This is a genomic window from Pigmentiphaga litoralis (genome assembly GCF_013408655.1).
In the GTDB taxonomy this organism is placed as follows: Bacteria; Pseudomonadota; Gammaproteobacteria; order Burkholderiales; family Burkholderiaceae_B; genus Pigmentiphaga; species Pigmentiphaga litoralis_A.
The window spans coordinates 2,678,968-2,792,865 of record NZ_JACCBP010000001.1 but is presented as its reverse complement, the minus strand read 5'-3'; the positions used below and the strand labels follow the sequence as shown (position 1 = coordinate 2,792,865).

103 protein-coding genes, 1 tRNA gene and 3 pseudogenes (1 of these 107 only partly in view) are annotated in these 113,898 nt (G+C 65.1%); 53 read left to right on the top strand and 54 right to left on the bottom strand.

The genetic code is table 11. The annotated features are described in order from the left end of the window. The 4 genes in view from HD883_RS12560 to HD883_RS12545 are tightly spaced (at most 9 nt apart) and all read left to right on the top strand, a layout consistent with a single transcriptional unit that may run on beyond the window. Window positions 1-1,083: the 3' portion of a TolC family protein gene (locus tag HD883_RS12560; RefSeq protein ID WP_179584981.1), read on the top strand. Its footprint begins 162 nt before the window's first position; the window shows 1,083 of its 1,245 coding nt (coding positions 163-1,245); its start codon lies beyond the left edge, outside the window; the stop codon is at window positions 1,081-1,083. Then, the gene (locus tag HD883_RS12555) at window positions 1,083-2,234 is read left to right on the top strand and encodes an efflux RND transporter periplasmic adaptor subunit (protein WP_179584983.1); all 1,152 of its coding nucleotides are present in this window, start codon (window positions 1,083-1,085) and stop codon (window positions 2,232-2,234) included. Before HD883_RS12560 ends, HD883_RS12555 begins: the two co-directional genes overlap by 1 nt. Before the next feature lie 4 nt (window positions 2,235-2,238). Further along, a complete protein-coding gene (locus HD883_RS12550; RefSeq protein WP_179584985.1) occupies window positions 2,239-5,340 on the top strand; it encodes an efflux RND transporter permease subunit in 3,102 nt (1,033 codons plus the stop codon). A 9-nt stretch (window positions 5,341-5,349) separates the two neighbouring features. Then, on the top strand, window positions 5,350-5,676 hold the full coding sequence (locus tag HD883_RS12545; protein ID WP_179584987.1) for a P-II family nitrogen regulator: 327 nt from the start codon (window positions 5,350-5,352) through the stop codon (window positions 5,674-5,676). A gap of 88 nt (window positions 5,677-5,764) precedes the next feature. On the opposite strand, the gene HD883_RS12540 is transcribed toward HD883_RS12545, so the two are convergent. Both HD883_RS12540 and pyk read right to left on the bottom strand, forming a co-directional pair. After that, window positions 5,765-6,253: a dihydrofolate reductase gene (locus HD883_RS12540; protein WP_179584989.1), complete on the bottom strand. Its 489-nt coding sequence runs from the start codon at window positions 6,251-6,253 to the stop codon at window positions 5,765-5,767. A gap of 44 nt (window positions 6,254-6,297) precedes the next feature. Beyond that, window positions 6,298-7,728 carry a pyruvate kinase gene (gene pyk / locus HD883_RS12535; RefSeq protein WP_179584991.1) on the bottom strand — a complete coding sequence of 477 codons (1,431 nt, stop codon included), beginning with the start codon at window positions 7,726-7,728 and terminating at the stop codon, window positions 6,298-6,300. A 138-nt stretch (window positions 7,729-7,866) separates the two neighbouring features. On the opposite strand from pyk, the gene HD883_RS12530 reads away from it, so the two are divergent. Further along, window positions 7,867-8,535, top strand: a complete 669-nt coding sequence (locus HD883_RS12530; RefSeq protein ID WP_179584993.1) for a dienelactone hydrolase family protein — start codon at window positions 7,867-7,869, stop codon at window positions 8,533-8,535. A gap of 110 nt (window positions 8,536-8,645) precedes the next feature. Further along, window positions 8,646-9,440 carry a thymidylate synthase gene (locus HD883_RS12525; protein ID WP_179584995.1) on the top strand — a complete coding sequence of 265 codons (795 nt, stop codon included), beginning with the start codon at window positions 8,646-8,648 and terminating at the stop codon, window positions 9,438-9,440. Here the strand turns inward: HD883_RS12525 and HD883_RS12520 are convergent. Continuing rightward, entirely contained in the window at window positions 9,418-10,065 is a 648-nt protein-coding gene (locus tag HD883_RS12520; RefSeq protein ID WP_179584996.1) for a hypothetical protein, read from the bottom strand. The genes HD883_RS12525 and HD883_RS12520 overlap by 23 nt on opposite strands. Before the next feature lie 249 nt (window positions 10,066-10,314). Here HD883_RS12520 and yccS point away from each other — a divergent pair, with 249 nt between their 5' ends. The 3 genes from yccS (at window position 10,315) to ettA (ending at window position 15,614) form a co-directional block, all read left to right on the top strand. Beyond that, complete coding sequence (yccS, locus tag HD883_RS12515; protein WP_179584998.1) at window positions 10,315-12,702, top strand: YccS family putative transporter; 2,388 nt, start codon at window positions 10,315-10,317, stop codon at window positions 12,700-12,702. A gap of 165 nt (window positions 12,703-12,867) precedes the next feature. Further along, entirely contained in the window at window positions 12,868-13,884 is a 1,017-nt protein-coding gene (locus HD883_RS12510) for a Bug family tripartite tricarboxylate transporter substrate binding protein (protein ID WP_179585000.1), read from the top strand. A 62-nt stretch (window positions 13,885-13,946) separates the two neighbouring features. Further along, window positions 13,947-15,614: an energy-dependent translational throttle protein EttA gene (gene ettA, locus HD883_RS12505; protein WP_179585002.1), complete on the top strand. Its 1,668-nt coding sequence runs from the start codon at window positions 13,947-13,949 to the stop codon at window positions 15,612-15,614. A gap of 102 nt (window positions 15,615-15,716) precedes the next feature. On the opposite strand, the gene HD883_RS12500 is transcribed toward ettA, so the two are convergent. From HD883_RS12500 to HD883_RS12490, 3 genes are read right to left on the bottom strand one after another with little or no spacing between them, the layout of a single operon-like run. Further along, entirely contained in the window at window positions 15,717-17,087 is a 1,371-nt protein-coding gene (locus HD883_RS12500) for a sensor histidine kinase (RefSeq protein ID WP_179585004.1), read from the bottom strand. Next, a complete protein-coding gene (locus HD883_RS12495) occupies window positions 17,084-17,749 on the bottom strand; it encodes a response regulator transcription factor (RefSeq protein WP_179585006.1) in 666 nt (221 codons plus the stop codon). The genes HD883_RS12500 and HD883_RS12495 overlap by 4 nt, the downstream gene beginning before the upstream one ends. A gap of 1 nt (window position 17,750) precedes the next feature. Then, window positions 17,751-18,146 (bottom strand): PepSY domain-containing protein, encoded by a 396-nt coding sequence (locus HD883_RS12490; protein WP_179585008.1) that lies wholly within the window; start codon window positions 18,144-18,146, stop codon window positions 17,751-17,753. A 109-nt stretch (window positions 18,147-18,255) separates the two neighbouring features. Between HD883_RS12490 and HD883_RS12485 the strand changes: the two genes are divergently transcribed. Together HD883_RS12485 and HD883_RS12480 are read left to right on the top strand one after the other, a co-directional pair. Continuing rightward, window positions 18,256-18,546 (top strand): PepSY domain-containing protein, encoded by a 291-nt coding sequence (locus HD883_RS12485; RefSeq protein ID WP_179585010.1) that lies wholly within the window; start codon window positions 18,256-18,258, stop codon window positions 18,544-18,546. Between the two features lie 348 nt (window positions 18,547-18,894). Further along, on the top strand, window positions 18,895-19,122 hold the full coding sequence (locus tag HD883_RS12480; RefSeq protein WP_179585012.1) for a glycine zipper 2TM domain-containing protein: 228 nt from the start codon (window positions 18,895-18,897) through the stop codon (window positions 19,120-19,122). 56 nt (window positions 19,123-19,178) lie between these two features. On the opposite strand, the gene HD883_RS12475 is transcribed toward HD883_RS12480, so the two are convergent. From HD883_RS12475 to HD883_RS12420, 12 genes are all read right to left on the bottom strand, one after another. Continuing rightward, window positions 19,179-19,859, bottom strand: coding sequence for an isochorismatase family protein (locus tag HD883_RS12475; protein WP_179585015.1), 681 nt, complete (start codon window positions 19,857-19,859; stop codon window positions 19,179-19,181). A gap of 47 nt (window positions 19,860-19,906) precedes the next feature. Next, a complete protein-coding gene (locus tag HD883_RS12470) occupies window positions 19,907-20,905 on the bottom strand; it encodes a Bug family tripartite tricarboxylate transporter substrate binding protein (protein ID WP_179585017.1) in 999 nt (332 codons plus the stop codon). A 66-nt stretch (window positions 20,906-20,971) separates the two neighbouring features. Further along, window positions 20,972-22,174, bottom strand: coding sequence for an FAD-dependent oxidoreductase (locus HD883_RS12465; protein ID WP_179585019.1), 1,203 nt, complete (start codon window positions 22,172-22,174; stop codon window positions 20,972-20,974). Between the two features lie 57 nt (window positions 22,175-22,231). Continuing rightward, the gene (gene gtdA / locus HD883_RS12460; protein WP_257022158.1) at window positions 22,232-23,311 is read right to left on the bottom strand and encodes a gentisate 1,2-dioxygenase; all 1,080 of its coding nucleotides are present in this window, start codon (window positions 23,309-23,311) and stop codon (window positions 22,232-22,234) included. A gap of 7 nt (window positions 23,312-23,318) precedes the next feature. After that, window positions 23,319-24,194: a fumarylacetoacetate hydrolase family protein gene (locus HD883_RS12455; protein WP_179585031.1), complete on the bottom strand. Its 876-nt coding sequence runs from the start codon at window positions 24,192-24,194 to the stop codon at window positions 23,319-23,321. 212 nt (window positions 24,195-24,406) lie between these two features. Continuing rightward, entirely contained in the window at window positions 24,407-24,664 is a 258-nt protein-coding gene (gene minE, locus HD883_RS12450) for a cell division topological specificity factor MinE (RefSeq protein ID WP_179585033.1), read from the bottom strand. Then, on the bottom strand, window positions 24,665-25,480 hold the full coding sequence (gene minD / locus HD883_RS12445) for a septum site-determining protein MinD (RefSeq protein WP_179585036.1): 816 nt from the start codon (window positions 25,478-25,480) through the stop codon (window positions 24,665-24,667). It lies immediately after the preceding gene. Between the two features lie 19 nt (window positions 25,481-25,499). Continuing rightward, window positions 25,500-26,300, bottom strand: a complete 801-nt coding sequence (minC, locus tag HD883_RS12440; protein WP_179585038.1) for a septum site-determining protein MinC — start codon at window positions 26,298-26,300, stop codon at window positions 25,500-25,502. A gap of 85 nt (window positions 26,301-26,385) precedes the next feature. Continuing rightward, on the bottom strand, window positions 26,386-26,802 hold the full coding sequence (locus HD883_RS12435) for a universal stress protein (RefSeq protein WP_179585041.1): 417 nt from the start codon (window positions 26,800-26,802) through the stop codon (window positions 26,386-26,388). A 128-nt stretch (window positions 26,803-26,930) separates the two neighbouring features. Beyond that, on the bottom strand, window positions 26,931-28,697 hold the full coding sequence (locus HD883_RS12430; protein ID WP_179585044.1) for a glutamine--tRNA ligase/YqeY domain fusion protein: 1,767 nt from the start codon (window positions 28,695-28,697) through the stop codon (window positions 26,931-26,933). A gap of 182 nt (window positions 28,698-28,879) precedes the next feature. Beyond that, window positions 28,880-30,352 carry an ATP-binding protein gene (locus tag HD883_RS12425; RefSeq protein WP_257022157.1) on the bottom strand — a complete coding sequence of 491 codons (1,473 nt, stop codon included), beginning with the start codon at window positions 30,350-30,352 and terminating at the stop codon, window positions 28,880-28,882. 119 nt (window positions 30,353-30,471) lie between these two features. Beyond that, window positions 30,472-31,227 carry a response regulator gene (locus tag HD883_RS12420; RefSeq protein WP_179585048.1) on the bottom strand — a complete coding sequence of 252 codons (756 nt, stop codon included), beginning with the start codon at window positions 31,225-31,227 and terminating at the stop codon, window positions 30,472-30,474. A 161-nt stretch (window positions 31,228-31,388) separates the two neighbouring features. Between HD883_RS12420 and HD883_RS12415 the strand changes: the two genes are divergently transcribed. From HD883_RS12415 to recQ, 4 genes are all read left to right on the top strand, one after another. Then, complete coding sequence (locus tag HD883_RS12415; RefSeq protein ID WP_179585050.1) at window positions 31,389-32,120, top strand: Spy/CpxP family protein refolding chaperone; 732 nt, start codon at window positions 31,389-31,391, stop codon at window positions 32,118-32,120. A gap of 267 nt (window positions 32,121-32,387) precedes the next feature. After that, window positions 32,388-32,588: a hypothetical protein gene (locus tag HD883_RS12410; protein WP_179585052.1), complete on the top strand. Its 201-nt coding sequence runs from the start codon at window positions 32,388-32,390 to the stop codon at window positions 32,586-32,588. Between the two features lie 213 nt (window positions 32,589-32,801). Further along, window positions 32,802-34,004 carry a cystathionine beta-lyase gene (gene metC / locus HD883_RS12405; RefSeq protein ID WP_179585054.1) on the top strand — a complete coding sequence of 401 codons (1,203 nt, stop codon included), beginning with the start codon at window positions 32,802-32,804 and terminating at the stop codon, window positions 34,002-34,004. Next, window positions 33,997-35,850 (top strand): DNA helicase RecQ, encoded by a 1,854-nt coding sequence (gene recQ / locus HD883_RS12400; RefSeq protein ID WP_179585056.1) that lies wholly within the window; start codon window positions 33,997-33,999, stop codon window positions 35,848-35,850. The genes metC and recQ overlap by 8 nt, the downstream gene beginning before the upstream one ends. Window positions 35,851-35,936: 86 nt before the next feature. Here the strand turns inward: recQ and HD883_RS12395 are convergent. Then, window positions 35,937-36,878, bottom strand: a pseudogene (locus HD883_RS12395) (LysR family transcriptional regulator); the annotation flags it as partial. A gap of 222 nt (window positions 36,879-37,100) precedes the next feature. Here HD883_RS12395 and HD883_RS12390 point away from each other — a divergent pair. From HD883_RS12390 to HD883_RS12370, 5 genes are read left to right on the top strand one after another with little or no spacing between them, the layout of a single operon-like run. Next, window positions 37,101-38,276 (top strand): ABC transporter substrate-binding protein, encoded by a 1,176-nt coding sequence (locus tag HD883_RS12390; RefSeq protein WP_179585059.1) that lies wholly within the window; start codon window positions 37,101-37,103, stop codon window positions 38,274-38,276. A gap of 2 nt (window positions 38,277-38,278) precedes the next feature. Continuing rightward, complete coding sequence (locus HD883_RS12385; protein ID WP_179585061.1) at window positions 38,279-39,145, top strand: branched-chain amino acid ABC transporter permease; 867 nt, start codon at window positions 38,279-38,281, stop codon at window positions 39,143-39,145. Continuing rightward, window positions 39,142-40,236: a branched-chain amino acid ABC transporter permease gene (locus HD883_RS12380; protein ID WP_179585063.1), complete on the top strand. Its 1,095-nt coding sequence runs from the start codon at window positions 39,142-39,144 to the stop codon at window positions 40,234-40,236. The genes HD883_RS12385 and HD883_RS12380 overlap by 4 nt, the downstream gene beginning before the upstream one ends. After that, window positions 40,233-40,985, top strand: coding sequence for an ABC transporter ATP-binding protein (locus tag HD883_RS12375; RefSeq protein WP_179585065.1), 753 nt, complete (start codon window positions 40,233-40,235; stop codon window positions 40,983-40,985). Before HD883_RS12380 ends, HD883_RS12375 begins: the two co-directional genes overlap by 4 nt. Next, window positions 40,978-41,679: an ABC transporter ATP-binding protein gene (locus HD883_RS12370; protein ID WP_179585067.1), complete on the top strand. Its 702-nt coding sequence runs from the start codon at window positions 40,978-40,980 to the stop codon at window positions 41,677-41,679. The genes HD883_RS12375 and HD883_RS12370 overlap by 8 nt, the downstream gene beginning before the upstream one ends. Window positions 41,680-41,823: 144 nt before the next feature. Here HD883_RS12370 and trmB read toward each other — a convergent pair whose 3' ends face one another. The 4 genes from trmB to HD883_RS12350 all read right to left on the bottom strand — a co-directional run bounded on the left by trmB (window position 41,824) and on the right by HD883_RS12350 (window position 45,797). Beyond that, window positions 41,824-42,615 carry a tRNA (guanosine(46)-N7)-methyltransferase TrmB gene (trmB, locus tag HD883_RS12365; RefSeq protein WP_179585078.1) on the bottom strand — a complete coding sequence of 264 codons (792 nt, stop codon included), beginning with the start codon at window positions 42,613-42,615 and terminating at the stop codon, window positions 41,824-41,826. A 1-nt stretch (window position 42,616) separates the two neighbouring features. Beyond that, window positions 42,617-42,817 carry a sulfur carrier protein ThiS gene (gene thiS / locus HD883_RS12360; RefSeq protein WP_179585089.1) on the bottom strand — a complete coding sequence of 67 codons (201 nt, stop codon included), beginning with the start codon at window positions 42,815-42,817 and terminating at the stop codon, window positions 42,617-42,619. 141 nt (window positions 42,818-42,958) lie between these two features. Then, window positions 42,959-44,353, bottom strand: coding sequence for an FAD-binding oxidoreductase (locus tag HD883_RS12355; protein WP_179585094.1), 1,395 nt, complete (start codon window positions 44,351-44,353; stop codon window positions 42,959-42,961). Window positions 44,354-44,408: 55 nt separating this feature from the next. Further along, complete coding sequence (locus HD883_RS12350) at window positions 44,409-45,797, bottom strand: FAD-binding oxidoreductase (protein ID WP_179585098.1); 1,389 nt, start codon at window positions 45,795-45,797, stop codon at window positions 44,409-44,411. A 210-nt stretch (window positions 45,798-46,007) separates the two neighbouring features. Between HD883_RS12350 and HD883_RS12345 the strand changes: the two genes are divergently transcribed. The 6 genes from HD883_RS12345 to HD883_RS12320 all read left to right on the top strand — a co-directional run bounded on the left by HD883_RS12345 (window position 46,008) and on the right by HD883_RS12320 (window position 52,326). Continuing rightward, window positions 46,008-46,493, top strand: a complete 486-nt coding sequence (locus HD883_RS12345) for a sigma-70 family RNA polymerase sigma factor (protein WP_373563356.1) — start codon at window positions 46,008-46,010, stop codon at window positions 46,491-46,493. Beyond that, window positions 46,494-47,513 carry a FecR family protein gene (locus tag HD883_RS12340; RefSeq protein ID WP_373563355.1) on the top strand — a complete coding sequence of 340 codons (1,020 nt, stop codon included), beginning with the start codon at window positions 46,494-46,496 and terminating at the stop codon, window positions 47,511-47,513. Between the two features lie 169 nt (window positions 47,514-47,682). Then, window positions 47,683-50,028 carry a TonB-dependent receptor domain-containing protein gene (locus HD883_RS12335; protein ID WP_179585102.1) on the top strand — a complete coding sequence of 782 codons (2,346 nt, stop codon included), beginning with the start codon at window positions 47,683-47,685 and terminating at the stop codon, window positions 50,026-50,028. Between the two features lie 119 nt (window positions 50,029-50,147). Continuing rightward, window positions 50,148-50,384, top strand: coding sequence for a hypothetical protein (locus HD883_RS12330; protein WP_179585104.1), 237 nt, complete (start codon window positions 50,148-50,150; stop codon window positions 50,382-50,384). Beyond that, window positions 50,384-51,988, top strand: a complete 1,605-nt coding sequence (locus tag HD883_RS12325) for a PepSY-associated TM helix domain-containing protein (protein WP_179585106.1) — start codon at window positions 50,384-50,386, stop codon at window positions 51,986-51,988. Before HD883_RS12330 ends, HD883_RS12325 begins: the two co-directional genes overlap by 1 nt. Next, on the top strand, window positions 51,985-52,326 hold the full coding sequence (locus HD883_RS12320) for a DUF3325 family protein (protein WP_179585108.1): 342 nt from the start codon (window positions 51,985-51,987) through the stop codon (window positions 52,324-52,326). The genes HD883_RS12325 and HD883_RS12320 overlap by 4 nt, the downstream gene beginning before the upstream one ends. 105 nt (window positions 52,327-52,431) lie before the next feature. On the opposite strand, the gene HD883_RS12315 is transcribed toward HD883_RS12320, so the two are convergent. The 6 genes from HD883_RS12315 to HD883_RS12290 form a co-directional block, all read right to left on the bottom strand. Further along, window positions 52,432-53,325, bottom strand: a complete 894-nt coding sequence (locus HD883_RS12315; protein WP_179585110.1) for a LysR family transcriptional regulator — start codon at window positions 53,323-53,325, stop codon at window positions 52,432-52,434. Between the two features lie 37 nt (window positions 53,326-53,362). After that, on the bottom strand, window positions 53,363-54,349 hold the full coding sequence (locus HD883_RS12310) for an amidohydrolase family protein (protein WP_179585112.1): 987 nt from the start codon (window positions 54,347-54,349) through the stop codon (window positions 53,363-53,365). Further along, on the bottom strand, window positions 54,346-54,921 hold the full coding sequence (locus HD883_RS12305) for a cupin domain-containing protein (protein WP_179585114.1): 576 nt from the start codon (window positions 54,919-54,921) through the stop codon (window positions 54,346-54,348). The genes HD883_RS12310 and HD883_RS12305 overlap by 4 nt, the downstream gene beginning before the upstream one ends. A gap of 79 nt (window positions 54,922-55,000) precedes the next feature. Next, the gene (locus tag HD883_RS12300; RefSeq protein ID WP_179585116.1) at window positions 55,001-56,065 is read right to left on the bottom strand and encodes a tripartite tricarboxylate transporter substrate binding protein; all 1,065 of its coding nucleotides are present in this window, start codon (window positions 56,063-56,065) and stop codon (window positions 55,001-55,003) included. 66 nt (window positions 56,066-56,131) lie between these two features. After that, a complete protein-coding gene (locus HD883_RS12295) occupies window positions 56,132-56,977 on the bottom strand; it encodes a fumarylacetoacetate hydrolase family protein (protein ID WP_179585118.1) in 846 nt (281 codons plus the stop codon). A 147-nt stretch (window positions 56,978-57,124) separates the two neighbouring features. Further along, window positions 57,125-57,859: a GntR family transcriptional regulator gene (locus HD883_RS12290; RefSeq protein WP_179585120.1), complete on the bottom strand. Its 735-nt coding sequence runs from the start codon at window positions 57,857-57,859 to the stop codon at window positions 57,125-57,127. Window positions 57,860-57,984: 125 nt separating this feature from the next. Between HD883_RS12290 and HD883_RS12285 the strand changes: the two genes are divergently transcribed. The 5 genes from HD883_RS12285 to HD883_RS12265 all read left to right on the top strand — a co-directional run bounded on the left by HD883_RS12285 (window position 57,985) and on the right by HD883_RS12265 (window position 62,099). After that, window positions 57,985-58,938 (top strand): tripartite tricarboxylate transporter substrate binding protein, encoded by a 954-nt coding sequence (locus HD883_RS12285; protein ID WP_179585121.1) that lies wholly within the window; start codon window positions 57,985-57,987, stop codon window positions 58,936-58,938. Then, on the top strand, window positions 58,935-59,873 hold the full coding sequence (locus HD883_RS12280; protein ID WP_179585123.1) for an alpha/beta fold hydrolase: 939 nt from the start codon (window positions 58,935-58,937) through the stop codon (window positions 59,871-59,873). The genes HD883_RS12285 and HD883_RS12280 overlap by 4 nt, the downstream gene beginning before the upstream one ends. 66 nt (window positions 59,874-59,939) lie before the next feature. Next, window positions 59,940-60,782, top strand: coding sequence for an amidohydrolase family protein (locus HD883_RS12275; RefSeq protein WP_179585125.1), 843 nt, complete (start codon window positions 59,940-59,942; stop codon window positions 60,780-60,782). Window positions 60,783-60,969: 187 nt separating this feature from the next. Further along, window positions 60,970-61,043 (top strand) — tRNA-Gly (locus tag HD883_RS12270). Window positions 61,044-61,055: 12 nt separating this feature from the next. Next, complete coding sequence (locus HD883_RS12265) at window positions 61,056-62,099, top strand: RNA methyltransferase (RefSeq protein ID WP_179585127.1); 1,044 nt, start codon at window positions 61,056-61,058, stop codon at window positions 62,097-62,099. 129 nt (window positions 62,100-62,228) lie between these two features. Here the strand turns inward: HD883_RS12265 and HD883_RS12260 are convergent, their stop codons facing one another. Further along, a complete protein-coding gene (locus HD883_RS12260) occupies window positions 62,229-63,227 on the bottom strand; it encodes a tripartite tricarboxylate transporter substrate binding protein (RefSeq protein ID WP_257022156.1) in 999 nt (332 codons plus the stop codon). A gap of 168 nt (window positions 63,228-63,395) precedes the next feature. Between HD883_RS12260 and HD883_RS12255 the strand changes: the two genes are divergently transcribed. Next, window positions 63,396-64,430: an esterase gene (locus HD883_RS12255; RefSeq protein WP_179585129.1), complete on the top strand. Its 1,035-nt coding sequence runs from the start codon at window positions 63,396-63,398 to the stop codon at window positions 64,428-64,430. Between the two features lie 15 nt (window positions 64,431-64,445). Here the strand turns inward: HD883_RS12255 and HD883_RS28015 are convergent, their stop codons facing one another. Beyond that, entirely contained in the window at window positions 64,446-65,771 is a 1,326-nt protein-coding gene (locus HD883_RS28015; protein WP_179585131.1) for an amidohydrolase family protein, read from the bottom strand. Window positions 65,772-65,796: 25 nt separating this feature from the next. After that, the gene (locus tag HD883_RS12245; protein ID WP_179585132.1) at window positions 65,797-66,771 is read right to left on the bottom strand and encodes a Bug family tripartite tricarboxylate transporter substrate binding protein; all 975 of its coding nucleotides are present in this window, start codon (window positions 66,769-66,771) and stop codon (window positions 65,797-65,799) included. A 179-nt stretch (window positions 66,772-66,950) separates the two neighbouring features. On the opposite strand from HD883_RS12245, the gene HD883_RS12240 reads away from it, so the two are divergent. Then, entirely contained in the window at window positions 66,951-67,943 is a 993-nt protein-coding gene (locus tag HD883_RS12240; protein WP_179585134.1) for a LacI family DNA-binding transcriptional regulator, read from the top strand. 16 nt (window positions 67,944-67,959) lie between these two features. Here the strand turns inward: HD883_RS12240 and HD883_RS12235 are convergent, their stop codons facing one another. Next, a complete protein-coding gene (locus tag HD883_RS12235; RefSeq protein WP_179585136.1) occupies window positions 67,960-69,171 on the bottom strand; it encodes an MFS transporter in 1,212 nt (403 codons plus the stop codon). 141 nt (window positions 69,172-69,312) lie between these two features. On the opposite strand from HD883_RS12235, the gene HD883_RS12230 reads away from it, so the two are divergent. Then, window positions 69,313-70,914, top strand: coding sequence for a PQQ-dependent sugar dehydrogenase (locus HD883_RS12230; RefSeq protein WP_179585139.1), 1,602 nt, complete (start codon window positions 69,313-69,315; stop codon window positions 70,912-70,914). Window positions 70,915-70,920: 6 nt separating this feature from the next. On the opposite strand, the gene HD883_RS12225 is transcribed toward HD883_RS12230, so the two are convergent. Continuing rightward, window positions 70,921-71,466: an XRE family transcriptional regulator gene (locus tag HD883_RS12225; protein WP_179585141.1), complete on the bottom strand. Its 546-nt coding sequence runs from the start codon at window positions 71,464-71,466 to the stop codon at window positions 70,921-70,923. A 100-nt stretch (window positions 71,467-71,566) separates the two neighbouring features. Here HD883_RS12225 and HD883_RS12220 point away from each other — a divergent pair, with 100 nt between their 5' ends. The 4 genes from HD883_RS12220 (at window position 71,567) to HD883_RS12205 (ending at window position 75,409) form a co-directional block, all read left to right on the top strand. Next, entirely contained in the window at window positions 71,567-72,556 is a 990-nt protein-coding gene (locus tag HD883_RS12220) for a Bug family tripartite tricarboxylate transporter substrate binding protein (protein WP_179585142.1), read from the top strand. Between the two features lie 12 nt (window positions 72,557-72,568). Further along, window positions 72,569-73,219 (top strand): glutathione S-transferase family protein, encoded by a 651-nt coding sequence (locus HD883_RS12215; RefSeq protein ID WP_179585144.1) that lies wholly within the window; start codon window positions 72,569-72,571, stop codon window positions 73,217-73,219. A 7-nt stretch (window positions 73,220-73,226) separates the two neighbouring features. Continuing rightward, window positions 73,227-74,021 (top strand): aldolase, encoded by a 795-nt coding sequence (locus HD883_RS12210; protein WP_179585146.1) that lies wholly within the window; start codon window positions 73,227-73,229, stop codon window positions 74,019-74,021. Window positions 74,022-74,143: 122 nt separating this feature from the next. Further along, window positions 74,144-75,409 carry a ferritin-like domain-containing protein gene (locus HD883_RS12205; RefSeq protein WP_179585148.1) on the top strand — a complete coding sequence of 422 codons (1,266 nt, stop codon included), beginning with the start codon at window positions 74,144-74,146 and terminating at the stop codon, window positions 75,407-75,409. Between the two features lie 15 nt (window positions 75,410-75,424). Here the strand turns inward: HD883_RS12205 and HD883_RS12200 are convergent, their stop codons facing one another. Both HD883_RS12200 and HD883_RS12195 read right to left on the bottom strand, forming a co-directional pair. After that, on the bottom strand, window positions 75,425-76,849 hold the full coding sequence (locus tag HD883_RS12200) for an aldehyde dehydrogenase family protein (protein ID WP_179585150.1): 1,425 nt from the start codon (window positions 76,847-76,849) through the stop codon (window positions 75,425-75,427). Between the two features lie 50 nt (window positions 76,850-76,899). After that, window positions 76,900-77,880 carry a Bug family tripartite tricarboxylate transporter substrate binding protein gene (locus tag HD883_RS12195; RefSeq protein ID WP_179585164.1) on the bottom strand — a complete coding sequence of 327 codons (981 nt, stop codon included), beginning with the start codon at window positions 77,878-77,880 and terminating at the stop codon, window positions 76,900-76,902. 217 nt (window positions 77,881-78,097) lie between these two features. Between HD883_RS12195 and HD883_RS12190 the strand changes: the two genes are divergently transcribed. The 5 genes from HD883_RS12190 (at window position 78,098) to HD883_RS12170 (ending at window position 82,477) form a co-directional block, all read left to right on the top strand. Further along, on the top strand, window positions 78,098-78,592 hold the full coding sequence (locus tag HD883_RS12190) for a MaoC family dehydratase (RefSeq protein WP_218863160.1): 495 nt from the start codon (window positions 78,098-78,100) through the stop codon (window positions 78,590-78,592). Then, window positions 78,589-79,047, top strand: coding sequence for a MaoC family dehydratase (locus HD883_RS12185; RefSeq protein WP_179585166.1), 459 nt, complete (start codon window positions 78,589-78,591; stop codon window positions 79,045-79,047). The genes HD883_RS12190 and HD883_RS12185 overlap by 4 nt, the downstream gene beginning before the upstream one ends. Further along, window positions 79,037-80,614, top strand: coding sequence for a class I adenylate-forming enzyme family protein (locus HD883_RS12180; protein WP_179585168.1), 1,578 nt, complete (start codon window positions 79,037-79,039; stop codon window positions 80,612-80,614). The genes HD883_RS12185 and HD883_RS12180 overlap by 11 nt, the downstream gene beginning before the upstream one ends. 14 nt (window positions 80,615-80,628) lie before the next feature. After that, window positions 80,629-81,420, top strand: coding sequence for an SDR family oxidoreductase (locus tag HD883_RS12175; protein ID WP_179585170.1), 792 nt, complete (start codon window positions 80,629-80,631; stop codon window positions 81,418-81,420). 70 nt (window positions 81,421-81,490) lie between these two features. After that, window positions 81,491-82,477: a Bug family tripartite tricarboxylate transporter substrate binding protein gene (locus HD883_RS12170; protein ID WP_179585172.1), complete on the top strand. Its 987-nt coding sequence runs from the start codon at window positions 81,491-81,493 to the stop codon at window positions 82,475-82,477. A gap of 67 nt (window positions 82,478-82,544) precedes the next feature. On the opposite strand, the gene HD883_RS12165 is transcribed toward HD883_RS12170, so the two are convergent. From HD883_RS12165 to HD883_RS12120, 11 genes and pseudogenes are all read right to left on the bottom strand, one after another. Continuing rightward, window positions 82,545-83,576, bottom strand: coding sequence for an aromatic ring-hydroxylating dioxygenase subunit alpha (locus tag HD883_RS12165; RefSeq protein WP_179585174.1), 1,032 nt, complete (start codon window positions 83,574-83,576; stop codon window positions 82,545-82,547). Window positions 83,577-83,612: 36 nt separating this feature from the next. Further along, window positions 83,613-83,786: pseudogene (locus HD883_RS12160) on the bottom strand (helix-turn-helix domain-containing protein); the annotation flags it as partial. A gap of 160 nt (window positions 83,787-83,946) precedes the next feature. Next, a complete protein-coding gene (locus tag HD883_RS12155) occupies window positions 83,947-88,989 on the bottom strand; it encodes an autotransporter outer membrane beta-barrel domain-containing protein (RefSeq protein ID WP_179582098.1) in 5,043 nt (1,680 codons plus the stop codon). A 48-nt stretch (window positions 88,990-89,037) separates the two neighbouring features. Beyond that, a pseudogene (locus HD883_RS28010) lies at window positions 89,038-89,151 on the bottom strand (ESPR-type extended signal peptide-containing protein); the annotation flags it as partial. 361 nt (window positions 89,152-89,512) lie between these two features. Continuing rightward, a complete protein-coding gene (locus HD883_RS12150; RefSeq protein WP_179585176.1) occupies window positions 89,513-90,439 on the bottom strand; it encodes a serine hydrolase domain-containing protein in 927 nt (308 codons plus the stop codon). Between the two features lie 5 nt (window positions 90,440-90,444). Next, window positions 90,445-90,822 carry a carboxymuconolactone decarboxylase family protein gene (locus HD883_RS12145; protein ID WP_179585178.1) on the bottom strand — a complete coding sequence of 126 codons (378 nt, stop codon included), beginning with the start codon at window positions 90,820-90,822 and terminating at the stop codon, window positions 90,445-90,447. A 115-nt stretch (window positions 90,823-90,937) separates the two neighbouring features. After that, entirely contained in the window at window positions 90,938-92,152 is a 1,215-nt protein-coding gene (locus HD883_RS12140) for a CaiB/BaiF CoA transferase family protein (RefSeq protein WP_179585180.1), read from the bottom strand. Beyond that, window positions 92,152-92,562, bottom strand: coding sequence for a Zn-ribbon domain-containing OB-fold protein (locus tag HD883_RS12135; protein ID WP_179585182.1), 411 nt, complete (start codon window positions 92,560-92,562; stop codon window positions 92,152-92,154). Before HD883_RS12135 ends, HD883_RS12140 begins: the two co-directional genes overlap by 1 nt. Further along, window positions 92,555-93,706: a thiolase C-terminal domain-containing protein gene (locus tag HD883_RS12130; RefSeq protein ID WP_257022154.1), complete on the bottom strand. Its 1,152-nt coding sequence runs from the start codon at window positions 93,704-93,706 to the stop codon at window positions 92,555-92,557. The genes HD883_RS12135 and HD883_RS12130 overlap by 8 nt, the downstream gene beginning before the upstream one ends. A 12-nt stretch (window positions 93,707-93,718) precedes the next feature. Continuing rightward, window positions 93,719-94,495, bottom strand: coding sequence for an enoyl-CoA hydratase/isomerase family protein (locus HD883_RS12125; RefSeq protein WP_179585184.1), 777 nt, complete (start codon window positions 94,493-94,495; stop codon window positions 93,719-93,721). 60 nt (window positions 94,496-94,555) lie between these two features. Continuing rightward, entirely contained in the window at window positions 94,556-95,599 is a 1,044-nt protein-coding gene (locus HD883_RS12120; protein ID WP_179585186.1) for a Bug family tripartite tricarboxylate transporter substrate binding protein, read from the bottom strand. A 155-nt stretch (window positions 95,600-95,754) separates the two neighbouring features. On the opposite strand from HD883_RS12120, the gene HD883_RS12115 reads away from it, so the two are divergent. Continuing rightward, window positions 95,755-96,657 (top strand): LysR family transcriptional regulator, encoded by a 903-nt coding sequence (locus tag HD883_RS12115; RefSeq protein ID WP_179585188.1) that lies wholly within the window; start codon window positions 95,755-95,757, stop codon window positions 96,655-96,657. 26 nt (window positions 96,658-96,683) lie between these two features. On the opposite strand, the gene HD883_RS12110 is transcribed toward HD883_RS12115, so the two are convergent. Further along, on the bottom strand, window positions 96,684-98,243 hold the full coding sequence (locus HD883_RS12110) for a sulfatase-like hydrolase/transferase (protein ID WP_179585190.1): 1,560 nt from the start codon (window positions 98,241-98,243) through the stop codon (window positions 96,684-96,686). A 1-nt stretch (window position 98,244) separates the two neighbouring features. Further along, on the bottom strand, window positions 98,245-99,213 hold the full coding sequence (locus tag HD883_RS12105; RefSeq protein ID WP_179585192.1) for a Bug family tripartite tricarboxylate transporter substrate binding protein: 969 nt from the start codon (window positions 99,211-99,213) through the stop codon (window positions 98,245-98,247). Window positions 99,214-99,343: 130 nt separating this feature from the next. On the opposite strand from HD883_RS12105, the gene pcaQ reads away from it, so the two are divergent. From pcaQ to HD883_RS12080, 5 genes are all read left to right on the top strand, one after another. Next, window positions 99,344-100,291, top strand: coding sequence for a pca operon transcription factor PcaQ (gene pcaQ, locus HD883_RS12100; protein WP_179585194.1), 948 nt, complete (start codon window positions 99,344-99,346; stop codon window positions 100,289-100,291). 127 nt (window positions 100,292-100,418) lie between these two features. Beyond that, on the top strand, window positions 100,419-101,210 hold the full coding sequence (locus tag HD883_RS12095) for an ABC transporter ATP-binding protein (protein ID WP_179585196.1): 792 nt from the start codon (window positions 100,419-100,421) through the stop codon (window positions 101,208-101,210). 92 nt (window positions 101,211-101,302) lie between these two features. Next, window positions 101,303-102,178 (top strand): ABC transporter permease, encoded by an 876-nt coding sequence (locus HD883_RS12090; RefSeq protein ID WP_179585199.1) that lies wholly within the window; start codon window positions 101,303-101,305, stop codon window positions 102,176-102,178. A gap of 74 nt (window positions 102,179-102,252) precedes the next feature. Beyond that, window positions 102,253-103,248 carry an ABC transporter substrate-binding protein gene (locus HD883_RS12085; RefSeq protein ID WP_179585201.1) on the top strand — a complete coding sequence of 332 codons (996 nt, stop codon included), beginning with the start codon at window positions 102,253-102,255 and terminating at the stop codon, window positions 103,246-103,248. Between the two features lie 39 nt (window positions 103,249-103,287). Continuing rightward, window positions 103,288-104,070, top strand: coding sequence for an isochorismatase family protein (locus HD883_RS12080; protein ID WP_179585203.1), 783 nt, complete (start codon window positions 103,288-103,290; stop codon window positions 104,068-104,070). Window positions 104,071-104,078: 8 nt separating this feature from the next. Here HD883_RS12080 and HD883_RS12075 read toward each other — a convergent pair whose 3' ends face one another. Then, the gene (locus tag HD883_RS12075) at window positions 104,079-105,071 is read right to left on the bottom strand and encodes a LysR substrate-binding domain-containing protein (protein ID WP_179585205.1); all 993 of its coding nucleotides are present in this window, start codon (window positions 105,069-105,071) and stop codon (window positions 104,079-104,081) included. A gap of 251 nt (window positions 105,072-105,322) precedes the next feature. On the opposite strand from HD883_RS12075, the gene HD883_RS12070 reads away from it, so the two are divergent. Beyond that, on the top strand, window positions 105,323-106,336 hold the full coding sequence (locus HD883_RS12070; protein WP_179585207.1) for a Bug family tripartite tricarboxylate transporter substrate binding protein: 1,014 nt from the start codon (window positions 105,323-105,325) through the stop codon (window positions 106,334-106,336). Window positions 106,337-106,377: 41 nt separating this feature from the next. Beyond that, the gene (locus tag HD883_RS12065) at window positions 106,378-107,370 is read left to right on the top strand and encodes an ABC transporter substrate-binding protein (protein ID WP_373563354.1); all 993 of its coding nucleotides are present in this window, start codon (window positions 106,378-106,380) and stop codon (window positions 107,368-107,370) included. A 38-nt stretch (window positions 107,371-107,408) separates the two neighbouring features. Here HD883_RS12065 and dkgB read toward each other — a convergent pair whose 3' ends face one another. From dkgB to HD883_RS12050, 3 genes are all read right to left on the bottom strand, one after another. Further along, window positions 107,409-108,206, bottom strand: a complete 798-nt coding sequence (dkgB, locus tag HD883_RS12060) for a 2,5-didehydrogluconate reductase DkgB (RefSeq protein ID WP_179585211.1) — start codon at window positions 108,204-108,206, stop codon at window positions 107,409-107,411. A 32-nt stretch (window positions 108,207-108,238) separates the two neighbouring features. Next, window positions 108,239-109,141 carry an NAD-dependent epimerase/dehydratase family protein gene (locus tag HD883_RS12055; RefSeq protein ID WP_179585213.1) on the bottom strand — a complete coding sequence of 301 codons (903 nt, stop codon included), beginning with the start codon at window positions 109,139-109,141 and terminating at the stop codon, window positions 108,239-108,241. A gap of 108 nt (window positions 109,142-109,249) precedes the next feature. Continuing rightward, entirely contained in the window at window positions 109,250-110,005 is a 756-nt protein-coding gene (locus tag HD883_RS12050) for an enoyl-CoA hydratase/isomerase family protein (protein WP_179585215.1), read from the bottom strand. A 130-nt stretch (window positions 110,006-110,135) separates the two neighbouring features. Here HD883_RS12050 and HD883_RS12045 point away from each other — a divergent pair, with 130 nt between their 5' ends. Next, window positions 110,136-111,164: an alcohol dehydrogenase catalytic domain-containing protein gene (locus tag HD883_RS12045; RefSeq protein WP_179585217.1), complete on the top strand. Its 1,029-nt coding sequence runs from the start codon at window positions 110,136-110,138 to the stop codon at window positions 111,162-111,164. Further along, window positions 111,161-112,663, top strand: coding sequence for a class I adenylate-forming enzyme family protein (locus tag HD883_RS12040; protein WP_179585219.1), 1,503 nt, complete (start codon window positions 111,161-111,163; stop codon window positions 112,661-112,663). Before HD883_RS12045 ends, HD883_RS12040 begins: the two co-directional genes overlap by 4 nt. A gap of 120 nt (window positions 112,664-112,783) precedes the next feature. Here HD883_RS12040 and HD883_RS12035 read toward each other — a convergent pair whose 3' ends face one another. Continuing rightward, on the bottom strand, window positions 112,784-113,758 hold the full coding sequence (locus HD883_RS12035; protein ID WP_179585221.1) for a Bug family tripartite tricarboxylate transporter substrate binding protein: 975 nt from the start codon (window positions 113,756-113,758) through the stop codon (window positions 112,784-112,786). Window positions 113,759-113,898: the final 140 nt, after the last annotated feature.

Here is a 113,898-nt window from a genome sequence, read left to right as displayed (position 1 = left end):
ATCACGACCGCGGGCGCCTATCCGAATCCGGAAATCGACTACCAGACCGGCCGCGCGTCGGCGCGCCAGACCGGTGGCGCCGCGGGGTCGCTCAACACGCTGTCGGTCACGCAGCGGATCGACCTGCCCAGCCAGCGCCTGTTGCGCACCCAGATCGCCGAACGCACCCTGGACGCGACCCTTGCCGGCCGCAACGTCTTCCTGACCAACCTGATCGCCTCGGTCAAGCAGGCGTACTACGAAACGCTGCGGCGCGAAGCTGAATTCCGCGCCGCCGAAGAAGACCTGGCGCTGATGCAGCAGATCTATGACCGCGTGCAGGTGCGGGTGGACGTGGGCGATGCGCCGCGGGGCGAATCGATCCGTGCCGAAACCGAACTGCTGAACGCCCAGAAGAACAGCCAGAGCGCCCTGTTGCGGGTGAATCGGGCCAAGTCCTTCCTGCGCCAGCAGGTGGGCGGCGGGCTGCCGCTCAGCTTTGCCATCGAAGGCGGCCTGGGGCTGCGGGCGCCGCAGATTCCGCCGCTCGACACCCTGCGGGCATCGATGCTGTCGATCAATCCCGAGCTGCGTCAATTGCGTCTGGAACTGGAACGCGCCAACGTCGCTGTGGATTACGAACGGGCGCTGAACCGGCCCACGTTTGCCATCCGCGCGTCGACCGAACGTGAACCGGATGTGCAGAACACCCGGGTCGGCCTGGTGGTTAGCGTGCCGCTGTGGGACCGCCGCCAGGGTCCGATTGCCGAAGCCGCGGCGCGCCTGATCCAGGTGCGCACGATGGTCGAAGGGCGTGAATTCGCGCTGAGCCAGGAACTGGAGTCGGCCTACCAGCAGTTCCAGATCGCCGCGGCCCAGGTCGAAGCGCTGGAATCGGGCATCGTGCGCCAGGCCGAGGCCTCGCTGAGGGTGTCCGAAGCGGCGTATCGCTTCGGCGAACGCGGCATCCTGGAATACATCGACGCCCAGCGCGTGCTGCGCGTCGCGCGCACCGACCTCATTGCCGCGCGATTCGATCTGCAACTGGCCGCCATTGACATCGAGCGTCTGCTCGCCCCCACTTCCGACTCAGGTCAACCATGATGAAGCACTCCCTTTCCTTCTCCGCGTCCCTGGTCGCCCTGGCGATCGCGTTGAGCGCATGCGGCGACAAGGCGCCGGAAACCGCCGCGCCGGCTGCCCCCGCGGCAGACCCCGCCATCGTGACGGCCGACGAGGCCATGGCGTCCCGAATCAAGCTTGCGACGATCACCAAGCAGCCCTTTGGCGAAATGCTGCGCGTCAGCGGCCGCATCGACTTCGACATCGAACGCGTGGCGCGCATTGGCGCGACCGTGACCGGCCGGGTCACCGAAATCCGCGCCGAACTGGGCCAGGCCGTGAAGCCTGGCGACGTGCTGGCGCGTCTGCACAGCAGCGAACTGGGTACGGCGCAGCTGGCCTACCTGAAGTCCCGCGCCTTCAGCGAACTGCAGGCCAATAACCGCGAACGCGCGCGTCAGCTGTTTGCTGCCGACGTGATCGGCCGGGGTGAACTGCAGAAGCGCGAAAACGAATACAACGTGGCCGAGGCGGAACGACGCGCGGCGCGTGACCAGCTCAACGTGCTGGGCATGTCCGATGGCGTGATCAGCCGGCTGGGCTCCGATGGTCAGATCAGCTCGTTCTCGCCCGTGGTGTCCACCATGCGCGGTTCTGTAGTCGAGCTGAACGTGTCGATCGGGCAGGTGGTGCAACCCGCCCAGGCCCTGTTCACGGTGGCCGACCTGTCGCGGGTCTGGGCCGTGGCCGAAGTGCCTGAAGCCCAGGCCGACCTGGTCGCGCAAGGCCAGACGACCGAGATCGAAGTGCCCGCGCTGGGCAACACGAAATTCACCGGCAAGCTGATCTATGTCGGCCAGATCGTCAACCCGACGACCCGGACGGTGCTGGTGCGTACGTCGCTCGAAAACCCGGAAGGGCGCCTGAAGCCGGCCATGCTGGCCAGCATGCTGATCGCCAGCCGACCCAGCGACAAGGTCGTGGTCGCGAACTCGGCGGTGGTCCGTTCCGAAGACAAGGACATGGTGTACGTGGAAACCAAGCCCGGCACCTACCGCGCGACGGAAGTCACCCTGGGCCAGAGCTACAACGGCACGCGGGTCGTGCAGGCGGGCGTGCGGGAAGGCGACAAGGTCGTCGTCGAAGGCGCGTTCCATCTGAACAACCAGCGCACCGGCATCGTCCAGGAGTAGTCGCATGCTAGAAAAGATAATCCGCGTTGCTCTGCAACAGCGGTTGATCGTGATCGTCCTGGCGTTCATTGCGCTGGCGGTCGGCCTGGATGCGACACGCAAGCTGTCGATCGACGCCTACCCCGACGTGACCAACGTGCAGGTGCAGATCGCGACCGAAGCGCCCGGGCGATCGCCCGAAGAAGTCGAGCGCTTCGTGACCGTGCCGGTCGAAATCGCGATGACCGGCTTGCCCGGCATCGAAGAAATGCGCTCCCTGAACAAACCGGGGCTGTCGCTGATCACCCTGGTGTTCACCGACGCGACCGACGTGTACTTCGCGCGGCAATTGGTCATGGAGCGCCTGATCGAGGTCGCTTCCACCATGCCGACCGGGGTCACGCCGGTACTGGGTCCGGTGTCCACCGGCCTGGGCGAGGTATTCCAGTACACGCTGGACAAGCCCGACGACGGCGACAAGGAATTGTCGGTCGAAGAGCTGACCAAGCGTCGCATCGTGCAGGACTGGGTGGTGCGGCCCCTGTTGCGGTCGATTCCGCAGGTGGCGGAAATCAACTCGCAGGGCGGGTACGTCAAGCAGTACCAGGCGCTGATGAATCCCGACCGGATGAATCACTACGGCATCTCGATCTCGCAGGTGTACGAAGCGCTGGCCCGCAACAACGCCAACTCGGGCGGCGGCATCCTGCCGCGTTTTGCCGAGCAGTACCTGATCCGCGGCGTGGGTCTGATCGAAACGCTGGAAGACATTGGCGACATCGTGCTGGTGGAATCGGGCAGCACGCCGGTCTACATGCGCGACGTGGCCGAAATCACCATTGGCCATGAAGTCCGTTACGGCGCGGTCGTCAAGAATGGCGTGACCGAATCGGTCGGCGGCATCGTGATGATGATGCGCGGCGGCAATGCCAAGGAAGTGGTGTCCCGGGTCAAGGCGCGCGTGGCCGAGATCAACAGCCAGGGCATGTTGCCCGACGGCCTGCAGATCGTGTCCTACTACGATCGAAGCGAACTGGTCGACGCCGCCCTCTGGACGGTGACCAAGGTGCTGCTGGAAGGTATCGCGCTGGTCGTGGTCGTGCTGTTCCTCTTCCTGGGGGACTTGCGTTCGTCCGTCATCGTGATCACGACGCTGATCCTGACGCCGCTGCTCACCTTCTTTGCCATGAATCAGTTCGGCATTTCGGCCAACCTCATGTCTTTGGGCGGTCTGGCGGTCGCCATCGGCCTGATGGTGGACGGGCCGGCCGTGGTGGTCGAGAACGCCTTCGGCCACCTGGGGCGCCCGCGCGAGCCGGGGGACAGCAAGATCCGCGTGATCCTGCGCTCCGTGACGGAAGTCGCTACCCCGGTCGTGTTCGGCATCTGCGTCATCATCCTGGTGTTCCTGCCGCTGATGACGCTGCAGGGCATGGAAGGCAAGATGTTCGCGCCGCTGGCCTACACGATCGCGATCGCACTGGGCATTTCGGTGGTGCTGTCCATGACGCTCGCGCCGGTGGTCTCGTCCTATGTGCTGAAGGGCGGCGCCGAACACGACACGCGCGTCATCGCGATGATGAAAAAGCCCTACCTGCGCATGCTGGCCTGGGCGGTGCGCAACGCCAAGAAGACGGTGGTGCTGGCCGTGCTGCTGTTCCTGAGCTCGCTTGCGCTCGTGCCGATGCTGGGTACCGCCTTCATTCCCGAAATGAAGGAAGGGTCCATCGTTCCGTCGATCAACCGCGTGCCGAACATTTCGCTTGAAGAATCGATCAAGCTCGAAATGCAGGCCATGAAGCTGATCATGCAGGTGCCGGGCGTGAAGTCGGCGGTGTCAGGCGTGGGCCGCGGCGAAAGCCCGGCGGATCCGCAATCGCAGAACGAATCGACCCCGGTCGTCAGCCTGAAGCCGCGCGATGAATGGCCCGATGGCTGGACGCAGGACACCATTGCCGCCGAGATTCAGAAGGCGTTGAAGGTGATCCCGAGCGCGCAGGTCGTCATGGCTCAGCCGATTTCCGATCGGGTGGACGAAATGGTGACGGGCGTGCGATCCGACGTGGCCGTGAAGGTGTTCGGCGAAGACCTGACCCGCCTGCGGGCCAAGGCCAACGAAATCGCCAAGGTGGCGAACAGCATCAACGGCGCGCGCGACGTGCGGGTGGAACTGATCAGCGGGCAGCAATACCTGTCGATCGAAATCGACCGGCGCGCCATCGCCCGCTACGGCCTGAACGTGTCCGACGTCCATGACGTGATCGAGATCGCCATTGCAGGCAAGAACGCCACGCAGATCTTTGAAGGCGAACGCCGCTTCAACGCCACCGTGCGTCTGCCCGAATCGTTCCGCAACAACGTCTCGTCCATCCGCGACCTGCTGGTGACGACCCCGCGCGGCGTGCGGGTGCCGATGGACAGCCTGGCCAAGATCGAAGTGCTGGACGGTCCGGCGCAGATCAGCCGTGAAGGCGGCAAGCGCCGTATCGTGGTCGCCATCAACGTGGCCGACCGGGATCTGGGCGGCTTCGTCGCCGAACTGCAGCAAGCCGTGCAGACCAAGGTGCAGTTGCCGGTGGGCTACTACCTGGAATGGGGCGGCACCTTCCAGAACATGGAACGGGCGCTGGGCCACATGACGATCATCGTGCCGATCACGGTCGCCGCGATCTTCTTCCTGCTGTTCCTGCTGTTCAAGTCCGTGCGTTACGCCACGCTGATCATCACGGTGCTGCCGTTTGCATCGATCGGCGGGATCTTCGGTCTGTTCGTCACGGGTGAATACCTGTCGGTGCCGGCATCGGTCGGGTTCATCGCACTGTGGGGGATTGCCGTGTTGAACGGGGTGGTGATGGTGTCCTACATCCGCGGTCTGCGGATGGAGGGCAAGTCGCTTGATGAGTCGGTGCTGCAAGGCGCGACCATGCGATTCCGGCCGGTCATGATGACCGCCACGGTCGCCATGCTGGGCCTGATTCCTTTCCTGTTCGCAACCGGACCCGGATCGGAAGTGCAGCGTCCGCTGGCTGTGGTGGTGATCGGTGGCCTCATTACCTCGACGTTGTTGACCTTGCTGATGCTTCCGACCCTGTACAAGTGGTTCGATGAAGAAGGCAAAGAGGCTTAAGGAGCTTTCATGAAGGAAATCAAGGCAATCATTCGCCCGAACCGACTTACCGATGTCCGCGAGGCCTTGCGTCACGTGCCCGGCTTTCCCGGCATGACCGTGTCCAAGGTGGAAGGCTGCAGTTCGCCCTCCCGCAACCCGCCCACGAACCACAAGGAAGAGTTGCTGGACTACTCGCCCAAGGTGCGGGTGGAAATCGTGGCCGACGACGAACACGTGGATGCCCTGCGCGCCGCAGTCGTGCAGGCGGGCACGACACGCCATGTCGGCGACGGCATCGTGTGGGTGACGCCGGTGGAGTCGTTCGACTACCTGTGGAAGCCGGCAGGCCAGTGATCGCGGGGCGGCGTGACGGCCGCCCACGTTACTGAAACGAAAAAGGGAGACCCGCGGGTCTCCCTTTTTCATGTCTTGCTGACGCGCTTTACGTGCGCCGTCGGTACGTCACGAAGTCATACCGCAGGCCGTCTTCCTCAGGCTGCGCCTCGCGGGCGATTTCTTCCCACTGGCCTTCCGGCAGGGGCGGAAAGAAGGCGTCGCCTTCCGTCTCGACATCGACTTCGGTGGCGATCAACTGCGTCGCCCCCGGCAAGGCTTCGCCATAGATCTGCGCGCCGCCGATCACGAACGCGTGCGGCACGTCGCCGCAGGCGGCCAGTGCGTCTGCCAGGCTGGTCACGACCACCGCACCTTCGGCCACATACGCAGGGTTGCGGGTGATGACGATATTGGTGCGGCCGGGCAGGGGGCGGCCCAGCGATTCCCAGGTCTTGCGGCCCATCAGGATGGGCTGGCCCAGGGTCGTGCGTTTGAAGTGGGCGAGATCGCCGCGCAGACGCCACGGCAACTGGTTGTCGCGCCCGATCACGCGGTTGCGTGAGTAGGCGACGATAAGGGAATAGGGCAGGGCCATGAAGCGTTCCGGACGTGTCGGCAAAGGGCGAATCTAGCACGCGGTCAGCGCGCCGCTTCCCCGACCGTCGCAATGCGCAGGATATTGGTCGTGCCCGACGACGCAAACGGCAGCCCGGCGGAAATCACCACCGTCTGGCCCTGCGTCGCAAACCCTTCCCGCAAGGCAATCTCGCACGCGTAATCGGTCATCTCGCCCACCGTTGCGACTTCATGCGTCTGCACCGCGTGCACCCCCCACACCAGCGCCAGCAGGCGCGCCGTGGTCAGGTTCGGCGTCATGCCGATGATCGGCGCTTCGGCTCGCTCGCGCGACATGCGCAGCGCCGAATAGCCAGACCGCGTGTAGGCGATCGTGGTCGCCACGTGCAACAGGCTCGCCACGCCGCGTACGGCCCGGCCGATCGCATTGGCAATGTCCGCGGGCGGCGGCGTCTGCGAGGCTTCCATCACCTCGCGGTAGTGCGGGTCCGCTTCGGTCTGGACGATGATGTTGTTCATCATGGTCACGGCTTCGATCGGGAACTTGCCCGATGCCGACTCGGCCGACAGCATCACCGCATCGGCGCCGTCATAGATCGCCGTGGCCACGTCCGACGCTTCGGCCCGCGTCGGCACGGGCGCGCTCACCATCGACTCCAGCATCTGCGTCGCCACGATCACCGGCTTGCCGACGCGGCGGCAGGCGCGCACGATGCGTTTCTGGATCGCGGGCACCTGCTCGGCCGGCATTTCGACACCCAGGTCGCCGCGCGCCACCATGACGGCGTCCGTCTCGGCCACGATGGAGTCCAACTCGGCAATCGCCGCAGGTTTTTCCAGCTTGGCGACGATGCGCGCGCGGTCACCCACGATCTGCTTGATCTCGCGAATATCTTCGGCGCGCTGCACGAACGACAGCGCCACCCAGTCAACGCCCAGCTCCAGTCCGAAGGCCAGGTCGGACCGGTCCTTGGCGGTCATGGCCGACAGCGGCAGCACCACGCCCGGCACGTTCACGCCCTTGCGATCGGACAGCAATCCGCCGTTGATGACAATGGTGTCGGCAAAGTCGGGCCCGTGCCGCTGCACCCGCAGCCGGACGCGGCCATCGTCGACCAGCAGATCGGTGCCCAGCGTCAAGGCGGCAAAGATTTCCGGGTGGGGCAAGGGCGCGCGGGTGGCGTCACCGGGCCGGTCCGCATCCAGGTCCAGCCGGAAGTTCTGGCCCTCGGTCAGCACGACGGCGCCTTCGGCAAAGCGGCCCACCCGCAACTTGGGGCCCTGCAGGTCCATCAAAATGCCGATCGGACGGCCGACTTCGGCTTCCAGCGCGCGCAGCGTGGCGACACGCGCCTGGTGATCGGCCTGGGTGCCGTGGCTGAAGTTCAGGCGGAAGACATCGGCGCCGGCATGGAAGAGCCGGGCCAGGGTGGCGGCATCGCTGCTGGCCGGTCCGACGGTGGCGACGATCTTGGCGTTTCTTGTTCTGCGCATAGGGTCTCCTGACGTTCGGTAGGGGGACTGCTAGGAAAAGTATAGACGCCTCAGGTTTCACAATCTGCGACGTATCGATCCGGACTTTGGCGGTATCGTTGCCGTCGGTAGTTTCACTTAGCACTCAAAAGGGACATCATGGGACAGATCATTTCGCTGACTTCGCAAGACGGCAACCAACTGAGCGCCTACCGCGCCGACCCCACGGGCACGCCACGGGGCGGCCTGGTGCTGGTGCAGGAAATCTTTGGCGTGAACAGTCACATCCGCAGCGTGGCCGACAAATTCGCGTCCGAAGGCTATCTGGTGATCGCGCCGGCCCTGTTCGACCGGATCGAAAAGGGGCTGGAACTGGGCTACACCCCCGACGACGTCAAGCGCGGCGTGGAATTGAAGGGCAAGGTTTCGCTGGATCAGGCACTGACGGACGTCGCCGCCGCGCAAAAGGTCGCCGCTGAAGCCGGCAAGGTCGGTATCGTGGGTTACTGCTGGGGCGGGCTGATTTCGTGGGCCGCCGCGTCGAAGGCCGATGGGTTTGCCTGCGCCGTGCCCTACTACGGCGGCGGCATCCAGAACATGATCGGCGAGCAACCCAAGATCCCGGTCATGATGCATTTTGGCGATCAGGATCACTCCATTCCGCTGCCGGAAGTTGAAAAGATCCAGGCCGGCCATCCGGACATTCCGGTGCACGTGTACTCGGCCGGCCACGGGTTCAACTGCAGCGAGCGCGGCTCGTACGACGCCGACGCATCGGCCAAGGCGTATGAGCGCACGTTGGCGTTTTTCCGCCAGCATATCGGCTGATCGGCTGCAGCCCGGGCGTCCTGCCCGGCCGGCACCTCAGGCGGCCATCAGGTGGTGATCGGCGATGCCGCCTACAATGGGAGTACAGAATTTCTGGACAGCTTGCTCCCATGCGCCAATACGAAGATTTCATGCGCCACGTGTACCAGCACGGGGTACACAAGACAGACCGCACCGGTACCGGCACGCGGTCCGTCTTCGGCCACCAGATGCGGTTCAATCTGGCCGAAGGCTTCCCCCTGGTCACCACCAAGAAGCTGCATACCAAAAGCATCTTCATTGAATTGCTGTGGTTCCTGCGCGGCGATTCGAACGTGGCGTGGCTGCAGGAACGCGGCGTGTCGATCTGGAATGAATGGGCGCGGGCTGACGGCGATCTGGGTCCCGTCTACGGCGTGCAATGGCGCAACTGGCCCACCCCTAGCGGCGGTCATATCGACCAGATCACTCAGGTCGTCGACCAGATCAAGAAGAATCCGGATTCGCGTCGCCTGATCGTCTCGGCCTGGAACGTGGCCGACATCCCGCAAATGGCCTTGCCTCCTTGCCACGCTTTTTTCCAGTTCTACGTGGCCGACGGCAAGCTGTCCTGCCAGCTGTACCAGCGCAGCGCCGACATCTTCCTGGGCGTGCCCTTCAACATTGCCAGCTATGCCTTGCTGACGCACATGGTGGCCCAGCAATGCGACCTGGAAGTCGGCGACTTCATCTGGACCGGCGGCGACTGCCACCTGTACACGAACCATTTCGACCAAGTCGAACTGCAGCTGTCGCGCGACCCCTATCCGTATCCGAAACTGGTCATCAAACGCAAACCGGCCTCGCTGTTCGATTACGAGTACGAAGATTTCGAGATCCGGGACTATCAGTTCCATCCGCACATCAAGGCGCCGGTGGCGGTCTGATATCCAGCGCTTCCGCTTTGCGATCGCGAAGCGTGAGCGCCAGATGCAACGCCTTTGTGTCATGAAGGCAGTCCTTGGGTGCGATAAATTCCCGGAAGTTGACGTGATGTCTGAGTAGCCAGACGTTGCGTGTGTGAAACCAAGCAATCACGTGCCAGGGATCCGACACCGCGCCAAACCGTTTGAGGATATCGGCGACGATCGGCAAGGGCCGCATTGCGGCATCGAATTGATAGGCCGGGTACAAATCCCTCCCGTCCGCACCCATCACCCCAATAATCCGTCCGCGCCGTTTCCAGTCCGCGACGGCACGCGCATGAGCCACCACGCTTTGCTGAAGCTCGAGCGCGCTGACCCATTCAGTTTTCTGAATGAGCGTACTGATCACACGGCGCCGCTGCATCCGTTCCTGAATCAAGGCGGACGTCGGCTCAGCGAGTTCAACCAGCAAGGTCGCCAGCCGATCCGCATCGTGAACCAGCTTGGGCCCTAGGACTTGCGCCGCCTTGTTCACCGCCACCTGCATTGCCTGCTGAACCTCCAGGGAAATTCCGGCGGGCAGCGCGATCTGCAACACCCCCGGACCGGGCGCGCCGGAGGACTCTTCAAAATCAAAAACCGCCATTTTTTGCCACCTTTGCCGCCGACCGCGCCGAGAGCGCAGATGTGGCAAATTTTCGGATTTTTTCGATTTGAAGGGGTGCCCCCCGGCGTCACTTTGTCCGGGTGAAATGTCGCCAAGCGGCGCTGGACGGCGCCTGCGATGTCAAGCTGCGAGTCTCTGCAGCAACAACCACTAGGTGTTTTCCCTAGGCCGTGCGATAGTAGACGTTCAGTCGCCGGTTTCCTTGGCGATCCGCTCATCCTCGGCACCATGCGCGCACCTACCTTCGTCCATTTCCTTCGCCGCCTTTGGGCACAAGACACCTTTGTCTATAGCCTGCGCGTGTTCATCGCGCTGGCGACGGTCATGGGCGTCTGCTGGCGGCTGGACGAGCAGGAAGCGCTGATTCCGGTATTCCTGGGCATCATCGCCTGCGCGTTGTCGGAAACTGACGACAGCTGGCGCGGGCGCTTGCGGGCGCAGATCGTCACGCTGGCCTGTTTTGCGGTGGCGGCCCTGTCCGTCAAGGCCCTGTTTCCGTACCCCTGGCTGTTCGTTGTGGGGCTGTCGATTTCGGCGTTCGGCCTGACGATGCTGGGCGCGATTGGCGAACGGTATCGCGCGATTGCCTATGCCACCCTGATCCTGGCCATCTACACCACCATCGGCGTGGAGCACGCCAATGGAACGTCAGACCACTTCTGGAGCGAGCCCGCGCTGTTGCTGATTGGCGCGACCTGGTACGGCACGCTATCCGTGTTGTGGTGCGCGTTGTTTGCTCACCAGCCGGTGCAGCAGAAGCTGGCCGTGCTGTTTCATGCGCTGGGCGACTACCTCAAGCTCAAATCGGCCATGTTCGAGCCGGTTCGCGGTGTCGATACCGAAGCGCAGCGCCTGCAGCTTGCGCAGCTGAACAGCAAGGTAGTGACGGCCCTGAATGTTGCCAAGGAAAGCATCTTCAGCCGGGTAGGTCAGGCGCGGCCGGGGCAGAAGAACAGCCGCTATCTGGCGCTGTACTTCATCGCTCAAGACGTGCACGAGCGCGCGTCGTCGTCCCACTATCCCTACAACGAACTGGCGGACACCTTCTTCCATAGCGACATCATGTTCCGCTGCCAGCGCCTGTTGCGCTCGCAAGGACGGGTGTGCCGCCGGCTGGCGCTGGCGATCCAGATGCGCCAGCCCTTCGTGAATGACAGCGAAGCACAGCAGGCGAAAGACGACCTGGATGCGTCCATGGAATACCTGCGTGCGCAGAACAAGCCGGAATGGAGTCGGTTGCTGCGGTCGCTGTCGGCGTTGTCGGGCAACCTGGGCGCCTTGAACCGGCGGCTGGCGGGCGCGGGCAAGCAGGCCACGGTGGAAGAGCAGGACAGTACCTTGCTCGACCGGTCGCCCAAGTCCTTCAAGGACGCCCTGGACCGTATCAAGCTGCAATTGACGCCCGCCGCGCCGCTGTTTCGGCACGCGCTGCGTCTGTCGATCGCCCTGGCGGTAGGCTACGGCATGGTGCACCTGCTGCATCCCAGCGAAGGCTACTGGATCGTGCTCACCACGCTGTTCGTGTCGGCGCCCAGCTACGGCGCGACGCGCAAGCGCACCTCGCAGCGAATTGGCGGCACCCTGATTGGTCTGGTGATCGGGTGGGCGCTGTTCAAGCTGGCACCCGGGGCGTCGCTGCAGGCCGTGATTGCGGTGGTGGCAGGTGTGGTGTTCTTTGCGACGCGGGCCAGCCGCTACATGGTGGCGACCGCGGCCATGACGCTGCTGGTGCTGATGTGCTTCAACCAGGTGGGCAACGGCTACGACCTGATCCTGCCGCGCATGGTCGACACCTTCGTGGGCGGAATGATCGCGGTGCTGGCCGTGTTCGTGATCCTGCCTGACTGGCAGGGGCGGCGGCTGAACAAGCTGGCTTCCAACGCGGTCGCCAACAACGCGCGTTATCTGCGGGCGATCCTGGCGCAGTACAGGACCGGCAAGCTGGACGACCTGGCTTACCGGACCGCGCGCCGCAATGCCCATAACGCCGATTCCGCGTTTTCGGTGGCCATGTCGAACATCCTGGCCGAGCCGGGTCATTTCCGGCGGGATGCGGATACCGGCCTGCGTTTCCTGGTGCTGTCGCACACGCTGTTGAACTACCTGTCGGGCCTGGGTGCGCATCGGGGCGATACGGTACTGGATGCGCCGGGCGACCTGGCGATGTTGCAGCAGGCCGAACGGGTGGCCGCGGCTCTGGACGAAGTGGCGATCGGCCTGGCGGATCGGCGTCCGATCATGGTGCGCAATGCCGAAGAAGAAAGCCTGGCTGCGCAGCTGGAAGCGCTGCCCGACCATATCGACGACGCGCGCCGCCTGGTCCAGACGCAACTGGCGCTGATCACCCGGCAACTGGCGCCGATCCGCAAGGTCGGCAGCCGTTTGCTGAACCAGGAAGAAGCGATCGACGCTGCTGACCCGGCGGGTGACGTGGCGGCGGAGGCGAATGGGGCGCCTGACGCGTCGGGTGCGGCCGGCGGCGCTGCGCCACGGCCCACGGCGGCCAGCGGGACGGCAACCAGCGGCATTGCAACCAGCGGCATTGCGACCAAGGCGACGGCTTCGGGCGATGCCGGTCCGGGCAAGCCGTCGCTCGACCGCGCGCATCCGGCCTGACGCCGGCCCAGGCCAGCTGACGCCAGCTCAGGCCAGCTGACGCCAGCTCAGGCCAGCTGACGCCAACTCAGGGCAACTGGCGCCAGCCCAGGCCAGCCGACGACGGGCAACGCCGGCCCAGCCCAGCCAACGCCGGCCAACGCCGCCTCCCGGCGATCCCTTACAATGTCCGGCTTCCTTCCAGCAAGTTTCCAAGCCGTGATACTCAAGCGTTTCTGCCTCTTCCTCGCCGCTGCTGCGTGCGTTGTCGGCGCGTCGCCCGCGTCCGCCATCACCCCGGTCTCGTGGCCCCTGAAGCCCGTGCGCATCATCGTGGCCTATCCGCCCGCGGGCGTGAGCGACATCGTGGCGCGTGCCATGGCTGAAAAGATGGCGGTCCGCCTCGGCCAGCCCGTCATCGTCGAAAACAAGGGCGGTGCGGGCGGCACGATCGGCATGGACGCCGTCGCCAAGGCCGCGCCCGACGGCTACACGCTCGGGTTTTCTTCGATCAGCCCGCTGGCGCTGAATCCGCTGCTCAGCAAGGTCGCCTACGATCCGTTCAAGGACATCACGCCGGTCGCCAGCGTCATGTTCTCGCCGGTGGTGCTGCTGGGCACGCCGGGCTTTACCGGCCAGTCCATGAACGAGCTGGTCGCGCAGGCCAAGGCGAAGCCGGGCGCGCTGCGCTGGGCCACCTCGGGCCTGGCTACGGTCGGCCATATCACGCTGGAACAATTCAAGCGGTCGGCCAACGTCGACATCACACACATTCCGTACAAGGGCGGTGGCCAGCAGCAGAATGACGCGCTGGCCGGCCAGTTTGAAGTGCTGACCACCAATCTGGGCCCGCTGCTGAACGGGCACATCAAGGCCGGCAAGCTGCGTCCGCTTGCGGTCGGTGCGCCGCAGCGCGTCGACGTCATGCCGAACGTGCCCACCTTTGCCGAACTGGGTTATCCCAAGGCGAACCTGATGTCGGTCTTCGGCATCTTCGCGCCCGCGGGCACGCCGTCCGCCCTCGTTACGGTACTGAACGGCGTCATCAACGACGTGCTGGCGATGCCCGATATTCGCGAGCGGCTGATCAGCAGCGACAATGTGCCTACGGGCGGCACCCCGGCCGACTTCGCCAAGGCGATCCGGACCGAATACGACAACAACCGCGACATCATCAAGCAAGCCAACATCACCCTGGAATGATCGGCCAGCCGGCAGCGGACTGGCCCGCCGGCGCCTGATCTTCCCCACATCGAGCACCCACCATGGCCCAATACGTCTACACCATGCACCGCGTCGGCAAGACCGTGCCGCCCAAGCGGCAGATCCTGCGTGACATCTCCCTGTCCTTCTTCCCGGGTGCCAAGATCGGCGTGCTGGGCCTGAACGGTTCCGGCAAGTCCACGCTGCTCAAGATCATGGCGCAGATCGACAAGGACATCGAAGGCGAAGCCGTGCCGATGCCGAACTTGAACATCGGCTACCTGCCGCAGGAACCGCAGATCAACCCCGAGTACACCGTGCGCGAAGCCGTGGAAGAGGGCCTGGGCTCGGTCTTTGCCGCCAAGAAGCGCCTGGACGAGGTCTATGCGGCCTACGCCGAACCCGACGCCGACTTCGACGCGCTGGCCGCCGAGCAGGGCGAACTCGAAGCCATCATCGCCACCGGCAGCAGCGGCGGCGACGTGGAACACCAGCTGGAAATTGCGGCCGACGCGCTGCGCCTGGCCCCATGGGACGCCGTCATCGGCAACCTGTCGGGCGGTGAAAAGCGCCGTGTGGCCCTGTGCCGCCTGCTGCTGTCCAAGCCCGACATGCTGCTGCTGGACGAGCCGACCAACCACCTGGATGCCGAAAGCGTCGATTGGCTGGAAGTGTTCCTGCAGAAATTCCCGGGCACCGTGGTGGCCGTCACCCACGATCGCTACTTCCTGGACAACGCCGCCGAGTGGATCCTGGAACTGGACCGCGGCCACGGCATTCCGTGGAAGGGCAACTACAGCTCGTGGCTGGAACAGAAAGACGCGCGCCTGAAGAACGAAGAAGCCAGCGAATCGGCCCGCCAGAAGACCATCAAGAAGGAACTGGAGTGGGTGCGCCAGAACCCCAAGGCCCGCCAGGCCAAGTCCAAGGCACGTATTGCGCGCTTCGAAGAACTCAGCTCGCACGAATACCAGAAGCGCAACGAGACCTCGGAAATCTTCATTCCCGTGGCCGAGCGCCTGGGCAATGAAGTCGTCGAATTCACCAACGTCAGCAAGGGCTACGGCGATCGCCTGCTGATCGACAACCTCAGCTTCAAGGTGCCGCCCGGCGCCATCGTCGGCATCATCGGCCCCAACGGCGCCGGCAAGTCGACCCTGTTCCGCATGATCGCCGGCCAGGAAACCCCGGATTCGGGCGAGGTCGTGACCGGCGCCACCGTCAAGACCGCCTACGTCGCGCAGACCCGCGACGCGCTGGAAGACGGCAAGACCGTGTTTGACGCCGTGTCCGACGGCGCCGACATCCTGACCGTCGGCCGCTTCGAAATGTCGTCGCGCGCCTACCTGGGCCGCTTCAACTTCAAGGGCGGCGACCAGAACAAGATTGTCGGCAACCTGTCGGGTGGTGAACGCGGCCGCCTGCACCTGGCCAAGACGCTGCTGGCCGGCGGCAACCTGCTGCTGCTGGACGAGCCGTCCAACGACCTCGACGTCGAAACGCTGCGCGCGCTGGAAGACGCCCTGCTCGAATTCCCGGGCAGCGTGATGGTCATCAGCCACGATCGCTGGTTCCTGGACCGGATCGCCACGCACATCCTGGCTTTCGAAGGCGACTCGCAAGTCACGTTCTTTGACGGCAACTACCAGGAATACGAAGCCGACAAGAAGAAGCGCCTGGGCGAAGAAGGCGCCAAGCCCAAGCGCCTGCGCTACAAGGCACTGAAGTAAGCCGTAACCAAGGCAGGAAAGGAAAAAGCCAGCAGGACGTGCTGGCTTTTTTCATGGGGATGTCGAGTGGGCCGGCGCGATCGAACTGGCGCCGCCACGCCATCACTTCTTCACCGGCATCCGCGGGCTCGGCAGCTCCAGCGTCACCCGCAGCCCGCCCAGGCCGGATCGATCCAGCTTCAAACGCCCGTGATACGCGTCCACCAGGTCGCGCGTGATCGCCAGGCCGAAGCCCGTCCCGGGCGTCGATTCATCCCACCGCTGACCGCGATCGATGTGAGCGGTTTCGGCTTCGGACATTCCCGGGCCGTCGTCCTCGATTACCACGATGACTTGGCCGTCGGCTGCCCGTGCCGTCAGGCGTACCTGGCTGGCCGCCCACTTGCGGGCGTTATCCAGCAGGTTGGCCAGCAGCTCGGTCAGGTCGCCTTCGTCACCCGCGAACCGCAGGCCTTCGGGCACGTTGCTGGCCCAGGTAAGCGCGCCGGCGTCGGGCAAGGTCTTCAGCATACGGAGCGTCTTGCGGCAGACCACGGACACATCGGCGGCCTGCTGGCCGAGGGCGGCGGCCATGCCGGCGCGTGCTCGGGCCAGGGCGCGGTCGACGTGGCGGCGCATGGCGTCGATCTGTTCGTCGATGCCGCTGGCCAGCGAGGCTTCGCCGGCGTCGCGCGCGGTGCGCGCCATGGCGCCGAGCACGGCCAGGGGCGTCTTCAAGCCATGGGCCAGGTCGGCCGACTGGGTGCGTGCGCGCTCGACGGCGGCGTCCTGAAAGCCGATCAGGCGGTTGAGATCGTCAACGACAGGTTGCACTTCTTCCGGCACGTCGCGCGACAGGGTACGGCGCCGGCCGGCGTGGATGTCGCCCAGGTCTGCGCGCAAGGCGCGGAAGGGTCGCAGCGCCAGGTGGATGAAGAAGGCCATGGCCAGCACCAGCAGGGTGGCCAGGGCCAGTAACGACGGCAGCAGCAGGCCCAGGAAGGACCAGCGTTCGGCCGACAGCAGTGCTTCGTCCACCGCCACGGTGATCTGCAGGCGCTGTTCGCTCGCGCCCTGCGGCACGACGATCGTGCGCTGGATCGCGAGCAACTGGGCGGTTTCGGGGCCGGGTATCTCGTGCATGTCCAGGTCGCGGGCGGTGGCGCTGCCGGGTGGGTCGAGCAGTACGAAGTCCCACAACGATCGGGACCGAAGCCGCTTGCCGCCCGGCGCATCGATCTGCCAGTACAGCCCGCCATAGGGCTGTTCGAAGCGGGGTTCCTGCGGCGGGATGTCGACCTGCAGCGCACCGGCCGCGTCGAGCCGAACTTGCGCGGCCAGGGTCTTGACGTGCAGGTCCAGTTCGGTGGCGGCGCGGCGTTCGGCCTGCTCGTCAAAGATGGCGGTCAGGCCAATGCCACCCAGCGCCAGGGCCAGCACGATCAGCAGCGTCGCCGCGCCAACCAGCCGGAATCGCAGGGACCGCGGACTCATTGAAACCGGTCGGGGACGAGGTAGCCGTGACCGCGCCGTGTCTCGATCAGGTCCACGTCCAGCTTGCGGCGCAGACGGCCGACCAGGGCTTCGATGGCATTGGTGTCGCGATCCGAATCGCCGGAATACAGATGATCGAGCAGCTCGCTTTGCGAGACGATGCGGCCGCGGTGATGCAGCAGGTAGGACAGCAATCGATATTCGAGCGCGGACAGTGGCATGGCGCTGCCGTGCACGGTGACCAGCCGGGTGCGGGTGTCGACTTCGACCGGGCCGGCCGTCAGCAGGGACGTCGTCTGGCCGACGGCGCGGCGAGTGATCGCGCGCAGCCGCGCCAACAGCTCTTCCATCTGGAAGGGCTTGGCCAGGTAGTCGTCGGCGCCTGCGTCGATGCCTTCGACCTTGTCGCGCCAGCCATCGCGCGCCGTCAGGATCAGCACCGGGGTCGTCACGTCGGACGCCCGCAGCCGCTTGAGCACCGACAGGCCGTCCATCTTGGGCAGGCCCAGGTCAAGCACGATCGCGTCGTAGTCTTCAGTGCCGGCCTGGAACCAGGCGCTTTCGCCATCGGTGCAGACATCGACCGCATATTGAGCGCGCTCAAGGCCGGTGCGCACATCGGCCGCAATGCGGGGTTCGTCTTCGACTACGAGGATGCGCATATCAGTCTATCTTCAGGATATCGAGCGAATGGGCGTCGACATCGACTTTCTTGCGCCGCCCGTTGGAAGTGAGCACCTTGACCTCATACACCCACCCCTTGTCTTCCCGGTCGAGTTCGATCTCGATGATCTCGCCGGGCACCTTGTCCCGCACGGTCTTGAGCACGGCCGCCAGCGGGCGGATTTCGCCCTGCAGCATGGCGTTGCGAGCGCGGTCCTGGTCCCGGTCGCGATCGCGTGATCGGTCACGTTCCCGGTCCCGATCCTTGTCATGGCTGTGATCGTGGCGCTTGTCATCGTCATTGTCGCGCGCGCCAGCTGGCGGCGCGCACACGGCGAGCAGGACCACCAGCAGCAAGGCCAGCAGGGGGATCGAAAGGGCAGGTCGGCAGGACATGACGCCACCCTAGCAAACCGAGACTGATATAACGCTGACAGCGCCGGTCAGGATGGACGGGCCTGCGATTGCTACGCTGCCGTCTCGATGATCCTTTCCAGGAGTTTCCATGCGTCTGCTGCCCTCCCTGTTGATTGCCGTGTCGGCCCTCGGGTTGACGATGTCCGCCGCCAACGCCGCCGACAAGTGCCCCTACCACCCGCGCGACAAGTGGATCCCGATCGACCAGGCCATCAGCAAGGCCGAAGCGCTGGGCTATGACGTACGCGATGTCGAGGCCGACGACGGCTGCTGGGAAGTCGAAGGCTATGATCGCAATGGCGCCAAGGTCAAGGTCTACCTTGATCCCGTGTCGGGTGAGGTGGTCAAGCCATCCAGCTGGTTGAGCCGCCTGCGTTGATCGGCACCCCGCTCTTGCACCAAGCTGTGGCCTGGAAGCCGACAGCATGAAACAGCGCGTAACGGCGCCGCGCCACGCGGCATTGTGGGTCCAGCAGGGGGTTATTGATGAGCAGTCCCTGAGCCTTGCGCGGCGTCTGGTTGTCCCCCTCGCCGTCATCACGCGCCCAGCGAAATACCGGGTTCTTCCACCTGCAAAGTGACGTTACGTTCTGACATGGTTATGCGATGACGCTGACACACGCCCCCATGCACATCTGTCAACCTACAGTCATGCGGTGGGTTAACAAGGTAATAGCGTTCGGGCCGCGGACAAGCTAACGAACACAATGCTTATAAGGAGTCCATCATGAATACATCCATTATTGCGAAGCTCGTCATCGGTACGACCCTGGCCATCTCGGCTGTGGGTTGCTCCACCTGGGACGGCATGTCGGGTCGCCAGAAATCGACGGCAGTCGGCGCAGGCGCCGGCGGTCTGGTCGGCGCTGCAGTCTCGGGCGGCGGCATTCTGGGTACGGTTGGCGGCGCTGCGATTGGCGGCGTGGTCGGCGACCAGGTCGGCAAGAACCGCTAAGCAGGGTTCGGAAGGAAACAGCCCCGCCCGTGGAAACATGGGCGGGGCTGTTTTTTTTACTTCAAACGTTCGGCCACTTCGCCTGACGTCATGACATCGCCAAACTGCTGGATAAAAGTTTCCAGCGTGGCGCGGTGTTCTTCATCCGACAACGCAGCCAGGCAGTCCGACACCATGATCGGAAAGAAGTCGAGCATCATGGCGTCGCGGCCGGTCGACTCGCAGCACACATTGGTCTTGGTGCCGGCAATCAGCAGGTTGGTGATGCCCAGGCTGCGCAGACTGCGCTCCAGCCCCGACGATCCGCTGACCAGCGCGCTGTAGCGGTTCTTGACGATGTGCACGTCTGACGGATGCACGTCCAGGCCATGCCACAGGGCGTCCGACGTGGGCCGTGGCGCGTTCATTTCGATGGTGCGCGCGCGCACGTCCTGCGCCACGAAGCGGTCGTAGAAGCCCGACCAGTCCGATGAATCACCGATGCGCGCGTTGGCGTGCACGACCCACACCACGACACCGCCGCGATCCCGCAATACCTGCGCCACGGCGTTGATGTTGGGGACGATGCCGCGTGACATCGGCACCTCGCCCGCGCCGCCTTCGGCCACGAAGGTGGGCTGCATGTCGATCACGACCAATGCCGTCGTCTTGGCATCGATCCGGTCGAACAGGTGGTGGCGTCCCCGCCGCGCAACCACGCGGTCGATGATGTGGGGACGGATATCGATGTCATGCATGGCGGGTCCTTGACGATGGCTGAACAATCGTCAGCATACTGCGGTCTTCACTCCGGCGTGATGCCTGCCGTCTTGATGACCTGCTGCCACTTCGCGTATTCCGCCTTGGAAATCGCCTGCAGTTCGGCCGGCGACACCTTCTTGGAGATCACGCCCTGCTTGGCCAGCGTGGACTTGACCACGTCGGTGTCCGACAGCCGGTTGATTTCGGCGTTGAGCTTGGCGACCACATCCGGCTTCATGCCCTTGGGACCGACCACCGAATACCAGGCTTCGGCGTCATAGCCCGTCGCGCCCACACTCGCCAGGGGCGGAATGTTGGCGTACTGCGTGTCCTGCTCCTTGCGGGTCGAACCCAGGATCACGGTGCGCTTTTCCTGCACGAACGGCGCGGCAATGTGCACCGGCTGGAACATGGCCTTGATGTGGCCGGCCAGCAGGTCGGTGGTCGCGCCCGCGGATCCCTTGTAGGGCACGTGGACCATGTTCAGGTTCAGCGGCGCCGCCAGCATTTCCATGCACAGATGATGGAAGGTGCCCTTGCCGGGCGAACCGTAGTTGACCTTGCCCGGGTTCTTTTTCACGTACTCCACGAACTGGCCGAAGGTCGTGACTTCCAGCGACGGATGCACGCACAGCACGAAGTTGGTGTAGCCCACCATGGCGATGGGCTGGAAGCTGTCCAGCACGTCGAAGGGCACCGTGTTGTAGACGAAGGGCAGGGTCAGCGCGGTGTTGGTGCTGAAGGCGATCGTGTGGCCGTCGGCAGGGGCCTTGGCCACCGCGCCCAGGCCGATGATGCCCGATGCACCGGGCCGGTTTTCCACCACGAAAGGCTGGCCGGCGGTTTCGGCCAGGCGTTGCGAGTACAGGCGCGCGGCCAGGTCGGGGGTGGTGCCGGGCGTGAAGGGCACGATCACCTGCACCATCTTGTCGCCCAGGCCAAGCGCGTCGGCGGCGGCAAAGGCGCGGCTGACGCTCAGTCCGCCAAGAACCATGGCCGCGATGAATTCGCGGCGGCCCAACCCGGTAGTCGTTTGCGACATCTCATGTCTCCAGTGCTTTTATGAATACGGCTTTTTTGTTTGGGATACTGCTGTGCGATCCGCGCGCTACGCGATTTCGTTCGCGCGGCGCACGCTGGCAATCATCGACGAATTGATAAGGAATTGTCGATGGGCATCTTTGTCTTTCGCCGTTGCGCGCATTTCGTCCAGGCGTTCCTTGCGCACTTCCGGATCGCGTTCTTCCAGCAGACGCTTGTTGCGGATCGTGATGGCCTGCACATACTCGACGTTGACCGTGCGCCGCTGGCGCTCGTACCGGGTCAGCACGTCGTCGTCGGCGCCGTTCTGCATCACCTGCGCAATCTTGTCGGCCAGGTTGATGGCATCGTGGATGCCGCTGTTCAACCCCATGCCGCCCAACGGATTGTTGACGTGCGCGGCGTCGCCCGCGATGAACACCCGCTGGTCGCGGAAGTTCTTGGCCACGCGCTGGTGCACGCGATACACGCTCTTGTACGGAATGTCGTAGTCGATCTCGGGCGACAGGAAGCCCTTGATCTTGCCTTGCACCGACTCGGGTTGCAGGACTTCGGCGTCTTCGGCATCGCCCTTGATCGGGAACGCGATCCGCCAGATGCCGTTGCCATCGTGCGGCTGGATGAAGATGGCCGTCCACTCGTCCGGGTCGGCAATGTACGCGTTGCCGGTGTAGCCCTGCTGGCGCAAGTCATAGGGCGTCGCGAACACCAGGAAACGTTCGGGCCAGGTAAAGCCTTCGAATTCGGTGCCCATGGTCTTGCGGACCACACTGCGCGCGCCGTCGGCGCCGATCAGGTAGCTGCCGCGGATCTCGCCCGCGCCATCAGGCCCGTCGAACGTCACGGTCACGCCGTCGGCGTCCTGCGTGTAGCCCGTGCAACGATGGCGGTACATCACCTTGGCATTCGTATGCTGCTGCAGGGCCTGGTAGGCAATGTTCGACAGCTTGTGCTGTTCCACATGCAGGCGGAAAGGGTAGGGCGTCAGGTCGGCGATCAGGCCCAGGTCGAACTGCGCGACCAGACCGGTCTTGCGATCGCGGATCTGCCACTCGGGCACCTGGACCGCGCGGCTGCGCAAGGTTTCGCCAATGCCAAGGGTATCGAGCATCTCGACGGTAGGCGGATGGAAGGTGCCTGCGCGCAGGTCTTCAGGAATGTGCGACTCGCCTTCGAGCAGCACCACGTCGATGCCTTTCTGTGCAAGCGAGAGGGCGGCCACGAGGCCGACCGGGCCGGCGCCCGAAATGATGACTGGGTGTTGTGCCATGTGTCTGCTTTGTTGAATGTCGTTGATGCGGGGCGGCAGGGCGGGCGGCGAAGGCGCTCAGACGCGGCCGCTGCGGTTCTCGCGATACAGCGCCAGGGCTTCCTGCACCGGCCGGTCCGAAAAGCTGAAGAGCACGGCGTCGTCGCGCACCGAAAACGTATGCGCGGCCCAGCTCGGGATCACGAACACGTCATTCGGCACGGCCGTGAAGCGCGTGTCATTCACCTGGACGTCCACCTCGCCTTCCAATACGGCGAACACCGTGCCCGATGAACACTGGTAGGGCAGGGTGGTCATGCCGCGCGGCAGCAGCTGGGCGTAGGCACCCATGGTGGGCATCGGCGCGCCGCCGGTCAGCGGATCGATATAGCGCAGCTTGTAGCCCAGGCAGGGATCGGGCTGGCCGCCGGCCTGCATGCCGAACAGCGATTCACGCGTCCGGGCATACGGGTAGCAGAACAGCGGCGATGCCTTGTTGGGAGCGGGTGTCCAGTCGACCGGCGCCATGCCATTGCCATACCGCAGCACACTGTCGCCAACCGGGCGCTGCAGTGCCTGCTGGTCATCGTTCGACGATTCGGCAAAGCTTGCATCGAGCGCCGCGACCAGTTGCACGTCTAGCCCGTCCAGCCACACCATCGGCTTGTCGCTGTCGTTGCCATGGTCATGGAAGGTCCACGACGGCGTGGTGACGAAGTCGCCGCGCCGCATGATGGTCTTTTCGCCATTGACCGACGTATAGGCGCCATCGCCTTCCAGGATCAGCCGCAGGGCCGATTGGGAATGGCGGTGCGCCCGGGCGACCTCACCCGGCAGAATGCACTGCAACCCGGCATACAAGGACGTCGTGATCGCCGCCTTGCCGCGCAGACCCGGGTTCTCCAGGATCAGCACGCGGCGTTCGGCCTCTTGCGCCGTGATCAGGTCGGTCGCTTCCGTGATGTAGGCGCGGACCTGGTTATACGACCAATGGGCCGGCACGCACGCCGACGTGGGCGTCTTGGTCACCAGGTTGTGCAGCTGTTCCCACAGCGGCGCCAGGTTGTCCTGTCCGATGCGGGCGTAGAACGCTTCGCGTTCGGCGCGGATCGCCTCGGGTGAACGCGTCGGGGTCGAAGCAGTTGCGGGTGGGGTCATGTCCATGTCAGCCTCGGACGGCCACATCCATCTTGCCGATCTGGTCGATGCTGGCGTGCATGATGTCGCCCGCCTGCACCGTACCCACGCCTTCTGGCGTGCCGGTCATGATGATGTCGCCTGGGTAGAGCGTGTATACGCTCGATGCCATTGCGATCAGTTCCGGAATGCCGGTGATCAGATCGCGGGTGTTGGCGTTCTGGCGGGGTTCTTCGTTCACGTGGATCGAAAAGCCCAGCTGGCCGGGTTCGGCGATTTCGTCGGCCGTGACCAGGTAAGGGCCGAGCACGCTGTAGGTGTCGGCCGACTTGCGATAGCTGCGGTCTTCGGTGCCGCGCACCGTCATGTCCAGGCCGATTGAATAGCCGGCCACGACCGACATGGCGTCGGCTTCGGACACGTTCTTGCACTGCTTGCCGATGATGACGGCCAGCTCGACTTCGTGGTCGTTGCGGCGGCCCGGAAAGTGGATCTGCACGCCTTCGCCTGCACCGACGATACCGGTTGCGTTCTTCAGGAACACGCCGAACTTGGCGACCGGGCTCTTGAAGCCTTCGTAATGGGCAACGTGCACGCCATTGTGGATGCCGGCGTCGGCCAGCGACTCATCCACGTGCGCGTGGTAGTTCAGCGGCGCGGCAATGATCTTGGCCGGCGTGGCGACCGGGCTCAGCAGCTTGACGTCGGAAATCGGGATGCCCTTGGCGCCTTCGCGCGCAGCCAGGATCGCCGGGGTCAGGCGCGACAGGTGTTCGATCAGCAGGTCGCCTGGCGCCACCGGCCAGGTCAGGGTCGGCAACTGTTCCAGCACGGACGACACGTCGTACACGGTATCGTTTTCGACCAGACCCAGGCGGTTTTCGTTGTAACGGCAGATTCTCATGGTCCGACTTCCTGAAATTTTTGATCGTGTTCTAATTTTGAACGTGCTCAATATTAGGGTTGCGCCAGTGCCGCTGTCAAGTTGGCGGGGGCGCGCGCAGGCCTGCCTTGGCAAGGCGCAGTTCAGGGCAGTCGGGGGGGGGAGGGGTGACGCGGGGAGGGGGGCAAGGGCTTGCCGCGCCACGCTCATTGCAAGCGCAGCGCGACCTGCTTTTACTTCGACGGCATCTCGATCTTGACTTCGAGCACCTCGAGCGTGTCTTGCCGCTCGAGATTGACGCGGATGTCGTCGGGGTTGATGTTGACGTATTTGGAGATGACCGCGATCAGCTCCTTCTGCAGCTGCGGCAGATAATCGGCCGAGGCACCGCGGTCCGAGCGCTCATGCGCCAGAATGATCTGCAGCCGTTCCTTGGCGACGCCCGCCGACTGCTTCTTTTCCCCCAGGAAAAACGACAGGAAGGATTTCATTTATTTTCCCCCGAACAGGCGTTTGAAGAGGCCGGGCTTTTCGTAGTCGACGAAACGCAGCGGCTTGTCTTCGCCCAGGTAGCGCGCCACGACGTCGGAATACGCTTCCGACACTTCCGTCCCTTTCAGGTGGATGGCGGGCAGGCCCTGGTTCGACGCATGCAGCACGTTTTCGGATTCGGGAATGACGCCGATCAGCTTGATGCGCAGGATGTCTTCGACGTCCTTGAGCGACAGCATTTCGCCGTCGAACACGCGCTTGGCGTTATAGCGGGTCAGCAGCAGGAATTCCTTGACCGGCGTGTCGCCCTTGATCGCGCGCTGCGACTTGGCGGCCAGGATGCCCAGGATGCGGTCCGAGTCACGCACGGACGATACTTCCGGGTTGGTCACGACCAGCGCGTCGTCGGCGAAATAGGCCGCCATCAGTGCACCGGCTTCGATCCCCGCGGGCGAATCGCAAACGATGTATTCGAAGTCCATTTCGCGCAGGCCATCGATCACCTTCTGCACGCCTTCCTGGGTCAGCGCGTCTTTGTCGCGCGTCTGGGAGGCGGGCAGGATGTACAGGTTTTCGAGCTGCTTGTCGCGAATCAGCGCCTGGTTCAGGGTGGCTTCGCCCTGGACCACGTTGATCAGGTCGTACACCACACGGCGCTCGCAGCCCATGATGAGGTCGAGATTGCGCAGGCCCACGTCGAAGTCGATCACGGCGGTCTTGTGACCGCGCAAGGCCAGACCGGAAGAGAAACTGGCGCTGGTCGTTGTTTTACCGACGCCGCCTTTGCCTGAAGTCACGACGACAATACGTGCCATGGAGAGTGGGTCCTTTGAATTAGATGTCTAGCGGGTCGACCAGCAGCTTGTCGCCGGTCAGACGTACCGTAGCAGGTTTGTTTTCGATGTCGGGGGACAGCGCGGCAGTCATGCTGCGGTATACCCCGGCGACGGCGATCAGTTCGGCGTCGAACTGGGTCGTGAAGATGCGTGCGTCGGTGTTGCCGCGCGCGCCGGCCATTGCCTTGCCACGGAGCGGACCATACACATGAATGTTGCCATCCGCAATCACTTCGGCGCCGTGGCTGACCACGCCCAGCACGATCAGGTCGGCATGGCGGGCATAGACTTTCTGGCCCGAACGCAGCGGTTTGTCGATGATCAGCGTGGCGACGGCCATGCCGCCGGACGCAGGCGGTTCACTGACGGCAACGCCGGTATCGGCCACCACGTCGACGGCTTTGGCGGCCGATGCCGGGGCAGGGGCGGCGGCGGGCGGCGGCAGGCTGTCCGGCTTGGCGGATTCGGCTTCGCTCGACAGCTTGGCGGCCAGCGGCGGCAGGGACACCTGCGCCAGCCCGGCGGCGCGCGCGCTGTCGGCCAGGGCGTCTGGCACCATCACACCGATCGGGGGCAGGCGATGCCGGCGCAGCGCGGCCAGCAGGGGATCCCAGTCGACCGTGTCGGTCAGGCGGGACGCGTCGATGACGACGGGTTCATCGTCAAAGAACCCGGCGGCGTCGGCCATGCGTTGATCAAGGGCTGCAAGAATCGCGGCGGTGTCGGCGGTATAGAGCACCACGCGAACGGCATAGAGCGTCGTGCTCTTGAAATCGAGGACGGGACTGGAAGCTTCCATGGGGGGCGCCGGTAGGCGCGAGCGCGCAAAGACTCGATTCTACCGGGACGCCGTCCGGTTGGGGTGAGAGTGTGTGACGCGCGGTCTATTTGACCAGCAACACCGGCGTGCGGCCTTCGGCCAGCACCTTGGTCGACACCGAGCCCGTCACGGCCTGCGCCAGCGTGCCGCGGCCGTGGCTGCCCATGACGATCAGGTCGGCCTGGTCGCCGTACCGAACGATCTGTTCGACGGCGTCGCCTTCGGCTACCTGCAGGCTGGCCTGGAAACCCGCCTGGTTGAGATCCGCAACGATCCGTTCCGGACCGAAATCCAGATCGTCTTCCCGCAGGACCTTGCGGGCCTGTTCGGCAACCGTCAGTTCGTCGGTGGCCGGAAGATCATAGGTGACATGCAGACACACCACTTGGGGGGTACCCGCCAGCGCAGGCCGCAGGCGCTTCAGATAGTCGACAGCGTCCGCCGTGTGTGGGCTCGCGTCGATTGGCAATAGCAGCTTCATGATGGTGCTCCCTGACGTACGGCTCTTGTGAGCCTGTGTGATTGTGAACGGGGGCCGGCCGCATTCCGGACACCCCGTCATCACATGGTACGGACCTGGGCGGCCCAACAGGAAGCGAAGCTGTTTCCTTATTTAACCCACGAGTCTTTCAGGGTTGCCGTGCGGTTGAAGATGGGCGCGTCAGGCGTGGAGGTCTCGCGGTCTGCGACGAAATAACCGTAGCGTTCAAACTGATACGCTTTCCCGGCCGTGGCGTCGGTGCCGGGTTCCACGAAGCCGCGGATCACTTCGACCGAGTTCGGGTTCAGGCAGGCAATGAAGTCCTTGCCTCCGGCATCGGGATGCGGATCGGTAAACAGGCGGTCGTACAGCCGGATTTCGGCAGCCACGGCGGCCGTGATGCTGAGCCACGTGATGGTGCCCTTGACCTTGACGCTGTCGGCGCCCGGCGTGCCGCTGCGGGTATCCGGCAGGTATTCGGCCTGGACTTCGATCACGTTGCCGTCGGCGTCCTTGGTGCAGCCCGTGCACTTGACGACGTAGCCGTACTTCAGCCGCACCATGTTGCCCGGGAAGAGGCGGAAGAACCCCTTTGGCGGCGTCTCGACAAAGTCGTCGGCCTCGATCCACAGCTCGCGCGAGAACGGAAATTCGCGGCGGCCGGCGTCGGGGTCGTGCGGGTTGCGCGGCGCCGAGCAGACTTCGGTCTGGCCTTCCGGGTAATTCGTGATCACCAGCTTGACCGGACGCAGCACGGCCACCGCGCGATCCGTTTTCGGATCGAGGTCTTCGCGCAGCGCCTGATCGAGCAGGCTGTAGTCGATCCAGGAATCCGACTTGGATGCGCCCGTGCGTTCGCACAGCAGCTGGATCGATTCGGGCGTGAAGCCGCGGCGGCGCAGGCCGACAATGGTCGGCAGGCGTGGGTCGTCCCAGCCATCGACATGACCGTCGGCCACCAGCTGGCGCAGCTTGCGTTTGCTGGTGACGATGTAGGTCAGCTTCAGCCGGGCAAACTCGTGCTGGCGCGGCAGCGGGCGCAGCAGCAGGCCCAGCTTGGCCAGGTTGTCGAGCAGCCAGTCATAGAACGGCCGCTGGTCTTCGAATTCCAGGGTGCAGATGCTGTGCGTGATGCCTTCCAGCGCGTCTTCGATCGGATGCGCGAAGGTATACATCGGGTAGATGCACCACTTGTCGCCCGTGCGGTGGTGCACGGCATGGCGGATCCGGTACAGCACCGGGTCGCGCATGTTCATGTTGGGCGACGCCATGTCGATCTTGGCGCGCAGGGCCATGGAACCGTCGGGGTGCTTGCCTTCACGCATCTCGCGCAGCAGGGTGCGCGATTCGTCGGCGTGGCGGGCGCGCCAGATCGAATCCACACCGGGTTCGGTCAGGGTGCCGCGCGACGCGCGCATTTCGTCGGGACTTTGCTGGTCCACATAGGCCAGGCCGGCGTCGATCAGGGCTTCGGCCGCCTGGTACATGACGTCGAAATAATCGCTGGCGTGGTAGTAGTGGTCGGTGCCGAAACCCTTCCAGTCGTAGCCCAGCCACTTGACCGCGTCGACGATGCCGTCAACGTAGCGCTGCTCTTCCTTTTCCGGATTCGTGTCGTCCAGCCGCATGTGGCAGACGCCGTCGTAGTCGCGTGCCAGACCGAAGTTCAGGGCGATGCTCTTGGCATGGCCGATGTGCAGGTAGCCGTTGGGCTCGGGCGGAAAGCGCGTGCGGATGCGCGCGGGGTCGAGCGGCGCGCCTTCCTGGACCGCGGCAGGGCCGGGCTGGCCAGCCCACCGCTTGTCCGCGTAGCGACCGGCAGCCAGATCGGCTTCGATGATGTTGCGCAGGAAATTCGTGGCGGGCGCCGGTGTGGGTTTGGCAGATGCAGTCATTGTCACTTTTGTATGGACGAGCTTGTCCCTCGGCTAATTTTGCCATGAATACGGGGGCTAACCCTCGGGTGCTTGCCAGGGCGTGGCAAAAATGACGGCCTGGAGGCAAGACCATGCGCCAACCTGCGGCCCGGCGGCTCTCCTACGGATGAGCACGCGCAGGGCCGCCGCGGGGCCTCCCGTCAGGCGATCAGGGGCAGTTCCACGTCGACCTGCAGGCCGCCGCTGTCGGCTTGTTCCAGGGCGATCCTGCCGCCGTGGGCGCGGGCTATGGCATCGACCAGCGCCAGGCCCAGGCCGACATTGCCCGTCCGGCTGCGGGCCGGATCCAGCCGCGCAAAGGGTTGCAGGGCCTCGTAGCGGCGGTCGGGCGAAATGCCCGGACCATGGTCCCGCACCTGGATCACGGCGTTGGCGCCGCGCTGCGTCAGGCGGATGTCGACCGGCGGCGCGCCGTGCTGCAGCGCGTTCTCGATCAGGTTGTCCACCATGCGCGCCAGGGCGACCGCATCGCCATTCACTCGCAATTCCTGCGACGGCACCGCCGCCAGTTCAACGGCCGTGCCCGTGCCCTTCCAGGCATGGATGCGTTCGCTCAGCCAGTCCCCCAGGTCCATGGGGTCGAAGTGATAGGCGGCCGGATCGGTGCCGCGCACATAGCCAATGAACTGATCGACGATGTGCTGCATGTCCTGCGCGTCCTTGCGCAAGCCTTCCTTCAGCGCCGGGTCGTCCGCCATTTCCGTGCGCAGGCGCATGCGCGACAGCGGGCCCTTCAGGTCGTGCGGCAGGCCGGCCAGCAAGGTGCGACGCACCGCATCCGACGCGTCCAGCGCATCCAGCATGGCGTTGAAACGTTCGCCCAGCACCCGGGTTTCATGCGGGCCCGAAGGTTCGACCCGTTGAGGCTTGCCCGCCGCCAGCTGGTCGGCCGCCACCGCCAGCGACGTCATCGGCCGCGTGATATGCCACGAAAAGCCCGCGGCGATCAGCAGGATGACGCCCAGGCCGCCCAGCCAGATCACAAGCAGCGGCGTCGTGACCCCCGGGCTGATGCGCTCAAGCGAAATCACCAGCCACGCGCGCTGCGTAAAGCCATCTTCCTGGCCCAGGGTCGAACTCAGCGAGATATACAGCGCGGGTTCCGGGCCGCGCGACAAAGCCACGCGCGTGCCTTCGCCCAGCTGCTGGTTCAGCCGGCGGATCAGCCCGCGCATGCCGCTGCGGGGATCGTCTTCGGCCCACCGGGGCGGCTCGCGTGGGGGCGGGCGGCCATCGGGCGGGGCGCGGAATTCGAAGGGACGAAAGTCGGGGGGCATGCGCCCGGTCGGCGCAAATCCTGGCGGCCCGCCTTCGCGCGGTGGACGGTGGGGTCCGGCATCGGCACGCCGTTCGGCTTCGGTGCGCCGCGCGCGGGCGGGCAGGGCGCGCGACTCGAATCGCCATTCGCCATGGGACGCCTCGGAAACGAAGTCGGCGCGGTTTTCTTCGGGAATCTGCGCGATGGCCGCGCGCAAGGTGCGGATCGTCGTCGCCATCAGATCGGGGGCGACGGTGTCGAGATAGTTGCGGCGATAGTGTTCGATCGCCGCGAACGTCGCCGCCTGCGCCACCAGCACGGCGCCCAGGATCAACAGGATCAGCCGCGCACGCAAGGAGCGGGGCAGGAAGCGGGCGTAAGGGGGAGCGGGGCGCGGGGCTGATGCGGGCCCTGGCCCTGGCCCTGATCCTTGCCCTGACCCGGGCGACGTGCCCGCCGCCGGCGGCGGGGCGTTCATGGCAGCGCCGGCGACAACGGCGCGGCGCCTTCCTCATCGGCCGCGCCCAGTGGCAGGAAGCGGTAGCCGATGCCCCACACCGTCTGGATCCATCGCGGTTGTTTGGGGTCGTCTTCAATGGCGCGGCGCAGACGCAGAATCGCGATGTCGATCGCCCGATCATTACGATCGCCCGCTTCGTCGTCACGCGCCAGCGCCAACAGGCGTTCGCGTGACAGCGGCCGGCCTGCATTACGCAGCAAGGCTTCCAGCAGATTGAATTCGCCGCCGGTCAGCCGCACCAGTTCATGGCCCTTGTGCAGCGTGCGCGCCTGCGTGTCGAACACGAACGGACCGAAGGTGATCGGCCCATCTTTCAACAAGGCAGACGGCCCGCGCTTGCGGCGCAGCACCGCTTCGATCCGCGCCAGCAATTCGCGCGGATCGAAGGGCTTGCCGACGTAATCGTCGGCGCCCGACTCCAGGCCAATGATGCGGTCCACGGTTTCATCACGCGCGGTCAGCAAGATGATGGGAAGGTCTTCGCCCCGGTCACGCAAGCGGCGGCAGGCATCCGCGCCATCGCCCCCCGGCAACATGCGATCGAGCACCAGCAACGCGGGCGCATACCGCGTGATGCGCGCTTCCAGATCGGTGGCATCGGGGGCAAGCAAGGTGTCATACCCCTGCTTGTTCAGATAGTCGGCCAGCAACTGGCGCAGGGCAGGGTCGTCATCGACGACCAGCAGCTTGAGTTTCGCGGTTTTTTCCATAGGGCGGATAGTCGCGTGGCGCCAGGAAGGGCGCAAGTTGCTGAAATCGGTTGAAACAGGTGACGTGTTTTTCGGAACAGGTCCGTAACCGGTCCGCCGCAAGAATGCACTCACTGCCACAGACATGTTGGCATTCATCCGAAACACCAGGAGTACACAGCATGACCAAGCATACCCTTCGTATCCTCGCCGCTGCCATCACCCTCGCGACTGGCGCAAGCGGTATCGCCCACGCTGCCCCCGCTGCCGATCCGATCGTCATCGCCCAGGCCGCACCCGCCACGACGACCGCGCCAGCCGCGACGCCCGATCGCACCACGCCTCCAATGGGTGGCCCCCGTGCCGATGGCCCGCGTGCAGACGGCCCCCGGGGTGACGGTCCCCGCCACGGCGGTCCTCGCGGCGATCACGGCAAGGGCGGCCATCATGGCCACCACGGCGGTCCGTCGATGATGATGATGCTGGGCCAGTTGAAGGCCAAGCTGAACCTGACCGACGCCCAGCAGACCCGCTGGAACGCGGCCGAATCGCAGCAGCGCGCCGTGGGTGAAGAATTGCGCGCCCGCCGTGACCTGCATCGCAAGCAGATGCAGGAACAACTGGCCAAGACCGGCCCGGCCGACTTCCGTGCCATGACCGCGCAACGTGAAGCCGAACACGCCGCGATCAAGCCCAAGCTCGACGCCGCCCGCGACGCCTGGCTGGTGGTGTACGACTCGCTCGACACCAAGCAGAAGCAGATCGTGACCGACGTGTTCAAGCAGCGCATGCAACGGATGGGCGACCGCAAGCATGATCGTCGCGGTGAGCAACGCGGCGAACACCGTGGCCCTGGCATGCGTGGGGATCGTGCTGCACCTGCAGCGGCACCTGCAGCGCCTGCCCTGCCTTGATGTAGGCCCCCCTAGGCGCTGAGCGCCTTCCCTAGGGACGGCACTGGCGGACTGGCGAAGCCAGATCCGCTGTGCCCTGGGGGCGCAGTTGCCTTCGTCGGATCTATTCGGTCTATTTGTTCTTCCGCCCCGCGCCGGGTTTCCGCCGCGGGGCGGTTTTCGTCGGCACCGGATGCCGCCGGGTTTGCCGTCTACACCCTGTATCACCCGCCGCACCCTGGCGGGTTTACAGTGAATGTTCAACGATGACATTCCCGGGGGAGACCCATGACACGCACATCGCAATGGTTGGCCGTAGCCCTCATGACCGCTGGCGCCCTGGCCGGTTGCGGCCGCAAGGTCCCGGATCGCGCGCCGCCCACCCCGACGATGGCGCCCACGCCATCCCCCGCCACACCCGCCGCCCCCGCCACCAAGATGCCCTCGTCGCCGGCGACGTCCCCCTCCACCACCACCCCCGGCCGCTGAGCCATTTCGATCCATCCGCAGTCATCCCCACGGCCAAAGCCCCGCCCGGCCCTTGACTGCCACACAACAAGTCCAGAGCAGCCCCGCCGCCCCCAGCGACGCCCGTGGCCAGCCCCGCTGCCCCGCTGGGGCACAGCGGATCTGGCTCCGCCAGTCCGCCAGTGCCGCCCCTGGGGGAGGCGCGCAGCGCCTAGGGGGGCCTATAATCCTTTTATGCATAGACGCGATACTTTGCTGGCGCATGCCGGCCGGTCCCCCGACGACCACGACGGCATGGTGAACACCCCGGTGTTCCGTACCTCCACCGTCGTGTTCCCCACCCTGGACGCCTACGAGACGCCCAAGGATCCCTACGGCAAATCGGTGCGGTATGGCCGTCACGGCACGCCCACCACCTACGCGTTCGAAGACGCCGTCGCAAAGATGGAAGGCGGCTTTCAGGCCGTCGCCACGCCCAACGGCTTCTCGGCCGTCGTGGTTGCGCTGATGACCTTCGCGCGGCCGGGCACCCATCTGCTGATGGTCGATTCGGTCTATGGTCCGACGCGCACCTTCTGCACGCGGCAACTGGAAAAGCTGGGGGTGGAGGTCGAGTATTACGACCCGCTCATCGGCGCAGGCATCGCGACGCTGCTGCGCGACAACACGTGCGCCGTGTTCTGCGAGTCGCCCGGGTCGCTGACGTTTGAAGTGCAGGACATTCCCGCCATCGCAGCCGCGGCGCACGCACGCGACATTCCGGTGCTGGCCGACCAGACCTGGCCCACGCCGTATTTCCAGTCGCCCTTCGAGATCGGCATCGACGTGTCGATCCAGGCGGCGACCAAGTACATCGGCGGGCACTCGGACATCATGATGGGCGTCGTCACCACGACGGAACGCTACTGGAAGCCGGTGCGCCAGACGGTGGCGGATTTCGGCTATAGCGTGAGCCCCGACGATTGTTATCTCGCCCTGCGCGGCTTGCGGACCATGGGCGTGCGGCTCAAGCAGCAGCAGGTCAACGCGCTGCGCGTGGCGCAATGGCTCGAGACGCGGCCGGAAGTCAGCCGCGTGCTGTTCCCCGCGCTGCCCAGCCATCCGGGTCATGCCCTCTGGAAGCGCGATTTCCGCGGGGCCGCGGCCTTGTTCTCGGTGGTGCTCACGCCACCGGTGGACGATGCCGCGCTGACGTCATTTGTGGATGCGCTGACGCTGTTCGGCATTGGTTCGAGCTGGGGCGGTTTCGAAAGCCTGATCACGGTCGTTCATGCGGCGTCGATCCGCACCGCAACGAACTGGAATCCGGAAGGTCCGGCGGTGCGCCTGCATATCGGATTGGAAGATCCGGAGGACCTGATCGCCGATCTGGCCCAGGCCATGATCCATCTGCCCACGCATCGCGCCGACACGAACGGAGCCGCCACGCATGTTTGATGACGATTACGCGCTGGAAGACCAGGGCCTGGAAGAGCAGGCGCTGGAAGTGCTTCAGCGGGTGTTCGGATACGACGCGTTTCGTCATCCGCAGCAGGAAATCGTCAATCACGTAGTCGCTGGCAACGACGCCCTGGTGCTGATGCCGACCGGGGCCGGCAAGTCGCTGTGCTACCAGGTGCCGGCGCTGGTACGCGCGGGCACGGGGGTGGTCGTGTCGCCGCTGATCGCGCTGATGCAGGACCAGGTCGACGCCCTGACCGAGCTGGGCGTGCGCGCGGCGTTCCTGAATTCCACGCAGGACTTCGCGCGCGTGCGCGAAGTCGAACAGGCCTTTTTGTCGGGCGAACTGGACCTGTTGTATGTGGCCCCGGAACGCTTGCTGACGGACCGCTGCCTGTCCTTGCTCGATCGCGGGCGCATCGCCTTGTTTGCGATCGACGAAGCGCATTGCGTGTCGCAATGGGGCCATGATTTCCGTCCGGAATACCTGGGCCTGTCGACGCTGCACGAACGCTGGCCCGATGTGCCGCGCATCGCCCTGACCGCGACGGCGACCGACGCCACGCGGGTCGAAATCGCGCAGCGGCTGGGGCTGGATAACGCCCGCGCTTTCGTGTCGAGTTTCGACCGGCCGAACATCCGCTATCGCATCGTCGAAAAGAACGATCCGCGCCGCCAATTGCTGGAGTTCCTGACGACCGAACATCCGGGCGATGCGGGCATCGTGTACTGCCTGTCGCGCGCCAAGGTGGAAGAGACGGCTGAATTCCTGTCGGCGCAGGGCATTCGCGCCCTGCCGTATCACGCCGGGCTTGACCAGGCGATCCGCGCCGCCAACCAGTCGACCTTCCTGCGGGAAGACGGTGTCGTCATGGTCGCCACGATCGCATTCGGCATGGGCATCGACAAGCCCGATGTGCGCTTCGTGGCGCATCTGGATTTGCCCAAGTCGGTGGAAGGCTACTACCAGGAAACCGGCCGGGCGGGTCGTGACGGCATGCCCGCGCAGGCGTGGATGGCCTACGGCTTGCAGGACGTCATGCAGCAGCGCCGCATGATCGACGAGTCCACAGGCGACGATGCCTACAAGCGCCGCCTGGGGGCCATGCTCGACGCCATGCTGGGCCTGTGCGAGACCGTCGAATGCCGGCGGGTCCGGCTGCTGGCCTACTTCGGGCAGAAGGCGACGGCTTGCGGCAACTGCGACACCTGCCTGGAACCGCCGCAGACCTGGGACGGCACGCAGGCGGCGCAAAAGATTCTGTCGGCCGTCTACCGGCTGTGGAAAGAACGGGGCCAGCGGTATGGTTCGGGCCACGTCATCGACATTCTGCGCGGCAAGAAAACCGACCGCGTCACGCAATACCAGCATGACGAATTGAGCGTGTTCGGTGTCGGTGCCGACCTGTCCGAAAAGGATTGGCGCAATGTGCTGCGGCAACTGATCACGCAGGGCTTGCTGGCGGTGGACCACGAATCCTACGGCACGCTGGCGTTGACGGAAGACAGCCGCGCGGTGCTGAAGGGTGAACGCACCTTGATGCTGCGGCGCGAATTGGCCAAGCCCGGCAAGACGCGCGAAAGCAGTGGCAGCAAGGCCAAAGTCGCCGTTAATCTGCCGCCGGAAGCCGAAGCCCTGTTTACCGCGCTGCGTGCCTGGCGTGGCGAGGTGGCCCGCAATCACGGTGTGCCGGCGTATGTCATCTTTCATGACGCCACGCTGCGCGAGATCGCGCTGGCGCGGCCGTCAAGCATCGATGAGCTGGGCGGTGTCAGCGGCGTGGGCGCACGCAAGCTCGAAGCTTACGGCGAAGAGATCCTGGAGCGTGTTTCCAAGTTCTGACGTGTGGCCGCGCCCGCCGCCTTGCGCGGCGCGGCGCCTGTTCGCGCCACCCTGTTCTTGCCAGCCGCCGTCGTACGGCCATTGCCCTTTGCGGCCGGTTTGGCCGTCTCCACCCACTCGTCTTCCTGGTCATTGAAGAGCTCGGACACCAGTGACCGCAGCCACCGGCATTTCGGATCGTTGTTGAACCGCTTGTGCCAGTGTTGGCGCAAATCGAATCGCGGCAGCGCCAGTTCCGGACGCATCAATTTCAGGTTCTCGAAGCTGCGCGTGTAGCCCAGCGCCAGCGCGTGCGGCACCGTCGCGATCAGGTCGGATCGCGCAACAATGAACGGCAGGCTCATGAAGTGCGGCGTGTGCAGCGCAATGCGCCGCTCGATCGACTTGCGCGACAGGAAGCGTTCGAACAATTCCTGGGTGCGGGACTCGGCCTGCACGACGGCGTGTTCGCAGGCCAGGAACTGCGCCATCGTCAGCGTCTCGCCCGCGATCGGATGATCGGCCCGCGCGATGCAAAGAAAGTAGTGCGTGAACAGCCGCTGCTGCAGCAGCAGACGTCCTTTCAGGTCCGGAAAGTAGCCCACCGCCAGGTCGATCGACCCGTTCTCCAGGCCCGTTTCCGTATCGCGCGGGGATGCCGCCACCGACCGCAGCGACGCCATCGGCGCGCGCTGGCGGATCTGTTCGAGCAGGCGCGGCACGAAGACCATTTCACCGACGTCGCTCAGGGTAATCGTGAAGGTGCCCCGGAACGACGACGCGTCAAAGATGGCGTCATGCCGCAATCCCTGCTCGGCCAGGATGACCAGCGCCTGCGCCCGTGCGCCCAATTGCCGGCCCAGCGGCGTGGCGTCCATGCCATGCGCGGTCCGCACGAACAGCGGGTCGTTGAACTGCTTGCGCAGCTTGGCCAGGGCCATGCTGACAGCCGGCTGGCTCATGCCCAGCAAGTGTGCGGCGCGGCTCACATTGCCCGTGTCATGCACCGCCGCCAGCACGCGGAACAGGTTGTAGTCGAAGCGTTCCACGGGTTTTTCCGCCTGTCTCGTCGTATCACTCAGGCTGATACACCGTATCAGCATTAGTGGATTGAGTTATTGTTTACGCCCCTCTACTATGCAGCCCATGAGGCGTGTCATGGCAGGCTTCGGACCCTGGTGTTTTCCCGGGGCCGGCAGCGCCGCGGCAGGGCGCCTCTGATAACGATACGATGCTGGCGCCCCTCGCGCGACCAGACAGGAGAGACAGTCATGAAGCTCAGGCACACCCTCGGCGCGCTGGTCACGGCCGCCGCATTCTCGCTTGCCGCCACGCCCGCATTCGCGCAGAGCACGGTCAAACTGGGCCTGATCGCCGAGTTCTCCGGACCCTTTGCCGAATACGGCCAGCAGATCCATGGCGGCATGAAGGCCTACATGAAGCAGCACGGCGACACCGTCGCCGGCAAGAAGATCGAGATCATCCAGAAGGACACGACCGGCCCGTCGCCCGACATTGCCAAGCGGCTTGCCGGCGACCTGATCACGCGCGACAAGGTCGACTTCCTGGTTGGCTTCGGCCTGACGCCGAACGCCCTGGCCGTCGCGCCGGTGGCCACGCAGGCCAAGAAGCCCATGATCGTGATGAACGCGGCCACGTCCATCATCACGACCAAGTCGCCTTACATCGCGCGCGTGTCCATGACGCTGCCGCAGGTTACCGAACCGCTGGCGCAGTGGGCATTCAAGAACGGCATCAAGAAGGTCTATACCGTCATTTCCGATTACGGCCCGGGCCTCGACGCCGAAGCCGCGTTCACCAAGGCGTTCAAGGCGGCGGGTGGCGAGATCGTCGGCGGCGTGCGGGTGCCGCTGCAGAACCCCGAATTCGCGCCGTTCGTGCAACGTGCGAAAGACGCGAAGCCGGAAGCCGTGTTCCTGTTCCTGCCCGCGGGCGAGCAGGGCATCGCCTTCATGAAGACCTACAAGGAACGCGGCCTGGCCGAAGCCGGCATCAAGCTGATCGCCACCGGTGACATCACCGATGACGGGGTGCTCGACGCCATGGGCGACCCGACCCTGGGCCTGACCACGTCCTTCCACTATTCGGCGGCGCATGACTCGGCCGAAAACAAGGCCTTCCTGAAAGCCTATGCCGACGCGAACGGCACGCAGAAGCGCCCGAACTTCATGGCCGCCGCCGGCTATGACGGCATGGCCGCGATCTACGAGTCGCTCAAGAAGACCAAGGGCTCGGTCGATGCCGATGCGATCATGGGCGCGCTCAAGGGCATGAAGATCATGAGCCCGCGCGGCCCGATCACCATCGATGCTGACACGCGTGACGTGGTCCAGACCATCTACATCCGCAAGGTCGAGCGGGTGAACGGCGGGCTGTACAACGTCGAATTCGACAAGATCGCCGACGTCAAAGACCCCGGCAAGTAATCATGGCAGCCAACGTCATCGGAATCGTCTTCGACGGGGTGGCGTATGGCTGCCTGTTGTTCCTGATCAGTATCGGCCTGTCGGTCACGATGGGCCTCATGAACTTCATCAACCTGGCCCATGGCGCGTTTGCCATGCTGGGCGGCTATGTCTGCGTAATGGGCATGACGCGGCTGGGCATGCCCTTCCTGGCCGCGCTCGCGGTCTCGCCGTTCATCGGCGCGATCGCGGGCGTGCTGCTGGAACGCACCCTGTATCGCCGGCTGTATGACGCAACGCACCTGGATCAGGTGCTGTTCACCATCGGCCTTGTCTTCATGTCGGTCGCGACCGCGGCCTACTTCTTTGGTCCCAGCCAGCAGCCGGTGTCGCTGCCGGCCTTCATTACCGGACAGGTGTCCCTGTTCGGGGTGCAACTGGGGTCCTACCGGCTGTTCCTGATCGCCGTCGTGCTGGTCATTACCGTGGCGCTGCACCTGCTGCTGGAGCGCACGCGCTTCGGCGCGCAGGTCCGCGCGTCGGTCGACAATCCGGTGGCATCGAAAGGCCTGGGCATCAATGTCGAACGGGTCTTCAGCGTGACGTTCGCGCTGGGGTCGGCCCTGGCGGCATTGGGCGGCGGACTCGCCATCAACATGCTGGGCCTCGATCCCAACTTCCCGCTCAAGTACATGGTGTATTTCCTGCTGGTGGTCGCGGTCGGTGGCGGCGCGAGCATCCGCGGGCCGCTGGTGGCCGCCATCCTGCTTGGCCTGTTCGACGTGGCCGGCAAATACTATGTGCCGGAAGTCGGCTCCTTCGTCATCTACTTCATCATGGTCGTGACCCTTGTGGTGTTTCCCAACGGCCTTTTCGGGAAACGGTCATGAACCCGGATATCCGCAAGACGGTTCCGGCAACGGCCCCCGTGACTCAGGTGGACGCAGCCAATGCGGTCGCCGCGGCCAATGTGCCGCCGACGAAACCACTGGTCTGGGCCGAAGTCCTGTTCTGGCTGCTGCCGGTCGCCGCCTTCTTCCTGTTTCCGGGCTATCGCACGCTTGGCGGGCAGATCCTGATCGCGGGGCTGTTCGCCATGTCCCTGGACCTGATCCTTGGGTACGCGCGCATTGTCTCGCTGGGCCATGCCGCGTTCTTCGGCCTGGGCGCGTATACGGCCGGCCTGCTCGCCAAGCACGGCTGGGGCGAGCCGATCAGTGGCCTGGTCGCCGCTGCGGCGGTGGCCGCGGTGGCTGGCCTGATCACCAGTGCACTGATCGTTCGCGGCAAGGACCTGACGCGGCTGATCGTGACGCTCGGCATCGGTCTCATGCTGTATGAAGTCGCCAACCGCCTGCACGATGTGACGGGCGGCGTCGACGGCCTGAGCGGCGTCGAAATGAAGCCGCTGCTGGGCCGGTTCGAATTCGGCTTTGACGGCACGACCGCCTATGTCTACATCCTGGTGGTGCTGTTCCTGATGTTCCTGCTGGCGCGCCGCATTGTGCGGTCGCCGTTCGGCCTGAGCCTGAAGGGGATCCGCGAAGGCGAAAAGCGCATGCCCGCGATTGGCGTGTCGGTGGCCGGACGCCTGGCTGCGGTGTATACGATGTCGGCGGCGCTGGCGGGTGTAGCGGGCGGCTTGCTTGCGCAGACCACGCAGTTCGTCGGTATCGACGTGCTCAGCTTTACCCGGTCGGCCGAGATCCTCATCATGCTGGTGGTCGGCGGCGCCGGGTACCTGTATGGCGGCCTGATTGGCGCTGCCATCTTCATGGTGCTGCAGGATCAACTGTCTAACCTCAGCGCCGTGTACTGGCAGTTCTGGCTGGGCCTGCTGCTGGTGTGCCTGGTGCTGTTCGCACGCGGTGGCGTGCTGGGTGCCCTGAGCCGTCTGCGCTCGCGCAAGGATGGCCGCGGCAAGGCCAACTCTAAAGGCGACACCAAAACCCGCCGTCCCGCCGCCGGAGGCCTTCCATGAGCATCGCCCTGCGTACCGAAGGGCTGGGCAAGGCCTTTGGCGATTTCCGCGCCGTCCACGACATGACCCTGTCGTTCGAGACCGGCGCGCGGCATGCGCTGATCGGCCCGAACGGCGCTGGCAAGACCACGCTGATCAACCTGCTGACTGGCGCCCTGCGCCCCACGGCGGGCAGCATCTTCCTGGAAGGCGAGGCGATCACCGGCCTGCCGCAACATGCCCGCGTCAAACGCGGCATGACACGCACGTTCCAGATCAACACCCTGTTCCCGGGATTGAGCGTGCTCGATTCGGTGGTGCTGGCCATTTGCGAACGCAAGGGCATCGGCCGCACGTGGCACAAGACGGTGGCGAGCCACCATGCCGAGATCGACGAGGCCATGGCCTTGCTGACGTCATTGCGGCTGCAGGACGACGCGCACACAATCACGCGGAACCTGGCCTATGGCCGGCAACGCCTGGTCGAGATCGCGCTGGCCCTGGCCACCAAGCCGCGCATTCTATTGCTGGACGAGCCGGCTGCGGGCGTGCCCACCGGCGAAAGCACCGAGCTTTTTTCGGTGATTGCCGACCTGCCACGCGACGTGACGATCCTGTTCATCGAACACGATATGGGACTGGTGTTCAAGTTTGCGGACCGCATCACGGTGATGGTGGGCGGGCAGAAACTCGTGGAAGGCACGCCGGCCGAGATCGCCGCCGATCCGCGCGTAAAAGAAGTCTATCTGGGGGATGAACAGCATGGCTGAGCTGCTGCGGCTGGATCACGTCAGCGCCGGCTATGGCGATGCGGTGGTGCTCGAGGACATCTCGTTGGCCATGCAGGAAGGCGACAGCCTGGCCTTGCTTGGCCGCAATGGCATGGGCAAGACGACGCTGCTGGTCACCCTGATGGGCATCACGCGCCTGCATGGCGGCTCGCTGACCTGGAAGGGCGGCGACCTGGCAGCGGTGCCCACGCACCAACGTGCGGGCCGGGGCCTGGGCTGGGTGCCGCAGGAACGGTATATGTTCCCCTCGTTGACCGTGGAAGAACATCTGACCGCCGTGGCGCGGCCCGGTCCGTGGAATGTCGAGAAGGTCTATGGCGCCTTCCCGCGGCTGAAGGAACGGCGACGCAACATGGGCAATCAGCTGTCGGGGGGCGAACAGCAGATGCTGGCGATCGCCCGGGCGCTGATGGTCAATCCCAGCCTGCTGTTGCTGGATGAGCCCATGGAAGGGCTCGCGCCCATCATCGTGCAGGAACTGACCGGTGTCATCCGCCGCCTGGTGCAGGATTCGCAGATGGCCGTGATCGTGGTCGAACAGCATGCCAAGCTGGCGCTGGCCCTGACGCAGCAGGCGATCGTGCTGGAGCGTGGGCAGATCGTGCATGCGTCGTCCAGCCAGAGCCTGCTGGACGATCCGCAGACCCTGACGCGCTTGTTGACGGTGGCGTGAACGCGGTCTGGTCGCGCGCCGAGCCCGGCTGACCCCACGAAGCCACCAAACGAAAGGGGCGCTTTCTTCGCAGAAAGCGCCCCTTTTTATCGCCGCCGTGCTTTGCCGCAGACAGGCCGCAGCAAACGCGTCAGCCCGCCAGAATCACGGCGTCACGGTCGGCAGTGCCGGCGTGAACCGCGAAAACTGCGGACGCTCAAAGATCACGTCCCATACGCCGTGGCCCAGGCGCAGGCCGCGGGTTTCGAACTTGGTCTGCGGGCGCCAGGCCGGACGCTCGGCAAAACCGTCCGCCGTATTGGCCAGCAGCGGTTCGCGCGACAGCACGTCCAGCATCTGCTCGGCGTAGTTTTCCCAGTCGGTCGCGCAGTGCAGATAACCGCCCGGGGCGATGCGGCTGGCTAGCAGCGACACGAAGGTCGACTGGATCAGCCGGCGCTTGTTGTGGCGCTTCTTGGGCCACGGATCGGGAAAGTACACGTGCACGCCAGCCAGCGAGTTCGGCGCGATCATGTCCCGCACCACTTCGACCGCGTCGTGCTGGATGATGCGCACATTGCTCAGGTTCGACGTTTCGATACGCTTGAGCATCGCGCCCACGCCGGCGTTGAAGACTTCCACACCAATGAAATTGAGCTCGGGCTTGGCCAGCGCAATCTTTTCGGTCGTCTCGCCCATGCCGAAACCGATCTCGAGCACGGTCGGCGCTTCGCGGCCAAACGTGGTCGCCACAGGCAGGTGCCGGTCGGTGTACTTGATCGACCATTTGTCGAGCAGGGTGTCGAGCGCTTCTTTCTGGCCCAGCGTGATGTGGCCCCGGCGATGCACGAAACTGCGGATGTGGGCAGTCGCGGCCGTGGCCGCATTGGCCGGGCCGGTCGCCAGCGTGGCGAGTCCGTTGAAAGGCGCCGGGCGCAGGATATCGGAATTAGTCATGTCAGCCTCCGCCGACCGCGACGACGATCTCAAGGTGATCACCGTCGGCGAGCATGGTTTGTTGATGCACACTGCGCGGCACGATCTCGCCATTGCGCTCGACAGCTACGCGTTTACCCGCATAGCCCAGCGTTTGGATCAGATCCGCGACAGAGGTGGGGACCTCGATCGTGCGCGATTCCCCGTTCATTACGATTTTCATGCGCCGGATTTTAGTCCGAGACAGGGCATCGGCGGTAAACGGGGGCAAACAGACCGTAACCGAATGCGTGCGATCGACGAAAGGGGAGCTTACCCGGGGCGTGTGGCCAGGAAAACCGGGTATTCGGCGGACATTGTAGGCTTAACCAGCCTTGCGGAAGCTCCACCCTTGGGTGGGGAGGGATGACCGGCTGTCGGACGCCGGAATGTCATCGAAATCCAGCTTGCCCGGATTGAGCAGCTTGTGCGGATCCATGCTCCGTTTGAAGACGGCATCGCGGTCATCGAACTGCTTGATGCCGACTTCGCGCACACCCGTGGTGTGGGAATTCGCCACCTTCACGCCAAAGCTCTGCAGCTTGGCCACGATCGCCGCCATCTGCGCCTCGTTTTCATACACGATGCCGGGCGAGCCCATGGTCACCACTTCGCCCTGGCTCAGGAACACTTCCATGCGCAGCGGCGCCGTGCCGCCCCAGGCCGCGTGCACCCGTTCGATGGTCGGGAGCAGATCCTGGGCGGGGAACATGCCCTGCAGACCGGTGTAGGTCGGCTGCGACTTCTGGATCTGCCGCAGGCCGTGGCCATACGCAAATTCATAGATCGGCGCGCCATAGAAGCCCTGGCCTTCCAGGCTTTCATGCACGATGCTGCCGCCAAAGTCGTCGACCAGGCCTTTGAATGCGTCCATCGTCGGCGCCGCGATCATGCAATTGACCATCGTGTGGCCGTCGGGAACGATGTCGCCCAGCGCCGTCATCAGGCGCGCCACGGGCCATTCCTGCAGCGAGATCAGCTTCTTGGTGATCGCCGGTTCCGACGCCAGCTGGACCCCGAAGCGCGACGCCACCAGGAATTCCGGAAACGCCACGATCACTTCCTTCCAGGTCCAGGCGGGCGTGGTCGGCATTTCGACTTCGGTAATGATGGCGTTGGTGCCGTAGGCGTGGTGGACCAGTTCGACGTCCCGGCCGCGCAGTTCGACAAAGCGCGGTTCGGCCTCGACGCTGACCACTTCCATGGCCGTGATGTTGCCGCGGTCACGCAGCATGCCCCACTGGCAGCTGCCCATGCCGCCGCTGCCGCCGGCCACGAAGCCGGCAATGCTCGACACCGAACGCGTCGACGGGTGGATGCGCATCTCCCAGCCTTTCTCGCGCGCGGCCACGTCGATGTCCGCCATGCAGGTGCCGGACAGCGCCCGCACGTTGCCTTCGTTGATCGACACGATGCCACTCAGGCCGGTCATGTCCAGCAGGATGCCGCCCTGCAGCGGCACGCTCTGGCCGTAGTTGGCCGTGCCGCCCCCGCGCGCCGTCAGCGGAATGCGATGCTTGACGGCTGCCTTGATGATCGTCAGCACATCGTCCTTGCTGCGCGGCGACGCCACCACGTCGGCCACGCGGCCGGCCAGCGACTGGCGCAGCAGGGGGCTGACCGCGAACTGGTCGCGGCTTTTTTTGCGGATGGTCATCGCGTCGGTGGCGTGGGGCACGTCGCCCAGGTCGGCACAGAATTCGGCTATCGGGTACGTCACGGCATTCCTTGGAAATCAGAGGTCAGGTCGTTGGCGCGGCGGGTGGCCGCCGCCTTTACACGGCCTTGCGGTACATCCAGCTGTCGGTGGGCAGGGTGGCCGAAAAGGCCTCGTCCTTGCCATCCGCATCGAAACGGCCCGGGTTCAGCAGGCCATACGGGTCCATGTCCCGCTTGAACGCAATGTCGCGCTCACTCACTTCCTTCTTGCCAACGGACCGGACCGACGACGTGTGCGGATTGGCCACGCTCACGCCCTCGGCCTGCATGATCTCCACCAGCCGCGCCATCTGCGCCTCGCTTTCGAAAATCACATAGGGCGATCCGCTGCCCACCAGCGCGCCGCCCCAGCGCCGCAATTCCATGCGCATCGGCCCCATGCCGTCCACCTTGTCGTGCACGCGGCGCACCAGGCCGACCAGATCGTCGCTTTTGAAAAAGCCTTCGACCGACGTGCGGCGGGGATCCGACTTCTGCACCTGCCGCAGCGCATGGCCATACGCAAATTCGTACATCGGGACCGCGTAGGGCCCTTGTTTCTCGCGGCAGACCGAAGCCAGATGGCCGCCATGCTCCGCCACCAGTTCTTCGAAATCCTGCCGGCACAAGGACGACACCATGCAGGAAATCATCGAATGGCCGTCGGGCACCAGATCGCCCAGCACGCCCACCAGGCGGGGCGTGGGCCATTCCTGCACCGACAGCAGCTTCTTGACGATGCCGTCTTCATTGCCCAGCGCCACGCCGAATTTGACCGTGTCGATATAGTCCGGAAAGGTCACGATGGCTTCCAGCCAATCCCACGCCGGGGCCAGCGGCATCTCGACCTCGCTGATGATGCAGTTCGCGCCGTACGCGTGGTGCACCATGCGGGCGTCGCGGCCACGCAGTTCGATCACGCGCGGCGTTTCTTCCATAGAGATCACTTCGACCGCCGTGATGTTGCCGCGGTCGCGCAGCACGCCCCACGACGCGCTCCCGATTCCGCCCGTGCCGCCCGCCAGAAAGCCGCCGATGGTGGCCGTGGTCTTGGTGGTCGGAAATATGCGCAGCTCCCATCCGATGGCCTTGGCCGCCGTGTCCATGTCGTCGACGATGGTGCCGGCCAGCGCCCGGATCTCGCCAGGACGCGTCCACAGCACACCCGCCACGCCGCTCATGTCCAGCAGGATGCCGCCGTGCAGCGGCACGCTCTGGCCGTAATTGGCCGTGCCGCCGCCGCGTGTGGTGATCGGGATCCGGAACTTTGCGGCTGCCGCCACCACCTGGATCAGTTCGGCCTTGCTGGCCGGGCTGACCACCACGTCCGCGCGCTTGCCTTCCAGCATGGTCTTGAGCATGGGGCTGACCGCATACCGGTCGCGGCTTTTCGCCCGCAGGCTGATGGGGTCCGTGGTGGAAACGATCGGGCCAAGCGCGGCCACGAAGTCGGAGATGGGATACATGGGGGCCTCGTTTACCCGAAGAGGGCAACTCGCCCCATTAAAGGGGAAAAGACCGGAGGGGGTTAGTCAAGGAATTGCCATAGAGTCTATAACTGGGCGGCGAAGGATCGGCGGGGCATGTGGATATAATGCGCCGTTAATCATTCTCATCCTCATTTGCAGGGTGTGGCGGCGACAACCTTGGCGGAGGGGACCCCATTGCAGGATCACGTGACGACCCTCTACTGCGAGCATCGGGGCTGGCTGTTCAACTGGCTGCGCCGCAAGCTCGGGTCCGCCGACAACGCCGCCGACCTGACGCAAGACACGTTTTTGCGGATCATTACGTCGCGCGATACCTTGCTGGGCATTCGTGAACCCCGGGCGTTTCTGGTCACCACCGCCAATCACCTGATGGCCGACCGCGCGCGCCGCAAAGTCATCGAAGACGCCTACCTGCAGGAACTTGCCCTGGCCGCCGTGCACCGGACGGGCGCGCCGTCACCCCAACAGATCCTGGAAACCGTGCAGGCCCTGACGCAGATCGAAGCCGTCCTGAACGGACTTGCCGACAAGCCTCGGCAGGCCTTCCTGCTGCATTACCTGGACGGCGAGCCGCAACGGGATATCGCCGGCCACCTGGGCGTATCCGAACGGATGGTCAGGAAATACCTGGTGCAGGCGCTGACGCACTGCCAGTTCCTGCTGGACAACTGAGTGCCCGCCCAACGAAAAACGCCCTCGGTCGCCGAGCAGGCCGCGGAATGGATGGTGCTGCTGACCTGTGACGACGCCACCGAACGCGCGCAGGCCGAGCAGGGCTTTCGTGCGTGGCGCGCCGCCGATCCCCGCCATGCCCAGGCCGCGGCGCGCATCGAAGGTTTCATCGGGCAGGTCGACACGGTGCGCCGCCGCAGTGGCGATGATGCCCGCCCTGCGCGCGCGGCGCTGGATGCGGCCCGGGCGGGAAAGCGGCGCCGCCGCAGCGCGCTGCAGGCCGGCACGGTGCTGACTGGCATCGTCGTGTTGGCGGGCGCCATCGGTTTCAGCGGCCTGTTGTCGGCCCCCGGCCTGTTGCAGGCCGATCTGCGCAGTTCCGAGCGTGAATGGATCGAGCAGACCCTGTCCGACGGCACGCGCATCAGCCTGAGCGGGGCCAGCGCCATCAAGCTGCGGTTCGACGCAACGCGCCGCACGGTCGAACTGCTGGGCGGCGACATCCGGGTGGATGTCGCCAAGGATGCGTCGCGGCCGTTTGTGATCGAAACCCCCGACACGCGCATCCAGGCGCTGGGCACCCGCTTCCTGGTCAGCTATGCGAATGGCAAGACCGACCTGGAGATGTTCGAGTCGCAGGTGGTGGTCGAAAACACCTTGTCGGCGCCGACAGGGGGGCCGGCCCGCGTCGTGGTGCAGGGCGGCCAGCGGTTGCGGGTCACGCCCCAGGGGATCGGGCAGGTCGAAAGCCTGGATGCCCGGCGCGTCGAAGCCGGCTGGCGGCAGCGCCAACTGGTGCTGGATGAACAGCCTTTGCCCGAGGTGCTCGCGCAACTGGCCCGGCACCGCCCGGGCGGCATCCGCTTTGATGGCGAAGCGCTTGCCGGGCTGAAAGTGTCCGGTGTCCTGCCGCTCGACAAGCCGGACGAGGCGCTGCGCCTGCTGCAGATCAGCTTTCCGGAACTGCGGCTGCGCTATGTCACGTCGCGATGGGTGTGGGTGAGTCGGGCCACCGATTGAAAAAAGAGGGGTCCGGCGGTTCCGGTTTCTGGTTCTGGTTCGTCATTGTCTGTGTACGCAACGAATCACCCAACGACTCAGGACGCTTTTTACCGTGACATCACGCCCACCCCGGACGCCGCGCCGCCGCCTGCCCCCTTTTCGACGCGCCATTCCTTGCAGCGTCGCCATGCTGGCGGCTGTCACGTCGATCAGTGTCAGTGCGCAGGGCAGGGCCTACGACATTCCTGCCGGCCCGCTCAACCCGGCCTTGACACGGTTCGCGCAGGAAGCGGGCGTGTCGCTCGCGCTGGACGCGCGGCAGGCCGCGACTGTGCGGTCGCCCGGGCTCAAAGGCACGTATGGCATTGATGACGGCTTTGCCGCGTTGCTGGCGGGAACCGGATTCGACATCGACCGGACGGCGGTGGGGTACCGCCTGAAGCCGGCCGCGGCATCGGCATCGGCCGCGGCATCAGCCGCTGCCGGTTCAAGTGGTGACGCGCGCATCACGTCGATGGACGAAGTCACCATCTCGGCATCGCGGTCCAACGTGGAAGCGGCCAAGGCGCCGCAGACCGTGCAGATCATTCCCGAACGTGAGATCGCTCAGCAATTGGCGATCTCGACCAATTCGTCGGACGCGCTGAGCAATCTGATTCCGTCCTACACCCCCAGCCGCGGCAAGATGAACGGCAGCGGCGAAACGCTGCGCGGCCGCACGCCCCTGATCCTGATCGATGGCGTGCCGCAATCCAACCCGATCCGCCCCACCGGGCGCGAAGCGCACACCATCGACTTTTCGATGCTGGAACGCATCGAAGTGATCCAGGGCGCCAACGCGATCAATGGCCTGGGCGCGACCGGCGGCACCATCAACCTGATCACGAAGCGGCCCGACAACGGCAGCTTCAATCAGTACGTCGATGTGCAGACCACGTTTCCCACATCCCACCTTGGTGGCGACGAGCTGGGCTACAAGGCCCTGTACCGGGCCGATGGCCGCAAAGACAATGTTGACTATCTGTTTGCCTTCAGCTTCGAAGACCAGGGCCTGTATCGCGATGCCAAAGGCCGTTCGATTGGCGCCGACAACACGCAGGGCGATTTGATGGACTCGCGGTCGCGCGACCTGCTCGGCAAGGTCGGCTACTGGATCGATGACAACCAGCGGCTGCAGTTTTCGCTGAACCACTACCGCATCAAGTCCAAGATGAATTACACGGCGGTGCCGGGCAATCGCGAACAGGGCATCCCGACGACATCGACCGAAGCGACGCCGCCTGGCACGGCGCCCTGGAACGATGTGTGGACCACCAGCGCGACCTACAACCATTACGACCTGGCGGGCATGGAACTGTCGGCCATGGTGTTCCACCAGAAGTTCGAAGGCCTGTTCGGCGCCGATAATTCCGCCACCTTCCAGGACGCGCGTTATGCGCCCTTGGGCACGCTGTACGACCAGTCGCGGTCGGTATCGTCCAAGACCGGCAGCAAGGTCAGCCTGACAAAAGATGACTTGTTCAATAAAAGCCTGAAGGTCACTGCCGGCTTCGACACGCTGTTCGATGAAGGCAAGCAGGACCTGTACGGCACGGGCCGCACCTATGTGCCGCCGTCGGAATACCGCAACCTGTCGTTGTTCGCGCAGGGCGAATTCAAGTTGCTGGACACGCTGACGCTGCATGGCGGCGTGCGCCGCGAGTACGCCGATCTGTCCATCGACAGCTACCGCACGCTGGCCCGCTACAACGGCGTCGCGGTCGAAGGTGGCAAGCTCGACTTCAACAAGACCCTGTACAACGTGGGCCTGGTGTTCGAGCCGGTCAAGGACCTGAACCTGTACACCAGCTATTCCGAAGGCTTCGGCATGCCCGACGTGGGCCGCGTGCTGCGATCGATCAACCAGCCGGGGCAGGGCATCAGCAACCTCAGCACGCTCGCGCCCATCGTCACCAAAAGCATCGAACTGGGCGGGCGCTACAAGGTGGGCCAGTGGGACGTCAACGCGAGCCTGTTCCGGTCCAGCTCCGACTATGGCGCGCGTGTGGTGCGCGTCGGCGATGCCTTCATGACGGCGCGCGAAGAAAACCGCATCGATGGCCTGGACGCTGGCATCGGCTACCAGATAAATCGTGCGCACAAGGTCAAGGTGTCCTACTCCAAGACCAAGGGCCGCTACGACAGCGACGCCAATGGTTCGCTGGACGCCCGCCTGGACGGACTCAATGTCGCGCCCGACCGGGTGATCGCCAACTGGAGCGCGCAGTGGAATGACCGCCTGGGATCGTTCCTGCAGGTGCAGCACGCCATCAGCCGCGACTTCGACGATCCGCAAAAGAACTTTGGCGGCTACACCCTGGTGGATGCCGCCGCCAGCTACAAGCTGCCTAAAGGCACCGTGCGCATCGCGGTCGGCAACCTGCTGAACCGCGACTACATCACCTATTACTCGCAAAGCGCGCTGGTGGAACCGCTGCGCTACTTTGCCGGACGGGGCCGCACGATCACGCTGGGCTACTCGCTCAAGTTCTGATGACGCCAGGGGCAGGTAAGGGCGCGCGCGTGGGCGTCGGCGGGCGGGCCGGCGCTGGGGGCGGAGGTCGGGTCGGCGCCAGCGTCGGCGTTTGGGTCCGCGTTGGCGTTGGCGTATGCGTGGCCATTGCCGGCGGCTACGCGCTGACGGGCCTGGCGGTGGTGCTGCTCGGCCAACTGCTGGTGCGCGCCGGCATGCCTGCGTCCGAAGCGGTCGTTTCCGCCGGCATGTCGGGCATGGTGATCTATCTCGGACTGCTGCTGTGGGCGCTGGCGTGCGTCAACGTAGCGCGTCTGTGCGGGTGGATGGCATTGGGGAGTGCGGTACTTGCCGGGCTGGTCGGAGTGCTGCGCTGATGGCCGGTGTTCGTCAGCGCTACACCGTCGTCCACCGGTGGGCGGGCATCCTGTTCGGCGCCTTGCTGTTTGCCATCTTCTGGATGGGCACGCTGAGCGTGTTCGATCGTGAACTGGATCGCTGGATGATGCCAGCGACGCGGCTGGCAGGGGTGCCCGGTCCGGTGCGTATGGACCCGGTGGTCGATGCGGTTGCGTCGTTGGTGCCGGCGGATGCGCGGCAATGGCGCATCGACTTGCCGACCCCACGCACGCCTGCCTGGCGCTTCACTGCGCAGCGGCCGGGCGAAGCGCCTGTGCTGCATCTGCTGGACCCCGCAACCCTTGATCCCTTGCCCGACCCTGGCACCTTAGGCGCCAGCGGGTTCTTCTTTCCCTTCCACTATGGACTGCACCTGTCGTGGAAGGAAATCGGCAAGTGGTTGGTCGGCGCGGCGTCCATGGCGATGCTGGTGCTGCTGATCGCGGGCATCGTCATCCACCGCAAGGTGTTCAGGGAATTCTTCACGTTCCGGCCCGACAAACGCCTGCCACGCAGCACGCTCGACCTTCACAACGTGACCGGTGTCCTGGGCCTGCCCTTTCATTTCGTCATCGTGCTGTCGGGGCTGGTCATCTTCTTCAACCTCTATTTTCCCTTCGCCTATCAGTCGGCCTATCAGGAAGGCGCCAAGGGCAAGGCGCAGTTCCAGGCCCAGAGTTATGGGCGGTACACGCGGCCGCTTGCCGGGCTCGCTGCGCAGGGCCCCTTGGCGTCGGTGGATGCCATGGCGGCGCAGGCTGAATCCGTGTGGGGCGGCGGCGTGCCGTACTTCGTGCGGGTCTGGAATCCCGGCGATGCCAACCGCTATGTGGAACTGCGCCGCGCGTACTTTGGCGAGGTCACCATGAACATCGACCAGCTGTATTTCGATGGGGCGACAGGCACATTGTTGGCGCGCTTTTCCGCCGGCCCGGTCATGAGCGTGCAGCGTTTCCTGTCGGGGGTGCACTTCATCCAGTTCGATCACTGGCCGTTGCGGTGGCTGTACTTTTTCCTGGGTCTGACGGGCTGCGTCATGATTGCCACGGGCATGGTGTTCTGGCTGGCGTCGCGGTCGGTGGGGCAGAAGGCCGGTCTGGAAGGCATCGGGCCGCGTGTCGCCCTGGCGACGTCGATTGCCGGTGTGACCGGCCTGTTGATTGCCACGCTGGCGTATCTTGCGGCGAATCGCCTCTTGCCTGCTGGCGCGAGCGCATTCGGTTGGACGCGGGCGGAACTGGAAGTGTGGGCCTTCTTCATCGTATGGCTGATGGCTCTGGTGCACGCGCTGCGAGGGGGCCGGGCGTGGGGGGAGCAAGCAGGGATGATTGCTGCGCTGGCCGTGCTGTGCGTAGTGTTGAATGCTGCAACGACCGACGCGTACCGGTTGGGTGGGGCTGTCGGGCCCATAGCTGTGTGGGGCGTGGATGGCGCATTGCTGGTGACGGCGGCCATCGCGACGTGGGCGGGGTGGCGGCTGCGGCGCGGCTGGCGGGACGGCGACAGGCGGGGCCCCCGGGCGCCGCAACGCGTGGTACCCGATCGCCCCGCCGCTCCGGCTGCCAGGGGTGACTCGGCATGACCCCCTGGCTGGCGGGGCTCGCGTTGGTCTGCTCCTACGTTGGCTGGGCCGCGATCGCCCTGACGCAGTCCGCGCATCGGGATTGGGTCGGGCGCATGGCGCGTGGCGGCTGGGCATCGTGCTGCGGACTCAGCCAAGCCGGGGATGCGCCAACGCGCCTTGGTATTTTTTTCCTGCGCCTTGGTGCGGTGCTCTTGACCTTGGTGTCCGCAGCCCTTTGCGTCACCCAGGACGGCTGGAGCTTTGGCGTTCTGATGTGGAGTTGCCTGACCTGCCTGGCGGCGCTTCTGGTCGCGCTGACGTTGACCTGCCTGCGCGCGCGGCTGCAAGCGCGCTGACCCCGCGCGGCTGCAAGCTCGTTGACCCCGCGCGTCTGCAAGCGCGCTGGCCCGTACTTTAGGAAACGCGTCCGCAATCGCGTCCACAGTCGCGCGGCCGACGCGTCACCCCGCCCACTGTGCGATGTAGCGCTTCAGGAAATCCGTGAACGTCGCCATATCGTCCCGCTGGCGGCCGGCGCCGTTCCAGATCTGCCAGATCTCGAGCGGAACGACAGGGTCGATCAGGTCCTGCACCTCGATCTTCCGTCGCCGGAAAGCGGGCAGGGCCAGCGACGGCACGATGGCGACGCCGGCACCGGTCTCGGCCATCGCCACCTGCGTCTCGATATGGTTGAACACCAGGTCGGCGTGGCCCCGCTCGATGCGGCTCAATTGTTCGTTCACGCGCTGCTGGATCGGATTTTCATCGGGCAGCAGAATCAGCGTTTCATGCGCCAGGTCCGACCAGGCAATGGCCTTGCGCCGCTTCGACGGGCTGCCCGCGCGCACGGCGGAAAAGGATCCTTCCACCAGCGGCGCACCCTGCACGCCGCTGCCCGGCCGCAAGAAAATCCCCACCGCCATATCCAGCTTGCCGGATTCGACCAGCGGGCAGATGTTGGCGCGGTCGCTGTCGACCAGCCGTGCCTGCACCCCTCTGGACGACGCGTTGAACTCCGCAATCGCCGCCGGCATGACATAGGTCGACATGAACTGGGTCGCGCCGATGGTCAGGCAGCGTTCCTGCGTCGACGCCGACCGCGCGATCCGATGCACCGCCGACTCCAGGTCCGACAGCGTGCGTTCGACCACCGGGTGGAACTCCGCGCCAAACTCCGTCAGCGACACATGCCGGGTGGTCCGGTCGAACAGCCGGAAGCCGATCTGCGTTTCCAGATCACGAATGAGCACGCTCAAACCTGACTGAGTGACACCCAGCAGGTCGGCCGCCCGCGAAAAGTTGCGCTGCTGGGCGACCAGAAGGAACGCGCGAAGCTGCCGGGAATTGAGCTGCATGAAGGCGGCGCTGATACACGGTGGTAGCGATGGGCCACTATAGCCCCAGCAGCCGGCTCGCATTGCGCTGCGTGATGGCGTCCAGATCCTTCTGCGCGTACCCGTAGTCGACCAGGCCATTGACCGTGTCCAGGCTGGTGCGATACGGAAAGTCCGTGCCGAACACGACTTGCGCCGGGTCCACCAGCTTCATCAACGAAGACAGGGCATACGGCGTGGCCGACCAGGCGGTGTCGTAATGGAAGCGGCGCAGTTCGTGCAACACGCCATTGGGCACGCTTGCCTTCAGGGCAGGGTTCATCTCGGGCAGCTTCAGCAATCGTTCCGTCAGGAAGGGCAACGTGCCGCCCGCGTGCGAGAAAATGAAGCGGATGTCGGGATACCGCGCCGCCGTGCCCGAAAACACAAGATTCGTGATCGTGCGGGTCGTGTCCGTGCCGTACTCGATCACCGTCGCGGGAATGTCCTTGACCAGGTTGTTGCAGCACTCCGCCGTCGTCGGGTGGACGAACACAACCGCCTTGCGGCGATTCAGTTCGGCCATCATCGGGGCAAAGTAAGGGTTCCCCAGCCACTTGTCGCCCAGGCTGGTCCGCAAGGCGATGCCGTTGGCTTTCAGCACGTCCATGGCATATTCGATCTCCTTCAGCGCGTCGTCCATATTGAGCAGCGGCGGCGATGCAAACGATCCGAAACGTCCCTTGTGGTCGATGCCCAGCTGCGCCGCGTACTCGTTGCCTGCGCGGGCCAGGCGCCTGGCCTGCTCGGGGTGGGTCGCCGGTTCCGGACGCGCCACCGACAGCATCGCCATCCGGGTGCCCACGCTGTCCATATCGGCCAGTGTCTGTTCCACCGTCCAGCCAAAGGTCGAATTCTTTTCAAAGTAGTGGTGATGCACATCGATCAGCCCACGCTTCGCGGCAGCGGGCGCCGTCGTCGCGCAGCCCGGCAACACGGCGGCTGTGCCTGCGGCCAGCAGACCGGTCAGGAAGCCGCGGCGGGTCATGCCGCAACCGCAGTTCATGGCAAGACTCCTGCAAGATCGGCATCGAACGCGCCATCGATCAGAATGAATGCAATGCTTGCCCGCTCGGTGGACCGGTTGCTCCACGCGTGGTTGGTGCCGCGCTGGACAACCACATCGCCCGCCGTCAGCCGGACATCCTCGTCATCCAGGACCAGATACAGCTCGCCGCTCAGCACGATCGCGTAGTCGACCGACTGGGTGCGGTGCATCAGCGGGTGACGTCCGCCCGCGCTGTAGGTGGACGCCTGTGCATTGCCCATCGCCGAGAAAATCTGGCGCGATGTGTCGGGATCCAGATTGCGCAAGGCCTCGCTGTCCGGCTCGAAATGGGCGACCCGCACGATCGTGCCTTGCGGGTCGGGCATGATCCGATGGGAGCCCGCCGTGGGATCCGGTTCCAGCTCAAGCCCGATGCGGGCGGGCGATTCGGTCGTACGCCAGACTTCGGTCGACTGCCAACCCGGGCGCAGCGGATTGGTCCGCACTGCGGTGGCGGGGCCGTCGGACACGACGATGGCTTTGCCTTGGGCATCGTGGCCGGTGATCACGCGTCGTACGGGGTGGGTCATGGGATCTCCTGGGTGGGGGGCGGAATCGTTGTCATGCCGGGCTGGATCGAACCGGTCCTGTGGGTACTGCTGCCCGGACTCATTCCGGCTCGACGCGGGCGATGCGTACCAGCTCGGTGTACTTGGCGATGTCGGCATCGACGATTTGCGGGAAAGCATCGGGTGGCAGCGTGGACGGCATCAGTCCGGTGTCCTTGATGGCCTGCGTCATCTCGGGCGTCTGCAGCGCCTTCGTGACTTCCTGGCGCAAGCGCTGGACGATGGCGGGCGGCGTATTGGCGGGCGCGAACAGGCCATGCCATCCGGCATCCACATCAAAATCGGGCACGCCGGCTTCCTTCAACGTGGGCACATCGGGCAGATAGCTCGCGCGCGTCGCGCCCGTGAAGGCGAGCGCCCGCAACTTGCCCGCGCGTATCTGGGGCAGGGCGGTCGGCGCCGTCATCAGCATGGCCTGGATCTCGCCGCCCAATAGCGCCGCCGCGGCCGGGCCACCGCCCTTGTACGGCACATGCAGCATCTTCGTGCCGGCGCGCATGTTGAACCGTTCGCCGGCCAGGTGCAGCGTATTGCCGATGCCCGGCGACCCATAGGCGATCTTGCTGTTCGGGTCACGCGCCAGCGCCAGGAACTCCGCCAGCGTCCTGGCCGGGACGCCCGGGTACACCGCCAGGATCAAACCTTCGCCCGCGGCCACTTGCGCAATGTCGACGAAGTCGCGCTTGCTGTCGTAAGGCAGCTTCTTGTAGATGCTGGGATTGACCGCGAACGAGGCGGACGTCAGCATCAACGTATAGCCATCCGGCGCTGCCTTGGCGACGGCATCGGCGCCAATGATCCCGTTGGCGCCCGCCCGGTTATCCACGATGATCAGCTGGCCCAGCTGCTTGCTCAGTTGTTGTCCCAGGATGCGCGCCGTCGTGTCCGGCCCGCCCGCGCCGAAAGGCACCACCAGACGGATGGGGCGATCGGGCCAGGATGACGACTGCGCCTGGGTCGGGGCGGGAGCGGGCCCTTGGGCGTGGGCTGGTGTCAGCGTTAATGCCAGCGCCAACGCCAGCGCCAACGCCAGCGCCAGCGCGAGCGACGTCCGCACGGCGGCGGTCAGCGCGGCTGCGCCCGCCCCGAAGATACGATTCAACATGCTGTCTCCTTGCAGCCCGCTCGATCGGCAGGCTGTTTGACGTTCGCAACCTTCAGTGCACTGCGCTTATTCGTCCTGCACGGTGTTGGCCAGGACGCCGATGCCGCTGACCGCGACTTCGAGCCGGTCACCAGCCTTCATGAACACGGGCGGCGTGCGCCGATGGCCCACGCCCGCCGGCGTTCCCGTCGAAATCGCATCCCCCGGCTGAAGCTCGGTAAACGTCGACACGTAATGCACGATGGCCGCGGGCGTCCACATCAGCCGCTCGAAGGTGGTTGACTGCATCAACGATCCGTTCAGGGTGGTCGTCAGCCGCATCGCGCCCGGATCCAGGATCGCGTCCGCCGTCACCATCCAGGGGCCGAACGCACTGCTGCGATCAAAATTCTTGCCCGCCGTCACACTGTGCTTCTGATAGTCACGCACCGACCCGTCCATCAGGATCGAATAACCCGCCACGTGCGACATGGCCTCCGCCTCCGGAATGTGCCGCCCCGCCTTGCCGATCACCAGCACGATCTCGCCTTCGAAATCGAACCGGTCCGACACACGCGGCTTCAGGATCGGCTGCTCGTGACCGACCAAGGACTGCCGGTGCTTGGTGAATAGCGATGGCGATTCCTGGCTGGCGCGGCCGGTCTCTTCAAGGTGGTCCTTGTAGGCCACGCCCAGCGCGAACACACGGGCGCCGCTGTCGGGGATTAGCGGCAGGTACTCGACGTGGGTAAGCGGATGGTCCGGTTGCACGGCGGCGCACAAGCGGCGCGCTTCATGAACCAGGTCCTGGCGCAGCAGGTCGGCCAGGCTGTGGCAACGGCCCGCAAACCGCGCCGACAGATCAATGAATCCGCCTTCGACGATTGCGCCAAAACACGTGCGGCCCTGTATCTGCACCGACGCCAGCTTCATGGATGTCTCCGTTGTGGCCGGCGCGGAGCCGGCACCCGGCGTCTATGCGCCGTGAGCCATGACGGTAGCGCGATGCGAAGGGGGCTTCCAACGATAGTTGGTCATGAGTCCAGCAGGGTGGGTCATGAATGGCGGGCCACGCCCGGTTCAGCGGATCTCGACGCTGTAATAGAACCGGTTGGCCGGAACGAAGGACACGCGCCATTCGACGACCTGGCCCACATGGTCTCTCATGGTGCGCTCGATGCGCATGCACGGCGTTGCCGGATCGACGCCAAAGATCGCCGCGTCAGGCGCGTCCAGCATGCCCATCGACAGCTCGTCGACCGCGCGCGACACCACCACGTCGCACAGCTCGTCATACACGGGATACAGCAGCGGCGGCGATTCGCGCTTCAGATAGCTTTCCAGCTTCGCGAAACGTTTGGCGGGCAGCCAGATATGTTCGACCAGCACGACCTCGTCGCCGTAGGCGCGCGAACGGTGCAGATACAGCACTTTTTCTGTTGCGGATCGCAGTTGCAGCTTGCCCCGCATCACATCATCGGCCGCTTTGGTTTCCAGCGTCAGGATGTGGGCCGACGGCAGTTCCTGTTGTTCGGTGCCGCGGAACCGCACAAAGCGCAGCATGGACGAGCGCTCGAACGCGCGCGTGACGAACGTGCCTTTGCCGTGGATGCGTTCCACGACCTTTTCCTGTTCCAGCGCCTGGATTGCCTTGCGCATGGTGCCAACCGAAATCGAAAACTCCGCGGCAAGCCGCTCTTCACTTGGCAAGGCTTCACCCGCTTTCCACACCCGATCGGCAATACGGCGCATCAATTCATCGCGCACCTGGACGTGGCGGGGCAGGCGTTGATCGATGACGGGGGATTGGGACATGGCAGGCGGGATGGTCAGGGCGTAATCGGCGATGCCAGTGTACCGGGAAAACCATAGGCACCGCCCGATGTTCTTTACACATACACTCCTGTACAGGAGTTAAGGTCACAACAACGGAGATTCGAATGCAATGGAAGATCGCGGCCGCTTTGGTCGCTGCCGTCACGGGATGGCACGGACAGACACTGGCGCAGGGTGGCTACCCCGATAAACCGGTACGTATCGTCGTTCCCTTCGCCCCGGGCGGCAGCTTCGACCTGATCGCACGGGACCTGTCAACCAAGCTGGCAGCGGTGTGGGGGCAGGCGGTCATCATCGACAACCGCGGCGGCGCCGGCGGCAACATTGGCGCGCAAGCCGTGATCGGCGCCGCGCCCGATGGCTACACCCTGCTGTTCTGGGGCGATGGCGTGCTGGCCAATCCCTTGCTGTACGACAAGCCGCCTTTCGATGCGATACGCGATCTGTCGGGCATCGCCCTGGTGGCCACGGCACCGCAGGTGCTGGTGAGCCGCCCCGGTACCGGACCGTCCACCATGAAAGACGTTCTGGCCGCGACCCAGCCTTTGAACTATGGCACGGCGGGCAACGGCTCGCCCGGCCATCTGGCCGCGGAACTGATGAAGCGCGAGGGCGCCAAACAACTGACGCACATTCCGTACAAAGGCGGCAATCAGGCGCTGACGGATCTGCTAGGCGGGCAGATCCAGCTCGTCTCGACAGGCTTGCCTGCGTGCATTGCCTTCATCCGCAGCGGCCGTCTGCAAGCGGTCGCAGTCTCATCGCGGACTCGCCTCAAGAACCTGCCGAATGTGCCTGCCGTGGCGGAAACACTGCCCGGCTACGAGGTCGATACCTGGTTCGGCATGATGGCGCCCAAGGCGACGCCAGAAGCAATCCGCAACAAGGTGGCTGCGGATCTGCGCAAGGTCATGGCCGATCCGGCCCTGCAGAAAAAGCTGATGGATGGCGGCTTCGTGCCCACCATCAGTACCCCCACCGAACTGGATGCCAAGATGATCAAGGACCTGGCGTTCTGGCGTGCCCAGGTCGCCAAGTCCGGAGCGCGTGCGGAATGAGCGTCTCGATCTCTCGTCGATATGGACCGGTGGCGCCGGTTCAAACCCTGACCGTCACGACCACCGACGCGCAACGCCTGACGCTGCGCGTGCTGCGCGAAGCTACCGATCCCACTGCGCTGCCCGTGGTGTTCGTTCATGCCTTGGCCATGAATGGCGACATGTGGGCGGGCGTCGCGGATGCGCTGGCGGAGGCGTTGGCATCGCCTGCGTCGGCATCGGCATCGGCCGCGTCGGGGTCTGACGCATTGACCCGCGCGTCTTCCTCATCTGCGCCTGGCGGCGTGATGATCGCCATGGACTGCCGTGGGCATGGCGTGTCCGACGCGCCGGCGGGCACGTACACCACTGACCGCTTTGCCCAGGATATTGCCGACGTCGCGACCGCGCTCGGTGCCGAACGTCTGCACCTGGTCGGCTGCTCCATGGGCGGCACCGTGGCATTGGCGTTTGCCGGCACCTATCCGGAACGTCTCGCCAGCCTGACCGTCATCGACGCCACCGCCTGGTATGGCGCGGACGCACCCAAGAATTGGGAGGGCCGCGCGCAGGCTGCGCTCAAGGACGGCATGGGATCGCTTGTCGAGTTCCAGCGTGCCCGCTGGTTCAGCCCCGAATTCCTTGCGGCCAACAACGACCTGGTGGAGCAGGCTGTCGATGTCTTCACGGCGAACCGCGTGGCTGCCTACGCAAGCACCTGCCGCATGCTGGGCGTGGCCGATGAGCGGGCGGGGTTGGAACGGTATGACGGACCTGCTGCCGTCGTGGTCGGAGAACATGACTATGCGACGCCGGTCACCATGGCGGAAGACGTTGCAGCGCGGCTGCCCGCTGCGACGCTGACCGTCATCGCCGACACCCGCCACTACACACCGCTCGAAGCGCCGCAGCAGGTGGCGGCGTGCATCGCAGAGGTCATGCGCCGTGCGCGCTGACGTCGATGCCTGCTGCCGTCAGGCTCGTTGCAAATCACAACTTTTATAAGAAACCGGAGACACCCCATGACCATCAACACGCAACGACGTCAGTTGCTGCTTGGCGCAGGCGCGCTGGCCACCCTGTCCCTGACAGGCTGCGCAACGCGTCCTCAGCACACTGACATCTTCGATTCGCACTGCCACATCATCGACACGCGCTATCCGATCATCCCTAACCAGGGCTACACCCCGCCATCCTTTCCCTTGGCGGAATATCAACGCCAGACGCAGCCCCTCGGCGTGACCGCCGGTGCGATCGTGTCGGGATCCTTCCATGGCAATGACCAGACCTACCTGCGTGCCGTGCTCGCGCAGCTCGGCCCCCGATGGGTCGGCGTCACGCAAGTCGCCCCCAACGTCCCTGATGCAGAAATCGCCAGCCTGTCCGCCATCGGCGTGCGGGCCCTGCGCTTCAACATTTTCCGCGGCCGCGTGGATACGGTCGATGACATCGTCGAACTGGCTACCCGCGCGCACGCGGCGGGCCGGTGGCATGCCGAAATCTACGCCGACGCAGCCGCCTTGCGTCCCCACGTCGCCAAATTGTCCAAGCTGCCCCAGATCGTCATTGATCACTTGGGCATGACCGAAGAAGGCCTGCCCGTCGTGCTGGATTTGGTCGATGCCGGCGCACGGATCAAGGCGACCGGCTTCGGCCGTGTCACCATGGACGTTCCCCGTGCACTCGAACGCATTGCCGCACGCAATCCCAACGCGCTCATGTTCGGGACCGACCTGCCATCCACGCGCGCCAAACGCCCGTTCGAAGTTGCCGATATCGAACTGGTGCGCAAGGTGCTGGGGCCGGAGCTGGCCAGGAAAGCGCTTTGGGACAATGCGGTGTCGTTGTATCGGCCGCAGGTGTGAACGGCCGATAAGCAGGCAGGGCGGCCGACATGCACGTTTGTGTCGACCAGCCGATATGGCTTTTGGATCGCGGCTTGCGGCGATTTGCCGCGCTGCCGATTCGCGCTTAGAATGCCGTACGGCGTCGCCCCAGCGCGCACGCCAATCTACTGCCCATCCCTGCAGTGCAATACGGATGGCGCGTCATGCGGGTGTAGTTCAATGGTAGAACGGCAGCTTCCCAAGCTGCATACGAGGGTTCGATTCCCTTCACCCGCTCCAGTTTTCCCTTCCATGCGATTCTCCGATCTCGACCAACGCCTCGCCACCCTCGGCGCCCAGCCTGCTCACCGCGGCCGGATCCTGCGCGTCTGGCTGAGCGGACAGACACTCGACACTGGGTCGCGTAAAGACTTCGAAAACTTCCTGCCGCTCGCGGTCCGCAATGCCTTGCCGGCCTTGACGGCGGAACTCGACGGCCTGGCCCGCATCCATTCCGAACACCCCGGCGATGACGGCAAGCGCCTGCTGGTCGCATTGGCCGACGGCCAGATGGTCGAAAGCGTGCTGCTGCCGCGCGATGCGCTCTGTGTGTCGACTCAGGTGGGCTGTGCGGTCGGCTGCCGGTTCTGCATGACCGGCAAGAGCGGCCTGATCCGCCAGGTCAGCAGCATGGAAATCCTGGCCCAGGTCGTGATGGCGCGGCGGCAACGCGTGGTCAAGAAAGTGGTCTTCATGGGCATGGGCGAGCCGGCGCACAACCTTGAAAACGTGCTCGAAGCCATCGACCTGCTCGGCACCCAGGGCAACATCGGCTACAAGAATCTGGTGTTTTCCACCGTGGGCGATCGGCGTGTGTTCGACGCGCTGCCCCGCCAACGCGTCAAACCGGCGCTTGCGCTGTCACTGCATACGACCAAGGCCGACCTGCGCGAACACCTGTTGCCACGCGCACCCAGGATCTCTCCAGAAGAATTGATCGAGCTGGGCGAGCAATACGCGCGTGACACGGGCTATCCGATCCAGTATCAGTGGACGCTGCTCAAAGGGATCAACGATGGCAATGATGAACTCGACGCAATATTGAGCCTGCTCAAAGGCAAGTATTGCGTGCTGAACGTCATCCCATTCAACAGTCTTGAGGGCGACGATTACGAGCGGCCGGATGCCGAGCGCGTTCAAGAGATCGTGCGTTATCTGCACGGCAGGGGCTTGCTGACCAAGGTCCGGAATAGCGCGGGGCAGGATGTGGAGGGCGGCTGTGGCCAGTTGCGGTCTCGCGTTGTCGGGACGGAGCAGGTTATCGAGCTTCGCCGCTCGCGTGCTGCAAGTCTCTGACCTTACAACTCGTCTGGCTGCCGCGGCCAGCACTGCGTCGCCGATCGATCGCCAGTGCGCTCGGTGATCCGCCTCACGAAGGCAAGCTTGCCGGGCGGCCGGTGTCGCCACCAGCGCATTGATCAACCGTCAATCCGCCTTGATGTTCCCGTCCTTGACGACCTTGCCCCACAGCGCCATTTCCTTTTGCAGATAGGCGCTCATCTCCTGCGGCGTCGAGTCCACGATCTGCACGCCTTCTTCCGCAAAGCCGGCCTTCAGCGCCGGGTCACGCAGCACCTTCACCAATTCCCTGTTGAGGGTGTCCAGCGTGGCGGGCGGCGTGCCCGCAGGCGCGGCATACCCCCACCACGCCGTGGCGTCGTAGCCCGGATAGCCTGCTTCAGCAACCGTCGGGACGTCGGGCAGCGCCGCAATGCGCTGGGTACCCGTCACCGCCAGCGGACGGGCGCGCCCGGATTTGATGTACGAGACTGCCGCGGTGTACGACGTGAAGGTGAACTGCACCTGCCCGCTGACCATGTCGGTCATGGCCTGCGCCGCGCCCTTGTACGGCACGTGCAGCACGTCGATGCCCGCCATGCTTTTCAGCAACTCGCCCATCAGGTGCGCGCTGGCGCCGTTGCCCGTGGACGAATACGACAGCGTTCCCGGTTTGGCCTTGGCCAGCGCCACCAGCTCGGGCAGTGTCTTGGCGGGTACAGACGCATTGGCCAGCAGGATCAACGGCGCCGATGCCGCCAGGGTGATGAAGTCGAAGCTCTTGGTGCTGTCGTAGGGCAGCCTGACCAGGCTCGGGTTGACGGCGTGCGCGGATGACACCTGCAGCAAGGTGTAGCCATCGGCCGGCGCCTTGGCGACGTAATCGGTGCCGATAGTTGCGCCACCGCCTGGTCGGTTTTCCACCACGACGGGCTGCTTGATGTTCTCGGACAGTTTCTGCCCGATGCGCCGTGCCAGCGTGTCGTTGATCGCACCGGGCGTGAAGGGAACGATGATCCGGATGGCTTGCGAGGGGAAGGGTTTGCCGTCCGGGACTGACTGCGCCATGGCGGGTCCCGAAACAGCCATCAGGCCGCCGATCACCCAGGCTGCCCCAGTGAACTTCCCAAGTCCGTTCGTGTTCATGCCGTCTCCCGCTGTACTTATTGTTGTCACGTCTGTGCGTGTCGGGACAGTCTAGGAGCGGAGAGGGGCACGCGATACGGCCAGGTGGGCATAGCTGGTTTGCCGATCACGTTAGGTAAGATCCGTACTCCCACCAACAACCCACATCAAGAGTCGGGGAGACGATCAATGAAACACATAGGGATGGCATTCGCCATTGCCGCAGGCACCGCACTGAGCGGCGCGGCGTCCGCACAACCCATCAGCTTGAGCGACATGGGCTCGTTCCACATTGGTGGCGAGCAGTTCGTCGTATCGGGCGAGCCGATCAAGGAAGTTAAATTCACGGCAGGGGGCGTCCCGCTCAAGATCGATCCCAACGGCACCTACATGGTCGGGCAGATGTACGTGCAGTACTTCATTCCGCAGGCGCCGAAGGGAGCCGTGCCGCTGTTGATGTGGCATGGCGGCGGGCTGTCCGGCGTCACGTACGAGACGACGCCCGATGGCCGCCAGGGCTGGCTGAACGACTTCCTGCGCCGCGGCTGGCCGGTCTACAACTCCGATGCGGTGGAACGTGGCCGCTCGAGCTGGCCGGCGACCGCCAAGCCCGTGTGGGAAGGCGAACCGGTGCTGGTGACCGCGGCGAACGCCTATGAACGCTTCCGTATCGGCGGACCGGATTCGTGGAGCGATGACCCCGCCAAGCGCAAGTTGCTGCCCGGCAGTCAGTTCCCGGCAGACCAGATCCAGCAGTTCGCCCGGCAGTTCGTGCCGCGCTGGACGACCACCGATGTGCCGACGCTCAAGGCCTATCTGGAACTCGTCGACAAGGTGTGCCCGTGCGTGTTGCTGGTGCACAGCCAGGCAGGCAAGTTCGGCATGCAGGCTGCGCAACTGCGCCCTGAAAAGATCCGCGCCGTGGTCGCCGTCGAGCCCGCCGAAGTGGGCGACATGGACAAGGTCGCGGCCATGAAGAACGTGCCGATGATGATGGTCTATGGCGACTACATCGAGCAGGACCTGCGCTGGCCCAAGATCCGCGCGAACGGCGCCAGGTTCGCCGAGGCGGTCCGGCAAGCGGGCGGCCAGGTGGACGAAGTGGACTTGCCCAAGATCGGCATCAAGGGCAATTCGCATATGGTCATGATGGACAAGAACAATCTGGAAGTGTCGGCTGTCATCAACGACTGGCTGGCCAAGCGCGGTCTGTACAAGCCGTGATGGGCTGACACCGCATCACGCGCGGCGGGGCATGTCCAATCCATACAGCTCCGCCGTGTTCTCCCACAGAATCCTTTGCGCCAGCCATTCGGTCTGTTGTGCGCTCCACACCTTGCGCTGATACCCCTGATCGAGCACGACGTTGAGCGAGTCGCGGGCGTAGTGCGCAGCGGCCACATGAAATTCTGGCGCGGCGGTATCGGTGCCGAACAGCAGCTTGTTCGCCGGCAGGATCTCCATCCATTCCGCCAGCTTCTGCCTCAGGTAAAAGTGGTGCAGATAGGGCATCCACGAAAAATCCAGGTAGACGTTGCCGTAGGTCTGGACGAGCGCGGCGCAGTCGCTGGAAAACGGATAGCCGCCATGCAGCAAGGTGATCTTGAGCCGGTTCAAGGACCGCGTATTCAAGAAACCTTCCAGCAAGAACGGTGCGGTGTTGGCCATCAGCATGCCGGGTTCGGGGTGACCCATGCCGACATGCACTTGCAAGGGCAGGCCGCGATCGCACGCAACCTGCGCGGCGCGCCGGGCCAGAAAGTTTTCCAGAGCGCGCCGGTCGCCCGACCTGCCTGCGGCAAACGACTCATACGCAGCTTGCGCCTCCGCCTGCTCGGCACGCCCGAAGTCGATGGGGCGTACATAGGCCGACGCCAGTTTCAATGCGACGGCGCCTTCGTTTATCCGCCGCTCCAGTGACGCATCCACGAACTGCAGATAGGCATCGAAGCTGGCGGGCGGTGTGTCCATGCCGTACTGTTTCAGCTCGGTCCGCAGCACGTTGCCAAAGGTGGTGTGAAAGCGCTGGTATTCAGTGCCTCGCAGCGTCGTCTCGGTAGTGTGAAAGGGGTAAAGATAGGCGTCGACGCGGATCACTTGCCGGTATCGAGTCGGGTTCCAGACCGTGCGATCCAGGTAGGGCACGTCGGTCAGAATGATCGGGGTGTCGGCCAGGTCAGCGGCGGCGTCGTACGTGAACGATGGGCCGCGCGCGCCCCATTCCTGCGCGGTGCGCATCTGCGTGTCCCAGTCGGCATCGGGTCCGTACAACTGCCGGCATCCTTCCCGCAGGGCCGTCGCAAAAAAGGTCGTTGATCTGAACAACAATCCCCGGTCCAGCAGTGTCTGCGTGCCGTGATCGGCCTCCAGCCGCGCCAGCGCGGCGGCGTCCCCTTGGTTGCGGGCCGCAATAAACGCGTCGTAGACCTCGGCCGGCACGTTCGCTTCCATGTGCGCGGTGGCAAAGTGTTCTTCGATCTGCCGCACGGTGCGAAAGCGGCTGACGGACGCATGCGAGTGGTGGTCAATGGCGGGCATGCCGCCCGTGATGTCGGGTATCTGCACTGCGGTCTCCTGGCCGGCGGTCACACTATTCCGGCTTGATGTTTTTGTCTTTGATGATGGCGGCCCACTGCGCGCTTTCCTTGCGGATGTGCGCATCGAATTGTTCCGGCGTGGTGGCCTGCGGGTTCATGCCGAATCCCCGCAGTCGTCCTGGCAGCTCGCCGCCTGACAGGGCGCGTGTCGTCTCGTCGTTGAGCTTGGTGATCACAGGTTGCGGCGTTCCGCCCGGCGCGCACAGGCCATACCAGGAATTGACGTCGAACCCCTTCAAGCCGAGTTCATTCAGGGTCGGGACGTCAGGCAGGTGCGGCGATCGTTCCAACGATGTCACCGCCAGCGCACGCACCTTGTCCGGGTGGTCCTTGATGTAGGTGCGCGCGGACGGCAGTGGGTTGAAGTAGAAGTCGACGTGGCCGCCCAGCAGATCGGCGATGACGGATTGCGCGCCTTTGTACGGCGTGTGCACCGCGGACAATCCGGCTTGCCGCAGGAACAGTTCGGCGGCCAGGTGTGTCACGTTGCCGACGCCCGCCGACGCAAAGAAGGCCTTGCCCGGATTGGCCTTGAGGTAGGTTGCGAATTCCGCGTAATTCCTGGCAGGCACGCGCGCACTTGCGACCAGCACCATGGGCGCCGTTGCAATCAGCGATACGGGCACGATGTCTTTGCCAACCGTGTAGGGCAGGTTGGTTTGCAGATTGGGGTTGATGGTGATCGGGCCGGGGGAACAGATCAGCAGCGTGTGGCCGTCGGGCGCCGACTTGGCGACATAGCCGGTGCCGATCTGGCCATTGGCGCCGCCCTTGTTTTCGACCACGTAGTGCTGCCCCCAGGTGGCCGTGAAGTGATCGCCCAGGCCGCGCGCGACCGGATCCAGGTCGCTGCCGGCAAAGAAGGGGACCACGATCTTCAACATCTTGTTCGGGTAGGTCTGCGCAGGGACATGGGTGGGAAGGGCTGCCAGCGCACAAAGCGTCGCGATACGGGCAAGAGTTTTCATGAGTCGGATGCCTTCAGAACGCCGTTGATGGGAAGTATCGGGGTCACGCGATAGAAAAATTGTAGCGCTACAATTTTGTCCGCACAAGCATTTATCTGAGGGTCATGCGGCAGTCCGGTCATGACCTGCGGGTTATGCTTGCCCACCTGACAGGCAGGGGCCTGGAAAAGAATGAGCCTATGAAGTCCACGATGGCCGACGTTGCCGCGGCTGCCGGCGTATCGCCGATGACCGTCTCCAACTGCTACAAGCACCCGCACAAGGTCCACGCAGAGACCCGCGAGAAGGTGCTCGCCACGGCGGCCGCGCTGGGCTATGTGCCCAATCTCATCGCCAGCAGCCTGGCCTCGGGCCACAACCGCACGATCACGGCAGTGGTGCCGTCATTGAGCAACTCGAGTTTTGCCAGAACGCTGGAGGGCTTGGGCGATTTCCTTGAGTCGCAGCGATACGAGCTGCTGTTGGCGGTGGCGGAAGACCCGCAGCGCGAGACGCAGGTGATCCGCGGCATTCTCGGGAGGCGGCCGGCCGGGATCGTGCTGACAGGGGGCGAGCACACGCAAGAGACCATCCGGCTCATTCAGCAGTCAGGCGTTCCCGTGGTCGAGACATGGTTGTCGAGCGCACCCAGCATCGACATGGCCGTCGGCTTTTCCTTGTCTGACGCCGCGTACGACATGACGCGGCTGGTGATCGACAAAGGACTGCGCCATATTGGTTGGGCGGGGCACAACCTGCCCGACAGCCAACGCTATCTGCAGCGTCAGCAAGGGTTCCAGAAGGCGATGGAAGAGGCCGGCTTGCGCTCGGATCTGATCCACTTGACCGCGGAATCCGAAGGCTTTGCCGGAGGACGTCTGGCGATTGAAGCCTTGCTGAAAAAGGAGCGCCGCCTGCAGGCACTGTGCTGCGTGACGGATGTCGTCGCCGCGGGCGCGTTGTTCGAATGCGCGCGTCGTGGGTGGAAGGTGCCTGCCCGCTTCGCCGTAGCGGGCTATGGGGACTACCAGATCGCCGCCGAGGTGCCGCCGGGTCTGACGTCGGTCAAGACCAACGGCGCGGGCATTGGCCGCGCGGCGGGCGAACTGCTGGTGCAGAAGATCGAGACCGGCCAGGTCGACGATCGCGTGCGGCGTGTGCCTTACGAGATCATCGTGCGCGGCAGCGTCTGAGCATCAGCGGTTTCCTTCAGCGCCCGTCCCGCGGCAGGAACACCAGCACCAGCAATGAACACACCCCCGCGCACAGAAACGCCAGGTCATAGCGGCCGCTCGATGCAATCGCAATCGCAAACGCCGATGGCGCGACGATGTTGACGAACGTGACGAGGATCGACGATCCGGCCGCGGTCTCGGACACCAGGTCGGGCGGCGAGCGGCGGGCGACCTCGGCGATCTGCACGCCATTCCAGCTCGCGGCCGTGCAGCCTGCCACGAAGGCCAGCAGCAGGATCGTCCAGAGCGGCCAGTCGGGCTGGATGAAGCCGAGCAGGGCGGTCGTGCCCGCGGAAAAGATGGCCGCCAGCGACAGGGTGGCCGTCGCCGATTGCAGGCGGTCCGAGATCCAGCCCAGCGCGATCCGTCCGAGCACGCCGCCCAACTGCATCACGGCAAAGATGGCGCCGGCCAGGCTCAGTGAAAAGTTGAGACTGTCAACGAGATAGATGACGGTGAAGGCGAACCAGCAGCTTTGCGCGACAGCGAACAGGCTGCCGACGATGGAGATGTTGAGCAGGCCCCGGTTGTGTCCCAACGATGCCAGCGGCACGGCAAGCGATCGCAGCGAGTGCAGGCTGAGCGCGTACCACGGGCGGCCGGAAACGCCGGGCCGCCGTTCGTCGATGGTGTCGCTCAGTCTCCATGTCAGCGCGGTGGGGAGCAGCACGATGACGGCACAGGCGCACAGGGCGACTCGCCAGCCGGCGACGGCGATGATGCCGGGGATCAGGAGTCCCGCCAGGATGCCGCCCAGCGGCACGCCGGCCTGCTTGATCGAGAACATCAGGTTGCGCTTGCCGGGGGGCGAGTAACGCTGCAGGACTTCGCTGCCGGCGGGGTTGGCGGCGCCGTTGCTCATGCCCATGGCGATGCAGGCGGCCAGCGCCACATGCACGCTCGGGTAGACGAACAGGGCCATGCAGGCCGCGCCAAGGATCAGGGTTAGCTGCAGGGTGCGCGTGCCGCCAAGCCGCCGCAGCAGAGCGGCGCCGGCGACCAGCATGACGAGGCCGCCCAGGGCGTTGCCGGCGGTCAGGTAGCCGATGGAACTGCCGCTCCATCCGAATTCGGCGGAGATGGCGGGCACGATGATGGGGATGAGGCGCGACAGGAAAGCCGCGATGGTCTGGAGGGCGAAGATTGCTGCCACAGGCACGAGCCAGGTAGGAGCGTTGCGTTTCATGAGGCCTGGAGATGAACGACGGGGACGGTCTTGGGTCTGCGCAGTGTACTGAGGATCGACACTCAGTACACTGCACACAACCGAAAGCGGCATGTTACCCGTCTGCCGCACCATCCGTTTACGCTCCGGAGCCCTTAGTCGATGCATCACCTGTTGCCGCGCCTGGTCGCGTTCGTTCTTGCCGCCGTCGTGACTGGCGCTCTGGCAAGCATCGTGCAGACGCAGTTCAACCTTGCGTCGCTACTTGCCTTCGGGGCGCCGGTCACGACGGCGTTGCGTGGCCTGACGACAATGGAAGACCTGGCGCGGTTCGGCCCCGTCATGGCGGGCATCGCCGCGGTGGCCTTGCTGCCCGCGTTCGCGGTGGCCCACGTCGTCGGCCGCGTCGTGCATGCCAGATGGCACAAGGGACTGCTGATGCTGGCCGGCCTGTGCGGCATGGCGGTGGCGTTCTGGTTGATGGCGTCGGTCATTCCCATGCCACCGCTGTTCGCGATCCGCCGCCTGCCGGGCTTTGTGTCGATGTCATTTACGGGCGTGGTCGGTGGACTGGTGTACGCGGCGGTCAGGGCAAGAAGCCGGTCCCGCAGCAACGGTCCGGGTTGGGCGGGCACGCTAGCCACGGCGGGGGCGATCCTGCTGGTGCCGGTGGTGGCATTCATCGTGATGGCCCCGCCGCGGGGTGTCCCGCCCGCGCCTGCCGATCCGGCAACGTATCAGGTGCAGACGGTGGCGACCGGGCTGGAACGGCCGTGGTCCGTGGCCTTCCTGCCTGATGGCCGCATCCTGGTGACCGAGATACGCGGGCGCCTTCGTGTCGTGGGCAGCAACGGCGCGCTATCGGAGATCGCGCTCGACGGCATGCCTGCGGGCTTTCATGAAGGCGGCGTGGCGGGACTGATGGAAGTGATGCCCGATCCGGACTTTGCACAGAACCGGTGGCTATACCTGACCATGAGCTATGGGGTGGCCGGCGCGAACGGCACACGGCTGATCCGGGCCACGCTGGACGGCGATCGGATCAAGGACGTCAGGATCCTGTTCAACGGCACGCTCAAGACCCGGGCCGGCAACAACGGCGGACGCATGGCGTTCCTGCCCGACGGCACGCTGGCGCTGACCGTGGGTGACGGCAACCTGCAACGCGAAGCGGCCCAATCCACCCATGACCATCAGGGCACCGTCGTCAGGATCGACCGGGAAGGACGCGCGCCTGCCGACAATCCTTTCGTGCACGTGACCGGCGCCTTGCCCGAGATCTACAGCCTGGGGCACCGCAACGCGCAAGGGATCGCGGTCGATCCCGATACCGGGGACCTGCTCATCTCGGAACATGGCCCGCGCGGGGGCGACGAGATCAACCAGATCGTTGCGGGCGGCAACTATGGCTGGCCCATCGTGACGGGCGGCATCGACTATCCCTTTCCTCGGGTCACGCCGTTCAGGCGCCTGGAAGGCTACCTGAATGCGCAGCTGGAATGGACGCCGTCCATTGCGCCGGCGGGGCTGGCGGTCTACACCGGTGCGCTGTTTCCGCAGTGGCGCGGCGATCTGCTGGTGCCGGCCCTGAAAGAGCGATCGGTACGCCGGGTGATCCGCCGGGAGGGCCGTATCGTTGGCCAGGAACTGCTGCTGGCGGACCTGAAGCTGCGCATGCGCGACGTCAAGGTTGCGCCTGACGGGTCGGTCTATGTACTGACCGATGGCGCGGATGCCAGGCTGCTGCGGCTGGTGCCGTCCTGAAACGCTTCAGTCTTTTCCCTCGGCAATCACCAGCAGCACCGACGCCGGCACCTTGCCGAGCGACGTGATCTTGTGCGGGATGCTGGAGTTGAAATGCACGCTGTCGCCCGCCTTGAGCGTCTCGGTGCGCCGCGCCAGCTGCAGCGTGATGCTGCCCTTCAGCACGTACAGGATTTCTTCCCCCTGATGATGGCTCATCGGATGGTTGCGGGTCGGCTCGTCAGTCGGGTTGACCACGAAGGCGACCATCTTGTGGCCGGGCAGGGTGCCCGACACCAGGCGCGGAGTGCGTGCCGCGCCGGACGCAGACGCGGCCGATGAGGCGGGCGGCGCCCGGTTGATCACCACCGGGTCATCTTCGTGCGACTCGGAAAACAGCGCCTCGACCTGGACCCCCAATACTTTCGCGATCCGCAGTGCGGCGCCGATCGATGGCGTCGATACGCCGCGTTCCAGCTTCGACAGATAGCTGCGTGTCAGCTCCGTCTGTTGCGCGAGTTCTTCAAGCGTCAAGCCGGCCTGCACGCGCAACAACTTCAATTTCAAAGACATCTATTTCCTAAATGACACTTGTGTCCTACACTAAACACGGGTTCTGGACGTTGATCGAAGTTGGAGCCGGCTCGCGGCCGCTCCGTCACCGGGGATAGGTATGACGCTCACCAAGCGCTGTCTTGCAGCAGTTTTCATTGCCTTATGTAGCACCGCAACGGGCGTGGTGCAAACCGCCGCCGCCGCGGACGCCAATTATCCCAACAAGCCGATACGGCTGATCATTCCGTTTGGCGCAGGTGGCATTACCGATGTGGCTGGCCGCATGATCGGGCAGTACCTGGGCGAAGCCTTGTCCCAGCAGGTCATCATCGACAACCGGCCAGGCGCGGGCGGATCGATCGCCGCGCAGGCGCTGGTGGGCGCCAAGCCCGACGGCTACACGCTGCTGCTCGGGACGGTCGGCACGCAGGTCGTCAACAAGATGCTCTACAGCAAGCTGAGTTACGATCCGGCCGCCATGACGCCGGTGTCCCTGGTCAGCAACTCGCCGTATGTGATCGCCATCAACGGCATCGACGGGGTTGACGATCTGCAGGGCCTGGTGCGATACGCCAAGGCCAACCCGGGCCGCCTGAACTTCGGGTCGGCCGGCAACGGCAGCTCGCCGCACCTCGGCATCGAACTCTTCAAGCTGGCGACACAGACCGACATCGTGCATGTCCCGTTCAAGAGCGGCGCCGAGGCGGTCAACGCCGCGGTGGGCGGGCAGGTCAACATCGTTATCGACGCGCTCCCGGTGATCGATCCGCAGGCCAAGGCGCAGCGGCTCAAGATCCTGGCGATTGCCGCCGCCGAACGCAGCCCGGCCGCGCCCAACCTGAAGACAAGCGTCGAGCAGGGCCTGCCACAGTTCCAGATCGGATCGTGGAATGCGCTGGTGGCGCCCAAAGGCACGCCGGACGCAGTCGTTGACGTGCTCAACAAGGCGCTGGCCACGGCGCTGAAGCGGCCGGAACTGATGGCGCGGCTGACCGACATGGGCATCGAGACCTTGCCCACGGGGGTCGCCGCCTACCAGCAACACGTCGCCAGCGAAACCGCGAAGTGGACCAAGGTGATCCAGACCGCGGGCACCCGGCTCGATTGAGGCGCGATCACCATGCTGCTCTATGACACCCTGCGATCGGGCAATGCGTGGAAGGTCAGGTTGATGGCCAGCCTGGTTGGCGTGCCGCTCGAACGCCGCACGCTGTCGATTGACCGCGGCGATCTGGCCCAGCCGGCCTTTCTGGCGGTCGCGCCGCTCGGCCATGTGCCCGTGCTGCGGCTGCCCGACGGGACGCATCTGGCCGAATCGCTTGCGATTCTCCACTATCTGGCGCAGGGCACCCCGTGGTGGCCGGATGCCTTGCCCGCGCAATCGTCGGTGCTGACCTGGCTGTCGTTCGAGCAGGATCGCCACATGAAACCGCTGGCACAATTACGCCTGCTGCTGGCCCTGCACCCAGGCGGCGATCCGCTCGGGGCCACCTGCATTGCGCACGCCAGGGCGGCGCATGCCGCGCTGGGCGTGCTCGACACGCAGCTTGCGCGGCAAGGCCAGGATGGCTGGGTAGCCACGCCGGATCATCCGAGCATTGCCGACGTGGCGCTGTATCCCTACACCTGCATGGCGCCAATGGGCGGCATCGCATTGAACGACTACCCGGCCATCCGGGCGTGGCTGGACCGCATGGAACACCTGCCGGGCTACCAGGCACTGTTTCCGGGCCAGCCCGAGCGCAATCTTTCCACACAAGAACAACCTTAGGGACATCATGAACCGAACCGATACCTTTGAGCTCGACAAGGCGACGCTGGTGGCCGACTCCACCGTCCAGCTCGACAAGCAATTCCAGGACAGCCGCTACACGCTGCGGCAGAAGCTGGCGCTGACGTGCCGCATTCTGTTCGACAACGGACATGACTCGGGCCTGGCGGGGCAGATCACGGCGCGTACCGGTACGCCGGGGCAGTTCTTCACGCAGCAACTGGGCCTGGGCTTCGATGAAATTGCGGACAGCAACCTGTTGTTGGTCGACGAAGACTTGAACGTGCTTGAAGGCGACGGCATTCCGAATCCGGCCAACCGTTTCCATTCCTGGGTCTACCGCGCGCGGCCCGACGTGAACTGCATCATCCACACGCATGCGGTCTACGCCGCCGCGCTGGGCATGCTGGAACAGCCGCTGGTCATTTCGCACATGGACAACTGCGTGCTGTATGACGACGTTGCGTTTGTCGGCAAGTGGCCCGGCATTCCCGTCGGCAACGAAGAAGGCGAGTTCATCTCGGCGGCCCTGGGCGACAAGCACGCCTTGCTGCTGTCCCATCACGGGCTGTTGATCGCTGGCTCAACCGTGGAAGAAGCGTGCGTGCTGGCGATCGCCTTCGAGCGCGCGGCGCGTATGCAATTGCTGGCCATGAACGTCGGCGAGATCCAGCCGATCGACCCCGCCCTGGGCCGCGAGGCGCATGACTGGGTGCTGCGTCCGAAGCGCAACACCATCGCGTTCGAGTACTACGCGCGGCGGTCGCTCAAGGACGCGCGCAACGCGGATTGCCTGCGCTGAAGCACCCCGATACACGCGGTACACATCCATGACGCATCCGGCGTGTTGCATTGCGCAATTCGCCGTGAGGATGCCGTTAGACTTTGTCCAGTCGGCCGCTGCGCCGGGTACTGGACAAATAGATGAGTGTGTCAACCAAACCGGGCGCCGCCGAGCAGCGCCAGCATTCCCGCGAGCAACTGCTGCACCTTCTTGCCGAAGCGGCCGAGCTGGAGCACAACCTGCTGTGCTGCTATCTGTATGCCGTCTTCAGCATGAAGCGGAAGGGGCAACCGGGGGTGACCGATGCCCAGGCCGACACGGTCCATGCGTGGCGCACGTCCATCATGCAGGTGGCGATGGAGGAGATGGTGCATCTTGCGCTCGTCGCCAATCTGACCGTGGCGGTGGGCGGCCGGCCGCATTTCAATCGCCCGAACATGCCGGTATCGCCGCTGTATCACCCGGCCAATATCGTGGTCGAACTCGCACCCTTCAACGTCGATACGATCGAACACTTCATCTTCCTGGAACGGCCGGAAGGGTCTGACGTCAAGGATGGCAAGTCCTTTGCCGATGCGGCTGGCGACTATCATCGTGGGCCGCACCCGGCCGCGTCGGTCATGCCCAGTGCGATGGACTACGACACCATCGGCGACTTCTACGAGCGGCTGCGCACCTGTATCCAGGATCTGGCCAGGGACCTGGGTGAAGCCACCCTGTTCTGTGGCGGCGTGGCGGGACAGCTGAGCCCCACCCAGCTCGACATGCCGGGTGTTCGGGCCGTGGCGACGCTGGATGACGCGATGGAGGCGATCGACACCATCGTCACGCAAGGCGAGGGCGGGAAGTCGGATCACGACACCTCGCACTACAACCGGTTCGTTGCCATTCGCAAACAGTTGATGGCCTTGTCGGACGCGGATCCGGCCTTCGTTCCCGCCTGGCCTGCGGCGCGCAACCCGCTGATGCGCAAGCCGGCGGACGGTGCGCGCGGTGTGCATGTCAGCGCCGTGGCGGCGGCGCAGGTTCTGGATCTGGCCAATGCGGTGTACGGGCTGATGCTGCGGGCCCTGGCTGCCGCCTGGGGAAAGCACGTGCCCCTGCCCGATGGCGCCCTGCGGCCGGAACGCGCGCTGGACCTGGCGATGCGATTGATGGGCATCGTTGCCGGGTTAGGCGCGCACCTGTGCACCTTGCCCTTGTCGGATACGGATGCCGGCACGACCGCGGGCATGACATTTACCATGCTGAGGGCGACCGATGCGATCCTGGCCCACTGCGAGCAGGCCTGGATCGCCGAACGTCTGCAGGACGTGGTGCACACGGCGCGGCGGATCGCGCAAGCGGAGCCCGCGCTGGCCGCCACGGTGGGCAGGCTGGAGGCCATTGCCGGGGACTACGCCTGATCAACCGTACCGCGGTCAGATCGGATACCCGACAATCGCCTTGACCTCCAGGTATTCCTCGAAGCCGAACACGCCGAATTCCCGCCCGTTGCCGGACTGCTTGTAGCCGCCGAAAGGCAGGCTGCGGTCGAACGGCGCGCCGTTGAGGTACACCCGGCCGGCTCGGATGCGGCTGGCGACTTTGCGAGCATGCTGAAGATCCGTGCACTGAACGAATCCGGCCAGCCCGAAAGGCGTGTCGTTGGCAATCGCCACGGCGTCGTCCTCGGTGTCGTAGGACAGGATGGACAGCACCGGACCGAAAATCTCTTCGCGCGCGATGCGCATGTCCGGGGTGACATCGCCGAACACGGTCGGGCGGACGTAGTAGCCGTGTTCCAGTCCGTCGGGCCGCCCCAGGCCGCCGGCCACCAGGGTCGCGCCGTCGTCGATGCCGGCCTGGATCAACGCCTGCACCTTGTCGTACTGCGCCTGGCTGACCAGCGGCCCCATGGTGGATGCCGGCGACAGCGGGTCGCCCAGGCGGATGCTGGCAATGGCCTCGCGCGCCGCGTCGAACGCCACATCCCGGTGGATACGCGGGATCAGCATGCGTGTCGGCGACTGGCAGTTCTGGCCCGCGTTGGTGTTGCAGGCATGTACCCCGGCGATCACCGCCGCCCGGATGTCCACATCGGGCATCAGGATGTTGGCGGACTTGCCGCCCAGTTCCTGCGCCACGCGTTTGACCGTGTCCGCGGCCAGTTTTGCCACGCGAATGCCTGCACCCGTCGATCCGGTAAAGGACACCATGTCGATGCCGGGGTGCGCCGCGATGGCCTCACCCACGGTCGGCCCATCGCCGTTCACCAGGTTGAACACGCCGGCGGGCAGTCCGGCCTCGTGCACGATTTCTGCGAACAGCATCGCGCTGAGCGGCGCGATCTCACTGGGCTTGAGCACGACCGTGCAACCGGTGGCGATGGCGGGCGCGACCTTGGACGCCACCTGGTTCAACGGCCAGTTCCACGGCGTGATAAGGCCGCAGACACCAATGGGCTCGCGCCGCAGGATGCCGCTGCCCATCTTTTCTTCGAACGGAAATTCCGCCAGCACGCGCAGCGCTTCTTCAAAGTGGAAGAGGGCAACGGTTGCCTGGCGCTCGGTCGAAAACGTGATCGGCGCGCCCATCTCCAGCGTCATCATGCGGGCGAGTTCCGGCAGGCGGGCACGGAAGCCGTCGATGATGCGGCGCAGGTAACCCAGGCGTTCTTCGACAGGGGTCCCGGCATAGGTGTCGAAGGCGCGGCGGGCGGCATCGACCGCGCGATCCACGTCCTGTTTCGACCCCAGGCTGATGCGCGCAAAGGCGGTTTCGGTGGCCGGGTTGATGACGTCCAGGGTCGCCGGCACGGCCGGGTCGACCCAGGCGCCGTCGATGTAGAACTTCAGATGATCCATGGTGAGGTGCCCGATGCGGTGGTGGTTGATAGCCCTTCGAATGTGCCGGTTCAGTCGACCGTGATGCGGGCCGACTCGACCACGACCTTCCATTTGGCGGCTTCGCTGCTCATCTGTTCGCTCAGTTGCGCGGGGGTCCCCGCCAGCGGCGCCATGCCCAGTGACGCCAGCTTGGCCTTGCCTTCCGCCGAGCGCGTATAGGCGTTGATCTCTTTGTTCAGGGAGTCGACGATGGCCTTGGGCAGTCCGGCCGGACCGACCATGGCGCTCCATACGGTGGCTTCCAGGTCGAGCCCTTGTTCCGCGGCGGTCGGCACATCGGGCATGCCCACGAAGCGGGCCTTGGACGTGACGGCCAGCGCTTTCAGCCGATTGGCCTGGATGTTCGGGATCAGCGAGGTCACCGGCGCCGTCACGGCGTCGACCGTGCCGCCGATCGCGTCCGCCATGGCGGGTGCGTCACCCTTGTAGGGCACCGACTGCAGCTTGGCGCCGGTGTGCATCCGCAGGTATTCGACGGCCAGGTGCCCGATGGTCCCGTTGCCGGGGTTGGATACGGTCATGGCGTTCGTGCGGGTCTTGCTGAGCGCCACCAGGTCCTTGAGCGAGTTGGCCTGCACCGAGGGGTTGACGGCCATGACCAGCGGGATTTCGCCGATCAAGGCGATCGGGGTCAGGTCCTTTTCCGCATCGAAGGGCATCGGTTTGTACAGCCACTTGTTGTTGGCCAGGGGGCCCGACGTCGCCAGGCCAAGGATGTAGCCATCGGGCGCGGCTTTGGTGACAAAGTCGACGCCGATGTTGCCGCCCGCGCCGGCGCGGTTTTCCACCACGAATTGCTGGCCGTAACGGGTGCTGAGGTGCTGGGCGATCTGCCGGGCCACCAGGTCGGAACTGCCGCCCGGCGCGAACGACGCGACGATACGGACCGTCTTGTTGGGCCAGTCGCCCTGCGCGTGCGCAAGGCCGTGGAAGGCAAAGAGGGCGCCCAGGGCGCAGACGATGGTGCGGCGCAATGGCAGGAATGTCATGGTGGTCTCCGGAAGGTTTTGTGTTTTTTTTGAGTGTGCTCAAAGTTGAAGCGCGTGCACTTTCTGTTTTCGCACTTTTCGCGGCGTGAAACAGGCGGCGCTTGGCAAGGGTGCATTTGGCCGCTCTGCCTTTCACCCTGCGGAAAGCGCCGTCACCGGCGTTGTGCGGTGCCGGGCAGCGGCGCATGCTGGAAAAAACACCTATCAGGAGACTCTTGTGGACCCACATGCCGGCGGTGATCGCCCCGCACGCTTTCTTGAAGATTTCGAGATCGGTGAACGCTGGACAAGCACGCCCACCGTCATCGGCGAAGCCGAAATGATTGCCTACGGGCTGGCCAACGATCCTCAACCGATGCACACCGACCCGATCGCTGCGGCGGAAGGTCCGTTTGGCGGCCTGGTGGCCAGCGGGTGGCAGATCGCTGCCTTGTCGATGCGGGTGTTCGTCCAGTCCGGCGGCTACGGCAAGACGCCGGTGGTTGGCATGGGCATTGACGAATTGCGCTGGCAAAAGCCCGTGCGGCCCGGCGATACACTGACCGTTGAACGGGAAGTGGTCGAGGTCACGCGGTCACGGACCCGCCCGGACCGGGGCATGATCCGGACGCGCGTGCAGGTGCGCAACCAGGACGGCGACGTGGTGATGACGCTCTACACGCTGGGCCGCGTGCCTGCGCGCCATGCCGAACTGGCCGGGAGCGCGCCATGATCGAGGTCGACCGTCCTGCCGACATGGCCGCCTGGGTGGGCAAGGAAATCGGGGTCAGTGACTGGTTCCAGATCACCCAGGATCACATCGACGCCTTTGCCAAACTGACGGGTGACGACCTCTGGATCCATGTCGACCCGGAACGCGCCCGCACCGGCATGCCCGATGGCAAGACGATTGCGCACGGGTTTTTTACCCTGTCGCTGATTCCGTTCCTGGTGCGCAGCGTCTATCGGATCGTCCACCGGGGTCACGGCTTGAACTACGGATCGAACAAGATCCGCTATGTCAGCCCGGTGCAGGTTGATTCCCGCATCCGCTTGCGTCAGACCATCCTGGCGGCGGACCCGGTCGATAACGGCATGAAGATCACGTCCGAATGTGTGATTGAAATCGAAGGCAAGAGCCGGCCCGCGCTGGTGGCCGAATTCCTGATGGTGGTGTATGACAACTAATTCGTTGACATCGGCAACGGGAAGCGCGGCTGATTTCGTGGCGTTCCCGGCCTTGATCAGGCAGCACGCCAAGGCGACGCCGGACCGTTCCGCGTTTGTCTGTGACGGCAGGGAACTCCGCTGGTCCGGCCTGGCCGAAGCCTTGCCGCGCGTCACGGCTGCCTGCCGGTCGATGGGCGTCCAGGCGGGGGACAAGGTCGCCTTCATCACCACGATATCGCTCGAGGCGCTGGCGACATTCTTCGGCGTGATCGCCGCCGGTGCCTGCACCGTGCCGCTCGCCACGTCCGCCACCCCAGCCGCACTGTTGAGCATGCTCCGCAATGCCGATGCCAAGGTGCTGATCGTGAGCGCCGACATGTTTCCGGTGCTGGCCGACATCGTGCCTGATATCGAAACCCTGTTCGCCGGCCGGCTCGTTGCCATCGGCTTTGATCAGGCCGGGTGGCGGACCTGGGATGACTGGATGGCGTCGGGCGATGTCCACGCCGCGCTGGAGCCCGCGGCGCTGACGCCCGACCAGGACTTCAACCTGGTCTACAGCTCGGGCACCACCGGCGAGCCCAAAGGCATCCTGCATCGGCACGGCATGCGGTCACGGCAGGCACGCCGCCCGAGCTTCGGGCTGGGCGCCGGCAGTGTCATGATCCTGGCCACGCCCATCTACTCGAACACGACCCTGCAACCCATGCTGGCCACGCTGGCCGCCGGGGGCACGACCGTGGTCATGCCCAAGTTCAAGGCGGATGCCTACCTGGCGCTGTGCAAGCAACACGGTGCGACACACACCATGCTCGTGCCCGTGCAGTATCAGCGCATCCTGGATTGCCCGGCATTTGCGTCGACCGACCTGTCGTCATTCGTGTTGAAGCAGTGCACCGGTGCACCGCTGGACGCGGGCCTGAAGGCGCGGATCCAGCAGGCCTGGCCCGGCGGGCTGCGCGAAATCTATGGGCTGACCGAAGGCGGATGTTCGTGCGTGCTGGATGCCGACGCCTATCCCGACAAGCTGGGCACGGTCGGCAAGCCTGCGGCGGATCACGACGTTCGCATCATCGACGACGCGGGCAAGGTATTGCCGCAGGGGGAGGCCGGCGAGATCGTCGGCCACTCGCCTTACATGATGGCGGGGTACTACAAACGGCCCGACGCCACCGATGCCTTCTACTGGCGCGACGAGACCGGCAAGGTGTTCCACCGCACCGGTGACATCGGCCGCTTCGACAGCGACGGATTCCTGATCCTGCTGGACCGCAAGAAAGACATGATCATTTCCGGCGGCTTCAATATCTACGCCGCCGATCTGGAGTCCGTGCTGGCGGCGCACCCCGACGTGCAGGAGTCCACCGTGATCGGCATTCCCAGCGCGCAGTGGGGCGAGACGCCGCTGGCGCTGGTGGTCCCCGTTGCAGGCAGCGCCACGCCCGCGAGCCAATTGCTGGCTTGGGTCAACGCGCAGGTCGGCAAGACGCAGCGGCTGTCGGCGGTGGAATACCGCGACGACCTGCCGCGATCCGCGCTGGGAAAGGTGCTGAAACGCGAACTGCGCCAGGCCTATTGGAAATGAAGGAGACACAACACATGCACGCATCGACAACGGAATTGGCAGGCAAGGTGGCGTGGGTCCACGGCGCGTACGGCGCAGTGGGCCTGGCCATTGCGCAGGAACTGGTGCGCGCCGGCGCCTACGTGGTGCTGTCCGGCCGCAACGCCGATGCCTTGGCGCAGGCCGCCGCGCAGGCCGGCACCGCGGACCAGGCCGAAGCGCTGGCCCTGGACATCAGCCAGCCGGACAGCATCTACGCCGCGGCTGACGCGCTGAATGATCGGCTCGGGCACGTCGACATCCTGGTCAATTCCGCCGGGGTCAACCCCACCAAGCGGCACTTCAAGGACCTGTCGCTGGAAGAGTGGAAGAACACGGTGGACGTCAATCTGTCGGGCACCTTCTACACCTGCCAGGCCACGTTGAAGGGCATGCGCGAACGCAAGGAAGGTGTCATCGTCAACATTTCGTCGTGGACGGGCCGCTACGCCGCCTACTTCGCGGGGCCCTCGTATGCGTCGACCAAACGCGCCGTGCTGGCGCTGACCGAGACGATCAACATGGAAGAGTGCGTGCATGGCGTCCGGGCCACGTCGATCTCGCCCGCGGGCATCGACACGCCGCTGCTCAACAAGCGTGTGCCGCCGCCCACGGCCGAGGTGCGGGCCGCCATGCTGAAGCCTCAGGATGTGGCCGACATGACGCGCTATATCTGCGGCTTGCCGCCCCGCGTCTGCATCAACGAAATACTGATGAGCCCGACCCTGAACAGCAACTACCTGGGCGAATTCCAGACCCAGAAACGGCCGACGCCGCGTTTGCCCTAGGTAGTCCCGGGCCGCGCAGGGGGCAATGATTGGGGGTGTACTGACAAAAAAAACGATGTGAGGAGACCCCATGAACGTTCGTCATTCCCTTCGGATCTGGCTGGGCGCCGCGCTCTGCGCAGGCGGCGCCGTTTCCCCTGCGGCATTTGCCCAGACCGAGTACCCGACCCGCCCGATTTCGATCGTGAGCCCCTTTGCTGCGGGCGGCACGTCCGACCTGGTCGCCCGCCTGATCGCGCCCAAGCTGTCGGCCACCCTGGGCAAACCTGTGATCGTGGAAAACCGGGCGGGCGCGGCCGGCAACATTGGCGCGTCATTCGTGGCGCGTGCAAAACCGGACGGCCACACGCTGCTGCTCGGCAACAATGTGCTGGTGACCAATCCGGCCACGCAGCCCGTGCCCTATGACGCCGAGCGCGACTTCGCGCCCATCGCGCTGCTGGGCGCGATTCCGATCGCGCTGGCGGTGCACCCGTCGATCCCGGCCAACACCGTGGCCGACCTGGTCAAGATCGTGAAGGCATCACCGTCCAGGACCTTCGGGTATTCGTCGTGTGGCGCGGGCACCGCGCAGCACCTGGCGGGCGAAATGCTGAAAAACCAGGCCAACATTCCGCTGGTGCACATCGCCTACAAGGGATGCAGCCTGGCGGTTGTCGATGGGATCAGCGGGCAGGTGCCGATCATGTTCAATGCCATCAGCAACCTGATGCCTTATGCGCAGTCCGGGCAGATCAAGATCCTGGCGGTGGCGTCGTCGGCGCGCTTTTCGGGCGATAAACAGGTGCAGACCATGGCCGAGGCCGGCTTCACCAATTTTGATGCCGAGGTCTGGTTCGGCCTGCTGGCGCCCGCCGGTACGCCCCCCGACGTGGTGGCCCGCCTCCAGACCGCAGTCACCGACGCGATGAACGCCCCTGACGTCAAGGCCAAGCTCGACAGCCTGTACTTCGAGACACGCGTGCGTGACGGCGCTTTCTTCAAGACCTATCTGGTTGATGATCTCAACAAGTGGAAGGCGGTCGTCAAGGAAGCGAAAATCGAAGTCGCGCCATAAGGCGTCGCGCCGTCATTCCCGTGGCCGGCAAGCGGGCGGCGTCAGCCAATGCCCGCCGAGCCGGCCCTCAGGCGACCTTGATTTCCTGTCGCCGCTGCTCGCTCTGGCCGTGTTCCTTCAGCAGCTTGCCCAGCATGCGTCGCATCACAATGCCAGGACGATCGGACGGCATATGCATCTCTTCGCCGTCCTGCGTGGACAAGGGCACGTCCGCATCGCAGCTTTCCAGGATGAGCTTGTCTTCCGCCGTCACGGCCCGGTCGAAGGCAATCACGTCCGCTGCGCTGACCTGTTCCTCGGTGTCGTTGCGATAGACCCATTGGCAGATCATGCAGGTGTCGTCGTCCATGGGCGTGGCGCAGGTGATCAGCGTCTGCTCCAGGCCGTGGGGGTAGCGGATCGCCAGGCTGCGCGCAAAGGGCATGAACCAGGTCGCTTCGATGTGACGCACGCTTTCCGTGTCCGTCGTGCCGACCGCTTTCTGCGCCTCTTCGCTCACCACCACGGGAATCGCAGTGGTGGTCACGAAGCCATAGTCGTTCGGCACGACCTCGCGGTTTTCCACCTCGGGCCGCGACTCGCTGCCAAAGGTGCCGCGATGCACGTACGCCACGTGCGCCCAGTCGAACGAATTTTCCATCAGGCGCAGCGCGCCGATTTTCCAGGACTCGTAGAACTCGGGCACCAGGCGGAAGCCGGGGCGTTCATGCGCCGCAATGTGCGGGATGTCGGTCAGCGGATCGTCCAGCGCCACCCACACGTAGCCGTACTTTTCGGCCACGCGGTAGGACGGCACGCAGGTCTTGGGCGAGATCGGTTCGCCCGGCCGTTGCGGAATCCGCACACAGGCGCCGGTGCCATCGAAGGTCCAGCCGTGATAGCCGCACACAATGTTGTCATTCTCAACAAACCCCAGCGACAGCCTGGCGGTGCGATGGCAACACCGGTCCTTCAGACAGGACAGCTCACCGGTGCTCGACTTCCAGATGACGATCTTTTCACCCAGCAAAGTGAACGGCTTGGGCCCGTCGTCCAGCAGGCTGACCGGCATGACGGCGTACCAGAAACGTCGCAGGACGGGTTGTTGGGTGACGAGCATGGCGTTTCCTTGAGAGACCGGCGGGATGCCGCCAGTCTATAAGGGACCGCGCCCCAGGGATGCGGTGTGTGCCGGCATAGAGTCCATAACGGAAATGCCATGACGCTTCCGGTACTCCGCAGGTGTCAGGCCCACGTGCTTTGCAAACGCTCGCCGCAGGGTGTCCGCATTCGCAAATCCCCATTTGGCGGCCACCTGTTCGGGTGCGTCGGCAACTTCTGCAGCGTGATACGCGGATCGCGCTGGGCGAGTTAGGGCGGTTTCCGACTCCCCACGAAAAACGGGGCATTGCGGATCCCCTCCGCAATGCCCCGTCATCATGTCGCGTCCTCTGCGTCGCGCCCAAACGGCGCGCGACGCGTCCTGCGGATTACCAGCTGTAGCGATAGCCTAGCTGCCCGAACACGCCGCGGCGCTCTTCGCCGCCGATATTCTTCTGCACCTTGGCCACGGCGTACAACTGGGCGCCCGTGGTGTTGCTCGAGCTGAAGCCGACACCGAGTTCACCCCAGGTCCGGCCCAGGTCAGGACGGATGCTGGTGGCGCCGACGTTGACGCGGCGGGCCTGCACGAAGTCGTGCAGCACGTCCACGGTCACGTAGGGCGTGGCGGAGCCGGTGCGGCCCACGTCTTCCAGGGTCGGCTTGAACAGACGGACACCCAGGCGGCCGCGGACGGCGTTGTCGGTGGTGCCCGAGACGTTCGAGATGCCGTCGTTGAAATCACCCAGGTTCAGGTGCTGATAGACCAGCTGCGCCTGCGGTTCGATCGAGAACGCACCGTTGGCGATCGGGAAGGGCTTGCCGACTTCTTGCGACAGCGCCAGGCCCCAGCCGTTCTGCGTTGCGCCCGTGCCGTAGATGTCGCCGTACTTGTTCCGGTAGTGCGTGACTTGCGCCACGGTATCCGAATAGCTGCGGTCCTTCAGGTACTTCGTGAAGTAGCCGCCGACGCTTTGCATCTGCGTGCTCACCTTGCCGGTGTCGTTGCCCAGCGTCGAGTTCAGGCTGCGGAACTCGTCGCGGAAGCGTGCATCCGCGGTACCCAGCGTTGCCGTTGCGCCAGCGTGCGTGCTGCCGCCTTCGGGGTCTTGCGACAAGGTGAAGTCCTTGCCGAATTGTGCGAAGTAGGTGTCCTGGTTGGCGCGGAAGCGGCCCGAGTCGGCGCGCAGATTCGAACCGACGATGCGCCCCCAGATGCCATGCTTGTTGGTCTTCTGATTGACTTCGGTGCTTGCGACGTCACCCACCCGTTCGTGCAGGCGGCCCAGCATGGCAAAGCCCTGGTCCAGGTTCAGCGCCGGGGTCAGCGTGTAGCCCGGCACGGCCGGACGGTAGCTGTCCGAGCCATCACCCAGCGTCGAGCGCAGGTAGTAGTTGTCGGCGCTGGCCGCGCCGCCGCGATACAGCTGGTACTCGTACGCGCCGGCCAGCAGCGGGCCGCCGGTCAGGCGGAACGCGTTGGCGGCCGTGGTGCCGCCGCCAGTCACTGCCACCACGTTGATCCCGTCGCCGGCCGTTTTGGCGCCCAGGCCGCCGGTGTTGTTGACGCGCAGGGCGGTGGTGCCGGTGGCGGTGCCGCCTGCGATCACGACCTTGTCGGTGGGCGAGTTGTCGGCGCCCAGGAAGGTGTTGATCGCCAGCGTGGCGTTGTTGCCGACGTAGCTGTTGGTGGTGATGGTCTTGTAGCTGCTGGCCGCTGTGGCCGGGCCGGTCGGCGCTACGAAGGTGATCACATTGCCGTTGCTCAAGGACGTCAGACGCGAATTCGCGGTCACGTTCCAGGCGCTGGTGCCGTCGATCGCCAGACCCATCGTGTCGACATAGCCCGTCAGTGCACTGCCGTTACGCAGCGTGACCGCGCCCGTGCTGGTGGCATCGCCCAGCAGGTTGCCGGTCAGGCGGGTGTTGTCCACGTTCACGGTGGCGCGCGAGGCGTTGCGCAGGTTCAGCAGCGTACCGGTTGACGATGTCAACGAGGCATTGTTGGCGATCGCAATCGCGGCGCGGGCGCCGTTGACGTCGATCGTGCTGCCGGCCGTCGCGGCCAGCGAACCGCCATTGACGTTGACCGTCGACAGGTCGCTGCTCATGGTGGTGTCGGTGATGGCGATGGCGCTGCTGCCGCCGCTGACTGTCGCGCCATTCAGCGTGAAAGTGCCGCCCGCGTTGGACGTGGCGCCTGCGCCCAGGGCGCTGGTCAGGGTCGTGCCGGTCAGCGTGGCCGAGCCGGTCGGGCCCATCACATACAGCGCGGTGGAATTCGCACCGCTGGCGGAAATGGTGCCGCCGTTGAGGATGCCCACCGCGCCGCTGTCGATCACGACGCCGCGCGAACCGGCGCCGGTCGTGGTGATGGCCGTGTTGGTAGTGTTCAGGTTGCCCCGGCCGCCAACATAGATGCCGATGCCGTTGGTGCCGTTGGCCGTGACTGCGCCGCCCCGGACGTCGATGTCGCCGTTGACGCCGAAGGAACCGATGCCCGCCGCGCCCGTGCCGTTGGCGGTTACGGTAGTGTTGGTCAGGTCGATGCTGGCGCCGGCAGCCTGGTTGTTCAGGGCCGCGCCGGAACCGTTGGTGACGATACGGCCGGCGGTGCCGGTCACGGAGCCACCGATGGCGGTGCTGTCGAGCAGGATGCCGTTGGCGGTGCCGCCCGCGGTGATCAGGCCATTGCCAGCGAAGGCCACGGATGCGCCAGTGCCGGTCAGGTGCACGGCGGCCATGCCGTCATTGGCCTGGATGGTGCCGTCGTTGATCAGGCTGGCGCTGGCGCCTTGCACCAGTGCGCCGTTGCCGTTGGCCACCGAGATCGTGCCCGAGTTGCGCACGGTGCCTTGCGCGCCGACGATTACGCCGTTCGAACGCAGGCCGGTCAGGTCCACCGTATTGGTGTTGGTCAGCGTGCCGCCATTGCTGGCCACGAAGCCGGTGGTGTTGGCCGTGGCCGAGCGGATCGCGGCGTTGTTGGTCAACGATGTGGTCAGCAGGTTGCCGACGACCGCGCCGGTCAGGTTGCGCTGCTGGCCGTTCACGACACCGGCGATCGAGCCCGGCGCGTTCAGGTTGATGGTCGTGCCGGCGTCGATCGTGCCGGTCGCGCCGCCTTCCGTCGAGATGGCCACGGCGCCGCCGCCCGTGCCGGCCGAGCCGGTCACGTTATAGGTCGACGCGCCGGTCGACAGGGTGGTGCCCACGCCGGTTGCCACGACACCGCGGGCGTCCTGGCCCGACACCGTCACGTTCAGTGCGCCGCCGGCCGACGAGCCGGTGTAGCTGGCGCCGTCCGCCACGCGGAACAGGGTCGAGCGATCCGTGTTGACGGCCATGGTGGTCGCGGCCACGTTGATCTTCGAATTCGCACCCGATGCGAAGTACCCGATCTGGTCCGAGCCCGCCAGGAACTTGGGATCCGCGCCTGCTGCGATATTGATGGTGCCGCCGTCCTGGGCGAAGGCGCCGATGGCGCCCTTGCCCGACAGGTTGATGGCACCGCTGACATTCGCCACTGCGCCGGGGCCATCGACCCAGACGCCAAAGTTGCGGGTGCCGCTGGCCGGATCGGCATTGCCGTTGACGTTGATGACGCCGGTCGATTCGGCGTTGGCTTGCGAACCGGGATTGGCGTTGACCTTGATACCGACGCCGTTGATGCCGTTGACGTTGATCGTGCCGGCGTTGCGGGCAATGGCGCCCGTGCCCGCGGCGCCGTTGTCGTCGGCAAGGATACCGATGTTGGCCAGGGGCGTGCCGCTGGCCGCGCCGTTGATGTCGATCGTGCCGGTGTTCAGCAGCAGCGAACTTTGCGGCGCGGTCGAGTACATGGCGACGGCGTTCTGCGACTTGGACCCGATGACGATGCGGCCCGCGTTGGTGGCGGAGTCACCGAAGTTGTTGATGCGCACGCCGTACGACGGCGCATTGGTGCTGACGTCCACCGACGGATCGGCCAGCGAATACTGCGCTGCGCGGCCGATGTAGATCGTGCCGTTGGCGGCATTGGTGAAGGTGCTGCCGCCGTAGACATCGACGCCGACCACGGTGGTGACGAAGTCGGGATTCACGCCAACGTTGATGTTGCCGTTGTTGTTGCCGGCTGCGCCGTTGCCCAGCGACATGCCGGTCGACGTGTTGTTCAGGAACGCAAAGCCGGCGGTGTTGATCACGCCGCTGTTCTGCACGGTCGAACCCGCGTCGGTGGCGGTGATGCCCGAGCCCGTGTAATAGAAGGGGGTGGCGGTGGCCGTGTTGAGCTTGTCGCCCGACAGGAAGCCCGACGACACGACGCCGGTGGCGCTGTTGGTGAAGCGCGAGCCGCTTTCGACGCGGACCACTTGCTGCACCACATTGCCCGACAGCGTGCCGTTGTTGGTGACGGTGGCGCCATTGGCGGCCTTGACCGCGCCCGAAGCGCGTTCGATATCGATCTGCGCGCCCGACGCGATGGTCGCGGAACCGCGCGTGCCTTGCGCCAGCACGGCGTAGCGGTCGCCATTCGGAATGCGCGTGAAGTCGCCGTCAGTCGTATTGGTCTTGTAGACGACGGGTTCCAGACGGGTCGAAAACGCCTTGGTGAAGGACTCGTTGTACGCCTGCTGCGAGGTCAGGGTGCCATTGGCGACCGCCGCAACCAGCACGTCGTTGTAGGCTGCCAGCTGCTGGGCGTTGGTGACGTTGTAGTTCACGCCGTTGAAAGACACGGTGCCGGCATAGGTCGTGACGGGGATCTCGACCAGCAGATTGCCATTGGCGAACGGCGTCGGCAGGCCCGGGTCGATGCCCAGGTTGATGGCATTGCGCGAGTTCCAGACCACCGTGCTGTTGGCCGTGCCGGTGCCGATGGCGGACGTCAGGTAGGTCTGCTTCGACGTCATGAAAATCGGGTTGGTTGCCGGCGCTGCCGCTGGCGTTGCGCCCAGGTTCACGTTCAGCGTGCCGCCGGTCGGGTCGACCTTGCCCAGCGACGCGTTGATGTACTGGTCACCCTTCACATCGGTGAACTGGTCGTAGATCTTGTCGCTGCTGTTGCGGTCAAAGAACGACTTGGAATCAAAGGTCTGGAAGACCACGTTGGTGCCGGTGGCCGGGTTGCGCTGTGCGACGGCGTTGGTCTGCGCGCCTGTCACCAGTTCATTGGCCGCAAAGTTGCCAGACACAACATTCAGTGTGCTGGCAGGAACCTGCGAGTGGCCGGTCCAGCCCGATCCGTAGGTGCCCGCGCCTTGCAGGGTGACCGTCTCGCCGTTATTGACCACCGCGCTGCCGACGCCATTGTTGCTGGCGGGCGGGTTGTACGGGGCGACCGCACATGCACCGGCAATGGGTGCGCCTGCCGCGGTAGTGCCCGTGGCGCACGTCGATGCAAGGACTAATCCCGGTGCGCACACGCCGGCTACCACCAGAGTTCGTGTCAATCCGCTCAGGGCTGTCCTCAGCACGCGGTGCGTGGTGCCGACGCTGGCGGCGGCGCTGGCTCGCGACGTGGAAGAAGACTTGCTTTGGCCACGGGTGACTTCCGAAGCGACAACGTATTGCTGTCGAGCGGTATTCCAGAGAACTCTGTGTAGCTGATTCATTTGGGGACCTGATTAGCCTGCGGGATCTGAAGTTCCGCTTGACGTACACCATCGAGACGCAGCGGGGTTGGCTGGCATCATTGGCGTTAACCTCGTTCAGGCCAATTACCGATTCGATCTACATACAAGAGATGACACGACGCCGCTTTGTCATCGGGCGATGCGGGAATCGTATGGTCGCGTGTAAAAAAGCGCGTCTTTTTGCAAAGACGCGCTGGCGTTTGCCACCCTTTTTTCAAAGTGGATTAGTTGGTGGCAGTGGATTCGACCCAAGGACTACAGCTTTGGTGCTACGAGGCTCATCCTCGGCTCAACCGCATGAGGTGCAAGTCGATACTGCGAAACCTGCGGTATTCGCGAATTAGCGACAGCTTTCAGTTGCGGATCCGGCAACATGGCGCCGCCACAGATCGCGAACGTGCTTGTTGGCTTTGGTGTTGTCGGAGGTGAACGCCGCAATCAATTGCCGGCGCGGATTGACCAGCAGCAACTGCTCGCCGAAGCCCGACGCAAAGAAGGTGTCGTCGCCGGGCGCTTCTTCCGTGACCCACCACAGGTACCCGTAGCCCGCATCGCCCACCGGGGGACCGCCCGCGGCGTGGGGGCGGATGCTTGCCTGGACGTAGCTGGCGGGAAGCAGGCGCCGGCCCTCCCATTCGCCTTGCTGCAGCATCAGCTGCCCGATCTTGAGCAGATCGCGCGTGGACAGCATCAGGCCGCGGCCGCCCATGGCGACACCGCTTTCGTCTTTTTCCCAATCGCTGTCGGCAATGCCCAGCGGGGCGAACAGGTGGTCCCGGGCATAGGCATCGGTCGACTGCCCGGTCGCCCGGGTCAGCAGGATCGACACCAGGTGCGCCGCGTGGGAGTCGTACTCGAAACGGGCGCCCGGCGGGTGCGCGCGGGGCCGGCCCACGATGAACCCGAGCCGCCCACCGTCGCCAAAATGGTCGCAGGCATGCAGCAGGCAGGCGTCGACATTGCGCTCATCCCATTCATAACCGGAGGTCATGGTCAGCAGATGCCCCAGCCGGATCGGCGGGAGGGCCCGGCGTTCGCTGGCGCGGGCTTCGGGCAACAGTTCCGTCAGCGTCTGATCAACGTGGTCGATGTCGCCCCGTTGCAGGGCGATGCCGATCAGAACGCCCAGCGCGCTCTTGGTGATCGAGTTGAGCGGCTGGAGCGCGTGCGGTTCAATGTCGTGCCGGTAGTGCTCCAGCACGATGCTGCCCTGGCGCCACACCACGCATCCACGTATGCCCGGGGTGTCTTTCAGTGCGGCCTCCATCCCAGTCAGACACCCATGTCCTTGAACACTTCCTTGGCGGTGCGGAAGCTGTCGACACCGGCCGGCACGCCGCAGTACACCGCCGCCTGCAGGAACACCTCGGTGATCTCTTCCTTGGTCACGCCATTGGTCAGTGCGCCCCGCACATGCACCTTCAGTTCATGCGGGCGATTGAGCGCCGTCAACATGGCCAGGTTCAGCAGGCTGCGCGTGCGGCGATCGAGCCCCGGACGGTTCCAGATGTCGCCCCAGCAGTACTGGGTGACAAGCTCCTGCATCGGCATGTCGAACTCGCCGGCATTCTTGAGCGAGTTGTCGACGTATTCCGAGCCCAGCACTTCGCGGCGGGTCTTCAGGCCATCTTCGAAAAGGGGTTCGTTCATGGGGATCTCCTTGATGTCGGTGTAGGCGGAATGGCGCGCCGCCCGCTCGGGCGGGCGCGCACGCCATAACTTACACGGACTCGGGATCCGGAGCGAGTTGCGTGCCCGGGAGCCTTCAGCGGGCCAGCTCGCTCAATACGTCGTCGGCACGGGTGGGCGACATCCCCAGGATGCCCGTCAGGATGTCGCGTGCATCGTGGTCCAGCGGGACGCTGGGCACATAGGGCGCCGCCGGCAGATCCGCGAAACGCAGCGGGGATTCCGGCACGACGATGGACCCGAAGGACGGATGGTCGATGTGGCGCAGCGCGCCGCGCGCGTGCAAGTGCGGATCGTTGACGACGTCATCGAGTTCCTGGACCGGCGCGCAGGGTGCCCGATGCGACCGCAGGTGTGCGACCAGGGCGTCGCGGGTGTAGCCGCGCGTGATGTCGCCGATGGCGTCATCCAGGGCCGTCATGTTCGCGGCGCGTTGCTCGCGGGTCGCAAACTCGGGGCGTGCCGCCAACGCTTCAATGCCCAGCGCCCGGACCAGCGCATCCCAATGCTTGTCGTTGCTCGTGATGATGGCCACGTACCCGTCGGCGACCGGATAGACGTTATAGGGCGCCAGGGCCATGCCGCCGTGGTGATTGCCGGTGCGCTGGACGCTGCGGTCTTGCGCCGCGTGTCCGCCCAGGTTGGACGCCAGGGACGCGTAGATGGCTTCCATCATCGAGACTTCCACGCAGCCCCCTTGACCCGTCCGTTCGCGATGCAGCAGGGCCGTCGCCACCGCGCCGTATAGATGCACGCCCGCCATGAAGTCACACACGGCCGGGCCGGCCTTGACCGGCGGGCCGTCGGCAAAGCCCGTGATGCCGATGACCCCCGCCATGGCCTGCACCGCCAGGTCCATGGCCGGGTAGTCGCTATACGGGCCGGTCGATCCGTACCCCGAACTGGCGGCATAGATCAGCCGGGGATTGCGTTCCCGCAAGACCTTGGCGCCCAGGCCGAGGCTATCCATGACCGCGGGCGTGTAGTTTTCGATCACGACGTCGGCCTTGTCCACCAGAGACAGGAAGACGTCTCGTGCAGCCGGGTTCTTGAGGTCCAGGCACATCGACTGCTTGTTGGCGTTGAGCATGGCGAACGGCACGGTGACGGCATCGCGCAATCCATCGCCGCGCTTGCGCAGGTGTTCGCCGCCGGGCGGCTCGATCTTGATCACGGTGGCGCCGGCGCGCGCCATCAGGAAGGTCGCATAGGGTCCGTTATAGATCTGCGTCAGGTCCAGCACGAGCATGCCCGTGAACGGAAGCGCCGGCGTGGCAAGGGTCCCGGTCATCATGCCTCCGCCTTGCGGCCGGCCGGCTGGAACCGGGCAACGCTGCACGTGTCTTCCTTCTGGATCACCAGCTCGACCGGAAGGTCTGCCGCAAGCGCGTCCGGGGCGCACAGCACATTGGTCATCATGCGTGGGCCTTCTTCCAGTTCCACCAACGCGACGTTGTAGGGCAGGCGGTCCTTGAAGGCATCATTGAACGCGGTGCGGTACACCACCCAGCTCAGGACACGGGCGAGGCCGCTGGCCGGAACGAATTCGAAGGTCGAGGACAGGCAGTCGGGGCAGAAGTCGCGGGCAGGCAGCCAGCGGTGGCCCTGGTCGCATTGCTGGAAGAGCAGGCGGCCGGCGTCCAGCCCTTCCCAGAACGGGCGATTGGTGTCGGTGATGTCGGGTTGGGGAAAGTCAGCCATGCATGTTCCCGAGGATAAGCGTGCCGTGCGTGTGCATCGTGCCGCCCTGGTTGCTGATCAGGCAGTTGCGCGCATCTGCCACTTGCAGGTTGGCGCTGCCCCGCATCTGGCGCACGCCTTCAATGATGAGTTGCAGGCCGGGCATGCCGGTTTCGGAGAGCAGGCCGCCGCTGGTATTCATGGGCAGGTCGCCATCGATCTCCAGCCGGCCGCCCGCCGCCCATGCCCCGAACTGGCCCTTGGGACAGAAGCCATAGTCTTCCAGGGTCATGAGCGCCGCGATGGTGAAGCAGTCATAGATCTGCACCACGTCGATGTCCTTGGGCGCCAGCCCCGCCATCGCAAAGGCGCGTGACGATGCCGCGACGGCTTCGGTCGTCGTCAGTGTGCTGCGGGTTGCCAGTTCGCCCGAGGTCTGTCCCTGGCCGATGCCCAGAATGGGCACGGGGTGGGGCACCCCCAGCGAACGGGCTTGGTCGGCGCGCATCACGACGATCGCGGCGCCGCCGTCGGATACCAGGCAGCAATCATCGCGGCGCAGCGGCTCGAGCTGCTGCGGTGACGCCAGGTACTGATCCAGCGACAAGGGGATGCGCAACTGCGCATTCGGATTGGCCGCGCCATGCCGGCGGCTTGCCATCGCAATGGCAGCCAGGTCTTCAGGGCGCGTGCCGTACTCGATCATGTGACGTCTCAGGATCATGGCGTACCCGGCGGCCGTCGAAAACCATCCGTACACGGCGTCATCGCCGCGTGGCCGCGCATAGACCTGGCGATTGCCGGACCGCGGCGTATCGGCATAGCAGATCAGCGCGGCGTCGCACTGGCCGGTTTCGATGGCGCCGATGGCGTGGGCAATCAGCGCCACGTTGGCCGCGCCGCCCTGGTCCCACGCGCCGCCCAGCCGGGGCCGCAAACCTAGCGCTTCCGCCAGCTTCTGGCCGTACATGAACTCACGTGCCGAGGTCGGCACCTTGACGAAGACCGCATCGATCGCGTCCTTGCCTATCCCGGCATCGGCCAGGGCGCCGCGGCATGCCTCGGTGTTCAGGCTCAGGGTGCTGCGGCCCGGCAGCTTGCCGAACGCCGTGTGGCCGATGCCGGCAATCACATATTTTTCGCGCATTGCGGAGGATGCATGCATGACGTGGCGTCCTCAGCTGGCAGTGAATACGGGATCACGCTTTTCCTTGAACGCGGCGCGGCCTTCCTTGGCGTCGCCGGTCGCCGCCAGCATGCGGTTGACCAGTTGTTCCATGCGCAGCCCTTCGGCCAGCGACATGTCGCGCGACCGCAGCGCCAGTTCCTTGGCCGCCTGGACTGCCAGCGGCGCATTGCGGGCGATCCGCTCGGCGTACTCGCAGGCGGTCGCCACCAGGTCGTCGGCCGGCACCACGCGGTTGACCAGTCCCCAGCGGGCCGCCGTCTCGGCATCGAAGCGGTCGCCGGTCAGCAGCACTTCCATGGCGATCGCACGGGGCAGCTGTTCCATGATGCGCTGCGTGCCGCCGTTGGCCGCGATCACGCCGCGCTTGACCTCCGACAGCCCGAAGGTGGCATGGGGCGCCGCGATGCGGATGTCGGTGGCCAGCAGCAGGGTCATGCCGCCGCCCAGGCAATAGCCGTTGACAGCCGCAACGACCGGCTTCCACATCTCCAGTCCGCGATTGAGCAGCATCCCTTTTTGCGTCTGCCAGAACTCCGAGAGCGCAGGCGGATTGCCGATGAAGGTCTTCAGGTCGGCGCCGGTGCTGAAGGACTTGTTGCCGGCGCCCGTGATGACGATGGCGCGGACCGACGCATCATCCCGGGTCTCGGCCCACGCGGCGGCCAGATGCGCGTAATGCTCGGCATCGAAGGCATTGAGCGTTTCGGGTCGATTGATGGTGATGAGGGCGACGCCGTCGTCGCGTTTGTGCAGGTCGATGGACATGGAAGCTCGCGTAGGGAAGGGGCGGCCACCGGTCCTGGCGGACCGGATCCGGCCAGAGGTTCATTCGGGCTGGATGCCCGCCTTGGTGATGATGTCGCTCCACTTGGTCGCCTCAGCGTTCATGAAACGATCCAGCTCCGCCGGCGTGCTGCCCTTAGGTTCCGAGTCATTGGCCACGAAGTTCTTCAGCACACTGTCGGTATGGAGCGCGGCAAGGAAGATGGCATTGAGTTTCGCGACCAGGGCGTCGGGCGTGCGCGCGGGGGCCAGCACGGCCAGCCACGATCCCAGGATCACCTGCGGCAGCCCCAGTTCCACGGTCGTCGGCACCTCCTTCAGGCCATTGAGGCGCGTCTGGCTGGTCACTGCCAACGCGCGCAGCCGTCCCGACTTGATCGACGACATGACCGATGTCGTGTCCGAGAACATGACATCGACCCGTCCCCCCAGCAGGTCCGTAATGGCCGCCGGGTTGCCCTTGTACGGCACATACAGCATCGGGCTGCCGATCGACTGGCTATACAGTTCGGCCGCCACGCGCGATGACGAATTGCCGCTGGCAAAGGACACGCGGCCGGGCTCGGCCTTGACCTTCTGCGTCAGGTCCGCCAGGGTCTTGAACGACGAGTTGGCGCCAACGACCACCACCAGCGGCGCTTCCTTGAGCAGCGACACGCTCTTGAAATCCTGGATCGGGTCGTAGGGCAGCTTTTTGAACAGATACTTGTTGGCGATGTGCGTGTTGCTGGTGAACAGCAGCGTGTAGCCGTCCGGGTCGGCCTTGGCCACGGCCTCCGCGGCCAGGAAGCCATTTGCGCCCGCCTTGTTCTCGATCACCACCGGCTGGCCGATTGCCGCGGCAATCTCGTTGCCCATGACCCGCGCGGTGCCGTCCGTGCCGCTGCCTGGCGGGAAGGGCAGGACCAGCTTGATCGACTGACGCGGAAACGCGTCGTCGGCAGCGGCAGCGAAGGCCGTGGCGGGCAGCAGGGCGCTGGCCAGCACGCCGGCTGCCATGCCCGCGGTCAGGGTACGTTTCATCAAGGACAGGAACAGCGGCACCCGCCATCCGGGGGCAAGCGCCTTGCGGACCAGCAACGTCATCGTCGTCTCCAATATTCTGTGTGGCCTGGGGCCCGTGCCTGTCGTCTCGCAGGCGTGGAGCGAGTATGCGAGCCGCCGAATGATTAGAGAAATACAATTGTCTGATTGCTTTGATCAGGTTTCGTTATTGCCGGGAACGGCAACCGGAGGCAGGCATGCGTGCCAGATTGACGGTCCATGAACTCGAGGCGTTTCTTCACATCGCCGACGTGAAGAACTTTCGTATTGCGTCAGAACAGCTGCACGTGTCGCAGCCCGCGCTCACGCGCACGATCAAGACCCTGGAAGGCAAGCTTGGGGTGCGGCTCTTTGACCGGAACACGCGGCGGGTGGACCTGACCAGCGCCGGGCAGGAACTGTTGCCCATTGCCCGCCGCATCGTGTCCGAATTCGACAGTTCACTGAGCGATCTGTCGGAGTTCGTTGCCGGCCAGCGCGGCAGCGTCACGATCGCGTCGCTGCCGTCGGTCGCAGCGGCGCTGCTGCCGCACGCGATCGCGGAATACGAACAGTCGCACCCGCATGTGGTGATCGGATTGCATTCGCTGCCGGCCGAACGATCGCTTGCACTGCTGATCGACGGCACCGCCGACTTCGCCTTGTCGTCGCCGCCCTCGCACGATGCGGCCGGCATCGACTATGCCCCTTTGCTGCGCGACGAGTTCGTGTTGATCTGCGGCAAGCGCGATCCCTTCGCCCGCCTGAAGAAAGCCAGCTGGTCGCGGCTGACCGAAAGGCCCTTCCTGGCCAGCGGCGAAGGCACCAGCGTGCGGCGCATTACCGACCGCGTGCTGGCCGAGACCGGCCAGACCATCGTGCCGAAATACGAGTCGTCGTCGCTGGCGCTGATCGGCGCGATGGTCGCGGCAGGTCTTGGCATCACCGCCATTCCGCGGATGACCTTGCGCCTGCTGGATGCGTCCGAGCTCGCCGTCGTGCCGATGGAAGCGCCGCCGGTCTATCGCGAGTTGGGCGTGCTGACACGCAAGGACAGGTTTCTATCGGCGGCGGTGACGCGGTTCATCGATGTGTTGCGGCGGCAGCAGGGCGGGGGCTGATCAAGGTGGCGGGATTCACCCCGCCACTACCACTGCCCGTAGAACACCCCTGCCTTCTTGTGCGTGTTGGTCCGGCTTTCCACGAACGCATCGCTGACGGTATCCCGGTGCCGGCGATGCACCAGCCAGTCCATCAGTTGCGCGCGCAGCGTGTCGCGCTCGGATGCGAAGGCTGGGTCGCGGCCCAGGTCCGTGAATTCATCGGGGTCCGCCTGCAGGTCATACAACTGCTCGGGCTCGCCGATCCAATACACGTAGCGCCACCTTGCCGTCCGCACCGAAAACGCACGGCAGTCGGTCACGGACTTGCCCAGGCTCAGGCGCGCGCCGCGGAAGCTGTAGTCCAGCTCCGAGAACGCCGCATCTCGCCAATTGTCGGCGCTGCCACGGGTTAGCCCCAGCAAGCTGCGGCCTTCGATGCGCTGCGCGGGCGGCAGCATGCCCAGCGCATCCAGCATCGTCGGCAGGATGTCGACGGCTTCGGCAAAGCGGGCGTCCGCCGTGCCACGCGTCGCGTCCGCGGCGGCGGACGGATCGACCACGATCAGCGGCACGCGCTGCACGCAGTCATAGAACAGTTCCTTTTCGCCCAGCCAGTGATCGCCCAGCAGGTCGCCGTGGTCGGCGGTAAAGATGACCAGGGTCTTGTCGAGGACGCCCTGGCGTTCCATGGCGTCGAACAGGCGGCCCAGGTGCGTGTCGACCTGCGAGATCAATCCCTGGTAGGCGGGCCGGACGATGCGCTGGCAGTCGTCCCGGGAAAAGCTCTGGCTTTCTTCGTGCTCGCGGTAGGCGGCGACGACGGGATGGGCATCCACGCGTTCCGCGGCATTGCGCACGACCGGCAGGCATTGGTCAGGCGTATACATCGCGTGATAGGGCGCGGGCGCCATATAGGGCCAGTGCGGCTTGACGTAGCTCAGGTGAAGCACCCAGGGCTGGTCGCCCTGGCCGGCAATGTAGTCCATGGCCTGGTCGGTCATGAAGGCGGTTTCGGAATGTTCTTCGCGAACCCGCGCGGGCAGGTGCACGTTGCGCATGTGCCAGCCGCTGGCGACCGTGCCATCCGGTCCAATTCCTGAAATCACGAAGTCGGTCCACGGGTCATCCGACACATAGCCCTGCGCGCGCAGGAAGGCGGGATAGCCGCTTTCGTCGCCGGGCGAGTGGTGGCCGTCGTAGCGATCGACTTCATGAAAGCCGCCGCGGGTCAGCAAGTGCGCCAGTTCGTGGCCGCCATCGAGTTGCAGGCGGCGCATGCCTTCGTCGTCGGGCATGACGTGGGTCTTGCCGGCCAGCGCCAGGTCGATGCCGCGGCCGCGCAGGTAGTCGCCCATGGTCAGTTCGCCAACCGACAGGGGCACGCGGTTCCAGGTCGCCCCGTGCGTGATGGGATAGCGGCCGGTGTAGTAGCTCATCCGCGACGGTCCGCACACCCCCGAGTTCACGAAAGCGTTGTCGAAGCGGACGCCGCGCCGCGCCAGCGCGTCGATGTTGGGCGTGCGCAGATACGGATGCCCGTAGCAGCCCAGGTGATCACGCCTGAGCTGGTCGCACATGATGAAGAGGACGTTCTGGACGGTCATGTCATTCCGGTTGGATGTTCAGGCGCTTGACGACCGCCGACCATTTGGTGGTGTCTTGCGTCAGGCGGGTGCGCGAGGCGGCGGCGTTTTCTTCGACCGGGGTCAGGTCGAGCGCCTGCAGCCGTTCGCGCACGGCGGGGTCGGCCAGGGCTTCGCGCACGCTGTTCTGCAGCATACTGACGATCGCGTCGGGCGTGCCCTTGGGCGTCATCAGATACTGGCTGAACGAAGCGTCGATATCGGGCAGGCCGACCTGGGTCAGGGTGGGCACGTTGGGCGCCATCGGCGAGGGCTTGGACGAGGACACGGCCAGCGCGGTCAGGCGTCCGGCCTGGATGTTCGGCAACACGGTGGGCGTGGTCAGGAATCCGCAATCGACCTGGCCACCCATCACGTCGCTCAGCGCCGGGCTGGGGCCCTTGTAAGGGATGTGGTCCATGGTGATGCCCGCGCCCGACAGGAACATGGCCGCGGCCAGGTGGCCCGGCGAGCCCAGGCCGCCCGACGCGTAGGTCAGTGTCTTTTCACGCGACCGCGTCACCAGCTGCGCGACGTTGGCGATCTTCAAGGCCGAATTGCAGACCAGCATCTGGTTGAAGCTGGCCACCCGGGCGACCGGAACCAGGTCCGCACGCGGATCGAATTCCATTTTCTTGTAGAGCAGCGGGTTGACCGTCACGACAGTGTCAGGCGTGACCAGCAAGGTGTAGCCGTCGGCGTCGGCACGCGCTGCTTGCGACGCGGCCAGGCCATTGTTGGCGCCAGGGCGGTTTTCGACCACGAAGGATTGCTTGAGCTTGTCACCCAATTGCTGAGCCAGGATGCGGGCCACCATGTCGGACGGCGCGCCCGGCGGGGACCCGGTCAGGATGCGGACAGGCTTGGTCGGATAGGGGGTCTGGGCCAGCACCGGCGCGGCCGCCAGCGTGGCGATGAGTGCGGCGCAGCCTGCCTGTAGAGCTCGGTTCATTGTCTTCCTCCGTGGTTTTTTATAGGTGGGTTGCTTCGCACTGTAGGTAGTCGCTCAGGTTATGGCAAATGAATATTGTGGATGCTTGTTTTCCTTCTGGTTATGATTCGTGCACGCGGGAGGAGCGTTCATGGACCATGACCTGACCGGCTGGAATCGCACCAAACTTCGGCATCTGCATTGCGTGCTGGCGATTGCCTCGCATGGTCACATGGGGCGCGCGGCCCATGCCCTGGGCATCTCGCAACCCGCCTTGTCCAAGACGCTGTCCGAATTCGAAGACATGCTGGGGGTCCGGCTCTTCACCCGATCGCGCAGCGGGGTGGTCGCCACCGAGGCGGGCCAGGTGCTGCTGGGCTATGCGGGCAGCAGCCTGCGCACGCTGCGCGAGGGGTTGGACCATGTGTCGTCGGCGGTGCGGCCCGAAGCGCCCACCATCGCCTTTGGTGCGTTGCCGACCGTCGCGCAAACCGTGGCCCCGGAAGCGGTGCGCATGTTCCGGCAGAAGTGGCCCGCCACGCGCTTCAAGGTCCACATCGGCGTCAATGCCGAGCTGCTGGCGCTGCTCAAGCGGGGCGAGATCGATCTGCTGCTCGGGCGCCTGGCCGACCCATCCGAAATGCTTGGCGTGTCCTATGAACATCTCTATGCCGAAGACGTGGTGATCGTCGTGCGGCCCGGCCACCCGCTCGCGCGCATGCCCATTGTCGAGCCGCATGCGCTCAGTCCCTACTGCATGATGCTGCCGCTGCCGTCCACCGCGATCCGGCACAGCATCGATTCCTTCCTGATCCGGTCCAGCACGTCGATCGAAGGCGGCAGCATCGAGACCATGTCCGACTCGTTCGCGCGCACCTACGTGCAGTCCAGCGATGCGATCTGGTTCATCGCAGTCGGTACGGTCGAGCAGGACATCGCGCGTGGCACGCTGGTGCGGCTGGCCTGCGATACGCGGCACACCACGGGGTCGGTGGGACTGACCTTGCGCAGCGATGGCGTGCGGCCCCAGGTGGTCACCGAATTGATCGATTGCATACGCATCGCGGCCGCGGCACGGCGGCACGCGCGCGAAGCGTAGCCAGGCGCCGTCACAGCCACATCACCAAAACTCAATCGCCGAGCGAGGAAAAGTCGTTTGGCGCGGGCAGGGCGCATCACTACACTTTTTCTGTCAGCCCGGTTCCGGGCGCCATGCAGGAAGTCAGATGCCCGACCTAGCCCGTTTGCAGCTCGATGCGGTTTCCGTCTCCTTCCCCACGCCGAACGGCGTATTCCAGGCCCTGGCCCCCGTCGACCTGACGGTGCCGGCAGGGCGCTTCATCAGTCTGATCGGCCCGTCGGGCTGCGGCAAGAGCACGCTGTTCAACGTGATCGCCGGCCTGCAGGCGCCGACCTCGGGCCAGGTGCGGGTCGATGGCGACGACGTGACCGGCATGATCGGGCTGGTGGGCTACATGCTGCAGAAAGACCTGCTGCTGTCGTGGCGCACCGTGCTCGACAACATCGTGCTCGGCATGGAAATCCGCGGCGTACCGGTGGCCGAAGCCCGGGAACGTGCCTTGCCCTACCTGCGCAAATACGGTCTTGCCGGCTTTGAACACGTGTACCCGAGCGCGCTGTCGGGCGGCATGCGGCAACGCGCGGCGCTGCTGCGCACCTTGCTGACGGACACCGACATCATCCTGCTCGATGAGCCCTTCGGCGCCCTGGATGCGCAGACCAAATCACGCATGCAGGACTGGCTGCTGCAGATCTGGGCCGACTTCCAGAAGACCGTCGTCTTCGTGACGCACGACGTGGAAGAGGCGGTCTATTTATCGGATGACATCTATGTGATGGCGACGCGGCCCGGCCGCATCGTCGAGCGCCTGGATGTGCCGCTGGCGCGCCCCCGATCGCGTGCGCTGGTGTCCGATCCCCGCTTCATCGAGATCAAAGAGCATTGCCTGTCGCTGCTGTCGCACGACACGTCCGACGCGCCGCTGGCTGTCGCCTGACGTTGCCGCATGACGTCGCCGTGTGACGTCGCCGCATGACGTCGCGGCCCGATCCCGCCTCCGCCTGATTTCGTCCTTGCAAGGAAACGTTCATGTCCACGACTACCGTCACTGACGCCGGCGTCGGCGCCGTGCTGTCCACGCCCGCGCCCCCCGCCGCCCGCCGCGCGGCCACGCCTCGCAAGGTGCGCCGCCTGCCGGTGCAGAAAGCGTGGCCCATCCAGATCATCCTGGCCGCGCAGCTGGGCCTGCTCGTCGGCGGCGTCGCGCTGTGGGAAGCGGCCGCCGAATATGGCTGGATCGATGCCTTCTTCTGGTCGCGGCCCACCGCGATCTGGGCGACCTTGCTGACCTTTTTTGAAAGCGGCAATGCCTTCGTCGACATCAGCTACACCTTCCGGTCCACGCTGATGGGCTTTTTCCTTGGCACGGTAGGCGGCGCCACGCTGGGCCTGTCGTTCTGGTGGTCGCGCAACTACGCCGCGATCATGCAGCCCTACATCATCTGTTTCGAATCGCTGCCCAAGCTGGCGCTGGCCCCCCTGGTGATCCTGGTGTTCGGCATGGACCTCGCGTCCAAGGTCGCCATCGCCACCGCCCTGACGCTGGTGGTGTCGACGCTGACCGCCTATGCCGGCGTACGCGCCATCGATCCGGACGGCGAACGGCTGTTCTATTCGCTGGGCGCATCGCGCTGGCAGGTGTTCCGCAAGCTGGTGGTGCCGGCCTGCATTCCCTGGATCATCTCCATCTTGCGGGTCAACATCGGCCTGGCATTGACGGGGTCCATCGTGGGCGAGTTCATTGCCTCGCAGCACGGCCTGGGCCGCACGATCATGTATGCCGGCCAGACCTATGAGATCGCCCTGGTGTGGGTGGCCGTGCTGGTGCTCGCGACCCTGTCGATCGTGATGTATGTCGGCGTGTCCTGGCTCGAGCGCGTGCTGCGCAAGGGCGTCACGCACTGATCTTTGCCTTCGGATCGGGCCGTCCGGCCCGTCCCGTTTTCCTTTCTTTGTCGTTCACCCTGGGATAGCACATCATGACCTTCGGCCTTTCTTCCGTCTTCCGCGGCCTGTCCCTGGCGCTTGCATTGACCGCGACCGCTCAGGCCGCCGACCTTGAACCCCTGGTGGTGGCCGAACCGGTGCACTCCACCGGTTACCTGCCGCTCTATGTCGCCATCCACAAAGGGTTCTTTGCGCAGGAAGGCCTGGCGCTCAAGGTCGTCACGATCGAAAGCGGATCGGGCCATACCAATGCCGTGCTGTCGGGCCAGGCCTTTGCCTTCATTGGCGGCCCGGAACACAACGCCTACGCCAAGCTCAAGGGCGCCGAACTGCGCTCCGTCGTCAATGTGGTGGATCGCGGCAACGTGTATCTGGTCGCCAAGAAAGGCATGGCGCCCACGGGGCAGGACATGTCCGCCTTCCTGAAGGGCAAGGCCGTGGCCACCGGCGCGGTCGGCGGCACCCCCAATTCGATCACACGGTTCTTGCTGGACAAGTGGAAGGTGGATTCCAAGAAGGATGTGGAGTTGCTCGAGACCACGGCGGCGGGTGGCCTGGCTGCCGTGAAGGCGGGGCGCGCGCAGATCATCGTGGCCGCCGAACCGCAGATCACGCAGGGGATCCGGGCTGGCCTGTTCGAAGAGCCGTTCTACAACGTGCCGCGTGAACTCGGCCCCTATGCCTACTCGACCCTGAACGTGCGCCTGGAGTCGATCACCAAGCAGCCTGAAACCGTCGCGAAGTTCGTGCGGGCCGTGATGAAGGGGCTGCAGGCCACCTATGCGAATCCGGCCGAAGCCGCCGAGATCGCGCGCAAGGAATTTCCGACGATGCCGCCCGAAGATCTGAAGGCGACGATCGATCGCAGTTTCAAGGACGAGATCTGGAGCCGCGACGGCCTGGTCTCGCAGCAAGCCTGGACCACGTCCAAGTCGGTCGTGATGGACGCGGGCATGCTCAAGCAGGACGTGCCGTACGCGGGCGTCATCGACATGCAGTTCGTCCAGAAGAATGTCGCGGTCAAGTAAGCCTGATCCATTGCCACCAACCCGCTAGGAGCATTAGCCATGTCTGAACGCATCTGGGACAAATTCCTGACCCCCCGCGACAAGGAGGTGTTCGCCGCCTCCGGGTACGGCGCGCGGGGCGCCTTCGGCAAACGTCCCGCCCTGCTTGTGATCGATGTGAGCTGGGCCTTTGCCGGCGATCGGCCGGACGAGCCCATCCTGGAATCGATCAAGCGCTGGCGCAATTCGTGCGGCGCGGAAAGCTGGGTCGCGATCGACTCGATCAAGGAACTGATAGACACCGCGCACATGAAGGAACTGCCGGTGATCTACACGACGGGCTTCCGGCGCGAAGACAACTGGGACTCCGGGTCGTGGGGATGGAAGAACAATCGCAACGAAGAGGACGTGGCGCAGCCGGTCCCCGACCGGGACGGCAACGCCATCGTCGATGCGATCGCGCCGCAGCCGCAGGACATCGTGGTCTACAAGCAGAAGCCGTCGGGCTTCTATGGCACCAACCTGGCCAGCTATCTGACCCTGCTGGGTTGCGACAGCGTGATCGTGACCGGCACCACGACCTCGGGCTGCGTGCGGGCGACCGTGCTCGACGCGTTCAGCATGAACTACCGCGTCACCATTTCGGAAGAAGGCTGCTTCGACCGCAGCGAGGCCAGCCACGCCATCAACCTGTGCGACATGAATGCGAAGTACGCTGACGTTCTCAAGACGGCCGAGATCATCGCCTACATGCGCGAGCTGCCCAACGGCATGTTCAAGCTTCCCTCGGGCGCGACCAAGGCCAGCACCCAGTCCGTGCCGCCGCTGCGGGCGATTGCCTGAACGTGGGTTCAGGCATAGGCGGGCAGGCGCCGCGGCACATCGTGCCGGCTGCGTTTGACCTCGGCATGCAGCCAGTTGCGGAACAGGGCGACGTCGTTGCGCTGGTACGCGGCCGGCTTGCTGATCAGGTGATAGGCGCAGCCCAACGGCACCTGCAGGTCGAACGGCGCGACCAGCGCGCCGGTGCGCAACGCATCGGTGACCAGCATGGGCGTGCTCGCCACCACGCCCATGCCATCGATCGCCGCTTCGAGCGCCAGCAGCGAATGGGTGAAACGCGGCCCGCCATCGGCGTTGGGCGCGCTGACCCCTGCTGCGTCCAGCCATTGCCGCCAGAACGACTTGGTGCCGTAACGCAATCCCCGGTTGTCGTGCAGCAGCAGATGCTGCAGCACATCTTCCGGATCGCTCATGCCGTGCGCCCCGTCAAGCAGATCGGGACTGCACATCGGCGTGATCGACAGCGGCATCAGGGGCTCCACGTGCAGGTCCGGCGTGGTGGCGGGCAGGTGGTCATCACCGAACATCATCACCACGTCGGCCTGGTCGGTCCATGCATGGATGTCGAGGGTGGCCTGCGGCGTGCCGCGGCGGCCCACGAACGGACTGATGCGGGTCGACACCTGCACGTCGATGTCCGGATGGTCCAGCGCAAAGCGGTGCAGGCGCGGCATCAGCCAGCGCATGGCGAAGGAGGGCGCCGCGTACACCGACAGCGTCTGCGACTCGGTATGTTCAAAGATCTGTTCGACGGACTCGCGCAGGCAGGCCAGGCCTTCCTGCAGCTTGGGCAGGCACAGCCTGGCCGCGGCTGTCAGTTCGATGCCGTGGTTGACGCGCCGGAACAGGGGTGCTCCTATCAGGGATTCGAGATGACTCAGTTGCCGGCTGACGGCGCCGGGGGTCACGCACAGTTCTTCGGCGGCCTTCTTGAAGCTCAGGTGACGGGCGGCGGCTTCAAAGACCTTGAGGGAATTGAGGGGAGGGTGTCGGTTCGCCATGTGCTCTCGGCCAGGTTGTTGACGGAAGACCCTGTCTCCTCCTGGGAATACCTTGGTGCATGCGCTGCCGATGCGGTGCGTCGGCGGCGTGCGGTGCACGCGAGCGTGCATGCCGCTACACGGGTTCTTCTACGGCGCGTCTCTGGCGCCGGGTACGGGTCCATGAACCCGTACCAATAAGCATAAATCGTTCCAATTTGAGGACGAGCGGCGGCAACCTGGCCCGTCTGCCCGTCCAACCAGGAGATGTCATGCAAGGCAACACCCCTTTCAGGCCGGCGCACGGCGCGCGTATCGCCGCCGCCGCAGCAGTAATCGTCAGTACACTGAGCTTCTCCGGTCCGGCCGCGGCCCAGGCCTTTCCGGACCACCCGGTCAAGCTGATCGTGACGTTCACGCCAGGCGGCGCGGCCGATGTGACCGCCCGGATCTTTGGCGAAAAGCTGGCCGAGCTGTGGAAGCAGCCCGTGGTCGTGGAAAACCGCGCAGGCGCGGGCGGATCCATCGGCGCCGAAGCCGTGGTGCGTGCGCCGGCCGACGGCTACACCCTGCTGCTGGCCACCAACACGCACATCATCAACCAGGTCGTCTACCCGAACCTGACCTTCGACTTCACGAAGGACTTCGTGCCGCTCGGCCTTGTCACCTCGTCGCCCATGATGCTGGTGACCAACCCGTCGGCCCTGCCTGCCACCACGACCCGCGAATTTGTCGACCTGCTGAAAGCCAATCCCGGCAAGTACGCGATCGCCAGCTGCAACGTGGCCAGCCCGCACCACTTCGGGCTGGAAATGATGAAGCACGCCACCGGTATCAAGGCGCTGCACGTGCCGTACCGGGGCTGTACGCCAGCCGTAGCCGACGTGCTGGCCGGGCATGTGCCGGCCGCCGCGGTCTCCGCGCCGGCCGCCATCGCGTTCACCAAGACAGGCCGGCTGCGCGCCCTGGCGCTGTTCTCGAAAGACCCGAGTGCGTCTGCCGCCGGCGTGCCGACCTTCCGCGAAGCGGGTGTGCCGGCGCTGAAGGACTTCTCGCTGGACAACTACTATGGCTTCATGGCGCCGCCGCGGACGCCCCCGGCCATCGCCAGCAAGCTGGAGGCCGACATCCGCCAGGTGGCCGCGATGCCGGACGTGACGAAACGGCTGAACGACGCCGGGCTCGACATGCTGGTGATGCCGTCTGGCCCGATGATGCAGCTCATCCGCAGCGACTTCGAAAAGTATGGCGTGGCCGCCAAGGAAGCCAATATCCAGGCCGAATGAGCGTTCGCCATTCGCGCCGTGACAAGACAGGAGACCTATTGATGAACCGTTTGCAGCTCAGCCTTGGCTGTTGTGACTATGACCGTACCCGCGCCCTGTTCGATGGGCGCGTCACCGTGGAGGGGTGCGATCTGCTGCCGCTCGCCCTGCACCCCGAAGAAATCTTCCATCGCGCCTTCAATGGACAGGCCTTCGACATTTCCGAACTGTCCTTGAGCAGCCATACCGTCATGACGGCCCGCGGGCAGGCCGACTACGTGGCCGTGCCCGCCTTCGTGTCGCGTGTGTTCCGTCACTCGGGTATCTATATCCGGACCGATCGCGGCATCACGCGCCCGGAAGACCTGGCGGGCAAGACCATCGGCGTGCCCGAATACCAGATCACCGCGAACGTGTGGATCCGCGGCATGCTGCAGGACGACTACGGCGTGCGTGCCAACCAGGTGCACTGGCGGCGGGGTGGGGTGGAGCAGGCCGGCCGCCAGGAACGCGCGCCGCTGCAACTGCCCGATGACATCGACCTGGCGCAAATCGCGCCGAACGCGACGCTGTCCGAACAACTGGCGAATGGCGAACTGGATGCGGTATTCGGCGCCAAGGCGCCGTCGTCGTTCACGCGCGGCGCACCTAACGTGGGACTGCTGTTTCCGGATTTCAAGCAGGTCGAGCAGGACTACTACCGGCGCACCCGGCTCTTCCCGATCATGCATGTGATCGGCATTCGCCGGGCCCTGGTCGAACAGCACCCGTGGTTGCCGGTCAGCGTGTTCAAGGCCTTCAACCAGGCCAAGGCGCTGGCCATGACCGAACTGGCGCAGATCGGCCACCTGTACACCTCGCTGCCCTGGGGCGTGTCCGAATACCATGCGTCGCGCGCCCTGATGGGCGACGACTTCTGGAGCTACGGGGTTGACGCCAACCGGCACACGCTCGAAACCTTTACGCGATACCACCACGAGCAGGGGCTGTCGCCCCGGCAGGTGGGGATCGCGGAACTGTTCGATCCATCCACCCTGGACCTGTCAAAGAACTGAACAGGCTCAAGTTTGGGCGGGTTCGGACTTGAGGGCGCTCAATCCCACTCTGGCGCGATCGATGCAGGACTGGTCAGCCGTTCGCCCCGGTCCAGCGCGGCGATCTGCGCCATGTCCTCATCCGACAGGCGCAGGTCGCGCGAGCGCAGATTGCTCTCCAGGTTGTCGCGGCGGGTCGACGACGGAATCACCGCATAGCCCAGCTGCATGGCCCAGGCCAGCGCCACCTGCACGGGCGTGGCGTCGTGGCGGGCCGCGATCGCTTCCAGCACCGGGTCCTTCAGCACCTTGCCATAGGCCAGGGTCATGTAGGACGTGATGTGGATGCCGTGCTGCCGTGCAAAGTCGGCCACCTTGCGGTTCTGCAGATAAGGGTGCAGTTCAACCTGGTTGGTCGCGATCTGCTGTGCACCCACGGCGTCGATGGCCTCCTGCATCTGCGCCGTCGTGAAGTTCGAAATGCCGAACGCACGCGTCAGCCCATCGGACTGCGCGCGGGCCAGGGCTTCCAGTGACTCCGCCGCCGGCACCGTACGCGACGGCCAATGGATGAGCGTCAGGTCGACGCGGTCGGTGCGCAGGCGATCCAGGCTGTCCTTGAGGCTGTCGGCCAGCATGTCGCGCGACAGGTTGTCGACCCAGATCTTGGTCGTGATGAACACCTCGTCGCGCGGCACGCCGCTATCCGACAGCGCCTTCCCGACTTCGGCTTCGTTGCCGTAGATCTGCGCGGTGTCGATGCAGCGGTAGCCCAGTTCCAGGGCGGTACTGACCGAGTCGATGACGACCTGGTCCTTGAGGCGGAACGTGCCCAGCCCGAATGCAGGGATGCTCATGGAAAACTCCTTGTGGTGAAGGACAGCGCGGCTCAGGCCAGCGGCATGTCGTGTTCGATCCAGTCGGTCACCGACGCACGGCGCGGCGACCAGCCGAGGTCCCGACGGGCATGCACGCCGCGTACCCGGCTGTTGGAACCGAAGGAATAGCGGGCGTGGCCCTGGCCCCATTCGCGGGTGGCTTCTTCCACCGTCCATGACTGGACCGGGCCCAGGCCCAGGCGGTGCGCGATGGCGGCGCCGATCTCGGCAAACGAGGCCTCGCCGTTTTCAACGAAGTAGAAGGCCCCGGCCGGCGCGGATTCCAGGGCGAGGCGATACAGCTCGACCACGTCCTCGATGTGTACATTCGACCAGCGATTCACGCCCTTGCCGACGACACGCACCACGCCGCTCTTGCGGGCCTGCTCGACCAGAGGCGGGATCTGCACGCTGTCCGCATGCAGGCCTGCGCCGCGGCCATAGATCATGGTGTTGCAGATGACGACGCCGCGCACGCCCTGCTCGGCGGCATTCAGCACCAGTTTGTCGATGGCGTAGCGCGCCTGCTTGCCGTCTTCGACGATGAAGGGCGTGTCCTCGTCAAAGATCCGGTCCGACAGGCGGTCACCGCCCACGTCGTCGCCAATCAGACTGGACCCGCTGGTATGAAGCAGGGGCTTGTTGCTGCCGCGCAGGCCATCGATCAGCGCTTCGATGGCGCCGCGATGGTCGCTGTCGGCGGCGTTGATGACGGCGTCGGCACGCCGGGCCGCGTCCGCGAGCACGTCATGGTCATCCAGGGTGCCGATGACGGGTTCGATGCCCAGGGCGCGCAGCTGGCGCGCCTTGTCATCGGTGCGCGCCAGGCCGCTGACCGTATGGCCGTGTTGTTGCAGATGCTGGGCGATCGAGCCGCCGATGAAGCCGGTCGCGCCGGTGATGAAAACGTGCATGACACACTCCGATAGGTAGGAACAGACTGCAGTGTCCTCCTGTCGGGGTTTGCGAAAAACCCGTCATCGGTCCAATGATATTTGACTGCCAGTCAAGAATGATCGTGATCAGTTGTCCCGCACGCGACCGGCGCCTGGCGTGTGCCTGACGACATCTCCGAATTCCTTGGAGTCCAGGATCGCCAGCCGCGCCGCATCAATGGCCGCGGCATGCTCGCGGATGCGGCGGCGGCGGTCGAGCAGGATCAGGTGTTTGGTCTGCGCCATCGCTGCCGCCGAATTGGCGACCAGCCGGTCGGCCAGTTCCAGCGCGGCCTGCCAGCTGTCGGGCACGACCTGATCGACCAAGCCGATGTCCAGTGCCTGTTGCGGGGTCAGCATGCGCGCGGTCAGCATCAGGTCCAGCGCCTTGGCCTCGCCCACGATGCCCGGCAGGGTCAGGGCGCTGACGCCCGACAGCATCCCGTGCTGCGTTTCCGGAAAGCCGATCTTGCCGGTGGCCGCGGCAATGCGGAAGTCGCAATGGATGGCCAGCGTAAGGCCCATGCCGACCGTGAAGCCGTGCATGGCGGCGATCACAGGTTTGTTGAGTTCGACACCGACGCCAGGAATGGCGCGCATCAGTGTCTCGGTATCGACCATGGTGCCGGTGGCCTGCATTTCCTTGATGTCGGACCCGGCGCAAAAGGCGCGGTCGCCGGCGCCGCGCACGATCAGGACCTTGACCGCGGGATCGTCGTTGGCGGCCTGCCAGATGTCGCCCAGCGCGCGTTTGCTGGCGGTGTCCAGGGCGTTCATGCGCTCGGGCCGCTGCAGCAGGACTTCATGGATGCCGTTGGCAACCGGACGGAATTCGATGGTCATGGACGCTCCTTGTCATGATGAGCGGACATTCGGCGTTGACACCATCCGGCTCGAGTCGCAAACTATATCCCAATGTGTGCAATGTAAACAGTATGTGCATATAACGCACATTCATCATTCGGAGCGACCCATGAAAGCCGTCATCCTTTCCGCCTTTGGCGGGCCCGATACCCTGCAGGTCCAGGAAGTCGACACCCCGCGTCCGGGACCGGGCGACGTGCTGGTGCGGGTCCGCGCGGCCGGTATCTGCCACCACGACATCCTGCACCGCGCGGGCAAGCTGCCCGGCGCCAAGACGGGCGTGGTGCTGGGGCACGAGACCGCGGGCGAGGTGATCGAGGTCGGCGCCGATGTCATCACCCACAAGGTGGGCGATGCCGTGGTCATCTATCAGCGCCAGTTCTGCGGCATGTGCCGCAACTGCCTGCGCGGACGGCAGGACATGTGCCGTGCCCTGGGCCTGCCCGCGGTCGATACGGTGGGCGGCTATGCCGAATATGTGAGCGTGCCCGCCAGCATGGCGATCAGCGTGCCGGCTGGCCTGCCGTGGCAAGCGGCGGCGCTGGCCTGCTGCCCGATCGGCACCAGCCTGCGCGCGCTGCGGACCCTGGCCAATGTCAGCCCCGGCGATTCGGTGCTGATCACGGGGGCCAGCGGCGGCCTGGGCATCCACCAGATCCAGATCGTGAAGGCGCTGGGCGCGCGATCGATTGCGGTGACGTCGAGCCCGGCCAAGGCCGAGCATCTGAAGGCCTTGGGCGCCGACGAGGTGGTCGTGGCCCCAGACCTGAAGTTTGGCGCGGAGGTCTGGCGCCTGACCGGCAAGCAGGGGGTGGACGTGGCAATCGACAACCTGGGCATGACGCTGCCGGAAGTGCTGCGCACCATGGCGCAAGGCGGCATCGTGGTCGTGCTGGGCAATCTGGATGGCAAGCCGGTGGACGTGTCACCGGGCCTGCTGATCGGCCGCCGCATCCGGATTGCCGGGTCGGGCAGCGCAACGCTGGAAGACATCCGCCATGCCCTGGCCATGCTGGCCAACGGGCAGATCAAGCCGATCATTTCGGCCACCGTGTCGTTCGATGAAGCGTCGCACGGCCATGCCCTGGTCGATGCCAAGGCGGTGGAAGGGCGGGTCGTGATGGAAGGCTGGTCATGAACGTTGGCAGCGTCTTGCGCCGGTGCGCGCAGCAGTGGCCCGAGCAGGTCGCGGTGATCGATGCGGATAGCGGCCGCGCCTTGCCCATCGGCGAGTTCACGGGCCTGGCGTTCGGCCTGGGCGCATCGTTGTGCGAGCAGGGCTACGCGTTCCAGGACCGGGTGGCCATCCTGGGCGACAACACGTCGGACTACCTGCTGTGGGATTACGGGCTGATGTCGGCCGGACTGGTGCGGGTGCCGCTGGACCCGAGCCTGAGCCTGGACGAGCAGGCCGCGCAGTTGCGGGATGCGGGCGCGCGGCTGCTGGCCTACGGTCACGACCATGCCGAACGGGCGCAAGCGCTGCACGCTGCCGTCCCCGGCGTTCGCCTGATTCCGCTGGAAGTGGACGTCGCCAACGCACCGCGGCGCGCCGAACCGGCGTCGCGGCCCGCGCCCGAAGCGATGGCGTCACTCAATTACACCGGTGGCACGACGGGGGTGCCCAAGGCCGTGATCATCACGCATGGCAGCCTGACGTCCGCCCTGCACAACATCGTGACGGGCCGCGGCCAGGGCCCCGGCGACGTCATGCTGAACATGCGGCCGATCTGGCCGATCGCGGCCATCGTGGTGTTCGCGCAGATCGCAGCGGGGGGCACGGTGGTGCTGGCCGGACGTTTCCAGCCGCAGCGTTTCCTGGACCTGTTGCAGCAGTATCGGGCGGCATCGACGTCCCTGGTGCCGACACATCTGGTGCGGCTGTTGAAAGAGACCCGGCCGCAAGACGCCGACCTGTCGGCGCTGCGCACGATCGATGTGGGCGCGGCGGCCATCCCACCCGACGTGTTCATGGCGGCCATTGACGCATTCGGTCCGCGTATCGGCATCATCTACGGCCTGACCGAAGCGTCGTGGAGTTGTTATCAGTCGCCCGACGCGCTGCGCGATCCCGCCACGCGTGACGCGCGCATCCGCACGGCGGGCCGGCCTTTGTTCGGTTGCGAAGTGCGCATCGACGCGGATGACGGTCTGGCGGCGCCCGATGTGGAAGGTGAAGTCTGGATCCGCGGCGCGCACCTGGCCGCGGGTTATTGGGGCAAGCCGGACCTGACGGCGCAAACCTTCCAGGATGGCTGGTTCCGCAGCGGTGACCTGGGCATGCTGGACGACACGGGTGTGCTGCGCATTACGGGCCGGCTCAAGGAAGTGATACGGACCGGGGGCAAGTCGGTGCTGCCTGACGAGGTCGAGCGCGCCGTGTGCAGCTATCCGGGGGTGGCCGACGCCGCCGCTGCCGGATTGCCGGATCCGGAGTGGGGAGAGCGGATCGGCGTGCTGGTCGTGCGGGAAGCCGGGGCCGACGTGGATGCCGAGGGCCTGTTGGCCCATTGCGGCACCGTGCTGTCCGGCTTCAAGAAGCCGCGGGTCGTCAGGTTTGCCGCCAGCATTCCCAAGTCGCACTACGGCAAGATCCAGCGCGCGAAGGTCCGGCAGCTGTTGATGGATCCGGACTGAGCGCGCTCAAGGTTGACGTCCGCTCAGGTCTGATCGGTGATCAATGACGGCGCGCATCCGGTATAGGCGGGATGCATGGGCTGCAACCGCGCGCGGCGTGAGGCCGCCCGCGTTGCCTGTTTATTCCGAGATGTGCGCGGCATTCACGATCTGCTGCGACTTGACCGACTCCTGATCGATGAAAGCCCGGAAGCGGGCGCCCGAGATACCCGAGGGATCCAGGCCCTGGCTGGCGAACCAGGTCTTGACCTCGGGATTGGCCACGACCTTCTTGACCGCGCCTTCCAGCGTGTCGATCACGTCTTGCGGCAGGTTGGCCGGGCCCCAGAACCCATACCAAGTTGAAAAGTTGACGTCCGGAAAGCCGGCTTCGGCAAAGGTCGGCACGTCGGGCGCAAGCGGGCTGCGCTTGTCGCCGGTAATTGCCAACGCTTTCAACTTGCCGCCTTTGACCGGCGGCAGGGACGTCAGCAAGGGATCGATCATGCCGCTGACCTGGCCGCCCATCAGATCGACCAGGGCAGGGGCCGTGCCCTTGTACAGAATGGTCGGCACGGGCAGGCCGGCGCGGAACTTGAACGATTCGACCGCCAGATGGCCCGCCGCACCAAAGCCGCCCACGGCAAAGTTGAAGCGTTCGGGATTGGCTTTGGCCTTGGCCACGAAGTCTTGCGCCGACGTGGCGTTGACGTTGGGCGCCGCCACGAACAGCAAGGGGCCGGAGGCCACGAGGTTCAGCGCCGTCAGGTCCTTGATGGTGTCGAAGCGCGGCTTCTCTTTCATGATGAAGGGATTGACCACCACGGTTGATGCCGTCAACAACAGCGTGTAGCCGTCGGCCGGAGACCGCGCGACGGCTTCGGCGCCGATGGTGCCCGATGCGCCCGCGCGGTTTTCGACGATCACCCGCTGGTTCAGCGTGTCGGTCAGGCGGGCCGCCACGGTGCGCGCAACCGCGTCGACCGCCCCGCCTGCCGCAAACGGCACGACCAGCCGGATGGGCTTGTCGGGGTAGGCGGCCAGGGCGCCGCCGGGCAGGGCGATGGCCAGTGCGGCGGCCAGGGAAAGCGGCGTAAGGACGGGACGTAACGGCATGCGGCACCTTCAGGAAAAAGCTGACGTGATTCGATAGCGACGCAGTCTACGCCGCCGTGCACCGGGATGTCCCCACCGCCTCAGACTGATTTCTTATGTGTATATTGCGCACTTGCAGTGTGTAGTGTGCACACAAAGAC

Bases quoted from the DNA above. Each gene is read 5' to 3' on its own strand.
- HD883_RS12555 (WP_179584983.1), top strand. From the start codon at position 1,083: ATGAAGCACTCCCTTTCCTTCTCCGCGTCCCTGGTCGCCCTGGCGATC.
- HD883_RS12550 (WP_179584985.1), top strand. From the start codon at position 2,239: ATGCTAGAAAAGATAATCCGCGTTGCTCTGCAACAGCGGTTGATCGTG.
- HD883_RS12545 (WP_179584987.1), top strand. From the start codon at position 5,350: ATGAAGGAAATCAAGGCAATCATTCGCCCGAACCGACTTACCGATGTC.
- HD883_RS12540 (WP_179584989.1), bottom strand. From the start codon at position 6,253: ATGGCCCTGCCCTATTCCCTTATCGTCGCCTACTCACGCAACCGCGTG.
- pyk (WP_179584991.1), bottom strand. From the start codon at position 7,728: ATGCGCAGAACAAGAAACGCCAAGATCGTCGCCACCGTCGGACCGGCC.
- HD883_RS12530 (WP_179584993.1), top strand. From the start codon at position 7,867: ATGGGACAGATCATTTCGCTGACTTCGCAAGACGGCAACCAACTGAGC.
- HD883_RS12525 (WP_179584995.1), top strand. From the start codon at position 8,646: ATGCGCCAATACGAAGATTTCATGCGCCACGTGTACCAGCACGGGGTA.
- HD883_RS12520 (WP_179584996.1), bottom strand. From the start codon at position 10,065: ATGGCGGTTTTTGATTTTGAAGAGTCCTCCGGCGCGCCCGGTCCGGGG.
- yccS (WP_179584998.1), top strand. From the start codon at position 10,315: ATGCGCGCACCTACCTTCGTCCATTTCCTTCGCCGCCTTTGGGCACAA.
- HD883_RS12510 (WP_179585000.1), top strand. From the start codon at position 12,868: ATGTCCGGCTTCCTTCCAGCAAGTTTCCAAGCCGTGATACTCAAGCGT.
- ettA (WP_179585002.1), top strand. From the start codon at position 13,947: ATGGCCCAATACGTCTACACCATGCACCGCGTCGGCAAGACCGTGCCG.
- HD883_RS12500 (WP_179585004.1), bottom strand. From the start codon at position 17,087: ATGAGTCCGCGGTCCCTGCGATTCCGGCTGGTTGGCGCGGCGACGCTG.
- HD883_RS12495 (WP_179585006.1), bottom strand. From the start codon at position 17,749: ATGCGCATCCTCGTAGTCGAAGACGAACCCCGCATTGCGGCCGATGTG.
- HD883_RS12490 (WP_179585008.1), bottom strand. From the start codon at position 18,146: ATGTCCTGCCGACCTGCCCTTTCGATCCCCCTGCTGGCCTTGCTGCTG.
- HD883_RS12485 (WP_179585010.1), top strand. From the start codon at position 18,256: ATGCGTCTGCTGCCCTCCCTGTTGATTGCCGTGTCGGCCCTCGGGTTG.
- HD883_RS12480 (WP_179585012.1), top strand. From the start codon at position 18,895: ATGAATACATCCATTATTGCGAAGCTCGTCATCGGTACGACCCTGGCC.
- HD883_RS12475 (WP_179585015.1), bottom strand. From the start codon at position 19,859: ATGCATGACATCGATATCCGTCCCCACATCATCGACCGCGTGGTTGCG.
- HD883_RS12470 (WP_179585017.1), bottom strand. From the start codon at position 20,905: ATGTCGCAAACGACTACCGGGTTGGGCCGCCGCGAATTCATCGCGGCC.
- HD883_RS12465 (WP_179585019.1), bottom strand. From the start codon at position 22,174: ATGGCACAACACCCAGTCATCATTTCGGGCGCCGGCCCGGTCGGCCTC.
- gtdA (WP_257022158.1), bottom strand. From the start codon at position 23,311: ATGACCCCACCCGCAACTGCTTCGACCCCGACGCGTTCACCCGAGGCG.
- HD883_RS12455 (WP_179585031.1), bottom strand. From the start codon at position 24,194: ATGAGAATCTGCCGTTACAACGAAAACCGCCTGGGTCTGGTCGAAAAC.
- minE (WP_179585033.1), bottom strand. From the start codon at position 24,664: ATGAAATCCTTCCTGTCGTTTTTCCTGGGGGAAAAGAAGCAGTCGGCG.
- minD (WP_179585036.1), bottom strand. From the start codon at position 25,480: ATGGCACGTATTGTCGTCGTGACTTCAGGCAAAGGCGGCGTCGGTAAA.
- minC (WP_179585038.1), bottom strand. From the start codon at position 26,300: ATGGAAGCTTCCAGTCCCGTCCTCGATTTCAAGAGCACGACGCTCTAT.
- HD883_RS12435 (WP_179585041.1), bottom strand. From the start codon at position 26,802: ATGAAGCTGCTATTGCCAATCGACGCGAGCCCACACACGGCGGACGCT.
- HD883_RS12430 (WP_179585044.1), bottom strand. From the start codon at position 28,697: ATGACTGCATCTGCCAAACCCACACCGGCGCCCGCCACGAATTTCCTG.
- HD883_RS12420 (WP_179585048.1), bottom strand. From the start codon at position 31,227: ATGGAAAAAACCGCGAAACTCAAGCTGCTGGTCGTCGATGACGACCCT.
- HD883_RS12415 (WP_179585050.1), top strand. From the start codon at position 31,389: ATGACCAAGCATACCCTTCGTATCCTCGCCGCTGCCATCACCCTCGCG.
- HD883_RS12410 (WP_179585052.1), top strand. From the start codon at position 32,388: ATGACACGCACATCGCAATGGTTGGCCGTAGCCCTCATGACCGCTGGC.
- metC (WP_179585054.1), top strand. From the start codon at position 32,802: ATGCATAGACGCGATACTTTGCTGGCGCATGCCGGCCGGTCCCCCGAC.
- recQ (WP_179585056.1), top strand. From the start codon at position 33,997: ATGTTTGATGACGATTACGCGCTGGAAGACCAGGGCCTGGAAGAGCAG.
- HD883_RS12390 (WP_179585059.1), top strand. From the start codon at position 37,101: ATGAAGCTCAGGCACACCCTCGGCGCGCTGGTCACGGCCGCCGCATTC.
- HD883_RS12385 (WP_179585061.1), top strand. From the start codon at position 38,279: ATGGCAGCCAACGTCATCGGAATCGTCTTCGACGGGGTGGCGTATGGC.
- HD883_RS12380 (WP_179585063.1), top strand. From the start codon at position 39,142: ATGAACCCGGATATCCGCAAGACGGTTCCGGCAACGGCCCCCGTGACT.
- HD883_RS12375 (WP_179585065.1), top strand. From the start codon at position 40,233: ATGAGCATCGCCCTGCGTACCGAAGGGCTGGGCAAGGCCTTTGGCGAT.
- HD883_RS12370 (WP_179585067.1), top strand. From the start codon at position 40,978: ATGGCTGAGCTGCTGCGGCTGGATCACGTCAGCGCCGGCTATGGCGAT.
- trmB (WP_179585078.1), bottom strand. From the start codon at position 42,615: ATGACTAATTCCGATATCCTGCGCCCGGCGCCTTTCAACGGACTCGCC.
- thiS (WP_179585089.1), bottom strand. From the start codon at position 42,817: ATGAAAATCGTAATGAACGGGGAATCGCGCACGATCGAGGTCCCCACC.
- HD883_RS12350 (WP_179585098.1), bottom strand. From the start codon at position 45,797: ATGTATCCCATCTCCGACTTCGTGGCCGCGCTTGGCCCGATCGTTTCC.
- HD883_RS12335 (WP_179585102.1), top strand. From the start codon at position 47,683: ATGCTGGCGGCTGTCACGTCGATCAGTGTCAGTGCGCAGGGCAGGGCC.
- HD883_RS12325 (WP_179585106.1), top strand. From the start codon at position 50,384: ATGGCCGGTGTTCGTCAGCGCTACACCGTCGTCCACCGGTGGGCGGGC.
- HD883_RS12320 (WP_179585108.1), top strand. From the start codon at position 51,985: ATGACCCCCTGGCTGGCGGGGCTCGCGTTGGTCTGCTCCTACGTTGGC.
- HD883_RS12315 (WP_179585110.1), bottom strand. From the start codon at position 53,325: ATGCAGCTCAATTCCCGGCAGCTTCGCGCGTTCCTTCTGGTCGCCCAG.
- HD883_RS12310 (WP_179585112.1), bottom strand. From the start codon at position 54,349: ATGAACTGCGGTTGCGGCATGACCCGCCGCGGCTTCCTGACCGGTCTG.
- HD883_RS12305 (WP_179585114.1), bottom strand. From the start codon at position 54,921: ATGACCCACCCCGTACGACGCGTGATCACCGGCCACGATGCCCAAGGC.
- HD883_RS12300 (WP_179585116.1), bottom strand. From the start codon at position 56,065: ATGTTGAATCGTATCTTCGGGGCGGGCGCAGCCGCGCTGACCGCCGCC.
- HD883_RS12295 (WP_179585118.1), bottom strand. From the start codon at position 56,977: ATGAAGCTGGCGTCGGTGCAGATACAGGGCCGCACGTGTTTTGGCGCA.
- HD883_RS12290 (WP_179585120.1), bottom strand. From the start codon at position 57,859: ATGTCCCAATCCCCCGTCATCGATCAACGCCTGCCCCGCCACGTCCAG.
- HD883_RS12285 (WP_179585121.1), top strand. From the start codon at position 57,985: ATGCAATGGAAGATCGCGGCCGCTTTGGTCGCTGCCGTCACGGGATGG.
- HD883_RS12280 (WP_179585123.1), top strand. From the start codon at position 58,935: ATGAGCGTCTCGATCTCTCGTCGATATGGACCGGTGGCGCCGGTTCAA.
- HD883_RS12275 (WP_179585125.1), top strand. From the start codon at position 59,940: ATGACCATCAACACGCAACGACGTCAGTTGCTGCTTGGCGCAGGCGCG.
- HD883_RS12265 (WP_179585127.1), top strand. From the start codon at position 61,056: ATGCGATTCTCCGATCTCGACCAACGCCTCGCCACCCTCGGCGCCCAG.
- HD883_RS12260 (WP_257022156.1), bottom strand. From the start codon at position 63,227: ATGAACACGAACGGACTTGGGAAGTTCACTGGGGCAGCCTGGGTGATC.
- HD883_RS12255 (WP_179585129.1), top strand. From the start codon at position 63,396: ATGAAACACATAGGGATGGCATTCGCCATTGCCGCAGGCACCGCACTG.
- HD883_RS12245 (WP_179585132.1), bottom strand. From the start codon at position 66,771: ATGAAAACTCTTGCCCGTATCGCGACGCTTTGTGCGCTGGCAGCCCTT.
- HD883_RS12240 (WP_179585134.1), top strand. From the start codon at position 66,951: ATGAAGTCCACGATGGCCGACGTTGCCGCGGCTGCCGGCGTATCGCCG.
- HD883_RS12235 (WP_179585136.1), bottom strand. From the start codon at position 69,171: ATGAAACGCAACGCTCCTACCTGGCTCGTGCCTGTGGCAGCAATCTTC.
- HD883_RS12230 (WP_179585139.1), top strand. From the start codon at position 69,313: ATGCATCACCTGTTGCCGCGCCTGGTCGCGTTCGTTCTTGCCGCCGTC.
- HD883_RS12225 (WP_179585141.1), bottom strand. From the start codon at position 71,466: ATGTCTTTGAAATTGAAGTTGTTGCGCGTGCAGGCCGGCTTGACGCTT.
- HD883_RS12220 (WP_179585142.1), top strand. From the start codon at position 71,567: ATGACGCTCACCAAGCGCTGTCTTGCAGCAGTTTTCATTGCCTTATGT.
- HD883_RS12215 (WP_179585144.1), top strand. From the start codon at position 72,569: ATGCTGCTCTATGACACCCTGCGATCGGGCAATGCGTGGAAGGTCAGG.
- HD883_RS12210 (WP_179585146.1), top strand. From the start codon at position 73,227: ATGAACCGAACCGATACCTTTGAGCTCGACAAGGCGACGCTGGTGGCC.
- HD883_RS12205 (WP_179585148.1), top strand. From the start codon at position 74,144: ATGAGTGTGTCAACCAAACCGGGCGCCGCCGAGCAGCGCCAGCATTCC.
- HD883_RS12200 (WP_179585150.1), bottom strand. From the start codon at position 76,849: ATGGATCATCTGAAGTTCTACATCGACGGCGCCTGGGTCGACCCGGCC.
- HD883_RS12195 (WP_179585164.1), bottom strand. From the start codon at position 77,880: ATGACATTCCTGCCATTGCGCCGCACCATCGTCTGCGCCCTGGGCGCC.
- HD883_RS12185 (WP_179585166.1), top strand. From the start codon at position 78,589: ATGATCGAGGTCGACCGTCCTGCCGACATGGCCGCCTGGGTGGGCAAG.
- HD883_RS12180 (WP_179585168.1), top strand. From the start codon at position 79,037: ATGACAACTAATTCGTTGACATCGGCAACGGGAAGCGCGGCTGATTTC.
- HD883_RS12175 (WP_179585170.1), top strand. From the start codon at position 80,629: ATGCACGCATCGACAACGGAATTGGCAGGCAAGGTGGCGTGGGTCCAC.
- HD883_RS12170 (WP_179585172.1), top strand. From the start codon at position 81,491: ATGAACGTTCGTCATTCCCTTCGGATCTGGCTGGGCGCCGCGCTCTGC.
- HD883_RS12165 (WP_179585174.1), bottom strand. From the start codon at position 83,576: ATGCTCGTCACCCAACAACCCGTCCTGCGACGTTTCTGGTACGCCGTC.
- HD883_RS12150 (WP_179585176.1), bottom strand. From the start codon at position 90,439: ATGGAGGCCGCACTGAAAGACACCCCGGGCATACGTGGATGCGTGGTG.
- HD883_RS12145 (WP_179585178.1), bottom strand. From the start codon at position 90,822: ATGAACGAACCCCTTTTCGAAGATGGCCTGAAGACCCGCCGCGAAGTG.
- HD883_RS12140 (WP_179585180.1), bottom strand. From the start codon at position 92,152: ATGACCGGGACCCTTGCCACGCCGGCGCTTCCGTTCACGGGCATGCTC.
- HD883_RS12135 (WP_179585182.1), bottom strand. From the start codon at position 92,562: ATGGCTGACTTTCCCCAACCCGACATCACCGACACCAATCGCCCGTTC.
- HD883_RS12130 (WP_257022154.1), bottom strand. From the start codon at position 93,706: ATGCATGCATCCTCCGCAATGCGCGAAAAATATGTGATTGCCGGCATC.
- HD883_RS12125 (WP_179585184.1), bottom strand. From the start codon at position 94,495: ATGTCCATCGACCTGCACAAACGCGACGACGGCGTCGCCCTCATCACC.
- HD883_RS12120 (WP_179585186.1), bottom strand. From the start codon at position 95,599: ATGACGTTGCTGGTCCGCAAGGCGCTTGCCCCCGGATGGCGGGTGCCG.
- HD883_RS12115 (WP_179585188.1), top strand. From the start codon at position 95,755: ATGCGTGCCAGATTGACGGTCCATGAACTCGAGGCGTTTCTTCACATC.
- HD883_RS12110 (WP_179585190.1), bottom strand. From the start codon at position 98,243: ATGACCGTCCAGAACGTCCTCTTCATCATGTGCGACCAGCTCAGGCGT.
- HD883_RS12105 (WP_179585192.1), bottom strand. From the start codon at position 99,213: ATGAACCGAGCTCTACAGGCAGGCTGCGCCGCACTCATCGCCACGCTG.
- pcaQ (WP_179585194.1), top strand. From the start codon at position 99,344: ATGGACCATGACCTGACCGGCTGGAATCGCACCAAACTTCGGCATCTG.
- HD883_RS12095 (WP_179585196.1), top strand. From the start codon at position 100,419: ATGCCCGACCTAGCCCGTTTGCAGCTCGATGCGGTTTCCGTCTCCTTC.
- HD883_RS12090 (WP_179585199.1), top strand. From the start codon at position 101,303: ATGTCCACGACTACCGTCACTGACGCCGGCGTCGGCGCCGTGCTGTCC.
- HD883_RS12085 (WP_179585201.1), top strand. From the start codon at position 102,253: ATGACCTTCGGCCTTTCTTCCGTCTTCCGCGGCCTGTCCCTGGCGCTT.
- HD883_RS12080 (WP_179585203.1), top strand. From the start codon at position 103,288: ATGTCTGAACGCATCTGGGACAAATTCCTGACCCCCCGCGACAAGGAG.
- HD883_RS12075 (WP_179585205.1), bottom strand. From the start codon at position 105,071: ATGGCGAACCGACACCCTCCCCTCAATTCCCTCAAGGTCTTTGAAGCC.
- HD883_RS12070 (WP_179585207.1), top strand. From the start codon at position 105,323: ATGCAAGGCAACACCCCTTTCAGGCCGGCGCACGGCGCGCGTATCGCC.
- HD883_RS12065 (WP_373563354.1), top strand. From the start codon at position 106,378: ATGAACCGTTTGCAGCTCAGCCTTGGCTGTTGTGACTATGACCGTACC.
- dkgB (WP_179585211.1), bottom strand. From the start codon at position 108,206: ATGAGCATCCCTGCATTCGGGCTGGGCACGTTCCGCCTCAAGGACCAG.
- HD883_RS12055 (WP_179585213.1), bottom strand. From the start codon at position 109,141: ATGCACGTTTTCATCACCGGCGCGACCGGCTTCATCGGCGGCTCGATC.
- HD883_RS12050 (WP_179585215.1), bottom strand. From the start codon at position 110,005: ATGACCATCGAATTCCGTCCGGTTGCCAACGGCATCCATGAAGTCCTG.
- HD883_RS12045 (WP_179585217.1), top strand. From the start codon at position 110,136: ATGAAAGCCGTCATCCTTTCCGCCTTTGGCGGGCCCGATACCCTGCAG.
- HD883_RS12040 (WP_179585219.1), top strand. From the start codon at position 111,161: ATGAACGTTGGCAGCGTCTTGCGCCGGTGCGCGCAGCAGTGGCCCGAG.
- HD883_RS12035 (WP_179585221.1), bottom strand. From the start codon at position 113,758: ATGCCGTTACGTCCCGTCCTTACGCCGCTTTCCCTGGCCGCCGCACTG.